The sequence below is a fragment of the Pseudoalteromonas sp. JC28 genome (genome assembly GCF_013319255.1).
Taxonomy (GTDB): Bacteria; Pseudomonadota; Gammaproteobacteria; order Enterobacterales; family Alteromonadaceae; genus Pseudoalteromonas.
The window spans coordinates 230,685-346,027 of the sequence record NZ_QOKX01000005.1 but is presented as its reverse complement, the minus strand read 5'-3'; the positions used below and the strand labels follow the sequence as shown (position 1 = coordinate 346,027).

The following is a 115,343-nucleotide window of genomic DNA, read 5'->3' as shown; positions in this document are numbered from 1 at the left end:
CGTAAAAATCGTGCGATAGTTTGACCAACACGCGCGTAGCCAAAAATCACAACATGATTTTTTAAATCAGCCGCGTTATAACCACTTGGCGCTTCGGGTTGCCAGTCTTTTTCTATTCCCAAGATATTGAGAATATGCGCGGTTTTACTAATAAGATAAGGCGTTAACGCCATAGACAACACGCCAAGCGTGATAAAGAAGGACACTTCATTCTTGTCTAATAATTGATGTTTACTGGCAAGAGCAACCAATACAAAGCCAAATTCCCCCATTTGCCAGATCAAAATACCAGCGCCCCAAGCGTCTTTTTTACGCTCTCCCATTAACTGCGCAACGCCAACGATGATCAACACTTTGATCACAAGCACAGCGCCAAGTGCTGCAACAATATAAATAAATTGGTCGAGCACATAAGGAATATCTAGTTGCATACCCACTGTGACAAAAAAGAGTCCCATTAGAATATCTCGAAACGGTCTAATTTCTGCCTCAAGCTGATGCCGATATTGGCTTTCCCCTAACATCATGCCCGCTAAAAATGCGCCGAGCGCCATTGAAAGTCCGAAGGCATAAGTGAGCGAACCCGCGCACAGGGCAACAACTAAAGTAGATAAAACAAAGAGCTCATCTGTTCTTACTAATGCGATTTCGTTAAATATTTTAGGTAGTAACCACTTACCTACTGCCCATAAAACCAGACACACAACCGCACCCTTAGCAAATGCAAAAAGTAGCGCTGACGCCAGCTCTGAATTACTCGCAGAGGAAATAAGCGGAAACGCGATGAGCAGCGGCACAACGGCAATATCTTGGAATAACAACATGCCAATACCGAGCTGACCATGACGTGTGTTGAGCATCCCCAGCTCCTTTAACAGCTTAACCACAACCGCCGTAGAAGAAAGTGCAATGAGGCTTGCAATCACAAATGCACCCACCCACTCATATTGCATAAAACGCAACACAAACATACCAATGATCGTGGTAACGATGACCTGCAAACTCCCTAAACCGAATACTACGTTTCGCATTGCCATTAATTTTGGCACGGAAAATTCAAGCCCTAAACTGAACAGTAAAAACACGATCCCAAGCTCGGCCATAAAGTGGATTTCTTGGCTGTCACTCATCCATCCAATGCCGTGACTGCCTGCAATGACTCCAGTGAGCAAATAAGCCAGAATAGGCGGCAAGCCAATCCGCTTAAAGGACCAGACTAAAATCACTGCACATAACAGCAAGGCAAAAACCTGCGCGAAGATACTTTGCAATCTGCCTCCTGAGCGAAAAAATTGACGGGGAATAAAGGTGGATTTCTTTTTCTTTCTCTTAAATATAGCAAGCGTTTGTTTTTAAGCCAGTTTAAATTTTTGGCACAAAGTTCGCATATTAATCATGTATTGTTGTATTTAAGGGGAAGAAATATGGAAAATGTCCATATTTTGACACAGAGATTGCCGACCAGAGGCGATTACTTGCCGTTCAATTCTGAACAGTATAGTACGCAAGGCGGTGAACACTACGCGCGATTAGTCGACAAACTTCAGACAACACTCAACATTGAAGAGCTGTTGACTATTTACGCGGAGCATGTGGCAAGAATTTCAAAAATTTCGGGGCTCCAGTTCCATTGTAGCCTTGGTGTCTTTCAGATGAAGGACAGCGATAGCCAATTTCTGGCTAGTACGTTTGATCTTGAGCTAGAAAAAGAGCACTTAGGACAGCTGGTGTATTTCAGTGAGTTTCCATTTAGTGAAGCGATCAAGGCAAAATTGTCAAAATTACACGCCTGTTTAATTTACCCAATGCGTAATGCCTTGATGTACAACCGTGTATTGCAATTAGCAACTAAGGACTCTCTAACAGGACTTTATAATCGCAGTCAATTTACTGACAATTTAGAAGAGAAACTCGAGCGTTGCCGTCGTCAACATCGTAATTTTAGCCTAATGCTTTTAGATTTAGACAACTTTAAGCAGGTGAATGATGTTCATGGTCATAAAGCCGGTGATGAAGTGTTGGTTGAGTTTTCACGTATTTTGCAAACCTCAACGCGCGCAACTGATTCGGTATTTAGATTCGGTGGTGATGAGTTCGCCATTTTAATTGACGATCCTGCGTTTACAACCAACAAGGTAATTGCAGAAAGAATTATGGAAGCCGTAAGAAAGTCGAGCATGTTGGCTAAATATACGGTGACCACGAGCATTGGCTTTACGCTGGCATCGAGCCATGATACTGCCGACAACATATTTGCTCGTTCGGATAGCGGCTTATACCGCGCCAAAGCAGCCGGACGAAACTGCGCTCGCGCAGTATAAAAAAACCACTTCCCCTTTTGCTCAGTGTTATGCGTTAACGCTGAGCACCTTTTCCTAAGTATAGGTAGGCCATCAGGGCAAGTGCCGCGCCGTTAAAAAATCCATTTATTACCCATGCAAGCGCAAGGAAATCGGGTAACTCTGAAAACATCACCGCAAGCATTGGCGCAAGTAAGCCAAGAATAAAATACATTCCACCCTTACCATGCCAATACAGAAGTAAAAACACGATACTGATAATGCCTGATGCGGAAGCAAATACTTGGTTTAGCCACACCACTTCACTCGACATAAAAAGTACAATAAACACCACCGCAGTGAACACCACCGCATAAGGTGCCTTTTGCGCTAACTGTTGGCCAATCTTTTTACTTTCAGTCATCTTTTACTACCCAAATAATGCCATTGTCTTCTGCGTGATCGGCACTCACAAACAGTCCGTTCACCGCAACCGGTGTATCATTGTAATAAACAACCGCAATAGAATCACGCTCCCAGCTTGGAATGTGTAAATCTTTTAGCCAATGTTTCAAGGTATTAGAGCCAGGTTTGCTCTGTGGTTTGATTTTATCTTTAAGTCTGCCGTAGCGAATGCTAACGATTTCGTCCGTGAAAGGTTTGCGGATCCCCTTGCCAGTTTGTAAAGCCACAGGTGTACTTTGCCCGCTGAGTTCGTTGAAGTTAACGGTCTCAATGTCATGCTTTTGGCTAGTTTTCGTTATCCAATAAAGTGCGTCACGATAGCGCCTCACTGCGCCTTGCTTAAAACGAATTTCAAGTTGACTGTCCTGGCGCGATAAAAACGCCTGTTGTACGATTTCATCTAGCTGTTTGTGACTCGGCATCTCTATGCCCTGCTTTGATAGCCACAGTCTGATAACATTATCTCTTCTTGCACAAGAGAGCCGTTGTAAAGCCGTGATATTTAGCGCCATCCGACAACGACACTTTTGCAAGTCTTCTTCACTCACCTCATCAATTATGGCTTGTTGGTGCTGTAGAATATCAATACTGCGCAGTGTGTTACCTACAAAACCATTGAATCGAGAGGTAAGTAGCGGGATCACCTGATTGCGTAAAAAGTTACGGTCAAACACATCGTCGGCGTTGGACTCATCAGTAATATGCTCAAGGCCAAACTGCTGTGCAAATGCTTCAATGTCACTGCGACTAACGGCAAGTAACGGACGAATACAATAGCGCCCAGATGGCAGCTGAGCAGTCGCTCTCATCGCTCCAAGCCCGAGTAATCCCGAGCCGCGCTTTAATCTCAGTAAGAAAGTTTCTACTTGGTCATCGGCATGTTGCCCAAGTACGATTGCAAAACCGGCTTTGGCCGCGTCATCTAAAGCTTGATAGCGAGCTTCGCGTGCTTGCGCTTCAAGGCTAGTACGGGTTTTCCGAGTAATAGCAACCTGTTTTGCAACAAAGGGAACATTGAGTGTTTCACAAAGCGATTTACAAAACTGCTGCCACTGCGTAGCGTGCTGTGACAAGCCATGATTAACATAAACCGCTTGGAGTATAACGTTATGCTTGTTTGCATATTCTCGACAAAGATGGAGCAACACAACCGAATCCACACCACCAGATAAAGCAATACACAACCCTTTGGCGTCAAGGCTGGAACTCAATACCTTTAAACTTGACTCTACTTGTTGGTAAACCCGACTATTAATCATGTTTTCTACAATCAATAAAAAAAGCCGCTCAATAGCGGCTTTTTAACTTAAATTAGCATTGATATCAATACGAGCAGAACCCGTATTAACAATAACCAAATGACATCAGACGCTTATAACGCTGATCTAACATCTCTTCAGTGCTTAGCGCTTCAAGATCAGCCAAGTCACGTTTAAGCTGCACTTTCAGGTTTTTCGCCATCGCATCGTAATTGCGGTGTGCGCCACCTAGCGGCTCTTCGATGATGTTATTGATAAGGTCTAACTCTTTTACGCGAGAAGCTGATACACCCATTGCTTCTGCTGCAAGTGAAGCTTTGTCTGCACTCTTCCAAAGAATAGAAGCACACCCTTCAGGTGAAATTACCGAATACGTGCTGTATTGCAGCATGTTTACTCTGTCACCTACCCCAATAGCCAATGCGCCACCAGAGCCGCCTTCACCGATCACAGTACAAATGGTTGGCACTTTGAGCGCTGCCATCACCTTAAGGTTACGTGCAATCGCTTCACTTTGACCGCGCTCTTCAGCACCTACACCCGGGTAAGCTCCCGGAGTGTCGATAAAGGTAATGATTGGCATCTTAAAGCGTTCAGCCATTTCCATTAAGCGTAATGCTTTACGGTAACCTTCTGGCTTTGGCATACCAAAATTACGTTTGATTTTTTCAGCCGTATCACGACCTTTTTGCTGACCGATAATCATTACTGGCTTGTCGTCAAGACGTGCAACACCACCAAGAATAGCCGGATCGTTAGCAAAAGTACGGTCGCCTGCGAACTCGTCAAACTCGGTAAAAATGCGTTCAATATAATCGCGAGTATATGGACGAAGCGGATGACGCGCTAATTGAGACACTTGCCAAGTACCTAAACCATCGAAAATTTTCTTGGTTAGCTCAACATTTTTGTCTTTTAAGCGGCTTATCTCTTCTTCAAGGCTAAGATCTAAATCGCCAGAGCGGCTTACGTTTTGTAATTCTTTGATTTTTGCTTCCAATTCAGCGATTGGAAGTTCAAATTCAAGATAATTGAGGCTCATGCTCTAAACTACCTGTTTAGTTAAATTCTAATTCTAATTCCTGCGCCGCCAACAGTGATAAACGAGTTAAAAGCTCATCACTTGGCGTCACACACCATTGTGTTCCTAATGTTAACTCTGCTAATGCATCAGGACGCTGATATTTAATTTTTACCGGACACGTTCCAAATTTGTATGGTTCTAGCACTTTTTTGAAATTATCAAAGAAGTTCGCGTCAATTTGAGCCATATTTAGCGTCATTTTTATTGCACTAATACGCTTTTCTCGCGCCTGAGCAATGGTAGAGATTTCTCTTGCGGTCATTGTAATGCCACCAGAGAAGTTATCAAAGCTGACCTGTCCAGATATTACCAAGATTTGGTTAATTTGCAGCATTTCTTGGTACATTTCAAACTGTTCAGGAAATAAGCGTACATCAATTCGGGCACTTTTGTCATCTAAAGTGATAAGCCCCCAACGCGCTCCTTTTTTGTTTATCAAGGTACGAGCATTGATAACCAGTCCCGCCGCGGTTGCTACCGTATCACGATTACCGGGTTGTAAGTCAACTAACTTGCCAGAGGTATAATATTTTAATTCTTTACGATATTGGTTAATTGGGTGGCCTGTTAGATAAAGGCCTAAGGTTTCTTTTTCCCCATTTAACCATTCTTTATCGCTGAGCGGCGTGGCTTTGATAAAGGCTTGCTCAACCTCCTCAGGCTCAACTGCTAGCAAACCAAATAAGTCGCTCTGTCCAAGTGATTCGGCTTTGTGATGCTGCTCTGCCGACTTCATGGCATCTTTTAAGCTTGCCAGTAAAGTCGCGCGCCCAGGCTGATCTCTGTCAGGACCAAGCTTATCAAGCGCTCCTGCGTAAATGAGCTTTTCAATCACGCGTTTATTTAGACGCTTTAAATCAACTCGCGCACAGAAGTCGAATAAATCTTTAAATTCTCTCCCTTGGGCTCGCGCTTCAAGGATCGCTTCAACGGGGCCTTCACCTACGCCTTTTATCGCACCTAAACCATAGACGATCTCACCTTGAAGATTTACAGCAAATTTGTAGACACCGGCATTCACGTCTGGTGGTAGCAGCGTCAACTTCATGTTTTCGCATTCATCTACCAAGGTTACGATTTTGTCGGTGTTATCCATATCCGCTGACATTACTGCCGCCATAAACTCGGCAGGGAAATGGGTCTTCATCCATAGCGTTTGGTACGACACTAACGCGTAGGCTGCGGAGTGTGATTTGTTAAAGCCGTAACCCGCGAACTTTTCTACCAAGTCGAAGATTTTCATGGCAAGTTCGCCTTCGACGCCATTATCTTTGGCACCATCTTCGAACGTTGCACGTTGCTTCGCCATTTCTTCAGGCTTTTTCTTACCCATCGCACGACGAAGTAAGTCAGCGCCACCTAGACTATAACCGGCAAGCACCTGCGCTATCTGCATTACCTGTTCTTGATATAGGATGATCCCGTAGGTTGGCTCCAGTATGGGTTGTAGACTTTCATGCTGGTATTGTGCGTCTGGATACGATACTTCTTCACGACCATGCTTACGGTCGATAAAGTTATCTACCATGCCTGATTGCAAAGGACCCGGACGGAATAGCGCAACCAGTGCGATCATGTCTTCGAAACAGTCTGGCTTCAAGCGACGGATCAAGTCTTTCATACCACGAGATTCCAGCTGGAATACCGCAGTTGTTTGTGCGTCTAATAACACTTTAAAACTTGCAGGGTCATCCAATGGGATCGCAGCGATATCAATCGGCTCACGACTTTCTCTACCAAGGCGTTCGTTCGCCATGTCGAGCGCCCATTGCAAAATGGTTAGCGTTCTTAGACCGAGGAAGTCAAACTTAACCAGACCTGCAGTTTCTACGTCATTCTTATCAAACTGGGTAACTGGGAATTTACCTTCTTCATCGCAATACAGCGCTGCAAAGTCGGTAATGGTGGTAGGCGAGATAACAACACCACCGGCGTGTTTACCTGCGTTACGCGTACAGCCTTCAAGAATACGACATTTATCAATCAGTTCACGAACTTCTTCATCGCTATCGTAAGCTTCAGGCAGGCGAGGTTCAACATCAAACGCTTTGGCAAGTGTCATCCCAGGGTCGCCAGGTACAAGCTTAGAGATCCTATCTACGAAGCCATAAGGGTGACCAAGCACACGACCAACGTCTCGAATTACCGCTTTTGCCGCCATCGTACCAAAGGTGATGATCTGAGATACGGCGTCTCGACCGTACAGTTTAGCAACGTGATCAATTACCTCGTCTCGTCTATCCATACAGAAGTCGACGTCAAAGTCTGGCATCGAAACCCGCTCGGGGTTAAGGAATCGTTCGAATAGAAGATCGAATTCAAGTGGGTCAAGATCTGTGATCTTAAGCGCATATGCCACCAAAGAGCCGGCACCGGAACCACGACCAGGACCTACAGGGATGCCGTTATCCTTACTCCACTGAATGAACTCCATTACGATTAAGAAGTAACCAGGGAATCCCATTTGGTTGATAACATCGAGTTCAACCTGCAGACGGTCGTCATATTCACCACGCTTTTCTTTGCGATCATTTTCATCAGGAAATAAGAACTGCAACCGTTCTTCTAGGCCATCTCGCGACACTTTTACCAAGAAATCTTCAATCGCCAGATCGCCCGTTGGATAATCTGGTAGGAAGTAGGTGCCAAGCTGTACCGTCACGTTACAGCGTTTGGCGATTTCTACGGTGTTTTCTAAAGCTTCTGGAATGTCACTAAAGAGCGCTTGCATTTGCTCAGAAGTCTTTAAATATTGCTCTTTAGAAAAGCGTTTTGGTCGATTTTTGTCTTCTAATGTATAGCCGTCGTGAATAGCAACACGAATTTCGTGGGCATCAAAGTCTTTTTCGTGTAAAAACACCACTTCATTCGTCGCAACGACGGGTATATTACGCGCAGCCGCGACCTCCACAGCACCATGGAGATATTCTTCTTCTTGTGCACGTGCTGTGCGTTGCAGCTCAATATAAAAATGATCGCTAAAATGTTGCTCGTAAAACGCCAGCGTTTCTTCAATTAGCTTAGGATTGCCTTTTAAGATAGCTTTACCTAAATCGCCATCTTTCGCGCCGGAGATAAGGATCAGCCCTTCTTTGTATTTGGCGAGCCATTCTTTATCAATAACAGGACGATGGAATACATGACCACGAAGATAGGCATCGGAGATCAACAAGGTGAGGTTTTTATACCCTTGATTGTTCTTGGCGAGAACGAGAATTCGGCTTGGTTCATCAGGAAACTGATCTGACTTGAGCCAGAAATCCGCACCAATTATTGGCTTTATCCCTGCCCCGTGTGCGCCACCATAAAAACGCACCAAACCACATAAGTTCATTTGATCGGTGATGGCAAGCGCAGGCATTGCAAGCTCTTCGGCTCTAGCCACAATTGGTTTGGTCTTTGCTAGACCATCCACCATTGAGAAGTCACTGTGTACACGCAAATGGACAAATTGCGGGGCTGGCATGTTTACTCCTTCTCGGCCAAAATTCGTTGCACAGGCTTAAAGCTTGTACGGTGATGCGGAGTAACACCATGTGCTTCGAGTGCGGCAAAATGGGCTTTGGTTGGATAACCTTTGTGGCCTGCAAAACCAAACTCTGGATATTCCGCATCGAGTGCTAACATCTCATTGTCTCGGGTGACTTTCGCCAATATGGATGCTGCACTTATCTCGGCAACTAGGCTATCCCCTTTTACAACTGCGGTTGCCGCAACACTTAGCTTAGGTAAACGATTTCCATCAACAAATACATGATTTGGTTGAATTTCCAACCCTTCAACTGCGCGTGTCATCGCCAACATCGTTGCGTGAAGAATATTCAGGTCGTCAATTTCTGCAACTGATGCTCTCGCAATGCAGTAACATAATGCCTTTTCTTTTATTTCTTCTGCCAATGCAATGCGCTTTTTCTCTGACAGTTTTTTTGAGTCGGTTAACCCTACTATTGGTTTGGTTGGGTCTAAAATAACGGCAGCGGTCACAACGTCACCCACCAACGGGCCACGTCCTACCTCGTCAACGCCTGCAATATACTGCACATCAGGACGTTCAATTTGCATCTATTAACTCCATTACAGCCTGAGCGGCTTGTTTGCTGGCATTTAGGCGAATGTTCTCATGTATCTCGTAAAACTTTCTAACAAGCTTACTATTATTGCCCTTTAACATCGGGAAAAGTGCATCAGCGAGTGCGTCAGGATTACATTCTGCCTGTAAAAATTCAGGCACAAGTGGTGCGTCAGCCAATAAATTCGGCAAAGCAAAGTATTTGATGTTAAAGGTAAAAAAGGTATTAAAAATCCAATAACTCTTAGGATTTAGCTTATACCCTACCACCATTGGCTTTTTATATAGCATCGCCTCAAGTGTGGCTGTACCCGAGGCCAGTAAAACGCTATCCGCAGCTTGCATTGCCAGTGCTGACTGGCCGTCAAGCATAATCGGGTTCAATTCCGGCGCAACTTCCTTCAAGGCTTCCAAAAACTGCGCTCTGCGCTTTTCGTTTACCAAAGGCACGACGATTTTTAAGTCGGGAATTTTATCGACTAGTTTTTTTGCAGTGGCAAGGTAAGTGCGACTCAATAAGCCAACTTCAGAGCCCCGGCTACCAGGAAGCAGTGCTAAAACCGTATCATCTTGACTTAAGCTCAGCTGTGCACGCGCACCTGCGGTATCCGGCTCAAGTGGAATTTCATCCGCCAGCGTGTGACCCACAAATGTACAAGGCACTTCATGTTTATCATAAAAGGCTTTTTCGAATGGCAGCAAAGACAGCACTAGGTTAGTCGCTTCAGCAATTTTATGGATGCGCTTTTGACGCCACGCCCACACACTTGGGCTTACATACTGAATGGTTTTAACCCCAGCCGCTTTCAACGGTTTTTCAACACGCAAATTAAAATCCGGCGCATCGATACCGATGAATACATCGGGTGGATTATCAATAAAGTAATTCACCAATTGCTTTTTAATTTTTAGCAAGCGAGGTAAGCGACCAAGCACTTCGACTAGTCCCATAACAGCCAGTTCATCCATGTCAAACAGGCTTTTACAACCAGCTTGTTGCATTTTAGGACCACCGATCCCGACAAAATTGGCATTGGGGTAATGAAGTTTTAGCGCGTTTATGAGGCCTGCTCCGAGTATATCGCCCGATAACTCTCCTGCGACCACGCCAATGGTGATATTTTTTTCGTTAGCCATTGTTATTTTTCAGTATAAAAAAACGCCATACAAAATGTATGGCGTAAGTATAACCTGTATTGCGGTTCAAGTTTAGCGGATCAAACCACGATTAGAAGTCGCAATAAAATCAATCATTTGTTGAACTGCTGCGAACTCAGAAGCCTCTTCTTTTAGCGCTTCTAACGCATCTTCTAAACGCAACCCCTTACGGAACAACGTTTTGTATGCGCGTCTTGTTGCCATGATTTCATCAGACTCAAAGCCGCGACGCTTTAAGCCTTCAGTATTAATTGCAACGGGTCTCGCTGGCGTGCCAGTCGTTGTAACAAATGGCGGCACGTCTTGGTTCACACCCGAGTACATACCAATAAAGGCATGTGAACCCACTTTACAAAATTGATGTACACCAGAATTACCCGCAAGGATAACCCAGTCACCAATATGTACATGTCCGGCTACACTTGCATTGTTAGCGAAAATCACATTGCTGCCAATAACCGCATCGTGTGCCACATGGGTGTATGCCATAAATAAATTGTTGCTACCAATTCGAGTGATCCCTTCGTCTTGAATTGTGCCACGATGGATGGTCGCACACTCACGAATAACGTTGTTATCACCAATAATTAGCTTGGTTGGTTCATCCTTGTACTTTTTATCTTGGCAGGCTTCCCCTACTGACGCGAATTGGAAAATGTGATTGCCTGAACCAATTTCAGATGGGCCTTTGATCACAACATGTGATTCAATCTTACAGTTATCGCCAATGACCACGTCATTGCCAATATAACTATAAGGGCCTACAGAAACATTCTCGCCTAGACGCGCGCCTGATTCGATAATTGCGGTAGGATGAATAGCCATTAAAACTCTCTTCTAGCACACATAATTTCAGCTGAACACACAGTTTTGCCCTCTACTTTAGCTTCAGCACTGAATTTCCAGATATTACGGCGTTCTTTTTCGAACTTAACGTGCAAATGCATCGTGTCACCCGGTAGAACAGGTTGTTTGAAACGTGCATTGTCAATCGCTGCAAATAAGTATAGTTCATTCTCGCTGCGATTCTCGACCGTTTTAAAACCAAGTAAACCAGTTGCCTGTGCCATCGCTTCTAGGATCAACACACCTGGGAAAATAGGTTGCTCTGGGAAGTGACCCGTGAAAATAGGCTCATTAATCGTCACGTTTTTAATCGCGTGAAGATATTCGCCAGGCTTAAAGTCTACCACTTTGTCAACAAGCAACATTGGGTAGCGGTGCGGAAGAAGTTTTAAAATCTCTTGGATATCAAAGCTGTTTAATTCGTTAGCCAAAATAGCTTCCTTATTCTACATCAGTATCTTTAAGCTGTGCTGTCAGCAGCTCAAGTGCCTTCAGGCGCGACTTAAAGTCAGATAAATTGCGTAAGTGTGCAATAGACTTACGCCACTCTTTATTCGTTTGGTGAGGTAAACCAGAAGAATAGATCCCTGGCTCAGTAATTCCTTTAGTAACCATGCTCATACCAGTAATGACAACCCCATCACAAATTTCGTTGTGACCATTGATTGCTGTCATGCCGCCAATTTGGCAGTACTTGCCGATCTTAACACTGCCCGCTAATACCGTGCAGCCTGCGATGGCTGTACCGTAACCAACTTCGACGTTATGGGCAATTTGGATCTGGTTATCTAAAATGACGTTGCTATGAATAATGGTGTCTTCTAGCGCACCTCTATCAATAGAGGTACTCGCGCCAACTTCGACACGGTCGCCAATAATTACGGTGCCAACTTGAGGGATTTTAACCCACTCGCCTTTCTCGTTGGCGTAGCCAAAACCATCACTTCCTATTACGGCACCAGACTGGAATAGACATTGCTCGCCTATCTGTACTTCATGATAGATAGTCACGTTTGCCCAGAGTTTAGTCTTTGCGCCTATTTTGGCATGTTTTCCAATGAAACAGCCTGGCCCTATCTCAACATCATCACCAATCACAGCGCCATCTTCAATTACAGCATTCGCACCCACACTGACATTTTCGCCAAGCGTCGCGGTATCAGAGATAACTGCTGTACGATGAACTCCTGATGCTGCGCTAGGTGTTGAGTCTAGCTTCTGTGCAAGTTTTGCATAGGCTACATAGGGATCTGCGATAATGAGTTTATTACCCGCAAAATAATCCGCGTCTTTTTCACTCAAGATCACGGCCCCCGCAGTCGTGCTTTCAAGCTGACCACGGTATTTGCTGTTGGCTAAAAACGCGATTTGCTCGTCTTTTGCCTGTGCGAGAGTGGCGATATTTCGAATTGATTTATCGCCATCACCTTGCAGCTGAGCACCTAGAAACTCAGCAAGTTGAGATAAGGTGTGAAGTTTTGTCATTACTTATTGCTAACCGCTTTTACCACTTCTTCAGAAAGGTCAGCTACTTTATCAGGATTGAAGTAAATTGTCGTATCTTTTACTTTAACTTCATCAAACTTACCTTTTTTAGCAACAGACTCAATCGCATCTACGATTAGCTTTTGTACTTTAGCAAGCTCTTGGTTTTGACGAACTTTAATTTCTTGCTCTAGTGGACGACCTTTTTCAGCAAGTGTCTTTTGCATTCCTTGGATTTTTTCACGAAGCGCTTCTTTTTGCTCTTCACTCATAGTCGTCGCTTCGCGCTTAAATTTTTCAGCTTCGAAACGAATGTCACCTTGAATTTTTTCAAGCTCTTGACGACGCTCAGCAAACTCAGCTTGTAGCGTTTGTTCAATTTTCGCCATTTGTGGAATTTGCTTATACACTTCCTGCATGTCTACGATGCCGACTTTGTGTGCAAGCGCGCTACCTGAAGCACCCATCATTAGTGCTGCTGTCATGGCTAGTGTTGATGATTTAATAAATTTTTTCACAATAAAACTCCTTAGAATGTATTACTGATATTGAAGCTGATCGTCTTCGTATCGTCTTCTTCTTCTTTTTTGAGTGGGTAAGCGAAACTGATCAGCATTGGACCCATTGGCGAGATCCACTGAATCGATAAACCCGTTGATACTCTGAACCTTGATGGATCAGAGAAATCAGAAAGTAGATTGTATTGATCTTCCGTCAAGTTGTTATAGCGATCTACATCAAACTCGGTATCCCAAACGTTTGCCGCATCAACGAAGAAGCTGGTTCTTACAGAACTGGTATTATCTTCGTCTAGGAATGGCGTTGGTACAATAAGCTCTAAACCTGCTAGTGCTTTTGCGTTACCACCGATACGGCCACCTAGGTTTAGCGTATCGAATTGCTGATCGCCGCCAATACAGCTACCTGATGTACCATCTGGTTTAGGTGTACCCGGAATACACTTAGGCGCACGCTGTACCGCTCGAGGTAGGATCGTGTTTCGGTCAAAGCCTCGCAGCTCTTGCTCTGAAATACGGAAGAACTCTTGGAATGGCAATACTTGCTCAAAGCCATTGGTCTCGCCATAACCGTTACCATAACCTAAGCCCGCTCTCGCTGAGAATACCCAACGATGGTCGTTACTGATTGGCCAGTAAAAACGTGAATCGTAATTAATCTTGAAGAAATTAAGATCTGAGTTTGGTGTAGTAATACTTAAGTTCAAGCTTTGACGAGAACCTGCGGTTGGGAACATACCACGGTTAACCGTTACACGTGACCAACCTGCGCTTAACTCATATTTGGTAAAGTCATAATCTGCGTTTGGATCGCTTTCGTTTAAGAAGCTCTCACGAAGTACGCGTGTTTGCTCAAAGTCTGAAATTTGCGAAAGGCTTTCTTCAATCCAACGAATACCAAAGTTAACACGGTTTATCGCATTGATTGGGAAACCAAAGTTAGTGCCGATACCGTAGCTCGTCGATTTATAATCTACAATCCCAAACTCACTTGCATCGAACTTACTATAGAAGATACTGCTGCCTTGCGACACACCATCAGGTGTAAAGTACGGATCGGTATAAGATACACTATAACGCTCTGAACCACGCGAAGTGTTGATATTGAACGCAACTTGGTTACCTGACCCCAAGAAGTTAGACTCACTGACACCGATGTTAAACTGAAGGCCCGCATATGAACCATAAGCAACACCCGCTTGGAAACTGCCTGCAGGTTGCTCTTTTACTTTAAAGTCAACATCAACCTGATCTTCAACCCCTGGAATTGGCTTGACTTCAAACTCTACCGATTCCATATATGGCAAACGTTGAATTTGAAGCTTAGAACGCTCTAAGTTTTGGTTAGACAACCATGCACCTTCAAGCTGCGTCATTTCACGACGTAACACTTCATCCGCTGTATTCTGGTTACCATTCACTACGATTCGACGCACATACACACGCTTACCAGGGTCTACCGATAGCGTTAGTTGTACTTCTTTATTTTCGTCATCAATTTCAGGGACTGTTCGCACTTCAGCGTTAGCATATCCAAAGCGCGCCAAATAACTCTTAATGAAGTCTTCCGTCGCCGTTACAACTGAGCCGTTGTAAAGCTCACCAGCGCGAAGTGGCACAATACCTTTAATTAAGTCTTCACGGCCTAGTAAGTCACCAATGAAATCAAATCCTTTAACGGTATACTTTTCACCTTCGGTGATGTTTGCCGTAACATAAACTGATTCACGTTCTGGGCTTACTGAAACTTGCGTTGAATCGATGTTAAAACGTAAATAACCACGGTCTAGGTAAAAACTGCGGATCTTTTCTAAATCGCCTTCAATAGTTTGTTTTTGATAACGGTCATTAGAGAGGAAGCGCCACCACGGCAAGTCCTGCTGAGATTCAATTAGGTTAAGAAGTTCTTCGTCCGAGAACAGTTCATTACCAACAAGGTTAATTTGACGTACAGAAGCAGCATCACCCTCTTCAAACTTCAGCATCAACTTCACACGGTTACGTGGCAATTCTACAATGCTCACCTCAACCTTAGCATTGTATTTACCAATACTGTGGAAGAATTCCGTTAAGCCTTTTTCGATACTATCGAGTACCGTTCTGTCTAACGGCTCACCTTGGCGAATATTTTGCTGTTCTAAACTCTCATTTAGCTGCTCGTCTTTGATGTCTTTGTTGCCATCAAATTCGATTGAGCTGATAGTTGGACGTTCTTTAACCTTAAAAATAATCTGATTACCATCACGGAATACCGCAATGTTGTCAAAGTGGCCAGACTTATACAACGCCTTGATTGTGCGTGAAATAGTAAACTGATCGACATTGTCACCAACGTTGATCGGAATATGTGTCAATGCAGCACCTAGTGCAACGCGCTGCAGCCCTTCTACTTTTAAATCTTCTACGATAAAGGAGTTTTGCCCTAAGGCAGCAAAACTAGCGCCCAGTAAACTGGTTACTGCAATGTGTTTTTTTATAGGCATTTTATTATCTTTATCCTTTACAACAATTTTGGCGCGATACGCTAAGGCCCACTACATCACAACATTCAAACGTTACAGCCTTTGTATTATGTTATCCGTTGTATGCTTGAACAAAAATGCAAACATTTAAACTGCATATAATGTGCACTTTTTAGCACCGCACGGCTTAAAGCCGAGAAACATCATTAAATAGTGCAAAAAACGTTAAGGCAAGAAGAAGCGCTGCTCCAATCTTAAACCCAAACTCTTGTGTCTTTTCAGAGACTGGTTTTCTGCGAATTAGTTCAATTAAGTAATACATTAAATGCCCACCATCTAGGACAGGGAGCGGTAATAAGTTAAAAACTCCTAAATTCACGCTGATAAGCGCTAAGAAGCCTAAAAATGCAACTAACCCGTAACTAACACTATTTCCGGCACTAACCGCGATCCCCACAGGCCCGCTTAAGTTTTTTACCGAGACTTGGCCCGTGATTAAGTTGCCGATCATGTCGAAACTTAAGGCAATCAAGTCGTAAGTTTTACGAATGCCAAGCACCATACTATCTAGGATGCCATATTGTCTAGTTTCAATATAACCATTTGGCCATTTTTCCATCACAGGCACAACGCCCAAGTAGCCTTGTACGACACCTTCTGATGACGTTTTTGCCCGAGGGGTTACCGTTAGGGTTTGTGGCTGCCCATCGCGCAGAATATCAATGCTTATGGCTTGATTTGCCGATTTTTGAACTCGGCTCACCAGCTGTTGCCACGACGCCAATTTGTCACCATTTATCGCAACTAGCGTGTCTTCTACTTGTAAGCCACCTTTGTCGGCAGCCGCACCTTCTTCAATATAACCGAGCTGCAGCGTCAGCGGCGGCCTATATGGCGTAATGCCGACTGAGGTCAGCGGCGCTTCGTCCTGCTTTTCCAGCTTCCAGTCACTCAAACGTAGCGTGCGAATTGCTAAGCTCCCCTTTTCATCTTGTACTTTGGCAACCAGTGATGGTTCACCTAAATGCGCCATCAATTCAAACGTAACGTCTTGCCATGAGTGCACTAACTCATCATTCAGTGCAATGATGTGGTCGCCTGATTGAAACCCTGCATCCGCCGCGATACTGGTTGGTGTCACAGCTCCAACGACGGGTTTTACTGATTGAACCCCTACCATATACATTGCCGCTAACGCGACAATGGCAAACAAAAAGTTCGCAATGGGGCCTGCAGCTACCACAGCGATACGAGAAAGTACTGGCTTATTATTGAAGGCAAGGTGGCGCTCCTGCTCTGGCACATCGTCGACACGTTCATCGAGCATTTTGACATAACCACCAAGTGGAATTGCGGCGATAACGTATTCGGTTTGGTGTTTGTCATACCACTTAACTAAAGGCTTACCAAAACCGATAGAAAAACGTAAGACCTTAACGCCGGCTTTTCTGGCAACCCAAAAATGGCCATATTCATGAACGGTAACTAAAATCCCTAAAGCAAGAATAAATGAGCCTAAGTGCCAGAAAAATTCAAACATGGTTACCTCAATGTGGCGATAATTTGCTGCGCTCGGTGGCGTGCCGTTCGGTCTGTTTCCATAATAGACTCAACGGATTCTAATACGCTTAGCTCACTGTGCTCAAGCGTTAAGGCATTGACTCGATAGATATCACAAAACCCTATCTTACCCTCTAAAAATGCCGCAACGGCAATTTCATTTGCAGCATTCACTGTTGTTGTTGCGGCCTGACCACTACGACATGCGTCAATCGCTAATTTGAGGTTGGGATAACGGTTAAAATCTGGTTTGGTAAAAGTGAAATCGACAATCTGAGAAAAATCTAATGGCTCTACACCGGCGTCAATTCTGTCAGGATAGGCAAGCCCATATGCAATCGGCGTTCGCATGTCTGGTTGCCCCATTTGTGCCAGCACCGAGCCATCGCGATACTGCACCATAGAGTGGATCATACTTTGTGGGTGGATCACCACTTCAATATCGTCAGCTGAACAGTTAAATAACCACTTAGCTTCAATAAACTCTAGCCCTTTATTCATCATGGTCGCAGAGTCGACAGAGATTTTTCTGCCCATAGACCAATTAGGATGTGCAACCGCTTCTTCTACCGTTACTGAAGCTAAGGTAGCCAATGAACGCTGCAAGAAAGGTCCACCTGAACCGGTTAATAAAATCTTACTAACACCGCTGTGGCTTAGATTTGAAGATTGTCCCGTTTGTATAGTCGTTGGTAGGCACTGATAAATGGCATTATGCTCACTGTCGATAGGGAGTAAAGTCGCACCATGCGCTTTTACTTTATCCATAAACAGCTGGCCACTCATTACTAACGACTCTTTGTTCGCCAGCAACACTTTTTTACCCGCTTCGACTGCCGCTAAAGTCGGTAACAACCCAGCTGCACCAACGATTGCGGACATCACGATATCCACATCCACGTGGCGAGCCATCTCAGCCATTGCTTCAACGCCATGGAGTACTTCGGTGGTAGTGTCCGTCAAACGTTGAGAAAGTTGCTGAGCTGCGTGCTCAGAGCTCATAACCGCGTATTTGGGTTGATGATGTAAACAAAGCTCAGCCATCTTTTCCGCGTTTTGCCCTGCGACTAAGGCAAATACACGATATTGTTCTGTATTGCGGCTGACGACGTCTAAGGTTGATAGTCCAATTGAGCCTGTCGCCCCCAGTACTACCAAGTTTTGCTCGCTCATAGCACTACCGTCCAAGCGTAGCAAAAAGCAAAAATGGGTGCTGCAGCCGTTAAGCTATCAATGCGATCTAGAATACCGCCGTGACCTGGCAAACAACGGCCTGAATCTTTAAGGCCTACTTCGCGTTTAAACATACTTTCAAGCAAATCACCAACGGCGGAAAATAGCGCGATAATAATGGTCATTGCAGCGTAAATTGGCCACATGTTGAGATCAATCGCAGCGAAGTGACAAAACACCAAAACAAAAACAACCGCGGTGATCACACCACCAACTAGGCCTTCAATCGTTTTATTAGGGCTCACTTTAGGCATGAGCTTGTGCTTACCTAAATTCTTTCCAGCGAAGTAGGCGCCAATGTCTGCGCTCCACACTATACCCAATACCACCATGATAAGAACCGAACCTATGTGTTCGCCATCTTCGTATCCGGCACTACGCATCACGTTTAACGCAAGCCACAGCGGTACTAGCGTCAGTACACCAGCGATGGAGCGCATCATGATCCCTTCATTCCAAGCACGAGCTGCTCGTGGATATTTAACTACCAAGAAAGTAGCAACCAGCCACCACGCAAAAGCGAGCGTAAATACATAATTAGCATCAGCGACTAAGCGCCCTTGCTGCCATAAATCCTGTATTGGCCAGTGGGTGTTAAGCAATAGAATTAACACCGCCATGACGCCAACGAAAGTAAAACGCTGACGCTTTTGACATAGGCCCGCAAGCGCCGACCACTCCCATGCACCAAGCAAAACGATTAGTGCGGCAATCGTACTAAACATTGCCAGCGGTGTATAAAACACCAAAAGTAGAGCCAGAGGTGCAAGCACCGCTGACGTTAGAATACGTTGTTTTAACAAATTTGAACCCTTAACTTGTTGCGTCTTTCTCTGCGAGGAGCTGCTTTATCTGCTCTCCTGTGCATCCGAAGCGTCGCTCTCTAGACACGTAACAAGCAATGGCTTCAGAGAATGCTTGCTCGTCAAAATCAGGCCAAAGCGTGTCGGTAAAATAGAGTTCGGCATACGCAGCTTGCCATAGCAAGAAGTTACTGATGCGGAAGTCGCCTCCCGTTCTGATCAGCAAGTCGAGATTCGCTTGATCGGCCATCGTCATCTGCTCTGTCAAGGCATCTTCGGTTATATCACTTGGTTGCAATTCACCCGCTGCAACTTGTTTTGCGAGGTGTTGTGCTGCCTGTGTGATATCCCAACGTCCACCGTAATTTGCTGCAATGTTTAAGTTAAGCCCTGTATTGTCCTGGGTCAATGTTTGAGCTTCATGAACACGCTTTTGGAGGCTGTCAGGAAAACGAGAAAGTTCGCCAATAATGGTTAGCTTTACGTTGTTCTTATGTAATTTTTTAACTTCTTTAGTCAGCACATAAATAAATAATTCCATTAACGTGCTGACTTCATCTTCTGGCCTACGCCAGTTTTCACTACTAAAGGCAAATAGCGTCAGAGACTCTATACCTAACTTGGAACAGAATTGTACAGCACTACGAACAGAATCTACGCCCTTCTTGTGTCCGAAGGCGCGTGGACGCCTGCGAGCTTGAGCCCAACGACCGTTGCCATCCATTATTATCGCAACATGTTTTGGCAATGATTGCTGCGAAATAACCTCTGCTTTTAAAACCATAATTCCAATTTAAGTGAAAAAAAACGCCGCCTAGTATACCTTAGGCGGCGCTTCAAACCTAATAAATTTGTCAGTGTACCTAGCCCAAAAAAACCTAACTGCTCAGAAACAAAGCAGAATTTTCTGCAATACGTAAACAGTGCGTAAATATAAACGCTAGGATAAAGACATTTAGATTTCCATCAACTCTGCTTCTTTCGCGCTTAGTTGAGTATCCATTTCTTTGATGAACTTGTCAGTCAGTTTTTGGATATCATCTTCAGCTTGACGCGCTTCGTCTTCAGAAATTTCTTTGTCTTTTAGCAATGATTTAATATCACCGTTTGCATCACGGCGAATGTTACGTACTGCAACACGACCACCTTCAACCTCACCACGTACGATCTTGATGAGATCTTTACGACGCTCTTCAGTTAGTGGAGGAAGTGGAACACGGATCACGGTACCTGCTGACATTGGGTTTAGACCTAAGTCAGAAGACATGATTGCTTTTTCTACCGCTTGTGCAAGTGACTTGTCGAATACGCTGATAGCCAGCGTACGAGAGTCTTCCGTCGTTACGTTTGCTACTTGGTTTAGCGGTGTATCTGCACCGTAGTATGAAACAGAGATACCATCTAGTAGTGCAGGGTGTGCACGACCTGTGCGGATTTTAGAAAGCTGGCTTCCAAGTGCCGCCACACTTTTTTTCATGCGCTCTTGAGCGTCTTTTTTAATATCTTCGATCACAATACTTTCCTAGTCTGTTCTTGTTATGCCAGATTATACTCGCAATTTAGAGATTCGCTACTTAACTGCGAATTGCTGAAATAGTCGTCAGATTATTCTGCTGCTTGAGAAGAGATAAGGGTACCTTCCTCTTCACCCATGATGACATTTTTCAATGCACCCGGTTTATTCATGTTGAATACGCTGATTGGCATATTGTGGTCACGTGCCAATGTAAATGCAGCTAAATCCATCACTTTCAATTCTTTATCGATCACTTCGTTGTAAGTCAACGTGCGGTATAGCGTAGCATCTGGGTTTTTCACCGGATCGTCACTAAATACCCCTTCAACCTTAGTGGCTTTAATCACGGTATCCGCTTCAATCTCAATACCGCGCAAACATGCTGCTGAGTCTGTAGTAAAGAAAGGATTGCCCGTACCTGCAGAGAAAATAACAACACGGCCAGATTTTAGTAGGCTAATTGCTTCTGCCCAATTGTACGCATCACACACACCATTTAGCGGGATAGCAGACATCAAACGTGCGTTTACAAAAGCACGGTGCAGCGCATCACGCATCGCAAGGCCGTTCATGACGGTCGCCAGCATGCCCATGTGGTCGCCCACAACTCGGTTCATGCCCGCTTCTGCAAGTGAACCACCACGTAAGAAGTTACCGCCACCGATAACCAAACCCACTTCTACGTCGAGCTCTACTAACTCTTTGATTTCTTGTGCCATACGATCCAATACTTTTGGATCGATACCAAAGCCTTCATCTCCCATTAAAGCTTCACCACTAAGCTTTAAAAGAACGCGTCTAAAAACAGGTTTTTTATTGATAGTCATAATATCCGGGCCAATTAAAAGTGAGGTAAAAAATAACCGCGCTTATGCTAGACATAAATGCACGGTTATTTTAGAGAATTTTCAGCAATGACGCAAAGCTAATGTCAGCTTTTACGTCATTAGGCATCACAATAAGTGATTACTGGCCTTTTGCTGCAGCGATTTGCGCTGCAACTTCTGCTGCGAAATCTTCTTCTTTCTTCTCGATACCTTCACCTACTTCTAGGCGAACGAATGAAGAAACAGATGCATTCTTCTCTTTAAGGTAGTCACCCACTGATTTCTTAGGTTCCATGATGAAAGCTTGACCAGTAAGAGAGATCTCACCAGTGAACTTCTTCATACGACCAACAACCATCTTCTCAGCGATTTCAGCTGGCTTACCTTCGTTCATTGCGATTTCAACTTGAACCGCTTTTTCTTTTTCAACTACTTCAGCAGGTACGTCTTCTGGGTTTAGGTAGTCTGGCTTAGAAGCAGCAACGTGCATTGCAACGTGCTTAAGTGTTTCTTCGTCAGCATCACCAGCTACAACAACACCGATACGCTCGCCGTGACGGTAAGCAACTAGCTTGTCACCTTGGATGTAAGAAACACGACGGATGTTCATGTTCTCACCGATTTTAGCTACTAGTGCAACGCGAGTCTCTTCAAACTTAGCTTGTAAGTCTTCGATAGTTAGTTGCTCAGCTACAGCTGCGTCAGCAATTTCGTTAGCAAATGCAAGGAAGCTTGCATCTTTTGCTACGAAGTCAGTTTGACAGTTAACTTCTACTAGTGCAGCAAAACCTTCGCCTTGCTTGATGATGATTGTACCTTCAGCAGCGATGTTGCCTGCTTTTTTAGCAGCTTTAGCAGCACCACTTTTGCGCATGTTTTCGATTGCTTGATCGATATCACCGCCAGTTTCTGTCAGTGCTTTTTTACAATCCATCATACCAGCGCCAGTGCGGTCACGAAGTTCTTTTACTAGGGCAGCAGTTACAGCCATTAGAATATCCTCAAATCTGAATTCAGTTCTTGATAAAACCAACCTTAGGTTGGCTGAATATCAAATCAAGTACAGCTCGCCTCAATTTGATAAAAATCCGTTATCTTTCAAGGTCTGCTTGGCAAACAACGGGATAAGCAGTTAATCGCTTATAAAGAATATCAAGTCTTCATCAATAATTTGATGAAGACTTGATGACAGCTAATACCTAATCAGGTAATTACTCAGCTTCAACGAAGTCGTCGTTTTCTGCTTGAGCAACGATGTTGCTTTCACGACCTTCAGTGATAGCAGTCGCTACTGCACCAGTGTATAGCTGGATTGCACGGATAGCGTCGTCGTTACCAGGGATGATGAAATCAACACCATCTGGGTTAGAGTTAGTATCAACAACAGATACTACTGGGATACCTAGGTTGTTAGCTTCACGGATAGCGATGTGCTCGTGGTCAGCGTCGATAACGAAGATAGCGTCAGGAAGACCGCCCATATCTTTGATACCGCCAAGGCCTTTTTCAAGCTTTTGCATTTCACGAGTAAGCATTAGCGCTTCTTTCTTAGTAAGCTTCTCGAAAGTACCGTCTTGGCTTTGAGTCTCAAGCTCTTTAAGACGCTTGATTGATTGACGAACTGTTTTCCAGTTAGTCAACATACCACCTAACCAACGGTGATTTACGTAGAACTGCTCACTTTGGATAGCCGCTTCTTTAACTGCTTCGCTTGCAGCGCGCTTAGTACCTACGAAAAGGATTTTGCCTTTGTTAGATGCTACGTTCTGTAAGAACTTAAGTGCATCGTTGAACATAGGAACAGTTTTTTCTAGGTTGATGATATGAACGCGGTTACGTGCACCGAAGATGAACGGCTTCATCTTAGGGTTCCAGTAACGTGCTTGGTGACCGAAGTGAACACCAGCTTGAAGCATATCGCGCATTGAAACGTTTGCCATTGTATATTTCCTCTAAAAGTTAGGGTTAGGCCTCCACATATCCCATAGCACCAACACGAAGTTTTTATAACTGCATGCACCCAAGTGTATGTGTCGATATGTGTGTGTGTTAATATTAATAAGTGTGTTGTCTTAACTACAAACATTCAATCTCATCGTGTGAGGAAGAATTATTTGTAAAAAGACGGCGCGCTTTATACCATATATAAAGAATTAACTCAATCTTATGCGTAAAATTTGTGCATAATAAATGTTCATCTAAATTGACTTGGAGTCTAAATGAGTGCAGTGATCAAAACCCCTGAAGAAATCGAAAAAATGCGTGTTGCTGGGCGTTTAGCCGCGGAAGTACTGGAAATGATCGAGCCGTATGTTAAGCCAGGGGTGACCACCGACGAATTAAACACCATTTGTCACAACTACATTGTTGATGAGCAAGGTGCCATTCCTGCACCGCTAAATTATCACGGCTTTCCGAAGTCTATTTGTACCTCAGTTAACCACGTTATCTGTCACGGAATCCCGAACGATAAACCGCTAAAAGAAGGCGACATTATCAATATCGACATCACTGTGATCAAAGATGGGTATCATGGTGATACGTCAAAAATGTTTTACGTCGGTACACCAACGATCCAAGGTAAGCGCTTAAGCGAGATCACGCAAGAAAGCCTATACCTTGCGATAAAAATGGTAAAACCGGGCGTGCGTTTGGGTGATATTGGCGCTGCAATTCAAAAGTATGCAGAAGGCTTTAACTACTCTATCGTGCGTGAATATTGTGGTCACGGTATTGGTAAAGAATTCCATGAAGAGCCACAAGTAATGCACTACGGCAAACCAGGTACTGGCGAAGTGCTCAAAGCTGGCATGTGTTTGACTATCGAGCCTATGGTTAACGCCGGTAAGCGCCAATGTAAGCTACTAAAAGACGATTGGACTGTCGTTACCAAAGACCGTAGTCTTTCGGCGCAGTGGGAACACACGCTGCTTGTCACAGATAATGGCGTTGAGATCTTAACGCTGCGCAATGACGAAACGATAGACCGCGTTATTACGCATTCAGCTTAATTGCAAAAAGCATTTATCAAAGCCAGCCAGATTGCTGGCTTTTTTGTTGCAAAACTCACACAACAGCGATTACAGCACCCCTTGGTTTAGATGTCAGTTACACACGATGATAGTTGTCCAATCCTTGACCCTTCACCTCCTCGTCACTCGCAATTCTTATTTATTTAGTGTAAAACAGGACTCTACTGTTTTTGCGCGCATGACACAGGATCCTAAGTGGCATTACCGAACAAAGTGAAGACGCTTCTTGACGAAGCACAAGAACTTACCGATTACCGTGATTGTCTTGCTTTTTTCTACAAATGGTTAAGCAATCAATTTGCCAAGCAACCCGTTAGAAATCTAATTAACTCTCGAGCCGAATTTATCGATCGATTGTTGATTAAATTGTTTAATGAAACTGGGCTAGCGCACCAACCAGACTTGTCGTTAATCGCCATTGGTGGTTATGGCCGTGGTGAGTTACACCCGTTCTCTGATATCGATTTTTTGGTGCTGACCAAATCCGTTCCCTGTGAAGAAGTGACCAGCTGCTTAGAGCGTTTTGTCACTTATTTATGGGACTTAGGTCTAGATATTGGTCATAGCGTAAGAACCCATGAACAAGTCCTAGAACAAAAACAAAATGACGTTCACTTTGCCACTAGCCTGCTAGAAAGCCGCCTCATTTGTGGTAACCATATTGAATATGAACGCCTCAAACGACATATTGTTGAAACCCCAATTTGGCAATCTAGTGACTTTTTTATCGCTAAGGTCAATGAGCAGAATATTCGCCATAAAAAATGCCATGGTACCGCCTACAACCTTGAGCCTAATATTAAAGAAAACCCCGGTGGCCTGCGCGACCTGCAAACCATTTTTTGGGTCGCTAAAAAACACTTCCGCGCTGAAACTTTGGAAGAGTTAATCAATCACGGTTATTTGACCCATGAAGAATATCAAGAGCTGTTAGAGTGCATCGAAAACCTGTGGAACATTCGCTTTGCGCTGCACTTAGCCGCTGGTCGCAGTGAGAACCGCTTACTGTTTGACCATCAACCACATGCCGCAGAGCTCCTCGGTTTTGGCTCTGAAGGTAAAGCCTCGGTCGAGCGTATGATGAAACGCTTATTTAGGATCATGAGCCGAGTGCGCGAAATGAACCAGATGCTGCTTTCCTATTTCGAACAAAGTATTCTTCCTGAGCAGTTAGAGCAAGAAGCCGTGCCACTTGACAGAAACTTTGAGCGTATTGGCAATAAAATTCGCGTTAAAAACCCCTCGGTCTTTTTCCGTCGAGAGAATTTGTTTGTCCTCTTTGAACATATTGCAGACAACCCTAAAATTAATCAGATTGACCCCAGTACCATACGTACTATGCGCCAAGTCAGACGCCGTTTATTAGGCGATTTGCAAGATTACGCAGGCTGTCGTGACGCTTTTTTAAGGTTATTGAAACACCCTAATGGCATGGGACGAGCGTTTACTCTGATGCACAAACACGGGATCATCGCTGCCTATTTACCGCAGTGGCGTAATATTTTTGGACAAATGCAGTTCGATCTGTTTCACGCCTACACGGTAGATGAGCATACCCATAAACTCATCAATAACATCTACCGCTATTTCGATAAAGAGCATATTAGTGAATTCCCGATTTGTTCTGAGATTGTTGCCCGCATGGACAAACCAGAGCTACTCTACTTGGCTGGGATCTTTCACGATATTGCCAAAGGTCGAGGTGGCGACCATTCCGAGCTTGGTGCCGTTGACGCCATGGCATTTACCAAAATGCACGGTTTTACCGCTTCCGACGCTAAATTGGTAGCTTGGCTGGTGCAAAATCACCTCCTGATGTCTGTCACAGCCCAGCGTAAAGATATTAACGACCCCGATGTTATTGCAGAATTTGCACAAAAAGTGAAAAACGAACGTCAGCTAGATTATCTCTATTGCTTAACGGTTGCCGACATTCGTGCCACCAACGACAACCTCTGGAACGACTGGAAAAACACCCTCTTACGCGAGCTATATCTACATACTCAACGGGCATTGCGCTTGGGTCTTGAAAACCCAATGGATATGCGCGACCAGATCCGTGATAAGAAACGCCAAGCCAAGCAACGACTGATTAATTTGGGCTACTTCGAAGAGTACATTGACCTTATTTGGTCACGCTTTAAGGCCAATTATTTTACTGCCTTTAGTGAACAGCAGATCTCTTGGCATACTGAGCACTTATTACAGTCTGATGATTTAAGTCAGCCAAGCGTGATCGTCTCTAACAAGCCCATGCATGGCGGGACGCAAGTATTCGTATACAGTCCTTATGAGTCGGCGCTATTCGCCAAACTAGTCAGTGTAATTGGTTCTAAAAAAGCACAGATCCAGCATGCTCAGGTCATGACCACAAAAGATGGCTATGTTGTCTTTAGTTTTGTTATCCTAGAAGTGAATGGCGACCCACTCAGCACCAGTCGTGCAGCGGGGATCAGGAGAGGCTTAGAGACGCTCTTAAAAGACCCAAAAAAGAAAATCAGAGTCAAAAAGAATCGCTCACAGAAGTTTAAAGATTTTAATATTAGGCCAAAAATTATCTTGCGCCCTCATGCTAGAGCAAACCGTAGCCTTATTGAAATTCAGGCCATTGATATTCCGGGGTTACTGACTAAAATTGCTGAGGTATTTCAGGCCTATTCACTACATATTCATGCCGCGCGCATTACAACCGTCGGCGAACGCGCAGAAGACTTTTTCGTCGTCTCAAACAAAGATTACAAGGCACTAGATGAAGTACAAAAAGCTGAGCTTCATCGCGCCCTACTCAAAAAATTAAATGCTGAAACAGATTAACGAGGAATTTATGTCTGATTTAAAAACGACTATTGAAACCGCGTGGGAAAACCGCGATACCATTACTCCAACCACGGTATCAGACGAAGTAAAACAAGCGATTGTCAACGCATTGGAAATGCTAGATTCAGGTGCAGCGCGTGTTGCTGAAAAAATTAGTGGTGAGTGGGTTGTACATCAATGGTTGAAAAAGGCGGTACTCCTGTCTTTTAGAATTCGTGACAACCAACCAATGAACGATGGCGTTAACCAGTTTTACGACAAGGTACCATTAAAATTCTCAGAGTATACGCCAGAGCAGTTCCAACAAGGTGGTATGCGCGTAGTACCAAACGCGGTAGCACGTCAGGGCAGCTTTGTCGGTAAGAACGTGGTACTTATGCCGTCTTACGTTAATATTGGTGCATATGTTGATGAAGGCACCATGGTAGACACTTGGGCAACCGTAGGCTCGTGTGCACAGATCGGTAAAAACGTACACCTATCTGGCGGTGTGGGCATTGGTGGCGTATTAGAGCCGCTACAAGCCAATCCAACGATTATTGAAGATAACTGTTTCATCGGCGCGCGTTCTGAAATCGTAGAAGGTGTAATTGTTGAAGAAGGTGCAGTTATCTCCATGGGTGTCTATATTTCACAAAGTACTCGTATTTACGACCGTGAAACTGGTGAAATCCATTATGGTCGCGTACCAGCTGGTGCAGTGGTAGTACCAGGATCACTACCAAGTAAAGATGGCTCTCATAGCCTATATGCAGCAATTATTGTGAAAAAAGTAGACCAGCAAACCCGCGAAAAAGTTGGGATCAATGCACTACTTCGCTCACTAGACGAATAAATATCACGACGGTTTCAAAAAAGGGAGCTTTCTGCTCCCTTTTTCATCTATTACCAGCGGTAGTCCAGTGACACTAGAATGTTTCTTGGTCTTCCTGGAAAGTACCTTTCACCACTAAATGAAGTGTAATCGGCACGCTCAGCGTAACGTTCGTCGGTTAGGTTCTTCACTCTCATCGTCAACGCCAAATGCGGATTTACCTGCCACTTTCCTCGTAAACTCAGTAAATCGTGACCAGAATAACGATGAAGATTTTCGGGGTCAGTAAAATACTCTCCTACATGGTGCCAAGCTAAAGACCAACTGAGATTATCCCGTGCTTGCCAGTGTAATTGGGCGTTAATGACGCTCCTTGGTGCTGAATCTAGATCGTTGCCGTTAATATTGATGCCACCAAGAATATTATCTTGTTCATAGGTATGCTTAGCACGCGTTGCGGCGAGATCTAGTTGCCAATGTGCTGTGAATGAATAACTCAGCTCCAACTCCACACCTCGGTGTCTTGAGCGACCATCGTTGATATAGAAAAAGTCACTATCTCGGAAGATCAAATTTTCTTTTTCCATGTCATAAATCGCGACCTGATAGCCAAGACTATCTGCACTCCCTTTTAGGCCAAGCTCGATATTGTCCGCCTTTTCTTCCTCTAGCGATGCTTTTACCTGCTCTCGCTGCAATTGGTAAAGCTCGGCAGTTTGTGGTGCGCGATAGCCTTGAGACACGTTAGCATAGGCAATATTTCGCTCAGTGAACGCATAGCTTAGGCCAAATTTTGGTGAAAAATAAGCAAAGCTATCTCTGCCACTGGCTGGGCGACTATAACGACATCCTCCCATTGCACACACCGAGCCATCTTCTTTGGTGCGCCCAGTAGGCAAAAAGTTGCGATAATCGTATTTCATTGACTCAAAACGACCGCCCAGTTCAACTAACCAGTTACCCTGTCGCCAACTGAGGTTTGCAAAAGGCGCGAGTTGCCTTGCATCTACCTCATAGTCGTAATGCTTTCCTGTGGGAATAGTTGAGCGCAAAAATGCAGAGCCTTCAGTCGGCGTAGGCTGATACTGCAACATCTCGCCTTGAGTATATTCCGCATCCATTCCCCAATCTAGTTGTATTGAGTCACTTAATTCAGTGTGTATAAGCGTTTGCAGCCCTACACCAGTTTGACCATTTTCTTCAAACGGCTTACCCGGCAAGAAATGCTTAACAAATTCCATCTCTTGCCAGCGTACATAAGGTTTTATCAGTACGGTGTTGCTATCATCAAAGTGCCCGGTTATTTCTGTCCAAGCTCTAAATGACTCTGCCTTTCTAAATGCTTCAGGGTTTTCGTTTTGCTTTGCCAATTGCTTATTTTTATAGCTGTCCACTCCTGTTATATAACCCGCAGTTTGCTGATTTAAGTGGGTGTATGTCATCCCAGATACGACACCAACCTTCTCACCTTCATATTGATGTTTGACGCTCAACTTTTGTTGCTCAACGCTTTCATCGTCACGATAACCCGTATCTTTTGTAAGGGTTAACGCTGCGCCCAAGCCAAGGGCTTTATCGCCAGCTTGTATTCGAGTTCGGCTATAACCATAGGAGCCGATATCTAACGCTACCCTAGGTGTTTTTTGAATGCTGTTTGAAGTAATCACATTAACCACTCCATGCACCGCATTCGAGCCATACAATACGCTGTTTGGCCCTTTTAGCACTTCTATACGCTCAGCTGCTTCAAAGTGCGATTCAAAGAGTTCATTAATATTGCAAAAACCTGCGGCTCTGAGTGCAATACCATCTTCAGCCATTAAAATGCCGCCACATGCGCCTGCACCAGAGAGCACTTGTGAGCGCAATGCAGGTAGATACTCTTGACCATTACCATGTTGTACATTTGCGCCAGCAACGAGCCTCAACGCCTTTTCGATATGCGTGACGCCTGTATCATCTAATTGAGCTTCTGTTAGCAAAGAGAGGCTTACAGGACGCTCTCCTGCCGTCTCAGCCAATCTGGATGCCGTAGTAGTGATGATTTCAAATTCGTTGTTCTCTGTCGCTTCGCTAAGTTGTGGTGCAAGGGCACAACTTGCAAAGACCAACACCATTTTTTTCATTTTGATACCAACTGTATTAGGGCCTGTTGATCTTTGCTGTTTGATTTTTGTTCTCCTGAGTGTGTTTTGGTCGCGACGCTCGACTTGCCGCCTAGTAATCTAGGCAAAAGTTGAGCAACAATGAACAAAGCCCACTCAGGTGAACCCAAAGGGCAGCGCTTGATTAGCATTTCTACTGTGTTCTCGCCTGACTCACATAGAATAACTATGCTACGCAGGCTCTGCCTTGTACAAATACCAATCAAACTGCTGCAAAAACAAACTTGAAAGGTAAACAGGCCCTAACTCGATTACAAGGCAAAAAGAAAGGGCTACACAGCCCTTTCGTTTTCTTTACCACTAAGCGTTATGCTTGTCTCGCCTCTAACATCAAACGCTTCATATCTCGTACTGCCTTTTCCAGCCCATCAATTGCCGCTCGAGCAATAATGGCATGGCCAATGTTAAGTTCGTAGATTTCTGGCATTTGTGCAATCGGTTTAACGTTATGGTAATGCAAACCATGACCAGCGTTAACGATAAGACCTAAGCCATGAGCATACTGAACGCCTTCACGAATGCGTTCAAGCTCAGCGCTCATTTCGGTGTCGCTCTCAGCATCCGCATAAGCACCAGTGTGGATCTCAATGTAAGGAGCACCGGTTTGCTTTGCAGCATCTAGCTGCTTTTTGTCCGCGTCAATGAACAAGCTTACTTTAATACCTGCATCAGCTAGACGCTGAGTTGCCGCTGTGATCCTATCAAGATTACCCGCAACGTCTAAGCCACCTTCCGTGGTTAACTCTTCGCGCTTTTCTGGCACTAGGCAAACATATTCAGGTTTTACTTCGCAAGCGATGTCGAGCATTTCGTCAGTTACTGCGATTTCTAGATTCATACGTGTTTGGATGGTTTTTGCCATCACGTAAACATCGCGATCTTGAATGTGGCGACGGTCTTCACGTAAGTGAATAGTAACGCCGTCGGCACCTGCGTGCTCAGCTACTGCAGCTGCATGTGCAGGATCAGGATAGCTAGTGCCTCGCGCCTGACGAAGCGTTGCAATATGGTCTACGTTGACGCCGAGTAAAATATCTTTCATCGTTTATCCCTTGATAATATGACGTAGCAAGTGGATCACCCACCTATTACTGCGATACCAATTTACCGATTTATACTTTTGATTAAATTGGTATTATTTCTTTGAAATAAATAGTTCTCTACTTTTCAGCCCTTGCTTACCAACCAGCGGCGCCATTAATTTTCGTGTTAATAGCTTAGCCGCTCTTCTCACGGCAAGGTCTTGGAAATCTTGATTGGCAATGGCCAATAACATACTGCCCGGTATCGTATCAGGTTCACGACCGACTGCAATAAAACCGTACTCAGATACGTACTTATACGCGGCTTTTGGCCGCACTGGATTACCTTCAGCGTCAAATTCCAGTTCCACCCCGAAACCCAGCTCACCTAACAATTGCAACTCAAAGCTACGTAAGATAGGTTCCACATCTTCATCTTGGGCCAAACGCATTAAATGTAGCTGATAGAGCGCAAAGATCTGCTCTAGCGGTTCGTTGGTTGGTACCACTCGTTGCGTTAATTCATTGAGATACAAACCACAATATAGCTGCCGCCCAACGAGTTGGATTTGGTTGTCTGTGGGTTCAAAACGGTTTAGGTATTTAAAATCGTATCTGCCTGCATATTGCAGTAAAAGTAATGAAAATGGCCGCAGCTGGGCATTATGTTTGAGGGATTGCTTGCCCTTGACTCGGGCAAGCATTTTAAGTTGTCCAACGCCTTCGACCAGCACGTCAAGCAGTACCTGAGAATCGCTGTAAGGTCTGCGATGTAACAGATAGGCCTGTCGAAAGTCGCTATCCAATCAGTCTTCTCCGTACCCTAAGCTACGAAGAGCACGTTCGTCGTCTGCCCAGCCAGATTTCACTTTAACCCAGCATTCGAGATAGACCTTGTTGTCTAGCATGTTCTCAAGATCTTTACGCGCTTCGCGACCGATAACTTTGAGCTTTTCGCCTTTGTTGCCGATCACCATGCGTTTTTGCGATTCGCGCTCAACAAGGATCAACGCGTTTATCTGCCAAACGCCGTTGTCTTGCCACTTAAACTGTTCGATCTCTACCGTCACCGAGTACGGTAACTCATCGCCCATAAAGCGCATCAACTTTTCACGCACGATCTCTGCCGCCATAAAACGCATCGAGCGATCGGTAACATAATCTTCAGGGAAATAGAATTCACACGCAGGTAAACGCTTGTGCACTTCTTCTCTGATCATATCAACGTTTTTACCTTGCTTCGCAGAGATAGGTACGATCCCGATAAAATCCCCCTGTTCACTCAACCACTGAATATGTGGCATCAACAAGTCTTTATCTTTTACCTGATCGGTTTTATTCATCACCACCAAGATAGGACGACCGCTGTCTTTAACTTTAGCCAGTACCATTTCGTCATCAGGCGTCCAATGCGTCCCTTCTACGACAAAAATAACCAGTTCAACATCGCCGATTGAGCTTGATGCTGCTCGGTTCATTAAGCGGTTAATTGCACGCTTTTCTTCAATATGAAGTCCTGGTGTATCAACGTACACCGCTTGATAGTTACCCTCTGTATGGATCCCCATGATGCGGTGACGAGTGGTTTGTGGTTTACGCGAGGTAATACTTACCTTTTGCTCAACCAATTTATTTAATAGTGTCGATTTACCTACATTAGGTCTACCGACAATGGCAATCATGCCGCAATGTGTATCAAGCGTCATTCTTTAATATCTTAAGCGCTTTTTCGGCAGCTTTTTGCTCAGCTTTACGTCGCGAGCTGCCTACTGAAATTATACTTTCCATCCCTTCCACTATACATTCGACCGTGAATGTTTGGTTGTGAGCTTGCCCTTTGGTATCTATTACAGTGTAGCCCGGCAAAGGTAATTTTCGAGCTTGTAGATACTCCTGCAGCAGCGTCTTCGGGTCTTTTTGATTATGACCAGGTGAAATCGCTGTTAAGCGTGATTCGTACCAACTTAGTACCAAATCTCTACACACGTCGATGTCAGAGTCTAAGAAAACGGCACCAATTATGGCTTCTACTGCATCTGCGAGCGTCGACTCACGGCGAAAACCGCCGCTCTTCAGCTCACCTGGACCTAGGCGCAGATAATCACCCAGCGCGAATTCCACACCGAATTCCGCCAGAGTTTGACCACGCACTAACGTTGAACGCATGCGGCTTAAATCACCTTCACGCGCTTTTGGAAACTTGTGATACAAAGCATTTGCAATCACAAAGCTTAAAATAGAGTCGCCCAAAAATTCGAGACGCTCGTTGTGCTGGCCTTTGTGACTGCGATGCGTCAAAGCCTGCTCAAGCAGCGCCTTATCAGAGAAGTTGTACCCTATTTTATTATAAAGTTCTTCTACGTTTCTTTTCATTTTTACTGAATACTACCTAGGCGTTCAAAACGAACACCAGTTGGAACCCACCCTGGCAAAATGCTGTCTGGGCCATTATCAAAATCAAAACTTAACCAAATAAATACCGCTCTTCCAACCAAGTTTTCATCAGGTACAAAACCCCACATACGACTATCTTGGCTGTTATTACGGTTATCACCCATCGCAAAATAACTTCCCTCTGGTACTACCCACTCATCGCGGCGAGTACCTGGTTGTTGATAGTAGCGATCTGTTAACTCTAACACTTCAGGATTAATTAAAATATCATGTTCTACGTTTGGCAAATGCTCGGTTAGACGCACTAACTGCATTGGACCTTGCGTAAACTCGTCACGATTTACAATGTCTACATCAATCTTGTTATATTCGCCACACGTCAACCCGTTTGCTTCGCTCTGCCCGTCTTCACACTTAGGTTTAATGTAAAGCTGACGATTGCGATAAACAATGTGGTCGCCCGGTAAACCAACAATACGTTTGATGAAGTCAATTCTCTCGTCTAGCGGAAACTTGAACACCGCAATATCACCGCGCTCAGGGGTACCCGTTTCAACGATTTTGCTACGCCACACTGGGTCTTTAATCCCGTAAGCATATTTTTCCACGAGAATAAAATCGCCATCCAATAAGGTTGGCATCATTGAGCCGGATGGAATTTGAAACGGTTCAAAAATAAACGAACGGAAAATCGTGATTGCGGCAATCATAGGAAAAATTGATTTCGCGTTTTCAACAATGGCAGGTTCAGGTGCGATTTCCGCAATGATGTCGGCATCTAACTGAGTGTCAGACGCACCTTGCGCAATAGCAAGCCTAGCTTGTCTTTTTGGTGCATACACCAAATGATCGATCAACCAAATAAGGCCTGAACCGACCGTGAGTAGCACCAATAAAATTGAAAAATAACCTGCCATTTGTATTTCCTGTTACTTACCTACTTTCAATATTGCTAAGAATGCGTCTTGTGGCACTTCAACGTTACCAAGTTGCTTCATACGCTTCTTACCTTCTTTTTGCTTTTGCAGTAGCTTTTTCTTACGGCTCACGTCACCACCATAACATTTTGCGATTACGTTTTTACGTAACTGCTTAACTGTACTACGCGCAATGACGTGATTACCAATTGCAGCTTGAATAGCAATATCAAACATTTGGCGAGGGATCAATTCTCTCAGCGCTTCAGCTAACTGACGGCCACGCGTTTGTGAACCGTCGCGGTGAACAATTATTGCAAGTGCATCAACGCGGTCACCATTGATCAGAATATCCACACGCACCATGTCTGATGCTTCAAAACGCTTGAAGTTGTAATCTAGTGATGCAAAACCACGGCTGGTAGACTTCAACTTATCAAAGAAGTCCATTACCACTTCTGACATCGGCAATTCATAGGTTAACGCAACTTGCTTACCGTGATAGGTCATCTTGGTCTGCATACCACGCTTTTCAACACATAGCGTGATCACATTTCCTAAATACTCTTGCGGAACGAGAATATTTGCTTCAACAATTGGTTCACGAATTTCAATAATGTCGTTTACTGGCGGTAAATCCGATGGATTATCGATTTTCACCACACCGTGCTTAGTTTCTACTTCATAGATTACCGTTGGAGCTGTGGTAATAAGATCCATGTCATATTCACGTTCAAGGCGCTCTTGAATAATCTCCATATGCAGCATACCTAAGAAACCACAACGGAAACCAAAGCCTAGTGCTGTTGAGTTTTCAGGCTCGAAGAATAGTGATGCATCGTTGAGGCTCAATTTATTAAGCGCATCGCGGAAGTTTTCATAGTCATCAGATGAAATTGGGAACATTCCCGCGTATACCTGAGGCTTCACCTTTTGGAAACCAGGCAAACGGTCTGTTGCAGAATCACGAGCCATGGTAATGGTATCACCAACTGGTGCACCATGGATGTCTTTGATACCTGCGATAACAAAGCCTACTTCACCCGTTTTCAACACCCCAGTATTGGTCTGCTTCGGTGTAAAGATACCAACCTTATCTACTTGGTGAGCTTGCTCTGTAGACATGATCTTGATCTTCTCGCCCGCTCTTAATTCACCGTTTTTAATACGTACCAATGACACTACGCCTTGGTACGGGTCAAACCATGAATCGATAATCAGTGCCTGTAGTGGCGCATTTGGCTCACCTTCTGGCGGCGGAATATCACGTACGATCACTTCGAGCACTTCATCAATGCCGATCCCCGTTTTCGCACTACAACGCACCGCTTCTAATGCTTCAATACCAACGATATCTTCAATTTCTTCGGCAACGCGAAGTGGATCAGCCTGTGGTAAATCAATTTTGTTTAGTACCGGAATAACTTCCAAGTCCATCTCAAGCGCGGTGTAACAGTTCGCTAGTGTTTGTGCTTCTACACCTTGACCCGCGTCAACAACCAATAACGCACCTTCACAAGCGGCAAGAGAGCGCGACACTTCATAAGTGAAGTCAACGTGTCCCGGTGTATCGATAAAGTTTAGCTGGTAGGTTTCACCATCTTTTGCTTGATAGTTAAGCGTTACACTCTGTGCTTTGATGGTAATGCCGCGCTCACGTTCGATATCCATCGAATCCAGTACCTGCTGCTGCATTTCGCGGTCTGTTAAACCTCCACAAACTTGGATTAAGCGGTCTGATAGCGTCGATTTTCCATGGTCAATGTGGGCAATAATAGAAAAGTTACGGATATGCTTCATATACTGGATTCAATACTTCTGTTAGTCACAAATAGAGATTAAGGCCTCGATTTTACATTTTATTTAGTACAATCACCATCTATTTGCGTTATTGGTAGGCTAATTGGGTAAATTTTTATCACTTTTACCTGATGTTTGAGTTTATCCCCTTGGACTCTGGCGAAAAATAAACCGAGTGCAGCACTCGTAAATGCAATAAGTATCTGCAAAGGTTCATTGAGACCAAGTAAGAGGGCTGCGATAAACATGCCAGCAAAAGCAAAAAGCAATGGCATCATGTAAACATAAAACGCATGTTTCACCACATTAGAGTCGTCTAATGCCAACTTAATTTTTTGGCCAATTTCGACAGATTCCGTCAAATCTACAGGGAATTGTTTTTTGTGGGTGCCAAAGAGTTTGGCAAATACTTGGGAGCCGCATTTGCCGTTACAGCCTTCACAAGCGGGTTTTGGCTGCGCTTCTAAGTAGACAGTTGCGCCTTTTATGGCGGTAACTGTCAGAGTTTGTTCTATCATAAAGGTCTTTTCACAGACTCAGCGATTGCTTTTGCGGTCATTGCTGGAATATTTCCAACTACGGATACGTCAAACGCACCTGTGTTGTGTACGTACACCGTTGTTGCACCTGACGAGAGCGCTCCACTTGGGCGCTGGCCCGGTAAAGGACGTTGTACAAATACCGAAATATCAACAAGGCCATCGGAAAACAAGTAGTAGTCTGCCAGCTCATTGTTTAAATCTAACTTATGTCTGTCAGATTTTAGCAGCTCAAAGCCCTGAGGTAACCAACCAATTTGCCAATTGTTTTTTGTGCCATTCTCAAGTGTCTTCAACAACCCAGATACGGCTTCAGGAAACTGTTTTTGTGAAAGTTCTAACAATTGCTCGGCCGGAGTTTCAGTCACGCTGATATGGGTAAGCTGAAGCTGTTCTAACAATTCGCCTTGTTGGTTTACGTAAGCGGATTTTAGCAACAGAGATGACTCGGTATCGATCCACAACCAATAGTTGTATTTAGCGTCGTCCTTTGCTTCTAACCTGACAAGCTGAGCAGGTCTGTCAACAATCCGACCTTTACCACCTAAGACAAAATCATAGCTTTCTTTGAGGCTGTCGATATTTTTGAATAAAACTTCGGGAATAGGACCTGCTATCGAATCTGTTTGGATGGTGTAAGGCTCAGACTTTGGTTCAAAATAAGTCACTTTGTCACCAATGCGGATCATTTCAAGTCCAGCACCATTGAGCAAACTTAAAAGCTCAAATTCAGTCCCATCTTGGTTACCATGAAGCCAACGGTAAGGCTCCATAGATTTTCCTTTCACCACGACAAACGATGCATCAAAGTTTCTATGATGCACCGCTTCGGCCATGTCTTTTAGCAGTTGTTTGGCTGATACGCTTTCATTTGCCCACAGCCAACTAGAGAAAAATACACTTACTACAACTAACAGTGCTCTCATTTATTGCTCTTTTTCCTCTTGCTTTTCAGCGGTGCTGTTTTCACCAGATTGCTGCAGCGCATACGCCATGCGTGACTGTCTTTGGTGCTCTAACACCAATGCACCAATACGTTGCTGCTGTAACTCTCTAATGCCTTTAGCCGCTGATTCAAGCGCAGGCTCAGTTGATAAGCTCACAGGAGAAACGCCTCCAGCAAAAGGAGTAGATTGCAACTGTAACGTATCGCCCGCAGGTAAAGTCGCATCTGTGCTTAGCGTATTGACCCCAAGCACAGCAAACAATGACACACTTGCCGCGATAGCCACTTGTGCAAACGGCTTACGCCATGTACTTAGCTCAATCACATTGCTCTTCGGCGTCGTTTCTTTCACTTGCTCAAGGGCCGGCTCACTATACGTTTGCTCTTGCTCAAGTGCCGCTGCAAAGCTGCTGGTGATATCAATGCAAAGTGTGTCTTGCTTTTGACTACGCATTACATCACCAATCAAGGCATACCGAGCAAACTTTTGTTCGTCTAAACGAACATCAGTTTCAGCGTTGAGTGACAGATCACCGTCAAAAATTTGCGATGTCGTTAAATCTTCTGTCACTTGTTTTTCAGCTTGTGCCATATTAAGACTCACCTATTAATGGGTTCAAATTGTTATCTATCGCTTCCCTTGCGCGAAAAATTCTCGAACGAACTGTACCTACCGGACAATCCATAATGACAGCTATTTCCTCGTAGCTCATACCTTCGATTTCACGCAAAGTAATTGCGGTTTTTAAATCGTCAGGCAAGCGCTCGATAGTTTTGAAAATCACTGCTTTCACTTCGTCGCTTAACAATAGATTTTCCGGTGAAGCGTTCGATCTTAATTGGTCTGCACCATCATAAAACTCAGCTTCTTCCGCATCTACGTCGTTTGCTGGCGGCTTTCGACCAAGCGCCACCAAATAATTTTTTGAACAGTTAACCGCGATTCTATACAACCAAGTATAAAATGCGCTCTCGCCCCTAAAGTTAGGCAACGCTCGATAAGCTTTAATGAACGTTTCCTGTGCCACATCTGCCACATCGCCTTGATTCGCTACATAACGAGAAATCAGCGCTGCGACTTTATTTTGATACTTGGCAACTAACAGGTTGAATGCGTTTTTATCTCCCTGTTGAACGCGTTTAACTATATCTAGATCTAAATCCTGCTCGCTCATTCGAGCCGGTACTCCTCTTTTTGCTTTTCTAAATCGTATCTAGTTGCCATCATTCACAGCTACTCTGACTTAGTACTGAATAAAAAGTTCTGTTTTTTTGTATTTTTTTTTAAAATAAACGAATTCATCCATCTTTGCGTACTAGTTCTTGGCTGCTTTTTAGCATTATTCCATTAGCAGTCACACAAAATGTTCTAAATGATTCTCATTAAACGGAACAAACTCTCTGCCTTCTATGATAGCAGATGTGGTATAAATAGCAGAATTAAACGCAAAAACAGTAAAGATCTTCGAATATGAAAAATACGACTCACCACAATACTGATGTAGTCATTATTGGTAGTGGCGCAGCTGGACTCTCTCTTGCGCTCTCTTTGGCAAACCACTGTAAAGTTACCGTGATAAGCAAAGGGGCGTTAAAAGAAGGCTCCACGCTTTATGCTCAAGGTGGCATTGCCGCAGTATTCGATAAGAAAAATGACAGTATTGAATCACATGTCGAAGACACACTTGCGGCAGGCGCTGGTTTATGTGACCGCGATGCGGTCCACTACACCGCCTCAAATGCAAAGAATTGCTTGAAGTGGCTGATTGAACAAGGCGTGCCATTTGATATGGAAGTGGATAGCAAAGGGAAAGAGCGCTTTCATTTAACCCGCGAAGGTGGACATTCACATCGTCGTATATTGCACGCAGCTGATGCAACGGGTAAAGCCGTTCAAACCACATTAATTAGCCAAGTGCAGTTACACCCAAAAATTAATATACTTGAGCAATACAACGCCATCGATCTCATCAAAGATAAACATGGCGACTCAAGCGATATCAAAGGCGTTTACGTCTATAATCGCAAAGCGGATAGAGTTGAGAGCATCTCGGCTAAGTTTGTCGCTTTAGCAACGGGTGGCGCAAGTAAAGTCTACTTGTATACCTCAAATCCAGATGTTTCTTCGGGTGACGGCATCGCAATGGCGTGGCGTGCGGGTTGTCGTGTGGCCAACATGGAGTTTAACCAATTTCATCCAACCAGCTTATACCACCCTGAGCTACAAAACTTTTTAATAACCGAAGCCATGCGTGGTGAAGGCGCGCTGCTTAAACGTCCTGACGGCACACGCTTTATGCCTGACTTCGATGAGCGCGAAGAACTTGCCCCTCGCGATGTAGTCGCCCGTGCCATTGACTATGAGATGAAACGATTGGGCGCAAATTGCGTCTATCTGGATATCTCACATAAAGACAAAGAGTTCATCATAGAGCACTTCCCTACGATTTATGCTAAGTGCTTAAGTGTTGGTTTAGATATCACCAAAGAGCCAATCCCCGTCGTGCCAGCGGCGCATTATACCTGCGGTGGTGTTATGACTGACTTTAATGGTCGTACTGACATCAACAATTTATATGCAATCGGCGAAGTGGCTTACACAGGTCTACACGGCGCAAACCGCATGGCGAGTAACTCATTGTTAGAATGCATTGTGTTTGCCCACGCAGCCGCAAAAGATATTTTAGCTAAAATCGATAATCGTCCTGAGCCATCTAAGTTACCAGATTGGGACGAAAGCCGTGTCAGCGACTCGGATGAAGAAGTAGTTATCACCCACAACTGGCATGAACTTAGATTGTTTATGTGGGATTATGTTGGCATTGTTCGCTCAACTAAACGGTTAGAACGTGCGCTACGCCGCGTTGAGTTATTGCAGCAAGAGATCCACGATTATTACGCCAACTTTAGAGTGAGTAACAACCTGCTCGAATTACGTAACTTAGTACAAGTAGCTGAACTTATTATTCGCAGCGCGTTAGAACGTAAAGAAAGTCGCGGACTGCACTACACCATTGACTTCCCTGACATGGCTGAAAACTCCACACCGACCGTTTTGTCACCGACAAAATAATAATATTTGCATGTAGAGTATGTGCTGATTTTTATCGCCATGCTCTCGTTGCTTTTTCTAATTGGCTTGCAGTACGGTGCGACAAAGTAAACGCCAGTCCGCTTCTGGTATTGCCCGTCGAGTCAAAAATATCTGCTGCTTAGCTTGGTTCGCATCCATGATTGTTAGCGCTATTTGACTATCAAACCATATGGTCGCACCAATAAGCTGTCCTTTGAAATTTATCGTTTGCGACTGTATTTCAACAAAGTTTTCCTTCTGGAGCATGAGTACAGTACCCGTCTTTGGTGTACGAGATAGAACAGTTTGCCAACTGCAATAACCCGTAACAGCAAACACGATTGCGACTAACCACCACAGCGCTGGAAACAGCAGAAAAAGGATAAAAGCGAGGCAAGAAAAAAGAACCACAAAGAAGGTGTGGTTCTGAAGATTGTGTTGAAAGTCGATTCTATACGCGGATCCGATCAAGGATTAACTTAACCATGCGTTTTAGCTCTGGATCTGGACATTCTTCATGACCCATAAACCAAGCAAATAAATCTGGATCCTCACAGGTAACTAGACGCTGAAACACGTACTTACCTTCGTCGGATAGCGCGTCATAAGCCTGCTCAACAAACGACTCTAAAATAACGTCCAGCTCTAACATGCCACGGCGGCAAGCCCATTTAACTCGAGCTTTAGGCAGTAACTCAACCATAAACTGATTAACCCCTCATAAACTATTGAGAAAATTATACCCACTGTGCAGGACATATGCCATAAAACTTATAGAAATGGCACATTGAAATCGTCCATCCCTATCTCCACTTATGATTTTACGGTAACATTACGAAAACACTTTAATAGGGATCAACATTATGTCAATTGCTCGTGCTTATGCGCTTCCGTTCAAGGTTATTCGCATTTCAGGACAAGATAAACTTAGCTATTTGCACGGTCAGGTTACTCAAGACATTAACCTTATCAAAGAAGATAATTTTATGTGGTCTGGGCATTGTAGCCCTAAAGGCAAACTTTGGTCTGTGGCGCGCTTAACTCGCTATCAAGACGACTACTTAATGCTTGCAGGTGTGGCCGAAGCTGAAGCATCACTTCGTGAGCTAAAAAAATACGCAGTCTTTGCCAAAGTTGACATTGATTTTGCTGACTGCGAAGTCTTTGGCTTAATGACTCAGGACAGTAAAGCGCTTGCTACTGCCTTTGGCGTTGAGCTTTCGTCTGACGCAAGCGCTGTGGATGTTGCCAACGGCAAGCTGCTAAAACTCGCAGACGAGCGCTTTGTTTTCATCGCGTTCGAAGGCGCAAGTTTACCCGCGGACGTGGAACAACAAAGCAGTCCAGCACCGTTTATTGCGGCCAGCATTTTAGCAGGTGAGCCAAGCCTTGATGCAGATCACGTGGACGAATTTGTACCACAAATGGTTAACCTTCAGGCCCTTAACGGGATCAGCTTTAAGAAAGGTTGCTATACTGGTCAAGAAACCGTAGCTCGGATGCGCTATCTTGGTAAAAACAAACGTGCCATGTACATAGTGACAGGTAATGCGGCAGAGCGCATCGAAGAGGCAGACATTGAACTGCAGATTGAAGACAACTGGCGTCGTGGTGGCAAGGTTATTCAACAAACCTTCGATGCAAGCAGCGGCCGTTATTATGCGCTGGCTGTGATGCCAAATGACACACCACAAGACGCGGTGCTAAGAGCAAAAAATTCACCAGAGGTGAGTCTTACTATTCAACCTCTACCTTATTCTTTAGAAGACAACTAACGGGATCTTATATGATTATTGGCCCTAACTCGGTAGTGACAATCCACTACTCAGTTCAAGACAAAGACAACAACACGATTGATAGCACATTTGATGATGAGCCTGTGATAGCGATGCTTGGCTCAGGTTATCTGATCCCAGGTCTTGATGATGCCCTACAAGGCAAACAAGCTGGTGACACTTTCAGTGTGACCATAGAGCCACAAGAAGGTTATGGTGAGCGCTTTGACGAATTGACTCAAGCTGTTCCTAAGTCAATGTTTGAAGGCATGGAAATCGAAGTGGGTATGCAATTTAGAGCTACCACCGACGAAGGCGACCAAATCGTTGTGATCATTGGTATCGAAGACGAAGAAGTCATTGTTGACGCGAACCACCCACTTTCTGGGATCACACTGAATTTTGACGTTGAAGTGCTTGAAGTACGTGAAGCAACAGCAGAAGAAGTTGCCCACGGCCACGTTCATGGCGAAGGCGGTTGTGGTCACGACCACTAAGATTAGTCGAGTTACTAATAGAAAGCGCTGATCATTCAGCGCTTTTTTCTTGTTTAAGTTTACTTTCCATTGCCGTAACCAAGTTAGCTTGGTCATTAGTTCCTAAGCGATATTTAGTGCCGTCCTTCATCACCACTTCGAGTGCCTTGAATCCAGCAACTGTGTATACCCAACCGTCTGTACTGATCCGCATGCCAATGCCATGACGTAGAGAATTAGTCACAGGCTGAACATAATCGATATCGTCAAACTTTAAGGTCATTTTGGCGACCGACGGTCCAAACCACCAGCTTAACGTTTGTTGCTCTTGGTTCACTTGAATGGTTAAGCCGTAAAAAATAAACGCAACAAGCGCGAGGATCACCAAAAAGCCAACAAAGGCGAGATTGCTACCAGCTAGGAAAATTGCCAATATGGTAAAACTGGCGATAAAGGCTAGAAACAGCCATATAACCCATGCAAACTGTGTATTTTTATACATCGATAGTCTTCTTAATCAAAGCTGTAAACTAATGTAGCACCAAGTTCGGTGTCTACCTTTTCTTTTTCATTTTCTGGCTGCGAATTATAACGGTAAATAAACGCAAACTTCAGCGCAATCCCGCCAATCACTTGTGTGACTAGCGCAGACTCAGCAAACAATCGGGAGTTTAAACCTGACAGCGATTGCTCAAAACTGACGTCTTGATTAAAGCGGGTACGCTTTGAAACGTTTCTTTCCCACTGCAATGCCATACGCAAAAGCTGGCCTTGCTCGGTTCTATCTTCTTCCGGTTCAAGTTCGATTTCGTTATCCACACGAGAAATGGACATACCGGGACCAACGTCGATATCTACAGTATTCTTTCGTCCCTCGTACACACGATTGCCATAACCGAGCGCAAATGTCGTGGTATATTCCTTGCCGTTAAACCTGTCACGCTCATAATCACCGTACATAAAGAACGAAGCGTTATCGTCTCCTAGCTTGTAGTTACCTTGCGCAGAGCCAAAATAGCGCGACGCTGAGACATCTTCGACGTCTGTTTCTGTATTTTGCTCGCGGCGATAAAGGCCATTAAATTTAAATTGATTACGCCACTTGGGGAAATCTTGGTAAAGGTTACTTTTAAACTTAAATGACGTGTTTTGCGTATTACCTTTGTTAACGATAAAGCCAAATTCAACGTCGCCGTACAGCATTTCGCCCTTGTGTTTTTGATGAATTTCGTCATCGGGCATTTTGCCATATTCGTGAAAATCTTCGAATGGATCCGTAGCTAAGCTTGGTAGCGAAACCAAGCCAATTGCAAATAAGGCGAAAGTTCTAAAAAACGGCACTGGCAACTACTTTCCGGTTATTGCTTCCATATGATATGACAAAACGGTGCATCTAAATCTCTGCTAATCAAGATTTTTGCGTACACCTGATCCGAGTCATCAAACTCGATACCAACCAAAACCTGTACGAAATGCTCTGGTTCTGCTTCTTGTTCATACGCAGTGATGCTCGACCAACTCTCGTCCGGCTCACTTTCTTCAATGAAGCCACGCTCTTCACGATGTTCGTTGAACATATTAATATCGTGTTCTTCAAGATTATCCGGGGCCAACTCAAGGAAGATATCATATGCTTGGTGAGTGGCTTCTTCGATGCTACAAAGTCTCGCTGTCATGGACGCTAGCCTGTTGTTTTAAAGTTGGCGCAATGATAGCAAAATGAGGTAAAACATAAATACATAGTCGCGATAATCAAACAGAAAATAACGCTAAATGACGAACAAATTATCGGTAAAAGTTGAATGTTACGTCGCTTTTGAGTTATTACTCTAAAACTATCGCACAAAACCCGCAGGGAGCATCTCATCATGATTTTATTTTCCGAAGCGAACAACATCGCATTTGTGACCTTATCTCGACCAGAAAAACAAAACGCGCTGTCTGTTGAAATGTTTGTTGGTTTAGATAATGCAATAAAGAAAATTAGAAAAAGCAAATCAATTAGGGCTGTCGTTCTCCAAGGTGAAGGCGCACATTTTTGTGCTGGCCTAGATGTAAAAAGCGTGCTGAATAAACCTTCTGGGATCATCAAGCTACTTAAAAAGTGGTTACCTGGCAATGCTAACTTAGTACAAAGAGTCGTACTCGGCTGGCAAACTTTGCCTGTTCCTGTCATCGCCAAGATCACAGGCAATTGTTTAGGCGGAGGCTGTCATATTGCATTAGGTGCAGATATTCGTTTAGCCGACAGCAGTGCGCAGTTTGCCATTATGGAAGCCAAATGGGGACTTTGCCCTGACATGGGCGGCAGCTTACTTTTGCCTGCCACAATGAACAAGGATAAGGCATTGCTAATGACAGTCCATGCACAGCGAATAGACGCCCAGCAAGCACTAAAGGACGGTCTCATTACCGAGATCTGTGATGATGTTGACGCTAGACTCTCAGAGTTACTCTCTCAATTTACCGCACGCTCGCCAGATGCCATTGCAGCAATTAAGAAAGTGTATAATCGAGCCTACAACCAGCCCGCACGTAAACTATTGTGGTTAGAAACGTGGTCACAAATTAAATTGCTCGCCGCTAAAAATACCAAAATTGCAATGAAGAATGCCTCTGTAGCAGATGATAATAAAAAGCCATTTTTGCCTCGCATGAAGTGGTGAGGCTAGATTGAATGCCTGTTTGCCCAAAGTATAATGGTCATCGCAATACGAAAGCGTACAATGAGCCATCATACATACTAGAGCCATTACAGCGCTAAGGATTTACATTTAATGGTACACAGAGCGAAGTTGATATTACAATTTGCACTAGGCTTTGCCATCATTTTAGCGTGCCTCTTCAGCGCTAAGTGGATAATTCAGCTTAGTGCTTTACAGATCCCAGCCGCCCTACTTGGCATGGTGTTTCTTGTCATACTCCTTGCCACAAAAATCATTAAAGTAGAATGGTTAGCCCCCGCAGCAGAGCCCATCTTAAAATACATGGCGCTGTTTTTTATTCCAGCGGGAGTGGGCTTGGTAGAGCATCTCAGTTTGTTTCAATCCCAATGGCTTATGCTACTGTTATTGCTAGTTGGTGTACCAACAATAAGTCTTGTATTGTTAAGCCCTATCGTTAAGAGCATCAAGTTTCGTGATTAATATGATTATGGCGTCAGCGCTCACTGTGCTATTATTTTTTAGTGCTCGCAAACTATATCAGCGCATCTCCTTACCGATATTGAACCCTGTGCTGATCTGCATTTTGGCCATTTCGGCATTTCTACTGTTCACGAAATTCGACTACAAGGTATATCAACAAGCAACGCTACCAATTCATTACTTGTTAGAGCCAGCTGTCGTTGCACTCGCTTACCCTTTGTATAAACAATTTCACCAAATTAAACCGGTATTTTTTGCATTGTGCTTAACCAGTTGGTTGGGTGTTTCACTGTCTACGTTAAGCGCTTTTCTTATCTGCCAGTTTTTTGCAGCCGATCCGCAGCTCTCAGCTTCAATGGCGGCCCTGTCGGTTACAACACCAATCACCTTACTCATTAGTGATTATCTCGGAGGGATCCCCGCTATTGCAGCGATTATGGTGATACTAATTGGTGTATTTGGTGGCGTGTTTGGACTACATATCTTGCACTGGTGTAAAGTTGACCATATGCAAGCGAAAGGCACTGCGCTTGGTGTTGCTTGCCATGCGATAGGCACAGCCGCAGCGATAGAGCATCACCCCATGGCTGGCGCTTTTGCTTCAGCGGCGATGACAATTACCGCCATGATAACTGCACTTTGGGTGCCTTTGTTTTATCATTGGTTGGCTACTCTAATTTAATAACTCGGGATACGACTGTGATCAATCAAGAAATCGAGCAAATAGAACACTATTACAACATTATTCGAGAGTATCTGGTGACTTACAGTTTCCAATTGCTCGCTGCGATATTCATCTTCCTTCTCGGTTTGTGGTTATCAAGAAAGCTGTCTAAAGCGACTGAAAACTTGATGCTAAAACACAATATCGATCCTGCTTTAACCAACTTTATTGGCAATGTGATCAAAGTGCTTATCATTGCCATGTTTGTGATTATTTCTCTTGGCAAGGTTGGCATAAGTATCACACCGTTTGTTGCCGCCATCGGTGCCGCGTCCCTAGGTGCTGGTCTTGCGCTGCAAGGTATGCTGGCAAACTATGGCGCAGGGCTTGCCATCATTGCTACCCGCCCATTTGTGATTGGCGATACCATCAGCATCAAAGGGGTTAACGGCCAAGTTAAAATGATTGAGCTTGGACATACCACGCTCATCAACGAAGACAAAGTAGAGATCACTATCCCGAATAAACATGTGGTGGGAGAAATTCTCCATAACTCATTTGCAAACTCTCTGGTTAAAGGTGAAATAGGAATAGCTTATGATGCTGATTATCAAAGTGCATTAACGCTTATCAATCAAGTACTCGCTGATAATGCTAAGGTCAGTCAAGACCCTAAGCCGCAGGTGGGGATTGAGGAATTTGCCGACAGTGCAGTGATATTGAGTTACCGCTACTGGGTGCCTACGACTTCACTTATCGAAACTAAATTAGAAGTGAATAAAGCGGTGTTTGCCGCGATTAAAAATGCGGAAATCGAAATTCCATTCCCGCAACGAGTGGTTAAAATCATTCAGTGAGTAAACTCACGAACGGCTAGCACCCTAGCCGTTATTCTACACTCAGTTTTCATCAGGCTTTTCCATAGAAAAGCCACTGCGTAAATGAAGATCGCGCTGTGGAAACGGGATCTCGATTTGATATTTGCGAAAGGCATCATCGATAGCCCAGAGGTAATCAGAAACCAGCGCCGTTGGCCGCTTTACCTGCTCAGGTTGCACCCAAACTCCTAGCGTGAAATTCAAGCTACTATCACCAAACCCTGTCATCCATACCGTTGCTTCTCGCCCCGGCGTATTCAAGGTATATTGGACATTTTTGGCCGCTTCCAATGCGGCACGCTTCACCTTCTCTTTATCGCTGCCGTAGGCCACCGAAAAAGGAATACGGAAACGACGATATTTGTCCGACATTGTCCAATTGGTAATTGTATTTGACACCATTTCCGAGTTAGGAATAAGCAGGTCGACGTTGTCATTTGTGCGGATCCAAGTTGAGCGCATGTGAATGGCTATCACTTCCCCAACCACCCCGTTGGTCAGCTCAACAAAGTCCCCAACTTTGACGGTTTTCTCTAGCAGTAACACTAGACCAGAGACAAAGTTATTCACCAGACCTTGTAGGCCTAAGCCAATCCCAACGCCGAGCGCACTGGCAACAAGCGCTAATTCAGTGATCTCTATTCCTAACGCCGTCAGCGCAATAATAAGACCAATAAATAATACGATGTAGTGAATGATCCTGCCTATCACATAGGCTGAGGTATGCTGGATCACCCCTTGTCTTGAAGCAAGACGATTAAATGCTAGCCGCAGGGTCTTGGAGATCACCAAAGTTGCAACGATCACCGCGATAAATGAGAGTGCCTCTCCCACCTCTAATGAAAATTTACCTAATGAAAATAGCTTTTGGTCAAGCCACGGAATATCTACGTCTATATCTATTGGTGCTTTTATCATGGTTATATTTTTTGTTATCTCGTGAAGTTAAGTGTGTGTGGCGAGCAGCAAAAATACAAGTTTTAAAGACGCCTAAATCATGCTTTGTTCAAGCTACTCGCTTGACCTTTTACAGGGCTCGTGACTAAATAAAGGACAAACAAATAACAAAAATACTACTGCGGATTGGTAAAATACGTCATGAAAAAGTCCCTACTCGCTTTAACCACTTGTCTCGCGCTTGCGTTGCCGGCTCATAGTCAATCGCTTGCGGACCTTACCACGCTCGAAGCACAAACCAAAATACAAAATCGAACTTTATCAGCAACGCAACTCACTGAGTTTTATTTAAAAAGGATTTCACAACTTGACGACAGTGGCCCTATGCTCAATGCCGTGATCACGCTCAATCCCAACGCTTTACAAGACGCTAAAAAGCTTGATGCCGAAATACTCGCGGGAAAATACCGAGGGCCACTTCATGGCCTGCCAGTTATTGTTAAAGATAATATCGACACCAGGGCGCCAATGGCAACAACCGCAGGCGCGCTCGCCCTGCAACACAACGTCAAAACCCAAGCTGCACCGCTTATCATCCAGTTAGAACAAGCCGGCGCTATCATCCTTGGCAAAGCCAATTTAAGTGAATGGGCAAACTTTAAATCAAGTTTCAGCTCGAGCGGCTACAGCACGCTCGGTGGTCAAACCAAAAACCCGTATGTGTTAGACAGAACACCATGTGGTTCAAGTTCCGGCTCTGCTGTTGCCGTCTCCGCAGGTCTTGCACTGCTCGCCATTGGTACGGAAACTGACGGTTCTATTGTTTGTCCTTCAGCACATAATGGCGTTGTAGGTATTAAACCGACTGTCGGTTTGGTTTCTGGTGAAGGCATTGTTCCTATTAGTCATAGCCAAGATAGCGCTGGCCCTATGGCAAAATCGGTGATGGGCGCCGCCTTATTGCTCAATGCTATCGTTAGCGATGCAAAACAGCCGATTGATTTTACCCAAGGCTTAAATACTGCCAGTTTCAAAGGCAAACGAATTGCTATCACCAGTCATGTAGGTCAGTTTCCACCAGCAGTTCAAGCGGTATTTGCAAAAGCCGTTGCAACCATGAAAGCAAATGGCGCAGAAATAATTGAAGGGTTAGACTTACCTGAGCTGGAAGCTTTAGGCTCCGCCGAATTGGATATTTTGCTCTATGACTTTAAACATGATCTCAATGCTTACCTTGCCAAGACACCAGAGCAGGTAAAAGTAAAAAACCTAAACCAGCTCATCCAATTCAACCAGCAACATCCCTCCACCATTAAGTACTTTGATCAATATTTGATAGAGGAAGCAGCAAAGAAAGGCGATATCACAGAACACCGATATCAAGAAGCCCAAGCTTTGGTTAAAAAATTTGCCCGCCAACAAGGCATTGATAAAATAATACAAGAACATCGCCTTGACGCATTTATCGCACCAACGAATACCCCAGCTTGGAGTATCGATATCATTAACGGTGATAACTTCTCAGCCTCGTCGTCATCTCCTGCCGCGATTGCAGGATATCCAAGCATTACAGTACCGATGGGTTTTCATCACGAGCTACCGCTGGGTATTTCTTTCTTCGCTGAGGCTTATAGCGAAGCGAAATTAATCAAGCTTGCCTATGCTTTCGAACAGTTGACTAATGCACGCAAAGCACCTGAGTTTAAGGCGACATTAACGCCTTAAAAATAATAGTAGTGTTATAAATAAAAATGCCTTCACACCGATTGATGTGAAGGCATTTTTATTTGCGTATCGTGTTGGTACCAAGAAGGTTAAGCTTTACGCCAAGTTGTTTTGCCCGCGCTATCTTCTAACACAACGCCTAAGGCAGTTAGCGCATCACGCGCTTCATCCGCTGCAGCCCAATCTTTATTTTCGCGAGCGCTGCGGCGCTTTTCAATCAATGCTTCGATTTGCGCTACTTCGTCGTCGTCTTGTTCACCTTGTAAGAAAGATTCAGGGTCTTGCTGCGCAATACCTAAGACTTCCGCGAGTTTCACAAGAATAAATGCATGCTCACCTGCAGCTTCTGCGTCACTCTCTTTTAAGCGATTCACTTCTTTTGATAATTCAAAAATCACTGGCAGTGCTTCTGGCGTGTTAAAGTCGTCGTTCATTGCTGTCTCAAAACGTTCAGCGTAAACATTACCTTTAAGCTCGACTTCCACCAGCTCAACGCCACGTAGTGCAGTGTAAATACGCTCAAGCGACGAACGTGCTTGTTCAAGGTTTTCTTGTGAATAGTTTAGCTGGCTACGATAATGACCATTGATCAAGAAATAGCGTACTGTTTCTCTATCAAACGCTTTTAGCACTTCACGTACGGTAAAGAAATTGCCAAGAGACTTAGACATTTTCTCTTTGTTAACTTGTACCATGCCGGTGTGGATCCAGGTGTTCACATAACGGCCATTATTTGCGCAGCAAGATTGGGCAATCTCGTTTTCATGGTGCGGGAATTGCAAATCTGAACCCCCACCGTGAATATCAAAAAATTCACCCAAATGCTTTGAACTCATTGCGCTACATTCAATGTGCCAACCCGGACGACCTTCGCCCCACGGAGATTGCCACGCAGGCTCACCCGATTTGGCTTTCTTCCACAATACAAAGTCGAGTGGATCATCTTTGTCTTGTGCTACCTCAACGCGTGCGCCCGCTTGTAGCATTTCTAAATCTTGCTGAGATAACTGACCATATTGCTCAAACGTTGAGACATCAAACAATACATCCCCATCCTTCGCAACGTAAGCATGGCCTTTTTCAATCAAGCGCGCGATCATCTCGATGATTTCATCCATATGCCCTGTTACCGTCGGCTCAATATCCGCAGGTAGCATATTCAACGCAGTAAAGTCTTCATGCATGGCTTTGGTCATGCGAACGGTTAGATCATTAATCGACTCTTTGTTTTCCGCGGCGCGTTTAATGATTTTGTCATCCACGTCAGTAATATTACGCACATACGTGACGTCATAACCTAAATAACGTAAATAACGGTTCATTACGTCAAATGAAACGTAAGTGCGTGCGTGTCCTACATGACAGAAATCATAGATAGTGATACCACACACGTACATATCAACCTTGCCTTCTTTGAGCGGTTTAAAAGGGGCTTTTTGGCGAGTGAGTGTGTTGAAAATCTGCAACATGTAGTTTTCTTCCTAAGTACGGTTCATTTTTTAACAAAAGTGCTTTTAATCATACCACCTGCATAGCAGCGCCTCTAGATTTTAATAACAAATTACGGCAGTTTTTTGATTTTTTACGCTGATTTTTAAGGAATGCTTTTTCACAAAAGCCCTGTTGATATAAAATAGGGTTTTATCATTCAACACGATGGACACTAACATGGTTGTTTTAGAAACAAATCACGGCGAAATCCGTATTAATCTTTTCGCTGACAAAGCGCCTGAAACGGTAGCTAACTTCCTAAACTACGTAAACAGCGAGTTTTATAACGGTACTATTTTCCACCGTGTAATCGACGGTTTTATGGTTCAAGGTGGCGGATTCGCATCGGGTATGGAACAAAAACCAGTTGAAGCACCGATCAAAAACGAAGCAAACAACGGTGTTGCAAACAAAGTGGGTACCCTAGCAATGGCACGTACGCCAGATCCACACTCTGCAACTGCACAATTTTTTATCAATGTTAACGACAATGACTTCCTTAACTTCTCTAGCGAAACATCGCAAGGTTGGGGTTACTGTGTATTCGGTGAAGTTGTTGAAGGCATGGACGTAGTAAATAAGATTAAAGGTGTTGCTACTGGTTCTTCTGGTTTCCACCAAGACGTACCGCTTGAAGATGTGATCATCGAAAAAGCATACGTTGCTGAGTAATATCCTACTTTTTATTCAAGGCCAGTATTTATGCTGGCCTTATTAGTTTTGAGGTCCCATGGGTAAAACCTATTTTATCGCCGACTTGCATTTAACCGAGCACCGCACTGATATCACCGACGCTTTTTTCGCTTTTCTCGACCATCACATGACCGCCGATGTCGACGCTTTATATATTCTGGGTGATTTTTTTGAAGTGTGGATTGGAGACGATGAAAGAGACCCTTACGCCCTGAGTATTGCACAAAAGCTGCGAAGCTTGAGTCACCTTGGCATTCAAGTCTTTTTTATTCACGGTAACCGTGATTTTTTAATCAAACAGGCCTTTGCTGACGAATGCCAAATGACTTTGCTACCTGAACAAGCGGTGATAGATCTATACGGCACACCTACTGTGATTTTGCACGGCGACGAGATGTGTACACAAGACGAAGCCTATCAAAAGTTTCGTAAGAAGAGCCGCGGTTGGTGGTGGCCAAGATTGATGCTTGCTATGCCACTTTGGTATCGTCGTAGAGTCGCTGCAAATGCAAGACGTAAGAGCATTGAAAACCAAAAAGGCAAGCCCCTCGAGATTCTAGATGTCACCGAAGAAGCAGTAGCTGAAATGTTCGCAAAACATGGCGTAGACAATATGATCCACGGCCACACCCACAGACCAAAAGTGCACACCTACCAAGGCGGTAAGGTACGCACTGTGCTTGGCGATTGGTATTCACAAAGCTCATATATCGTCGTTGACGAAAGTGGCAAACAGCAGCTCCTTTGCCACCCTTTTGAATAAATTTAGTGCTTAAATAGGCGCACCTGAGTGGAACTTGAAATCGGGGTCTAGTGAGATGATAAGTTCGTTTTCCACTTGCTGAAATAGTTGAATGCGCCCAGCTACGTCACAGCGCTTAGGATCGGTTGCGTTGGCAACTTGATGCGCTAAATCAATATAGTCTTGGTAATGTCTGGCTTCTGAGCGCAATAGCGACACATAAAACTTAGCAATTTCTTGATCTAAGTGTGGCGCAAGTTTGGCGAAACGCTCACATGAACGAGCCTCAATGTAAGCACCAATGATCAGTTTATCAACCAGGGCTGCGGGTTCATAAGTGCGAATGTGTTTGATCATTCCAGACGCATAGCGAGATGCTTGTACGTACTCAACAGGAATATCACGTGCCCTTATGATTTCCAGTACCTGTTCAAAGTGATGTAGCTCTTCTTTGATAAGCCTCACCATCTTACTCAAAATATCTTGATTGTAGGCATATTCAGGTCGTGCAGTTAGCTCACCGATCAATTCATTTTTACTGCCTGAAAACTCGCCATCACCAACACTGCGATAAATAAAATCTTCGTAAGGTTGCAACCAACTTAACAATGTTTTTGCAGACGCATCATCTATTGCATATTTGCGAATTAAGAAGGCCGCACTTTGTGCCGCTTTTAACTCACAATGCATATGATCGATAAGCAACAATGGTAAGTGCTCGCTTTGTTTTGCTTTTTCAATCCAAGCTTGCGGGGTTTCACAGCCTAAAAATTGGTTAATAGGCGCAAGTAAATCTGTGTACTTTTCTAACATAACAACAAAAGACTAATGTGTTTGCGCCATTTTATCATAACTTCTCGCTGCAAGGTGCACCACAAGGCTATTCCCCAAGAAGTTTTAGATCATTCTGAAAATAGTAATATTGCTATTCAACTACATTTTCTTGACAAAAATTAACTCATCTCTCATAACTTAATTGAATTGTACAAAAATAGTACAAACCTATATTTGAGGGGCTAACTATGATCTTTAATCATCTATGGGGCTTATATGCTCACCCGCACGAAGAGTGGCAAACAATCGATAACCGTCACGAAAGCATGTTTTACAGTTTGTCACATATTGCACTTGTTGCGCTGATCCCAAGCATTATGGGGTATTATTCTTCGGTCTACTTAGGCTGGAGTGTTGGTACTGGGGATGCTGTCTATTTAACTCATGAGTCGGCAATATTAATTGGTGTTGCAATGTACTGCGCATTAATTGCAGGCGTCTTTATTCTGGCGTATCTCGCCCACTGGATGGCCATCACTTTTGGCTCAACACCGACCTATACACAAACTCTAGAGTTATCGGCTTACACGGCAACGCCAATGTTTATGTCGGCTTTTGCGGCATTTTATCCTGAGCTTTGGTTTGTCGTATCGGTTGGGATGGTTGCACTCGCGTACTCCGTTTATCTGCTTTATACGGGCGTGCCTATTCTGATGCATATTCCTGAAGAGCGCGGTTTTATTTATGCCAGCTCGGTTGTGACTTGTGGCCTAGTGCTGTTAGTCATCATTCTTGCTGCAACCGCTATCTTGTGGACTAATGGCATAATTAGCCCTACGTTTACGTAGCCTGAAGGTGGGATAAAAATAGATTAATCTATGTCTGCTAACGCTAGTTGTATTTGCTTGGAAAATGAAAAGACGAACGTTTTCTTGGCTTTTATCCTAAATGATGAATAAAAACGGCGCTTGTTTAGCGCCGTTTTTATTTTGTAGGTCGAAATATGACATGGGGTTGTCGATATTTGTCGACATAAATGTCGACCTACTGTGCTGCGAATACTTCGTCAGTTTTAGCGGCACAAATAAAATCGTTTTTATGAAGACCTTTGATAGAGTGGCTCCACCACGTTACCGTCACTTTACCCCATTCGGTAAGTAAACCTGGGTGATGGCCTTCTTCTTCAGCCATATCGCCCACCTTGTTTGTGAACGCAATTGCTTGTTTAAAGTTTTTAAACTTGTAAACACGCTCAAGCTGCATAATACCATCGCGTACTTCAGGTACCCAATCAGGGATCTGTTTGATCAGAACCGCTAGTTCTTCATCTGATACTTTAGGCGCATCCGCACGACACGCTTCACATTTTTGTGCACTTAAATCAGACATTGATAATTCCTTAACTTGCTAGTTTTTCTTTTGGCGGAAACTTAGGTTCAAATAACCCTAGCTCTTTTGCTTGTTCAACCTGCGACATGATATCCATTTTAGAGATCTCAAATAAGTCGTTGATTGAGTTAATTGTATAGTAAACAGGTTGCATAATGTCGATGCGATAAGGTGTACGTAACACATCTAACACTTTAAGCGGATTAATTTCTGGTTTGTCAGAGTAAACATATTGAGTCTCACCTGGGCTTGACAGCACACCGCCACCATAGATACGTAGACCTTGCTCAGTTTGCATTAAACCGAACTCGACGGTAAACCAGTATAAGCGTGCAAGGTATACGCGATCTTTCTTCTCAGCGGCATAGCCTAGCTGACCATACTTGTGTGTAAACTCAGCGAATGCTGGGTTTGTTAGCATTGCACAGTGGCCAAAAATCTCATGGAAGATATCTGGTTCTTGCAAGTAATCAAATTCTTCTCTGGAGCGAATAAAAGTCGCTACAGGAAACTGTTTGTTGGCAAGTAATCGAAAGAACTCATCAAAATCAATCAGTGCCGGCACTGGTGCTACCTGCCAACCCGTTTCTTTCGCTAATGCTTCGTTTAATTCACTTAGTTGTGGAATGCGGTCTTTTGGTAAGTTAATTTTCTCAAGGCCCGCCAAATATTCATCACAGGCTTTGCCTTCGATACACGCTAGCTGACGTGCAACTAACTCTGACCAAATTTGGTTCTCTTCATCTGTCCAAGCAATAACGCCATTTTCATCTGGCTGCTTAGATACATATTTACTTGCTTTAGCCATTTTACATTCTCACTTACTTCACCCCGAGTTTATGATCTTGCAATTTCAATTGCCGTCCTGTTGATGGTTCGGAGCGCTTCAACTTGTGACTTTGATACTAAGTAAAAGTGAAGGAAAGTTTAATAGTGAGCACGTTTATCACATTTCGCACAACAAGCATTTTCGTAAACTATAAAATACACACCTGTAAAACTAAAATTACACACATAATAAAAAGGGGCTAAACCCAGCCCCTTTGTAAAAATTAACTTACAGCTATATTTTATCAAACGCCTGCTTAAGATCGTCAATAATGTCTTCTACGTCTTCAAGCCCCACTGAAATCCGAATTAGTCCATCAGAAATTCCCGCAGCTAACCTTTCCTCTTGTGTATAAGGAGAGTGTGTCATTGATGCCGGATGTTGAATGAGCGTTTCCGGATCACCTAGACTTACCGCTAACGTACACAGCTCAGTCGCATTGATAAATTGTTCACCCTGCTCTAGCGAGCCGTTGATTTCAAAAGCAATTACCCCACCAGCCCCTTTCATTTGTTCACCAAGAAATTGGTAACCAGGATGCGAAGGTAAACCAGGGTAGTAGACTTTATTCACTTTAGGGTGCGCTTCTAGGAACTCTGCTACCGTTTGTGCGCTTTGACAGTGGCGTTGTACACGCAAAGCTAAGGTTTTCAACCCTCGATTGATTAACCAAGCATCATGCGGACTGATTGTAGCGCCAATGTCTTTTAACACGGTTAATTTGATAAGTTCTATGTGCTCTTTTGAACCGCACACGAGCCCTGCTACCACATCCCCATGACCATTTAGATACTTGGTTGCGCTGTGCACAATAAGATCAGCACCATAATTCACAGGCTTTTGTAAAAGCGGCGTCATGAAAGTATTGTCAACGACAAACAAGAGCTCGTGCTGTTTAGCGATCTCCCCTAACATTTTCAGATCTAATACCGTCATGTTGGGGTTGATTGGCGTTTCAGCAAACAATAGTTTTGTATTTTCCTGTACCGCATCACGTAACGCTTGTTCATCGGTTAAGTCAACAAATGACACCTCAATACCGAATTTAGGCAACATATGCGCAAATAGTGCGAAGCTACAGCCATACAATGCGCTTGATGCAATCATATGGTCGCCTTGCTGTAAAAAGCTCAGCACCGATGCGGAAACGGCACCCATACCAGTGGCGGTTGCCGCAGCATCTTCCATTCCCTCGAGTCGAGCTACTTTTTCTTCTAGCTCTCGCGTCGTAGGGTTGCCTAAGCGAGTATAGATATAGCCGGGCTCTTCACCGGCAAACCGTGCGGCTCCTTGCGCTGCGTCTTTAAAGTGGAATGTTGAGGTTTGATACAAAGGAGCTGTTAACGCCCCATGTGGGTCGTCAAAATGATTGGGTCCGTGAATACACTGACTGTCATCTCTTAATTTTTTCATACTTGCCTGCTGATTTTATTATTGCCAACCAAATAAACATGGTAGTGAATTGATTAGCGTCGTTTTTGTGTAATAACCAATATGTAGGGCAGTTTAGAATAATAGACAAGCATGCCAGATGGGGAGACGGCTAGTTCACTTATTGTGACTAGCCAATTTTACTTAAAGAGGTGTATAAAATTGTTGCCGCTTAATCTTTTTTGCTACGCCTTAATAGCACATCAACGACTGAGCTAATCGCATTTTTTAAAAGACTTTGTTTGTGCTCCAAGCGTGGCAATGGTCGACAAAGTTCCATCGCCTTATAGCCCAAGCGGGCTGTGAATATCCCAGCACTTAGGCCCTGTGCCGAACGGGTAGAAAGCTTGCCAAGTAATTCAGCCCCCACACTGGTCGCAGCAAGGTCGCTTACCAGTTCACTTGCGCCAACAAATACCATTTGCTTCAACAACATTTTATACAAGGTGATGCGGCTACGATACGCTAATCGAATACCATAATGTTTGCTGATCTTTTCCACCAGCACGACTCCGCGCCAAAGCACCGCCAGCATATCCACAAGTGCAAGTGGACTTAAAGCAACTAAGAGCGCCGATGTTGTTGCATGCTCCTGAATTAGCTTTTTAGCTTCAGCATCTTGGCCTCGGAGCAAAGTTTTTTCATATAAAGTGATGACTTCTTTGTCTGTGTGGTGAGGCTGTAATGCCTCTTCAAATGCGGCAACCTTTTGCTCTGGATGCGCTTTTAATAGTGGCGCAAGCCAAGCTCGCGCCTCGCCAATTTGGTCACTCTGTAATAAGCGCTGGGCATCATGCTTAATTTGCTGATGTTGTTTAAGCTTGCTAAGTGCGATGACTTCCGAAAATAAGAACTTAAATAGCGCAAGCAACCCAAGAGACAACACGGTGGTGTATAGACTAAACAGCAGAATATTTTGCTCATAGCTCTCTATCAAGGTCAGTGCTGCTTCCACAATGATAAGTATTAATAGCGCAAGCAAAAAGCACTGCTTAAACCCAAATCGCCAAGGCGATTCGTAAATACGTTCAATTTTCGGTAACTCGGGTTCAGGCGCAGCATCAAGGCTTTCACTCACAACCAGCTCGTTGCCGAGAACTTTGCCTTCACCACCCAAATGTTGAGACTCATCTTGGCGTTCAGTATCGATGTTTAAGCGCCTACCCGAGCCTTGGTAAGATTTTGTCTGATCTGTCATCTTAATTTATCTCCAATTAAGAACTGCAAAGCATGATCAAGCCTGATATGCGATAAGTTTCCTTGCCTGGCAGGTAGCGGCTCAAACGCTAAAAACTCAAACCCATTTTGAGGCCAAGCCTGCGATTTTGGAACGTGATCAGGCGGGGTTGGTGGCACATAATTAATAAACTGCTGCTCGCCGACTGGCTTGCCGTAGATACATTGCACATGTTGCGTCCCCTCTTTCACTGCCCTCGACTCAACACTTCTCACCGAAGAAAGAGACATCGTATCCACGGTTACCCCGTTGAAGCGCAGCTCATTGGCACTGTCCACCAGCATTTCATTTAACAACCTGGTCAAATTGGTCTGCTGCTCGTTCAAAACGCCATCACATTTGTTGGCGGCAAATAGCACCTTATCTATTTTTGGGTTAAATAAACGAGACAAAAAGCCACTTTTACCATGAGAAAACATGGCGAGGATCTGCTTTAACGCAACTTCTTGCTCCTTCAGTGTGTCATAGCCATCACTTAAACTACCCAATAGATCAACTAACACGACTTGGCGGTCAAACTGACAAAAGTAATCTTTGTAAAAAGGTGCGACGACTTGCTTTTTGTAGGCTTCAAAACGCTCCACAAGCTGTTGATATTGTGAATGCTCGGTAATGTCGTTTGGGTGAACTTGTACCGGGAAAAACAGCAATATTGGCGCTCCCTCAAGGTCACCTGGGATCAACGCTCTGCCAGGTTGCAAGTTAGATAAACGAGTGTCCCGCTGCAACTGCGCTAAAAGCGCATGGTAACTTTGTGCAAGCATTTTCAGCTTACTTTCATCCACCGCTTCCGTCCCATCAAACTGCTTGAGGAGCTGTAAAAACGTTTGTGCAAATGGCTGGTATTTAGGCTTATTTAATAATGCAAATTGCTGCTCACACCACTCGGGAAAAGTCATTTTAAGTAGCGGCAAGTCCATTAACCATTCACCTGGGTAATCATATAGTTCAAGGTATAGTGTATGGGTTTGCGCTAAGTGCTGTTTGAGTCCGCGTTCACTATGATACCTAAACGCCAGTGTTAAGGTGTTGATACGTTTGGTTGACGCAGGCCATGTTGGCGGCTCTTCCAACAAACAAGTTATCGCTTGCTGATAGTCAAAAGTTGGTACCGCCAGTGCCTTCTGCGGCTCAGGACGACACGCAACAAGACGACCTTCACTCACGACATCTAAAAACGGTAAGTTGTCGGTGCTCGTTTGGGTAGTCAGGTGCTTGATAAGAGCCGTGATAAATGCGGTTTTCCCGCTGCCACTAAACCCGGTTACGGCAAGCTTTATATGCTTATCAAAAGAGCGGTGGAGCGTTTTTTTGGCTTGTTGTTTTAACTTATCTAGGGAAGATGGGGTTCGAAAACGTGACGTAGTCATAAGTAGAAAAGTGCCCCTCAAGAAAATGCCAAGGCGGCCAATACCGCCTTATAGCTTGTCAATTTCTCTGCTAACCGTAAATTCAGGGGAAGTTACGTAGCGTTCCATGTTCTGAATGCGACCATCAAGTCGTGATAATCTGTCTTTTAGGTCGTAAAGTGCCTGTCTTGGCGGCTCGCCTTTTTGCCACACCTTAAACTTCACCGATACTTTATCTTCATCTTTTGCATCAGGTGAACGGTTTGGCGTCACTTCACGTTTATCTAAAATAAACCAGCATGCCACATACACGACGATAAATAATGGACCACCTGATAATAGCACGGCTGTGATGAATAAGATCCTAACAAGCCATAACTCCATGTTGAAGTAATCGCTAAGACCTGCGCATACCCCAGCTATCTTGCCGCGACTTGGGTCACGATATAGCTCTCGCTTTACTCTACTCATAACTTGCGTCTCCATTGTGGTGACTCTTGGTCAAGTAAAGCTTCTAACGTTTCAACACGATCTGCCATTTTTTCTGCCTTGCTGGCTAATTCGATAAGCTGACGATGCTCGTGTTCACTTAATCCTTGGCTTACCTGCTTTTTGCTACGGTAGTGCAAAATCAACCAAAGTGGTGCCACGATGACCATAAAAATAATCAACGGAGCCATTAAAACTTCTGCGTCAAACATAATCTTCTCCTGCCTTCAACCTGGCTGTTATTATTGTAGTTGGTTAGCACCTACCCTGACAGTAGGTGCGACTATTTTCACTTTTCAGCCATTTTCTTTTTCAGCTGTTCAAGCTCATCGTCAATCTTTTCGTTCTTTTGCAGATCAGCAATCTCATCCGCTAAAGATTTCTTACCTAAATCGTAAGATTCGATTTGCGACTCTAGGCCATCGATTTTGCTCTCATAACGCTCAAAGCGATTTAGGGCATCATCTACTTTACTGCTGTCGAGTGCCTTTTTCACCTCTAAACGAGATTCTGCTGAGCGCTGACGTAGTACAATCGCTTTTTGGCGCGCTTTTGCGTCGGCCAGTTTATCTTGTAATGTACTGACTTCTTGCTGCAGCTTTTCAATGTGCGTGTCTACATGCTCTAGCTCTTTTTCAAGGGCTGCAACATCTTCCGCAGACTTTTGCTTTTCAAGTAAAGCAGCACGTGCTAAATCTTCACGTTCCTTACTTAGTGCAAGCTCTGCTTTGGTTTGCCAATCATCTACCTGTGCTTTTAGCTGATCTAGACGGCGTGTTAACTCCTTTTTCTCAGCGAGTGTTTTTGCTGAGGTCGATCTTACTTCGACTAGTGTATCTTCCATTTCTTGGATAATTAGGCGAACCATTTTTTCTGGATCTTCGGCTTTATCCAAAATAGCATTGATATTAGAATTCACTATGTCTGCAAAACGAGAAAAAATTCCCATAGTGGTTACCTCTTTGGTTAATAGCTAAATTGCTTACTTCTATGTATCAAATAGCTTGCCAACTTTAACAAAATTAAAAACACAATAAAATCATAAGGTTATTTTATTTTTAAAAAGCCTTTAGTTATCACTTTTTTTAAAATACACTAGTTATTAGTAAAAACCACTAAGAGTTAGGCAATATGAGCCGTTTTCGCCAACAGGATAATTTATTAGGCCAATCTGACAGCTTTTTAGCTGTGCTAGACAAGGTTTCACAGCTCGCTCCTTTAGAAAAGCCCGTGCTTATTATTGGCGAGCGTGGCACAGGTAAAGAGTTAATTGCGGCACGTTTGCATTATCTCTCAGAGCGGTGGGATCAGGAATACGTCAAACTAAACTGTGCAGCCCTAAACGAAAACCTTTTAGAGAGTGAATTATTTGGTCACGAGAGCGGTGCCTTTACTGGTGCAAGCAAGCGCCATGAAGGTCGATTTGAACGCGCTAACAGTGGCACACTGTTTTTGGATGAGTTAGCTAATACCTCTGCGATGGTGCAAGAAAAGCTCTTGCGTGTAATTGAATACGGTGAGTTCGAGCGAGTTGGCGGCAAGCAAACCGTAAAAGTAGATACTCGACTGGTATGCGCTACCAATGAAGACCTCCCCACTCTTGCCGATGCTGGAGAGTTCAGACACGACTTATTGGACCGCCTCGCATTTGACGTCATCACCTTACCGCCATTAAGAGCGAGAAAAGAAGACATCTTATTATTGGCCGAACATTTTGCAATAAATATGGCTCGGGATTTAGGATGGGAGTTATTTAGCGGCTTTACCCGCAAAGCCATCGAGAAACTGCTTGATTACCCGTGGCCCGGTAATGTACGAGAGCTCAAAAATGTGGTGGAGCGTAGTTTATATCGTCATGGCAATGACCAAATTCCGGTTCATGATATTGTGTTTGACCCCTTTGCCAGCCCATTTAGGCCGAGTCAACGGATCAAAGCGCCAAATGCCCAGCCAACAACTGCAGCCACTCATAAAGTTGAGCCTTTGCCTGCAGCGCAACCGAGTAACGAACAACAGGCAGATCCTGCCCTCGAATTCGACTTCCCTTGTGATTTAAAATCGCTTTCCAACGACTATGAAATCACAATGCTGCAAAAAGCACTTGAATTTAGTCAATTTAATCAAAAGAAAACTGCACAAAACCTTGGTTTGACGTATCATCAACTTAGAGGTTATTTGAAAAAATACAACCTACTGGACCAAAACCAAAAACAAGAGGCATAGTGGTGCGTAAATTGTTTTTTGGTGTGCTGTGTACCGCTTTATTTGGCTGTACGGATCAGACGCCAAATAAAGTGAATGATAAGTCACAAGGCTTAGTATATTGTGCAGAAGCGAACCCTGTGTCATTTAATCCACAAGTGACCACAACAGGGTCTACGATTGATATTATTGCCAATCAGCTTTATGACACCTTGATCAGTATTGATCCTGAAAGCGGCGAATTCTTACCTGAGTTGGCAACGTCTTGGCAGGTCAGCGATGACGGTAAATCTTTCACTTTTACCCTGAGGGATGATGTCCAATTTCACGATACCCTCTACTTCACACCAACAAGAAAAATGAATGCCGATGATGTGGTATTCTCATTTAACCGTTTATTTGATGTTTACAATCCGTACCACTTTGTTGGTGATGCAAATTATCCTTATTTTCAAAGTATTGGACTCGACCAACTGATCCGCCAAGTAAAAAAAGTGGATGAACATACCGTTCGCTTTGATCTGTTCAACGCGGAAAGTAGCTTTTTATCCAATATCGCCACAGACTTCGCTGTCATTCTTTCTAAAGAATATGCCGATCAGCTTATACAGCTTGAACATAAGCAAGATTTTGATCAAAAGCCCGTAGGCACAGGTCCGTATAAGTACCGTGAATTTTTACGTGATAACCTGATCCGGTATTATCGCCATGAGCATTACTGGAAACACCCGGTATACATGGAACAATTGGTCTACGATATCACCACCAATGGCACTAGCCGCATCGCAAAAATGCTAACTAAAGAATGTGATATTACGGCGCACCCCAGTGCTACCCAGCTCACCGTGCTTGAGCAAAGAAAAGACATAGAAGTTGAAAAGGCCGCAAATCTGAATATAGGCTACTGGGCATTCAACACCGAAAAGCCACCATTTGATAATCCGTTGGTCCGCAAAGCGCTGGCGCACAGCATAGATTTTGAAAAAATCATGCAAGCGGTATTTTACAACAATGGAATTTTAGCCCGCTCGATGCTTCCCCCTTCTTCATGGGCATTTGAAGCACAGCAAAAAATGCCAACATATGACCCTGAAAAAGCCAAAGAGTATTTGAAACAGGCTGGTCTTGAGGGTGGTTTTTCCATGACCTTATGGGCCATGCCGGTGTCGCGAATTTACAATCCTAACGCGCGGAAAATGGCTGAGCTTATTCAACGTGATCTACGTGATATTGGCGTCAATGCCAGAATCGTCGAGTACGAATGGAATACCTTTATTGAACGCGTTGGCCGCCATGAGCATGATAGCGTGTTGTTAGGCTGGGCAGCAGATACACCTGATCCAGACAATTTCTTCAGCCCATTATTGAGCTGCACTGCAACATTTAGTGGCAAAAACCCTTCCAACTGGTGTAATCCGGAGTTTGACTTATTGCTCACTCAAGCGTTAGACACCAACGATATGGAAGAAAGAAAATACTATTATCAGCAAGCACAAAAAATGGTCATTGAGCAACTGCCTCTCGTCCCAATTGCGCACGGGCTAAGGTTCCAAGCAACTAGCTCTGATATCAAGGGCGTCTCATTACGTCCATTTGGTGGTATTTCGCTCGCTGAGGCAAGGAGAGACTAACATGTTCGCAAAATATGCTTATCGACGACTGAGCTTGCTTTGCTTTATGTTGTTTACCCTAACGATATTTACTTTCGCCCTCAATTACCTGTTTCCTGGTGAGTTGATCACTAACTTCAGTGGTGAAGTCAACTCGAGTTATGCCCAAACGCAAGCGCTAGTTGAAAAATACCGTATCGAAGAAAATATCTTTGTGCAATATGGCGCGTTTATGGCTCGTATGTTTGAAGGCGACTGGGGTTTATCTTTATCATCGGGGCAGCCCGTGCTTTCTCATGTGAAACATCTATTTCCAGCAACGCTTGAGCTGTGTTTATATGCTTTGACGGTTGCAGTCTTGATTGGTGTACCAAGTGGAGTAATAGCCAGCGCTTATCATAAAAAGTGGCCAGATAAGCTCATTAACTCATTAAGCTTGATGGGATTTTCCATTCCAGTTTTTTGGTTAGCCCTGCTGCTTATTATGGCATTTTGTCTGGGCCTTGGGCTTTTCCCCATGTCCGGTAGAATTGGCTTACTTTATGAAATACAGCCCATTACTCATTTTATTCTGATTGATATTTATCTTGAAGATTTTCCCTATGGTGGTGCCGCATTTTGGGATGCACTTCATCATTTAGCGCTGCCGACAATTGTGCTGGCTATGTACCCAACGACAGTTTTGATCCGCTTTACTCGCGACTCTATGCTCGAAGTCCTCGACCAGAACTATATTAAAACAGCTAGAGCAAAAGGCCTAAATCGCAGCCAGCTTATCATCCACCACGCGCTGAGAAATGCGCTGCTTCCAGTGATAAAACAAATTGGTCTCCAATTTAGCACGCTCATCACACTTGCGATGATCACTGAGGTGATATTCTCTTGGCCTGGGATCGGTCGATGGTTAATTGAAAGCATCTATCAACGTGATTTCCCCGCCATCCAAGGGGGACTGCTCGCGGTGTCTTTCTTTGTTATCATTGCCAACATGTTGTCTGATTTTATTCACTCGATACTCGATCCGCTCGCAAGGAATCAGGCTCATGGCAAAGTTTAATCTATTTACCGAAGAGTCTAATCGCTCACCTTTATTTAGGTTATGGCGTAAATTCCGCTCAAACCACGTTGCGCTTGTGGGTTTATGGCTGTTTGTTGCCCTGACGGTATTGGCTTTAACAGCGCCGCTGATCGCGCCCTATGGTGTTAACCAGCAGCATGCTGATGCCCTGTTGCTACCACCTTCTTGGCATGACGATGGCGATGTGCGCTTTATACTCGGTACAGATGATTTAGGGCGAGACATCTTATCGCGCTTAATGAATGGAGCAACCTACACGTTTGGTTTATCTATCATTGCAGCCTTGGTTACCACCGCGCTCGGCGTCGTACTTGGTACGCTTGCTGGCGCCAGTCGAGGCTTAAAATCCAGCTTTCTTAATCACTTATTGGATATTACGCTCGCCATTCCTTCGTTACTGCTGGCCATTATCATCATTGCTATATTGGGGCCAGGTTTGATGAATACAGTGTGGGCGATTATCTTCGCGCTATTGCCACAATACATCCACTCGATTAGAAACTTAGTGGTCACTGAGCTGAGTAAAGACTATATCATCGCCTTTAAGCTTGATGGTGCAACACGCTGGAAACTGCTCGTCCGTGGCATACTGCCTAACATTTACGAGCATATCGTGGTTATCTTCACCATGGCGCTGTCGACTGCTATTTTGGATATTGCGGCACTTGGTTTCTTAAAGCTCGGTGCGCAGCCTCCATCGACCGAATGGGGTGCTATCCTCCAAGAAAACTTAAGTTTAATTTATCTCGCGCCTTGGACTGTAGGCCTCCCAGGTGTATTGCTTTTTTTGGCAGTACTGTCTACCAACTTGGTTGGTGATGGACTGCGTGAAGCGCTGAAACAACGTAAGGCAGATTAATGCAATTACTAGACATTAAGAACCTCACCATTGAACTACGTACCGAAGACGGTGTTATTCGCGCGGTTGATAAGGTCAACCTTAGCCTTAAAGAAGGCGAAGTACATGCGCTTGTCGGTGAGTCTGGCTCTGGTAAAAGTCTGATCGCCAAAGCCATTGTAGGGGTACTCAATCAGCGCTGGACAGTAACCGCAGACCGCATGCACTGGCGTGGCGTTGACCTTATGCGTTTATCTTCAGAAAAGCGCAGAAAGCTCGTCAGCCAAGATATTGCGATGATTTACCAAGAGCCAAGTCGAAGCCTTGACCCAACCGCTACCATTTTCGACCAAGTCGCGGAATCTATTCCCGATAGCGTCTTAAAAGGTGGCTTTTTTGGTCGTAGAAAAGCACGAAAAGAAAAGGTCCGAGCGCTATTGCACAAAGCTGGGATCCGAGACGATAAAAAGATCTGCAGCAGTTACCCACATGAACTTTCTGAGGGGATGTGTCAAAAGATCATGATTGCGATGGCCATCGCCAGAAGCCCTAAATTACTTATTGCCGATGAGCCAACCACCGCACTTGAGAGTACCGCCCGCGCGCAAGTATTTCGATTGCTCAAGGCATTAAACCAGCTTAAGAACATGTCGATATTAATGATTTCGCATGAGCTGGAAGAGATCTCCGACTGGTCTCATGCAATGCATGTGCTCTACTGCGGACAGATGGTTGAAGCAGGTCCTACTCAGGCTATTTTTAAACAGCCATTGCATCCCTACACCCAGGCGCTGGTTAAGAGTTTACCTGACTTTGGTCAAGGGCTCGGCCATAAAGAAGCATTCTATGCCTTGAAAGGCACGATTCCACCATTACAGCATTTACCCATAGGATGCCGCTTGGGGCCTAGATGCCCTCAAGCGCAAAAAGAATGTGTCGTCACGCCAAGGCAAAGTCGCTCGCATGGTCATAGTTACGCTTGCCACTTTCCGTTAATTAAGGTGAAGCAAAAATGCAACCCGTCTTAAAAGTACAGTCTTTAAACAAGTCCTACACTTCTCGTCAAGGACTGTTCAGACGCCGCTCGTTACAGGTACTCAGAGATGTGTCGTTTGCGCTTGCTCCCGGACAAACCCTCGCGATCATAGGCGAGACTGGCTCTGGTAAAAGTACGCTCGCCAAAGTACTTGCCGGTGCCGACATGGCAGACTCAGGACAAATATTACTGAATGGCCAAATTGTAGAAGACGCAGGTATTCGCAATCATGACTGCCGTACTATTCGCCTTATCTTTCAAGACCCAACTCGCTCGCTCAACCCGGGTCTCACCATTGGGGACATCCTTGATGATTGTCTGCAATACAATACAGAACTCACTGAAGAGCAGCGCTATAAGAAAATCCGCATCACGCTCAGCCGCGTCGGGCTACTTGGCGAACACATAGACTATTATCCTCATATGTTTAGTGGCGGGCAGTTACAGCGGGTTGCCTTAGCGCGGGCCCTTATTTTAGACCCAAAAGTGCTGGTATTGGATGAAGCGTTGTCATCATTAGACCCATCCGTACGCGCGCAAACCGTAAATCTGCTGCTAGAGCTACAAGCAGCAACAGGACTTGCATACGTGCTTATCACACATCATTTGAGTTTGGTTCGTCACATGAGTGATGAGATTTTGGTATTAAATCGCGGCAAAGTCGTCGAATATGGCGAAACCGAACGTGTGTTCAATACTCCAAAATCTAAAACCATGCAGAAGCTGCTATCAGCATAATTTCGCGGGGAATAAGTAATGGATTTTAGTGCCCATCTGTTATTTTTCTTCTCACTTATCGGGGTGTTTAATGGCTTTATTCTCAGCGCCCTACTGCTAATAAAATTTCAGGAGGCAAAGGCACTGCGCTGGGTGTCGGTGCTCCTCATTTTACTCTGTATTCGAATTGGTAAATCAGTCCTTTTTTACTTTAACCCAGAGCTGGATAAAACGATCCTGCAAATAGGTTTGAGTGCCTACTTTTTGCTTGGTCCCTGCCTGCTTAATTTTGTACTTGCAAGCTACAGTAAAACCAAAAATCGTTATCTAACAATACACTTTTTGGCATTAAGCGGTTTTATTATTGGATTTGGTATACTTATGCCCTATCAGCTTCACCCTGAAATTTGGCAAATGTGGGGTTACAAAGGCACATCCTATTTTTGGCTAGGTTATTTACTGATAAGTTCTTATACTTTCTATCGTCTAGCTACAGGCAAAAGCGCCAATGGCAACGCTGAGTTTCATCTAACTTTGGTTGTGATCTGCGGTTGCTGGCTCATTTGGGCCGCGTATTTCTTTTCGTCATTCACTTCTTACATCACAGGAGCACTCACGTTCAGCTTTGTGCTCTATTTAAGCATCCTTTTCGCACCCAAATTACTACGAAAACCAACTGCTAATGAAAAGAAATATGCCAATACGCACATAAGCGACGATGAATACAATCAGCTCATAGCCAAACTTGAGTCGTTAATGTCAGAAAGCAAGCTAATTACTGAGCCGGATTTAACGCTCCCCCGATTGGCCAAACGATTAGGCACGAGCCACAACAAATTATCGCAAATAGTAAATCGCCACTATCATTGTAACTTTAAACAATATCTCAATGGCTTGAGAGTTGAATATGCGAAACACTTGCTTTCGAGCACCAACCTGCCGCTGGAACACCTTGCACTGGAGTGTGGTTTTAATTCTGCATCCACATTTTTTGCCGCATTTAAGAAGCTCACGGGGTACTCTCCAAATAGCTTTAAGCACTCCGAGAACATACTCTCAGACTCCTAAAATATACTCTAGGTGACTGCTTTAATTAAATAAGTTTATGTTTCTTCTGAGTCATTACAGGAGAAGCTTATGACCCTATCAAAACTAGTACCATTGTTATTTTTACTACTTATCCAAACCAGCATCGCCATCGCTTTTGAGGATGAGACCGCTAAAATTACCGCTACACTAAACCACTACATCAGTGGCACCGCGAATAACCAGCCTGAAATGATAAGAAAAGCGTTTCATCCCAATGCGATGCTTATTTTAGAAAAGTCAGACCAAGCGATGTGGCAAGTCCCGTTGAAAGAGTATTTGAGTTGGTATAAAGGTCCGAAAAAAGACACAGTCAGACGCGCCAAAATTCTAAATATCAGCGTGAATGATCACCTTGCACAGGCCAAAATCCGTATTGATATATTGAAGTCAAACGTGCAGTACATCGATCACCTACTCCTAAAGGAAATAGCTGGCACATGGAAAATCATCAGTAAATCTGCGCAGCAAACCACGCTAACTTCCGAGCAAGTAACGAACTTAGGTCGCCGAGTGCTCATTGTCGCATCAAGCAAGGCCTTTCACGGCGATAGTCAGCTGCCAGCTGGCACGAGCTTCGAAGAGCTTCTCAGTGCCTATGACGTATTTACTCAAGCAGGACTAATTGTTGATTTTGTCAGCACACAAGGTGGCGCGCTAAACCTGAGCTATATAAATACTTCAAACGGTGAACATAAAAAGTACCTTTACCAACCTGACTATATGTATGCGCTCAGCAACACAATGCGCCCAGCTGAAGTCGACCCTAGCCAATATGCGGCAATCTATTATGTAGGCGGCAGTAATGCCATGTATGAAGTAGCAGAAAACCTTACTCTACAGCGTATTGCTATGCATATATATGAACAAAACCAAGGTGTTGTTGCCGCTGTATGCCACGGCACAGCTGGTATCGTTAATTTGCGCTTGAAAAATGGCGAGTATCTCATCAAAGGAAAACAAATCACCGGTTACCCTACCGCATTTGAAAATCCAGATAGAGCGTATTTCAAGCATTTTCCTTTTCAAATTCAGCCTAAAGTGGAAGAGCTTGGAGGGAATTTTGTATATGGAGAGCGGGATGCGTCTTTTATCAAGGTAGATAGCCGCATAGTGACGGGCCAGAATTATCAGTCTTCGCAGGCCGTAGCAAGAGCTGTATTAACTCTATTTTGAATACCAGGGCGGCTATAATATTGACCGCCCTATTCAATCACCCTTTTAGTTAACCTTAGGTTTGGATAAGGAATGAACTAACTTATTGTTTTTAAAGTTCACCTTAATTTACACCCTTATCTAGCAAGAGAGTTTTAGAGGTAACACCGCTTCCACGCCCTGCTAAAGCTGACTGCTAGCAAGGCATTAATTATCCGCAGTTCAGATTAATTAGTCGTGTCACCCTTAAAATTCATACACTCACTGGTATGACAAAACTTTAAACCTTTCGCACTTGCATAAGCCAATACATTTTCAAGATTTTCTGGAGTGATATACCACTCATTTCCAGTTTTACCAATGACATGCGTTGCTAAATATAGCGTCTCACCACCTTTTAAGGTATCAATCGCATTCTGGATCTTGTCCAAATCAAAGCGATGTGAGTCCATAGATAATCCCGTTGTGATCGGTCTATCACTGCGTTCGCCTCTATAAATAACAGAAGACCAAGAAGCAAACTTACGTACATGAGTAAAATATTTCTTGATTTCACGATCAGTTTCTTTCGTATAAGCCCCGAATGGGTACGCATAAGATGTTACCGTCAAACCATCTTTTCTCATCGCGTCAAGCTGTGGTGTGATATCATCTGCTATCCACTTCTGAACACCATTTTCTTCGGAGTAAATCTTCGCATGACGATGTATTACTCCATGATGACCGATTTCGTGACCTCGGTTTTCTATATCAGCCACTTTTGAATGATCAATAGTAGAGTAATGGCTGACATAATAGGTAAATGTTGCGTTATATTTATCAAATAGATCAAGGTGGTCATGGATAGAGTTTAATGCGCCGCCATCGTCAAAAGAAATATTAATCTGTTTAGGCCAAACAGAGCTTTGATTATGAAGGAAGTCCTCAACTGCCCCCTGAAGCGCAGCATACTCAAAGTGGCTCTCTGGTATCGCTAAAATCAGCTCGTCATATGCCCACTGATCCAGTTTACCATCTTCAAAAAATATGCCCCTAAGCCCAACTTCCTTCAATCTATTAGGTGTGAGTAAAGATTTACTATTTAATTCAAAAAGCTCGACAACTTTGCACAATCGATGTTTGAGAGCCGCCAACTGTAATTCATCTTGTGTCGTATTAAAATATCCCTGAATTACAGATAGATTTTCCGCAGTTACACATCCAAATTCAGCAATTTCAAAGTCTTTTAAAGCAAGAGAGGTAGTACTTTCTGCTCCTTGTGCACTCAGAATACGCTTAATTACCTCTTCTTTTGTTTCTTTTACGGGATTATTAGAATTATCTGAATCGTCGGTATTGGTATTATCTTTATCTGAATTATCAGTATCCGAGGAGTTATCAGTATTAGTTCCATTATTGTCAGTTGAAGTGTTATCTCCTTGACCTCCCTCTACAGGTAACTCTATAACAGTCTTACTGTCACTGTTACAACCCGATACTGATAGCAATAAGGCTACAATCCATGCGCTATATCTATATTTCATAAAGTTCCTATTTTATATACGCCGTTCCCAAAATAGAGGATACTAAATAGGGGAACAATATTTGTCAATAAAGGAACAATAAAGAATTTATTATTTGAAATTAACCATCCAGAAAATTAATAATTAAAAACCTTTAAACAAACAAAATTTAACAAAAAAGTACCATAATAAGAGGCCAAAAACATAAAAAAGGCGCCGTGTTGGCTAATGCCGATCAGTTAAGAAGTTGATCGGTTGACCGATCAAAATGATCATGCACAATCCGTAGTTAGGCAACTAACTACGGATTTTTTGTGAATATAGAACAAGCTCTTCACTCAGCTTTTGAAGAAAGCACGCGTTACCATACGTTTGAAAAGTTATCTGAAATTTTATCTTCTGAACTTATTGAACAAGGTTTTCAACAAGCAGGAGTAGCCACCGTTAGAAAGCGTAGGTTACCTCTAGAAGCGGTGCTTTGGTCTGTTATTGGCATGGCATTATTCCGTAAAGAGTCGGTCTGGAATATTGCGAATAAACTAGACATTATGTTGCCTGGTAAAAATCAGTTAGTCGCGCCGAGTGCGATGGTTCAGGCTCGCCAGCGATTAGGGGATGAACCCGTTAAGCAAGTCTTTAATAAAGCTGCTGATAATATGTACCACAACGAAGAGTTTGAAACGTGGGCTGGGTTAAATTTGCTAGCGGTTGATGGTGTTGTTTGGCGTACGGCCGACTCAGATGAAAATCGCGAAGCGTTCTCATCAGCTAGCAACCAATATGGTGATACAAGTTTCCCACAAATTCGCATGGTATGTCATATGGAACTCACCAGCCACCAACTTATAAGCAGTGAGTTTGATAGCTATAAGACGAATGAAATGAAGCTTGCTGAACGACTTATTGAGCGTACACCCAACCACTCGTTAACCATGTTTGATAAAGGATACTATTCACTGGGTTTGTTAAATCGATGGCACAGCACTGGAGAAGAAAGGCATTGGCTAATACCTGCCAGACCTGATTTACAATACGAAGTTGTTTCTAAGGTTGGTAAAAATGACCTAATAATTGAGCTTAAAACCACTAAGCATGCGCAAAAGAACTTCCCTGATGTTCCCGAGGTTATTAAAGCAAGATTGGTTAGTAAAACCATAAAGGGTAAAAATTATCGAATATTAACCTCAATGGTAGATAGACTCCGCTTTCCAAGTAGCGAAATAGTTGATTTATACCGCCATCGCTGGGAAATAGAGTTAGGGTATCGAGAAATAAAGCAAACAATGCTAGATAGCACATACCATCCTCGAAGTAAGCGCCCTGATATGGTTAGACAGGAGCTGTGGGGGATCCTCCTCGCATACAATTTGATTCGAAGGTTGATGACCCTAGCAGCGAGAGCCGAAGGAATATGGCCTAATCAACTCAGTTTCTCAAGCTGCTCGATGGCGGTGATTCAATACTTCTCGTCAATATCAATAATGAGTCCCGGTAACATTCCGATTCACTGGGAGCATCTGTTAGGTACGCTAAGACTATTTAAACTGCCACCTAGAAGAGAAGATAGGCAGTATCCAAGAGCGATAAAGCCTAAGCCATCAAAGTACCCACATAAAAAAGAAATGCCAGCCAGCTTAACTGACTGGCATTGGCCGTGTTGGCGCCTTTCTGCTATCTAAAAACGATTATTGCTGCTCTGTGACCTGTAACTGTGGTCTTTTCACTTCAGACTTAGCTTCAAGTGCTGCTAGTAGCTCAAGATAGTTTTTGTTTGCATAAGAAGCCGTGATTGACTGCTTCTGCTGCGCATCAACTTTGCCATCAACTTCAGGCGTGGTTACAGACTTCAGCACCACAAATGCCGAGTCACCATTACCAAGCTCTACAAGTGCAGATTCTGTTTCTGCTACACCAGGCTGAGGCAATTTAAATGCTTCTGCTGCGATAGCTGGCGGTACGTCGTAGCTACGACGCTTAAGCTCAGTCACGCTTTTCACTTCGATATTTTGTGCTTTGGCAATCTCAGCTAAAGTAGAACTACCTTGTAGTTGCTCAAATAGTGACTGTGCTTTCTCTGCAATTAATGTCGACGCTTTTTCATTGCTCAACTGCGTTTTGATCTGCGCGCTGACTTCCTCAAGTGGCTTCGTCGCTGCCGCTTTATGCTCAGCAACACGAACCACCACGATATGCTCTGGTGCAACTTCTAACACTTCAGAGTTTACGCGGTCTTCTAGCAGCTCTGGCGTGAAGATAGTATTGCTTATCGCTGGTGAATTCAGTGGCTCAGGAAGCGCATTACGACTTACCAGCTCAGTTGATTTGATTTCAACGCCAGCGGCTTCAGCAGCGTCTTGTAGCGAGTCAGCCATTTCAAAAGCAAGTTCAGCTACACGGGTTTGCTTTTGATAGAACGCATCGATCTTAGCTGCTTTTTCAAGCTCTGCACGAAGGTTGTCTTTTACGTCTTCAAAAGATTGCGCTTGTTGGCGTTGAATGTCCGTTAGCTTGATAATGTGAAAACCAAACTCAGATTCAACCACTTCAGATACATCACCTACCGCGGCAAGCGCAAATGCTGCATCTTCAAACGCCGGATCCATCATGTCCCTTTCAATCCAATCTAGATCACCGCCAAGCTCAGCGCTCACCACGTCGTCAGATTTTTCTTCTGCAACAACGGCAAAATCAGCACCGTTATTCAATTCAGCCAGAATTTCATCTGCTTTTTGTTTAGCGGCTTCAGCATCTTCGCTTGCATCAACAAGAATGTGTGACACGCGACGTCTTTCAGGTTCAAGATATTGGTTTTTTTGCTCTTCGTAATACGTTTTTAACGCTTCCTCAGTAACTGGTTCTGCAGGCGCTAAATCTTCAGCTTTTAGCTCGATATAGTTAACCGCCACCAATTCTGGAGCTTGGAACTGAGTTTGATTCAAGTCGTAATAGTTCTGAACTTCTTCATCTGATACTGACACTTCATCTTTCACCAACTCTTTGCTTAATACCGCATAGTCGATAGCACGAGTTTGTTGCTGTAGCGCAATAGATTGCTGAAGTTCGTTTTTCAGTACAAAATCAGTGCCAGCAACTGCAGAGATTAACTGCGCACGAGTCATCTCGTCACGAAGATATTCACGGAAGCTATCTGGCTGGAAGTTCATTTGACGGATAACTTGTAAGTAACGGTCGTTACTGAATTCTCCACCAATTTGAAAATATGGCATTTCAACAATCGCTTTTTTAACCTGCTCATCGCTCACACGAAGACCAAGCTCTTTAGCTAATTGAGTTTGTAATTCTTGTTGTACTAATTGATCAACAACACCTTGGCGAATTTGCGCCATATAATTAGGATCGGCTGCAATCTGTGCAAAGTATTCGCCAAACTGTTGCTCTAGTCGTGCGCGTTCATTTGAGTAAGCACGAGAAAACTTGGTTTGTGAAATCTTTACTCCGTTCACTTCTGCGACAGGCTGCTCTGTGGTTTGACCTAGGTAACCACCGATCCCTGCTAACGCAAAAGATAAGATGACTAAACCTAATACGATTTTAGCCGCCGGGCCTTGCGAGCCTTCTCTGATCTTTTCAAGCATTTATTGTTTCTCTTATCTAAGTCAAAGCACTAAAGCACTTTGTGTTTGCTAGATTTGGGTTAAGCATTACACCAATCAGATTAGTGATGGTATAAAAAAAGCGTATCTTAGCAGATACGCCTTTTATCTTGAAGCAGTTCGCGATGACTCTGCACCGCCTAATTCAAATTGAATTAGTTTACTGCGTCTTTAAGCGCTTTACCCGCTTTGAAAGATGGGATGTTAGCTGCTGCGATTTGAATAGTCTCACCAGTTTGTGGGTTACGACCAGAACGTGCAGCACGCTCGCGCACTGAGAAAGTACCAAAACCTACAAGTGCAACAGAGTCACCGTCTTTTAGTGCACCCGTTACAGACTCAATGAATGAATCTAGCGCACGACCAGCAGCCGCTTTAGAAATGTCAGCATCAGCTGCGATTTGATCGATTAATTGAGATTTATTCACAATATCATCCTCTTCCATAGTTATTGTCAAAAGTTACTTCTTACTGGTAACTTTTGCTATTCATTTAGAGACATCACAGCGACTCTCTAATTCTCGAAATCTTTCTCAAGCCTAGTGATTACGGGGCTTCCGAACCAGTAGGCTTGAATACAGTGCCTAACTTAACACACCTTTTAGATTTGAAAAGCCTTTTCACTCAATTTTTTGGCTTTTTTCTTAGTTTTTTTGCGATTCCACACTAAAACTGTCTATTGGGTGCGCTAACGCCAGTGATAATACCTCATCAATCCATGACACCGCATGAATATCAAGCCCTTCAAGAACATTCTCAGGAATTTCTTTTAAGTCGCGCTCGTTCTTTTTCGGTATTAAAACTCGTTTAATTCCACCACGGTGCGCTGCCAATAATTTCTCTTTCAGACCACCGATAGGCAGAACTTCACCACGCAAGGTAATTTCACCTGTCATCGCGACATCTGCACGCACTGGATTGCCAGTGAGGCTTGACACTAAGCCCGTTACCATCGCAATACCGGCGCTCGGACCGTCTTTCGGTGTTGCACCTTCAGGAACATGAACATGAATATCACGTTTCTCGTAGAAATCGTCATTAATGCGTAGTTTGTCAGCACGGTTGCGCACAACCGTCATTGCCGCCTGAATTGACTCTTGCATCACATCGCCCAGCGAGCCGGTGTAAGCAAGTTTGCCTTTACCTGGTACTGCCGCACATTCGATAGTGAGTAAGTCACCCCCTACTTCCGTCCATGCAAGCCCGGTAACTTGACCAACTCTATCGCCGTCTTCCGCCTTGCCGTAGTCGTGACGTTGTACACCTAAGAAGTCTTCAAGATTTTCTTGGTTAATCACAACTTGCTTAACATTTTTATCTAGCAAGATGTTCTTAACGGCTTTTCGGCATAACTTAGAAACTTCGCGCTCTAGATTACGGACACCCGCTTCACGCGTGTAGTAGCGGATAATGCCAATGATCGCACTGTCTTCAATATTGATTTCAGACTCTTTTAATCCATTGCGTTTCACTTGCTTTGGAATTAAGTGCTGCTTGGCAATATTTAGCTTTTCGTCCTCGGTGTAACCAGAAAGACGAATGACTTCCATACGGTCTAATAATGGACCTGGAATGTTAAAGCTATTAGAAGTCGCAACAAACATAACATCAGACAGATCGTAGTCCACTTCTAAATAGTGGTCTGCAAAGTTGCTATTTTGCTCTGGATCTAACACTTCTAGTAGAGCCGATGCAGGATCGCCACGCATATCCGATGACATCTTATCGATTTCATCCAACAAGAAAAGCGGGTTCTTTACGCCAACTTTCGACATGCTTTGGATCAATTTACCCGGCATTGAGCCAATATAAGTTCTTCTGTGACCACGAATTTCAGCTTCGTCGCGCACGCCACCGAGCGCCATACGTACGTACTTACGGCCAGTCGAACGCGCGATAGATTGACCTAAACTGGTTTTACCAACGCCTGGAGGACCAACTAAGCATAATATAGGACCTTTAAGCTTATTGGTGCGCTGCTGTACCGCTAGATATTCGATGATGCGGTCTTTCACTTTCTCAAGACCATAATGATCGGCATCTAGTATCTTTTGTGCACCAGCTAGGTCTTTTTTCACCTTTGAGCGTTTTTTCCAAGGTACATTGATCATCGTCTCAATGTACGAGCGCACAACTGTCGCCTCTGCAGACATAGGTGACATCATTTTAAGTTTGTTAAGCTCTGAAAGCGCTTTTTCTTCCGCTTCTTGCGGCATATTCGCTTCGCTAATACGCTTTTTCAGGGCTTCAAATTCGTCAGGAACATCATCCAGCTCACCAAGCTCTTTCTGAATAGCTTTCATTTGCTCATTCAGATAGTACTCTCGTTGAGATTTCTCCATTTGCTTTTTAACGCGTGAGCGGATCTTCTTCTCTACTTGAAGTAAATCGATCTCGCCTTCCATCAACGCCATCAAATACTCGAGACGCTCAGTCACATCGTTAATTTCTAGCACCTTTTGTTTTTCAGGTACTTTAATTGGCATATGAGCAGCCATCGTATCCGCTAAGCGTGCAGCTTCATCGATACCCGATACTGAAGTTAGTACTTCTGGTGGGATCTTTTTATTTAGCTTCACATAGCCTTCGAACTGGCTAATTGCGCTGCGAACTAATATGTCTTGCTCTTGCTCATCCACATCCTGAGATGGAATGTACTGAGCTTGCGCCAAGAAATATTCGTCTGTAATTAGAAACTCATCTATTTTTGCGCGTTGAGTACCTTCAACTAGCACTTTCACTGTGCCATCAGGTAGTTTGAGTAACTGTAGTACCGTTGCAATGGTACCAGTCTGATAGACATCATCAGTGCTTGGGTCATCAACTGAGGCGTCTTTTTGCGCAACTAAAAAGATTTGCTTGTCATTGTCCATCGCAGCTTCTAGGCATTTTATTGATTTTTCTCGACCTACAAACAGCGGGATCACCATATGCGGATACACCACTACATCGCGTAGCGCTAGCACAGGAATTTCTACTCGATCCGTTCTTTCAAGCGTCATTATGTTCTCTTCGCACTTCAATTAATTTTGGGAATACTGAGCTATATGGGGATAACGCAGATAAAGTTCAATAGTTTATAGTAATCCGCATCAAGTAGAGATCAATTTAACGTATAAAAAGCTTAGTTTTGACACTCAATTTACCGTGGTGAAATGTATGAAATATTCACCCTAAAAACTTGTCTCGCTATTGCCCTTTATTGTTATAGCAATTTGACTATATTGGTTTCTATCTGATGTGGACTAAGAAATAAAAAGGAGCGCTAGGCTCCTTTTTTCAATCTCATACTGAGCTATTCAGACGCCGCCTTTTCTTTACCGTTATTTTCGTAAATCATAATAGGGTCTGATTCGCCTTTGATCACCGTTTCATCAATGACGACTTTACTCACTTCTTCTAGTGAAGGAAGCTCATACATAGTATCAAGCAGTACGCCTTCGACAATCGAACGCAGACCGCGGGCACCCGTTTTACGCTCCATCGCTTTATGAGCAATCGCTCGTAGCGCATCTTCACGGAATTCAAGGTCAACACCTTCCATCTTAAATAGCGCCGCGTATTGCTTAGTGAGTGCATTTTTCGGCTCATTTAGGATTTCAATTAGTGCTTCTTCGTCCAGTTCAGTCAAAGTTGCAACTACAGGCAAACGACCAATAAATTCAGGAATTAAGCCGTACTTAACTAAATCTTCAGGCTCTACGTCTTTAAACGTTTCGCTTAATGAGCGCTCAGAGTCTTTAGACTTAACTTCAGCACCAAACCCAATTCCGGTATTTTTTGTACTGCGCTGCTCGATGACTTTATCTAAGCCTGCAAACGCACCACCACAGATAAACAAGATCTTAGAAGTATCTACTTGTAAAAACTCTTGTTGCGGGTGCTTTCTACCACCTTGTGGCGGAACAGATGCAACCGTGCCTTCAATCAGTTTTAGTAGTGCTTGTTGTACACCTTCACCTGACACATCACGGGTAATTGATGGGTTGTCAGATTTTCTTGAAATTTTGTCGATTTCGTCAATGTAAACAATACCACGCTGTGCTTTCTCAACGTCGTAATCACATTTTTGCAGAAGCTTTTGAATGATGTTTTCAACATCTTCCCCCACATAACCGGCTTCGGTTAATGTCGTTGCATCTGCCATGGTGAATGGAACGTCAAGTAAACGTGCAAGCGTTTCCGCTAGAAGGGTTTTACCACTACCCGTTGGACCAATTAGTAGAATATTACTCTTGCCAAGTTCTACATCACCTTTACCACCTTGGTTACGCAGGCGCTTGTAGTGATTATAAACCGCAACAGACAAGACTTTTTTAGCGTGGTCTTGACCTATCACATAATCATCTAAGTGATTTCTGATCTCTTTTGGCACAGGTAATTTATCAGACGCGTCATGCTTAGGCGCAATATCTTTGATTTCTTCCCTAATGATGTCGTTACAAAGTTCAACGCACTCGTCACATATATAGACAGATGGACCGGCAATTAACTTACGAACTTCATGCTGGCTCTTACCGCAAAATGAGCAGTAGAGTAGCTTGCTATTCTTATCGCCGTCTGTTGGAGTGTCTGACATTCAGCTACCTCATTCAATTGCTGTTATCTCTAGATAACATCGTATTTCTTTTAACTATACCAAAGAAATTTGGCTTTGGCACAGTAGAAGCCAATGAATTCAATTCATCGGCTAATTCATAATCACTTAAGCTCTCGACGAGAGTGAACCGCATCAATCAGACCATATTCTAACGCTTGATCTGCAGTCATAAAGTTGTCTCGGTCTGTGTCATGCGCAACCACATCATAAGGTTGACCGGTGTGATCCGCCATTAAGCGATTCAATTTTTCTTTGATCGCCAAGATTTCACGAGCATGAATTTCAAAATCAGAAGCCTGACCTTGGAAACCACCTAAAGGTTGGTGGATCATCACACGCGAGTTCGGCAAGCAATAACGTTTACCTTTAGCACCGCCAGATAGCAAAAATGCTCCCATACTCGCAGCCTGACCAACACAAACCGTACTAACGTCAGGCTTGATAAAGTTCATCGTGTCGTAGATTGACATTCCAGCAGTCACAGAACCACCTGGCGAGTTGATATACAAGAATATATCTTTGTCAGGGCTTTCTGATTCCAAGAACAGCATCTGCGCCACAATTAGATTGGCCATATGGTCTTCGACTTGACCTGTTAAGAAAATAATACGGTCTTTTAACAGTCGTGAGTAAATATCATAAGAACGCTCGCCTTTAGCCGTTTGCTCCACGACCATAGGTACTAACGCATTGATTGGATCGATCATACCATCATTCATGTTTTTTATTCCTTATTAGCACAGAATCTATTGCCTATTCGCAGCAACTTTCATTGGACTTAGCGCGGTCCATAAAAACATTCTGTGATCGGTGTTTAGGCTAATACTTTTTTGAGCGAATTGAAACGAGTAGATATAACTGTATCAGTAATACTCAACGAAACCTGACTCGTAAAATAAGTATAGCTAATAAAATAAGCCATGCCTCAAGATATAAGTACTTAATGCTTCAATATCAAGGCTTAAAAACAAAAATGGCCCGAATTCTCTATTAGAGTAACTCGAGCCATTTAAACTTCAGCTTAGCTGTAAGTCAATGATTTCTTCAAAGACTTATTGAGCAGCCTGTGGATTCATGATGTCGTCGAATGACTTTTCAACATCAGAAACAGATGCAGCAGCAAGTACAGCTTCAACTGCTAGCTCTTCCATCGCAACGTTGCGCATTTGCTGCATTAGTTGATCGTTTGCTTTGTAGTATTCAACTACTTCACTTGGATCTTCGTATGCAGAAGCAACTGTATCGATTAGTTCAGCAACTTTATCTTCATCAACTTTGATGTCGTTCGCTTTGATCACTTCACCTAGTAGTAGGCCAGTTTTCACGCGAGTTACCGCTTGCTCGTGGAATAGCTCTGCAGGAAGCTCAGGCATGTTTTGAGCGTTGCCACCAAAACGTTGTGCTGCTTGTTGACGAAGTGCGTCGATTTCTTGGTCGATTAGCGCTTTTGGCACTTCAACTTCGTTAGTTTCTAGAAGACCTTTGATCGCTTGATCTTTCACGTTAGCTTTAACCGCTTGGTTTAGCTCACGCTCCATGTTCTTCTTAACTTCTTCTTTAAGTGCGTCAACACCACCTTCAGCAACACCAAACTTAGTTGCGAACTCGTCAGTTAGTTCAGGAAGCTCTTGAACTTCAACTTTCTTCACAGTGATTGTGAATTGAGCCGCTTTACCTTTTAGGTTTTCAGCGTGGTATTCTTCAGGGAAAGTTACGTCAGAAACAACTTCTTCACCTGCTTTTTTACCAACGATACCGTCTTCGAAACCTGGGATCATACGACCTTGACCAAGCTCTAGAGGGAAATCTTCAGCTTTACCGCCTTCGAACTCTTCACCGTCGATTGTACCAACGAAATCAACCGTTACACGGTCTTTTTCGCCAGCTGCAGCATCACTCTCAGTCCAAGAAGCGTGTTGCTTACGAAGCGTTTCAAGCATGTTCGCTAGGTCTTCATCAGTGACAGAAACTGCAGGTTTCTCAACCGCGATTTTGTCTAGATCTTTAAGTTCAACTTCTGGGTATACTTCAAAAGTTGCATCGAATTCTAGATCTTTACCTGCTTCTAGTGACTTAGGAGCAAAAGATGGTGCGCCTGCAGGGTTGATTTTCTCAGCAATGATTGCTTCGATATAGTTACGCTGCATCAGATCGCCAGCAACTTCTTGACGTACAGCCGCGCCGTAACGCTTAGTGATGATTGACACTGGAACCTTACCAGGGCGGAAGCCATCGATACGCTGTGTTCTTGACAGTTTTTGTAGGCGTTTTTTAACTTCAGTCTCAACGTTCTCTGCAGGAACGGTGATGGTCAGACGGCGCTCAAGGCCTTGAGTCGTCTCAACAGAAACTTGCATGATTTACCTCAATCTTCATTTTTGGGCGACAAAGCGCCTTCCTTACTAACAAGACAACCATCATGCTTTTTATGGGCCTTCGGCTAAATTGCCAAACTCTCCGTTGCATGTGACGCTTGTTGCCTGCCCTACGGGCACTACGTTAATTAATAGACGCGGCATTATAACCTATTCAACGACGGAGTCGAGCAATCAGGTTAAATAATTAGGCATATTGGTGCTAATTGATTAAAAGTTAGTAAATTTGAAATAAAGGACTGAAATACTAGAGAGGAAGTGGTCGGCGATGCAGGATTTGAACCTGCGACCCCTTGGACCCAAACCAAGTGCGCTACCAAGCTGCGCTAATCGCCGAACATATGTATTTTGTAGAAGTGGTCGGCGATGCAGGATTTGAACCTGCGACCCCTTGGACCCAAACCAAGTGCGCTACCAAGCTGCGCTAATCGCCGACTAATTTTGGCATGTAGATGGGGCGACTGATGGGACTTGAACCCACGACAACCGGAATCACAATCCAGGGCTCTACCAACTGAGCTACAGCCGCCACTACATGTGGATTAAAATAAGATGGCGCACCCTGAAGGATTCGAACCTTCGACCGACGCCTTAGAAGGGCGTTGCTCTATCCAGCTGAGCTAAGGGCGCAAACTCGTAAACATCTTCATGCTACATTCTTATTTTAAAAGTGGTCGGCGATGCAGGATTTGAACCTGCGACCCCTTGGACCCAAACCAAGTGCGCTACCAAGCTGCGCTAATCGCCGACTGTGACCTTGGAGAACTAAGAACCTTTTTATCGGTGAGTCCTCGTTGGCAACGGGGTGCATAATAGTGATTTGCCCGAAGTAGGTCAAATATTTTTTTTAGTTTTTGTTTCAACTGCCTAATTTTGCCACAAATTGTTGATAAAACAGCTGACTTAAACAATTTTTGAGCGGTTCTTGTAGAACAGATCATGAAAACCTTTGCTTTTACGCAATGCAAACTTGGCGGGCTGGCTGTTTTTTGAGAAAATAGCGGGCAAATGTCCTCCTTTGTTGTAACTAAAGGGACATATAAATAGAGCGACCCCATTTTCATCTTTATTAAGCAATCATTTCATCAATACATGAAAGTGCTTGTATAGAAAAATTTAAAGGCTCTATCATCGTTCAAGTTTTTTAACCCTTAATATAGGTCAATCATGACGGCAAACATCATTGATGGCAAAGCTATCGCGAAACAAGTTCGTTCTACTGTTGCACAACGAGTTCAAGACAGACTAGCGCAAGGCCTAAGAGCGCCTGGCTTGGCTGTGGTATTAGTAGGCCAGGATCCCGCGAGCCAAGTTTATGTTGGTTCAAAGCGTAAAGCCTGTGAAGAAGTCGGATTTGTTTCTAAATCTTTCGACTTACCAGGTGACACAAGCGAAGAGCAATTACTTGCGCTTGTTGATGAGCTTAATGCAGATCCTGAAGTTGATGGGATCTTAGTACAATTGCCGCTACCTGAAGGCCTAGACGCAGAAAAAGTGTTAGAGCGTATTGATCCTCATAAAGACGTCGACGGCTTTCACCCATATAACGTAGGTCGTCTTGCCCAAAGAATGCCAGCACTGAGACCTTGTACGCCAAAAGGGATCATCACCCTACTCGACTCTACCGGTGTGCGTTATAAAGGCATGCATGCTGTTGTGGTTGGTGCTTCAAACATCGTTGGTCGTCCTATGTCGCTAGAACTATTACTTGCCGGTTGTACTACAACCGTTTGCCATAAATTTACGCAAGACTTGGAGGCTCACGTTCGTCGCGCCGATCTATTAGTTGTGGCGGTTGGTAAACCTGAGTTTATTCCAGGCGACTGGGTTAAAGAAGGCGCGATTGTCATCGATGTAGGCATTAATCGCTTAGAATCTGGCAAACTGGTAGGTGACGTGCAATACGACATCGCAGAACAAAACGCGAGCTTTATTACCCCAGTGCCAGGTGGTGTGGGCCCAATGACCGTCGCAAGCTTAATCGAAAATACGCTAGAAGCGTGTGAAAAATATCACAGCTAAACGCTGTTAGTTTATAGCTGTAATAAAAGCCTCAGTTGAGGCTTTTATTATTTTAAGCCTCACTAACTCATTAGCGTGTCCTTGTTCGCTTTGTTTTCTTCCTGAGTTACCGCTTCTCTCATCGCTTCTTGTAAGGCAGCCATCCGCTCTTCTAATTCTTCAGGTGAAATTTTTCCCTCAGCCGCAAGCTTTTCAAGTTCTGCCATTTTCTCTTTTAATTCGTCAATTTTCTCTTTATTTGCCCCTAAGCGGCTAAACATTACCGCTTCTCTCATTTTTTCGAGAAATGACTGATTACGCTCCACCACTTCATATTTATATGGCTCGCCAGCTTTATTATCCAGTACAGGGGATGATTGGGTTGCGATGGTAGCAGCCGCGACATAGTCTTGCTCCTGCGCAGCGGTATTAGCTCGTTTAGTTTGGGCAAGGCTTTGCTGCTCCGAAACAGACTCAGTGGTACGAATTGCGGAGTGGGTTTGGTAAGTGATCATGATTGCTCTCCTTGATTTGTCCAAGAAAAGCAATCACTGTGCCAAAATTAGCTTACTCGCTACTGGCTAGATATGACCAGGAATTGGCTTATGCGGCAAATTGACGTCTTGGTTTTGACCACGGTGACGTAATAAGTGATCCATGAGCGTAATAGCCAACATGGCTTCTGCGATTGGAATGGCACGAATACCAACACAAGGGTCATGGCGACCCTTAGTCACAACTTCTTGTGGTTGGTTGTGGGTATCAATACTCTGCCCCGGTACCGAGATACTTGAAGTCGGTTTTAGCGCAATTGATGCGATAATATCTTGCCCTGTAGAAATACCCGCTAAAACGCCGCCTGCATGATTAGAAGTAAATCCCTGTGGCGTTAGCTCATCTCTATGCTCAGAGCCCTTTTGCTCAACCACATCAAAGCCATCACCAATCTCTACACCTTTTACGGCATTAATGCTCATCAAGGAGTGCGCTATCTCAGCATCCAGACGGTCAAACACTGGCTCACCTAAACCAACAGGCACATTTTTCGCCACGACTTTTACTTTCGCGCCGACTGAATCACCTTCTTTTTTCAGCGTACGCATATATTCATCTAGCGCTTCTAGCTTAGCTTCATCGGGAAAGAAAAATGGATTGGTCTCAACCGCTGACCAATCATAATGCTCGGCTTTAATCGGGCCTAATTGAGAAAGACAGGCATTGATTTCGATGCCGTGGACTTGCTTGAGATACTTTTTCGCAATTGCACCTGCTGCAACTCGAATGGCAGTTTCACGTGCCGACGACCTACCACCACCGCGATAATCTCTATGCCCGTATTTGTGCCAATAGGTATAGTCGCCGTGACCCGGACGGAACAAGTCTTTGATGTTTGAGTAATCTTTTGAACGTTGGTCGGTATTTTCAATCAACAATCCAATGCTCGTACCTGTGGTCTTGCCTTCAAACACACCCGAGAGAATTTTTATCTCATCGCCCTCTCGGCGCTGTGTTGTGTAGCGGCTTTGACCTGGTTTACGTCTATCTAAATCGATTTGTAAATCAGCTTCAGTGATCTCAAGCCCTGGTGGTACACCATCCACCACGCCACCAAGCGCGGCGCCATGGCTTTCACCAAAGGTCGACACCTTAAATAATTGGCCAATGCTATTGCCTGCCATCGTTTTTCCTCATTCCTAAATAGACGATAGAGAGCATTGGCTCCCTATCAGTTTTTAAAGTATTCCAATAGTTGTTGTTTGGATACGACAAAGACCCCTAAACCACCATGCTCAAAGTCTAACCAAGTAAATGGCGCTTCAGGAAATTGCTGCTCCATATGTACCATAGAATTGCCAACTTCGACAAATAACAAACCATCATCATTTAGATGATCGGCCGCTTCTGCCAGTAGTGTGCGGGTCACATCAAGGCCATCTTCTCCTGACGCCAAGCCAAGCTCTGGCTCATGATGGAACTCCTCTGGCAGATCTGACATATCTTCTGCATCAACATAAGGAGGGTTCGCTACGATTAAATCGTACTTTTGACCCGGTACACCACTAAATACATCAGATTGGATAGCAAAGACTCTGTCTTGCATCATATGCTGATTGATATTGTGATCAGCCACTTCTAAGGCTTCAAAAGAAATATCGACTGCGTCTACTTGTGCGCGCTCAAATGCTTTGGCCAATGCAATCGCAATACAACCAGAACCCGTACACATATCTAAAATACGCGTTACTTTATTCGGTGCAGCTACCCAGGGGGCAAAATGTTTTGCGATTAACTCTGCAAATGGTGAGCGTGGTACTAATACGCGCTCATCAACATAAAACGGCATACCAGCAAACCAAGCTTGATTGGTTAAGTAGGCGACGGGAATACGCTGCTCAATACGTGCTTTGATAAACTCCATCAGATGCGCTTTTTCACTTTGTGTCATACGCGCATGCATGATTTCTTTGGGAGCATCAATTGGCATATGCAGCACGGGAAGCACTAAACTGACCGCTTCGTCCCAAGGATTATCCGTACCATGACCAAAAAATACCTCGTTACTCACAAACTGGCTCGCTGTCCAGCGTACCCAGTCCTGAATGGTATGTAAGTCTTGAAAGGCTTCAACGGCCATTTCTTCGGTAATAAGTGGTTGCGACATTTCCGTCATGATGACTCTCTAAAGATCAAACTATATGGCGCTATTGTAGCGGTTTTTAAGCTAGGTTTTTATGCTTTTTTTATTTAAAATGCCATCATGAACAGAGAATCTAAAACTAATGCTGACCTAAATGACGATTTCGCGATGTTTCGTGAGTCTTTGAATGGTGTAAAACCCCTCAAACAAGATCAGGTGCAGCTCAAACAAAAGAAAAAAATTCAGAGCGTTGAGCTGAAGCAACAAGTCAAGCAGCAGCAATCTGAGTTTTACTTTTCTGACGAGTATATTCCTGATATTGATACCTCGGGAACCATTAATTTCGTAAAGCCCGGAGCTGATCGCTATTTAGCAAAGCAGCTAAGGCGTGGTGACTACGCGCCCGAACTCATCTTAGATTTACACGGACTAAATAAAGAAACGGTAAAACAAGAACTGGCAGCATTAATTCATGCTTGTAAGAAACAGCATATTGCTTGTGCGTGCGTGGTGCATGGAATTGGTGAGCGTGTGCTTAAACATAAAGTACCGCAGTATCTTGTCCAGCATCCAGATATACTGGCGATGCACCAAGCACCTTTAGAATATGGTGGTAAAGGGGCGGTATTAATCTTGGTTGACCTACCTGATGACCCTAACTTTGGCCGTTAATTCGGCCCAAACCTTGTTTTTCATCCTTTCTTACTTCGCTTAATCCAGCCTTAATAAATTTAACTAAATCTTAGCCATTTCACCCATTCTGCACTGGTCAAATTCACCACCCCATTAATTCCTCTGTGCCAAGAAAAACTTAAAACACATAAAAATCAATAAGATAAAAATTAAATTCATTTTGGCACAACCTTTGTAATAGTTATTGCGACTAACAAATTACAAGGAAACTTATTATGACTACTTTAGCGAAAATCACCATGACAACTTTACTGTTTACAGCAAGCATGACAACAACAGCTGCAGAAATTGATGCTTCATTACTTCAAGAAGTAAAAACCAAAGTAACGCAAGCTATCACTGAGTCAATCAAAGCGAATCTAGAAGAAATAAAAATTGAGACCAAACAGTCTTTAGAGAAAGCGTTTCAAACAACCAATAACAACGAGCAAGAAAAAAAGGAAGAGACTAATGATTAATGAACTCGAATTTCTGAGTCTGCTCGCAACTCCCGTGATCAGTTTATTTGCCGCTTACCTAAGCATTCAACTGATGAAATCACTGGGTCAGTTTATCAACTTTAACTAGCATGGCACTTGCTAAAGTAGGCAAGGTAGCCGAGTAGTCAAAGTTTTACCCTGAGAAAGCTATTGAGGTATCAGTAGCCATTAAAAAACCCGCCAATTGGCGGGTTTCTTTTTGATATCAGCGAGATATCACAAAGTCGACACTAAATTATAGTGCGCCTTCGTTTTCAGATAGGAACTTAGCAACACCTTCAGGGCTTGCATCCATACCTGCTTTACCTTCAGTCCAACCAGCTGGACATACTTCACCGTGCTCTTCGTGGAATGCTAGTGCATCAACCATGCGAAGCATTTCGTCGATGTTACGGCCTAGTGGTAGGTCGTTAACTACTTGGTGACGTACATTACCTTCAGCATCGATTAGGAAAGAACCACGGAAAGCAACACCAGCTTCTGGGTGCTCAACGTCGTATGCTTGACAGATTTCGTGCTTAACATCAGCGATTAGATCGTATTTAACTTGACCGATACCGCCTTCGTTTACTGGAGTGTTACGCCATGCGTTGTGTGAGAATTGAGAATCGATAGAAACACCGATCACTTCAACACCACGCTTTTGGAACTCTTCGTAACGCTTGTCGAACGCGATTAGCTCTGAAGGACAAACAAACGTGAAGTCTAGTGGGTAAAAGAAAACAACCGCTTTTTTACCTTTAATACGCTCGTGCAGGTTGTAGCTATCTACGATCTCACCGTTACCTAGTACTGCTGCTGCTGTAAAGTCTGGTGCCTTGCGGCCTACTAATACACCCATTTTTATCTCCAATAGTTAGGTTTATTTCCAATCTTATTTGGTATCTCGTGTCGAGACCAAAATATCTTGTTCATAATATTGTGGCGTGCTTATGAAAAAACAACCCTAGCTAAATTCATAACCAAAGTCTCTTTGTCATTCTCACCGCCAAAAACTGCGCCTAGTGTATTTGGCAAGCGCCATAATTAACAATCGAATTTACCGATAGCACCAATCTATAAATTCGATGAGACAAAAATGCCTCCGCTCAAAATGCCATTCGGAGATCAAAAAAGGCTTCACGAAGAAGCCTTTTTAAGATGTCTATCACTCAGTGGACATTAGTCCATGATATTTTCAGGCATATCACCGCGGATCTGCTGCCAAATTTCACCCGATTGGTGACCATACTTACGCATCAATGAAATAGCACCATCGTGTTCTTGATTTTCTGCCAGTTTGGTTAAATCTGCATAGAACTGTCTCGCCAATCCTCGTGTTCTTGAATCAGAAAAGTAATGGCAACCAATTTTTGAGTATAAACCTCTGAAGCCATTTAAAATAAGCACATAAATTTTGTTTTGCCCAGCACCTGCCAGCTCATGGTGAACTTGGTAGTCATAATCGGCAAACGCTTCTGCGGTGTCTTCTAGCTCTTCATGCTTAGACAAAATATCGATAACACGCTGCGGATTGAATTTTATCGCCGCACGCGTATAGATAGCACTAATATTGGTACGCGCAGACAGCAGCTGATCGGTCAACTCAGGCATCTTATCTTCATCAAGACGCGCTAAGGTTTCTAATATATTAAGCCCTGACGTTTCCCAAAAGTTATTCACCCGGGTTGGCTTACCATGTTGGATAGTCAACCAGCCATCACGAGCTAGCCTTTGTAATACTTCGCGCAGTGTTGTTCTTGTTACACCAATGAGTTCAGAAAGCTCACGCTCAGCAGGTAGAATGGATCCCGGAGGGAATTCGCCGTTCCAAATTGACTCAACAATATATTCTTCAGCAAATCCAGCTGGGCTCTTGGCTTTGAAAATTCTCATCTCACACCACTTTATTATTACATCAATGCCTTGATTGGCAGGTTGTGCTTGTTAATCCACTGATTGTACCAGATGAAGCTCAACTAACAAGCTACAAATCACCCTAGCTGAAAATAGCCATGTTTAATGCAGATGAGATTGTTACGCGGTGTGAGACTTAGAACTCACTTAAGGCGATATAGACTTGGCCATAACAGGCTCATCTTCGCTCAACACTGAGCTGTTAATGTAAACAAATTGCTCCTCATCAGACCATCCTGCCTCTGCTTTCATTTTGTATAACTCAAATACTTCTCCTTAAAGTGCACACGGAACGACTGCGAAATAAACAGACAAAGCGGCATGTAATAATGTTATTGGACATCTTTTGCAATTTATTTTTGAGCGTTGCTTGCAAACAACAAAGCAGCTTAAGGAAACCAAAACTCACAGGCAACAAAATCGAACTCTGTTTTTAAAAGCCAATATCAAAGTCTGCCGAAACACAGAACCCCTATTCAAGGAATCACCAAAAAAATTCGCTCCCTACTTTTAAATCACATAGCGAACTTTATACCTGAGTAACCAAACGTATTAGAGCTCGTTTTGTCTGCTTTCAAGCTTATTCAGCCATGCTTGTTTAAATTCGTGGTCTGATGTCAAAGCGAGATAAAGATCCGTAGCAAAAAAACTATCATTGTAGTCGGGTAACCAACCTGTGTTGAGCAGCTGCGTTAGCGCTTGTTTCGTTTCTGCTACGTCATTGTTAAGTGCAAACCAGTAAGGAGATAACGCTGCATCTAGCTGATTTCCTTGGTTAAGGTATTGTGCCAACAACTGTGTTACTCGCTTAAGCTTGCTTTGTTCACCTGTACGTTTCAGCATCAGGGCATAAGTAAGGTATTGCCCTACATTACCTGCCTCTGGCAATTTAAGCGCCGCGATATCAGCAAAATGCTGTTCAAAAAGTGTTAGCGCAGGTTGTATTCTCTGCTGTGCAAGTAAAGCAAGAATATAAGGCATCACATAATGATTACCCTTTGAGTCGAGCTCGTATCGCTGTTTTAAGAGTTCTTCGGCCTTTTCGAAATCGCCTTGTCGCCATGCGATCCCAGATTCAACATAGAGTCTAAATGCTGTAGAAATTGAACCTAAATTTGCGGCTTGCTGATATTTTTCCTCAGCTTCTTCTGCTCGCCCTAAACTCAATAACACCAATATGTGGCTCAACTGCTGCGCGGGGTACAATTTACTATGACTGATGTGATTGTTGTGGTACCACAGCAAATATTGGCTTGCTCTATTCTGGTTAAGCGGATAAAAGTCTAGCGCATAGAGCGGATTGTTCTTGGTGTGAGGGGCTACGGCAACGCTACGATCAAAATATTTTCGAGCGAGTACTAACTCTCTAAAATTCAAATAGGCATAGGCTAACCCTCGGATAATAACCGCATCGTTTGGTGCTAACTGATACGCTTGTTTATGCGCAGCAATTGCATCGGATATTTTGTGTTGGTCCCGAAGAAATCGACCGTACCAATGCCATAGGCGAGCATGCTTGGTTGAGAGCTCAAATCCGCGCTTAAAATAATTCTGTGCTTGCTCAATTTCATTCTCCATCACCGCAAAGCGTGCAAGAGAGGTTATCACTTCAATATTTGTATCATCTAAGATCCGTGCTTTTTCTAACAATGGCCGACATAAAGCAAGCGATTCATACTCTGACACCGCGCCATATACGCTTAGCCCCATAAAGACATTGCACAAGCCACTAAGTGCCTCGACATTATCACTTTGTTTAGATAACACTTGTTGATAAATCGTTTTCGCTCGCGCTAACTCTTCCACCGCTGTACTTTGGGATAGGTGTGTGGCAAGAGTGATCTCATCAAAGTACGGGTTGTTTTGTGTCTTGTGCTTTTGATCAGTTTGAATATAAAAAGCAAAAAAAGCGATGAGAGCGAGCAACGTAATGGTGACACCAAGCAGCCAAATTCGCTTTTTGCTCACAGGCATCACAGCCGCTTTATGCTCTCTAAGCGCAATGTTTGGATGAATGCGGTAACCTTGAGCTGATATTCTTTCTATGTATTCTTCGTATTGCGGATCTGTGTTTAAAATCTTTCTTAACTGCGCAACAGCTTGATAGACCGAATTGTCAGACACCACCTTCGGGTGCCAAACTAACTCGACGAGGTTTTCAATACTCAGAGGCTCAGGTTTCGCATCGACCAGCACCAACAGTAATTTCATCACTTTTGGGGTGACGGTATATTCACGGCCAGTCGGATACTCCACAATCTGGTTCAATTTAGGCACAACAAGCCAATTTCCCAAAAGCAAATTTTTCAACCCAAGAACACCTTATGCTATTGATTATTTTAGTTTTAATTAAATTAAGAAAAATTTCAGAGTTAATTTATATGAAAATTAAAACACAAAGTACCTCGCCAGTTATGCTCGAAGGCATCTAATACGACACTAACTGGATTTCATTATGAAAAAACAAACATTAATATTTGCGGCCTGTTGCGCCCTGTCTTCTCATGCATTATTTGCAGCAGTGGACCTTCGTATCGACAATGCTACCATTTTAAATCCTATTGATAAGCACCAAGTCAATATCATTTCCAATCATTGGCTCGCCATCCAAGATGGCAAAATTATACAAGTCTCTGACTCAAGTCAAAAACCGGATGCAGCACAGGTCATTGATGCTCATGGTCAATACCTCATACCAGGGTTAACCGATAGCCATGTCCACCTAAAAACTATGCCGGGGTTGCTTAACACTTCTCCTAGAGCTCGCCAAATGCAGGCAGCATTTTTACAACGGCAAGGCGCTAATTATCTTTACTATGGCGTCACGCAAGTTATTGACCCGTCAAACACTGCAATCGGCATGACCGAATTTACAGCAAATGGCCCCGCACCCGACGCCTACTTTTGTGGCGCAATGCCAGTTTACCAAGGGTACAACGCAGAAGGCCTTAGTTACTCAAAGCTACATCAACATAAACCCTACTTTGCTGCACAACACGGCGATCCTGCTTATGAGCTGACGCCATCTCAAGCACACGCTCACCAAGGAGCTCAGCCCTTGACGCGAATGAAATCTGACGGTGCAACTTGTGCCAAACTGTACTTTGAAGATGGCTTTGGAGAAAACAGTGCTATACCGCTTATTAACCAAGAAACTGCTAAACAATTAGTCGAGTCCGCAAACTCATTGAAGTTACCCGTAATGGCACATGCGAATGCCGTTGATATGCAACAACTTGCTGTAGATGCCAATATCAACGTTATGGCGCATGGACTTTGGAACTGGTTATCGCCAAATACAGCCCCTAGCGAAAGCGAACTGCCAACCAATGTAAAAGCTGTGCTGGATACCATCATCGAAAAAGGCATAGCATATCAAGCCACATTAAATGTGATGAATGCTCTGGCGAAAGTGACTGACAACACTTTTACCTTCTCCTCTGAATATCGTACCGTATTACCTCCGTTTCAAATTGCTTGGTATCAAAGTGAACCTGGTCGCTGGTTTTCTCGAGAAATGGGTCAAGGCTGGGGTGAAATAAGTAATCAACAAAAGGTCGCTAAACTTGAGCAAGTTTTCTCACAAGGGCAACGAGCACTAAATTATCTATATAAAAATGGCGCAACCTTGCTGCTTGGCTCAGATACGCCACCCGCACCAACTTATGTCTCGCAACCTGGCTTATCGACTTATCAAGAATTAACGATGATGGATCAAGCCGGAGTAGGCCTCGTTAGCTTGCTATCTGCTGCTACCATTAATAATGCGAAAGCATTTGCAATAGACAACCAGTACGGCAGTATCGCAGCTGGAAAAGTGGCAAATCTATTACTTTTAAATAGTAACCCTTTGCAGTCAGTCGCGGCTTACAACGATATTGAATACGTTATCTTACATGGCTCCGCCATTGAGCGTGCTACTTTTCATATCGATGCCCTCGAGAAAAGTGAATGAGTAAATACGTCAGAATAGAAATACTGATAATGTCGGTCTCAACTCTATTGACTTAATCAAGTGGTCTATTTTGATATTTTCGAACTTCTGCAGGTAACAAGAGTCGAAAAATCGTCGCAAAGATAGCACACACTGCGAAGTAAGGTTGCTCTAACGCGGCCAGATAAAGCATAATAAAACAAAAAGGGTTTCTCTATAATGAAGATTTCATCTTTTCATCTCTCTAGGCAATCTTGGGGATTGCTAGCACTATCCGCTGCTATTTTTGAAGCCGTTGCACTGTATTTCCAATACGGTATGGGTTTAGAGCCCTGTATTATGTGCATCTATCAGCGTTTTGCTATGTTGGGGTTATTAGCAGCTGGTTTAATCGGTATGATTTCTCCTCGCTCTTTCGCACTGCGTAGTCTGGCATTTGTTTCGTGGGGTGTAGGCAGTATTTGGGGTTATTTTATCGCCCGTGAACATATCAATATGCAAACCACAACGGATCCATTTGCTTTTACCTGTGACTTTGTACCAAACTTTCCTGCGTTTATGCCGCTGCATGAATGGCTGCCAAGCTTTTTTGCTGCAACGGGTGACTGCGGCAACATAGATTGGTCTTTTGCAGGATTATCTATGCCTGGATGGATGGAAATTATCTTTGCATTTTATAGTGTTGCATTTATTCTTTTCTTATTTTTCCACGTTACCAAAAGAACTTGAGATATCACATTCATGCATTTTAGGTTAAGCCAAATTGAGCAACTGAGAGCGTTTAAATTACGTGACAAGCAGATGATCTTACGTCTTGCACTTAGCCACCTTGATGCAAAAACAAAGGTCGTGTTAAGAATAGCCAAGTTGCTACTGCTCACACCGTTTTTTGCCTCATTGGTCGTATTTGAAGGCTGGCTGTTATTACCTGTCTTACTCGTGGCAGGATTAATTTATCCGCTACTGATCACACCACTGGAAATACAATTTGGCAAACCCAAGTTAGCTCAGGCAATCGCTGAGTTTAACGCCTCGAATAAGCCCTGATCTTCAATCTACCTGTGTGCGAGCAACTAAGCTCGCACACAATAACTACGACTAGACTCTAATTTTCCCCTCCAGTTTTGCCAATATTCCTTTCCCAATTCCTTTTACTTCCAGCAACTCCGTTGTTGTTTTAAAGCGCCCCATTTTCTTACGGTACTCTACGATGGCTTCAGCTTTACGAATACCAATCCCTGGTAAACTTGAAAGCGCCGAAGCGTCAGCGGAATTAATATCGAGTACAGCACTTTGCTGCTGTGTTTGAGAGACAGATTTTGCTTGATCCGTAGGTTTTGCGAGCACACTTGAACAGCTTAAACCTAGCGCCAATAAAATAGAAAGTATGGTGGGTTTATTGAACATATATACACTCCTTGTGCGTAAAAAGTATCCAAAGCTTACTGCATTTACCTCGGTGAGTGATTGCAGAAGCTTTTTAAATAAAGATTGGAATATTGACTTTGTCAAAAAACATTCATTCTTTCAAAAATCAAAATAAACATTAAGCTTTTGTTTTTAATGAATTTAATTAATTCTACTTCACTCAACAGCACTTGAAAAATTTTCAAAATAACTTGCTTAATCACTCGATTCGATTTACTGTATAAAAAAACAGTGACTAGGGGAATAACCATGGCCGTTATCATCAAATATGTTGTTGAAAGAAATGGAGTCGAGCGTATGACTTTCACGTCTAAAAAAGAAGCTGATGCTTATGATAAGATGCTAGATGTAGCTGAAGCATTGGAAGACATGCTAACGAAAGTTGACGTGCCGCTGAGTGAGCAACAAGTTGAATCCCTAGCGCTTGAAATTGCAAAACAAAAAGATGACTTTGTGTCTGTGTTAAAAGGTGGCAAAGTAGCACCAAAGGCCAATACCAAAAACAAAGCTGAAAACGAAAAAGCGTCAGATCCAGATAAAGTGACCAAAATTAAGCAAGCCTAAATGATAATAACCACTTACTTCAGTGGGTGGTTTAGGCTGAAAATAAAAAACCGCATGTTCTGCGGTTTTTTATTTTGTGCTGTGTAGCGTGGTATTATTTAATCACGCTTGCCACTGCGTCAGCAAAGTAGTCAATATTGTCTTTGCTTACGCCAGCTACGTTAACGCGGCTAGAGCCTACCATATAGATAGCATATTCAGTGCGTAGTCTGTCAATTTGCTCTTTATTAATACCCAAGAAAGAGAACATACCGTGCTGACGGTCGATGAACGAGAAGTCTTGCTCAACACCTTTTGCAGCTAGGCTTTCTTTGATCAACGTACGTAGACCATTGATACGACCGCGCATTTCGTCAAGTTCGTCATACCACATTTGCGTAAGTTCAGTACTGCTTAGAATGGTATTTACAATATCAGCACCGTGTGCTGGCGGCATTGAATAGATACTACGAACCACACTAAGTAATACTGAGTTTGAAACATCAGCAGTTGCACTGTCTTTTGCAATGATTGAACACGCACCGATACGCTCGCGGTATAAACCAAAGTTTTTAGAGCAAGATGAACAGATGATCATTTCATCAACTGTATCCGCAACCGTTCTAAGGCCTTGTGCATCTTCTTCAAGGCTAGTACCAAAGCCTTGGTATGCAATATCAATTAATGGCGTAAAGCCTTGCTCTTTTGCAAGTTCAGCAACCACTTTCCATTGCGCTTGATTTAAGTCCATACCACTTGGGTTATGACAACATGCATGAAGTAGTACTACATCACCTTTAGGTACTTGCTTCAGCGCATTGATCATCTCATCAAACAACAACCCTTTGTTTTCGTAGTCGTAGTAAGGATACTCTTTAACTGTTAGACCCGCTGCTTCAAATAGGCTGATGTGGTTTGCCCAAGTTGGAGTCGTAACCCAAACAGTTGCATTGGTGTTGCAACGTTTAATAAATTCGGCAGCAACACGTAATGCGCCAGTACCACCAGGTGCTTGCGCCGTACGTACGCGATTTGCCAATAATGTACTATGCTCTCCAAGTAACAGTGTTTCCATCTTTTGACAGAAGTCTAAATTACCAGCCAAACCAATATAAGATTTTGTCGTTTCGTTTTCTAAACGAAACGCTTCCGCTTTTTTAACCGCTTTAAGTACCGGCGTGTTTCCCTGCTCGTCCTTATAAACACCTACACCAAGGTCAATTTTGTTTGGGTTAGTGTCCTGTTTATAAGCGGCCATCAGGCCTAAAATAGGATCTGTTGGAAGTGGTTTTAGCTCTGAGAACATGGCTTATCTCTTTTATTTTAATTAATGCAAACTCGAGCGGCTGACGCCCGATTCCAGTAGACTTGATGGTAACATAGAGACTTGCATCTCAGTTACCATATTTATCTAGAATTTTATTCATTTTTGTAAACTTGGCAGCACCACAAAGGCGTCAAGTTTACAGCCGGACATTCCGATAATTATTTGGGTAAATATTCAGGGATTCTCGTACATGCTGCTGCAAGCAATGCTAAAATTTCTTCGTTGAAAAATGACTCAGAAAACGCTTCTGCATCAATAATTCCAATACAATTTTGAGCATCATCGAATAATGGCATACAGGTTTCTGCTTTCACCTTTGGATCGCAAGTGTAGTACTCTCCACCACTGGCGACATATTGAGGGATGTCATTAATCACTCGAGCTTTAGCACTTAATACCGTTTGAATATTATTTGACGTAGCGGCAAAAGCCTCCGTTATTGGGAATAGCGGTCTACTCGGCGCGCCAGAGTACGCTAATTTGAGAAGTTGTTTCCCTTCATTTGTCGCTCTTGCTTGGTATATGCCAAACCAATCAACAGCTGTAAATTCAACTACCGCTGACACTATCGTTTGCAGCTTAGCAAGCGATTGCTCATTCACCGTGTTCTTTTCAACGTAGTCACTCAACAAAAAAGGCGCTTCCTGAAGGTGCCCAAACAAGCTACAAGCGCCTCCTTCCCCAAGCTCAGGGATCTGATATGACCACACAGCAAGGCTTGAGTTTTGCTCAATATAAGCATCTAGTTTTTCTAATTGCAGCAAAAGCAATTCGCGGGAGATAGATAATCCACTCAATGAAATATAATCTGACATTTTAGCCATCTAAACATCTAAAGTTAATGCAACTTTACCACGCTCTTTATACCTTGCCAACACTAAAAAACAGGTACATAGAGTAATAGGAATAGATATTAAACTAAAGCAGAGGTGAAATGCGCTTGAGTGGAATTTAGACCGATTTGGAGGTGAGTGAATAAATCATTTCTACTTCATTTCCAGCACTGTTGTAGCTAACGCTTTGGGCAATCTCGTTAAGTAAGCTAACACCTCGACCGTGGCTATGCTCTTGCTGCGCTTTATTGCGCTCGCTTGATTCAAAACCATTACCTGAATCACAAATGTTGAAGTATAGCTTTAGCTCTTCAGGGCTATAGCGCACAGAAATAATAATGAGCGCTTCTTTTAGCTCCTTCAGAACACTCTCTCGCAGACTATAGAACTCAAAAAACCCATCTTCTTTGTTTTTAATCTCAGAATCTAACCCCAGCACACCGTGATCTAAAGAATTATTGTAGGCCTCTGAGAGTAATAAGAAGATGTTAGAGCGATGCGCCGAAATACCGTCAACCTCACTAAGCAAATCCACCAGCTCAAGTACCGGATCTGTCGTTTTCATCTGCTTGGCATCTAAAGATAACGAAATATTAAACGGCAAACTTGAATAATGGTTAGGCACAGAAACAATTGAATCGCTAGCAACGCAATTAACAATCGCGATACTTAAGTCATCTTGTTGCTCTGTATTGCCAGAAAACTCGCGAACTTCAGAGATAATTTGATCCGTGGAAATATGCTGCCGACTCGCCAGCAAGCGCTTTAACCGTCGTTCGCCATACATTTCCCCCCGCTCAGACTCAGACTCGATGATACCGTCTGTCGCCATTACGAGGCGTTGGTCGGGGCTAACTTCAAAATGCAGCAGATTACGTTCAAACTCATCGACTTCTAAAATGCCGAGTGCCATATGTTGGCTCTCAATGGTTTTAATAAGGCTACCATTTTGGTCAATCAGATATAAATCTGGCAAACCACCAAGCCAAGCCGAAACACTTTTCCCTGAGCTGCTCAATTCAATGATTGCTGCTGCACAAAACATATGACCGGGTAATAACTCATTAAGGGCGGTATTGAGCTCAACGGCTATATCACTCACCGCCATCCCCTTTTGCACCATAGTATAGAAAATGCGCGACGCAGGAAGCGCGCCGACCGCAGCTGCTAAACCATGGCCAGTAAAATCACCAAGTAAACAATAAAAGCCACCCATCGGGCTCTTGGCCATTAAAAACATATCGCCATTAAACATTGACGCGGGTGACAAGTGATATTCACAAATCTCAGGATATTCAGATTGTTGTGCAAGCGCATTACTAAAGATGTGCTCAACAATCTCGTGCTCTCGCTCTATTTGGTTATAGTGATATTCTAGTTGTCGGCGTTGTTCGTTGCTTTGTTGGCTGAGCCTACGGGTCCTCGCATGCGCTTTGATTTTGGCTGATAAAATGACTTTATCAAACGGCTTATGAATAAAGTCATCGCCTCCTACAGCGAGACACTTTTCAAAGCTGCTTTGATCTTCAAGTGCAGTGATAAAGATGATGGGGAGGTATACGTCGCCCGCATATTGCTTTATTTTGGGGGCAGTCTCAAAGCCATCCATTACGGGCATGACAACGTCTAGCAGCACGATGTCGATGTCCTGACTTTCGAGAATTTTTAATGCATCACGACCATTGTGCGCACAAAAAACGGTATAAAATTGTTGCTCAAGCATCGCCTTGAGCAGCTTACAGTTTAATACCTGATCGTCGACTACCAAGATATTCATGAGGGGCTAATCTATCGGCGTTCAGTCAATATCAAACTTCTTATCAAAACGAGAGATCTGGAGGATTTTCTTAAGTTGTGGACGACAATTACTAATTTGAATGCTAGAAACTGAGCTTCCTAGTGTTTTTTTCATATTTAACAGCATACCCAAAGCGGAGCTATCCATATAGTCGGTTTCACGCAGGTCAACAACAACCTTTTCGGTTTGATCATTCACCTCCGCATACGCCTGACGAAACGATTGCACCAAATTAAAGTCGAACTTGCCTCTAATTTGAATGGTTAGTGTCTTACCGTCAGCAGAAGCGTTTTTACTCAAGCTCATCATTAAGCTCCTAAATTATTTTGATTTGTTTCCCCTCACCAATTTAAATATAACGCTTAAAAATCATTTAGCAAAAAATAAAAAACATCTAATCTGCTTTTTGCTATGATCTCTGCAAAGAACCCGTAAGAGGACCAGAATCAATGTCAGAATCAAGACTTGTGTACTCCACAGATGTAGGCCGTATTGACACCAAAGAGCCAAAGCAAGAAGTTCAAGGGAAAGTTTTTAAGGACGGCGCCGTTCGTATTGAAAGACAAACTAAAGGGCGCAAAGGTAAAGGTGTTATGCTTGTTGTTGGCATCGATAGTGAACAGCACGATCTCAAGAAATTGGCAAAAACGCTTAAATCTAAAATGGGTCAAGGTGGTGCAGTTAAAGAAGGCGTTATTGAAATTCAAGGCGATGACAGAGAAAAGCTTAAGCAATTATTAGAAGGCCAAGGCTTCAAAGTGAAAATCGCTGGTGGTTAAGCGCTTATTATTTTCAGCCCCAAGCTTTGGGGCTGAGTCGCTATACCGCTGGGGCAAACCGCAAAATCTCGGCTTCACTTAACGGCGGGCTGTAGTAATAACCTTGTACAATATAGCAGTTATTTTTCGCCAAGAACGTCATCTGAGCCTCAGTTTCCACCCCTTCAGCAATAACCTGCAAATTTAATTTTTGCGCCATCGCAATGATAGCTGCAGTGATTTCCATATCGTTCGGATCTTCAGGGATATCCTTTACAAAAGAGCGGTCTATTTTGAGTATATCAACTGGGAAACGCTTAATGTAACTCAAAGACGAATAGCCTGTACCAAAGTCGTCAATAGACAGTGAAACACCAAGCGCTTTGATATCTTTAAGTTGTATGATTGCCGCTTCCACGTCTCCCATCAACATACTCTCGGTAAGTTCAAGGTGTAGTAGAGTCGGCTCCATCTCAGTTCTGTCAATAATATCTGACAGCGTACTGATCAATTGTGCGTCTTTAAACTGTCTCGCAGAAAGGTTGATGGATACGTTGGCAATCTTGCCCGCGGCTTTTAAACGACGAGAAAAATGGCATGCTTCTTCTAGCACCCATGCACCAAGCTCTACGATTAGGCCTGTCGCTTCAGCAATTGGAATAAACTTACTTGGCGGAATAGTTCCTTCGCTTGGGTGGAACCAGCGAATAAGTGCTTCATAGCCTACAACCTCTCTACTTTCACTGTTCACTTGTGGCTGATAATGCAAGGTAAATTGTTGCGCTTTAATTGCTATACGCAGCTCGTTTTCTATATATAGGCGCTCGTTAGCAGCTTCGTCTAAATCTTGGCTATAGAAATGGTAAGTGTTCCGCCCTTTTGCTTTGGCCTGATACATTGCCAAATCTGCATGTTTAAGCAGCTGCTCCTCTTCTTTACTGTCAAACGGAGCCATGGTGATACCAATACTTGCACTGACGATCACTTCGTTATTCCCCAGTTTTATTGGTTCTGCCAGTGTCTTTTGAATGATATTGGCAACTTCCATGGCATTTTCTCGCTCATTGATGCCACTCAGTAACACCGCAAACTCATCCCCACCCAATCTGGCAATGGTATCTTCTGCACGGAGCCGCTTTTTCAATCTCGTCGCGACTTCAAGCAATAAGCGGTCACCCGCGTCATGTCCCAAGGTATCATTGATGCGTTTAAACTCATCTAAGTCAAAGTAAAATAGAGCAAAGGCGTAATGGCCACGTTCGGCAAGCGCCATGGATTTACGTAACTGCATCCTGAAAAACGTTCGGTTGGCAAGGCCAGTTAAGGTATCAAAGTAAGCCAATTCTTCCATTTTACGCTGGCTTTCTTTTACAAACGAAATATCTTGGGCTGAGGCGACATAACTTGAAATTGCGCCGCCTTCTTCACGGATCGGCGACACGCTCAAACTGACCCAAATAGGCGCCTCTCTGTTACCCGCCAACATGGTATCCCCGCGCCAATGATTGCGACTGCGTAAGTCAATATCGATATCATCAATGAGAATTGCCATGTCTTTTGAAATAATACTCAAAAGCGGAGAGCCAATAAAATGCTGTTCATCATAGCCCGTCATTTCCTGCATTTTTGGATTGACATACTCAATTTGAAAATGCTCATTGGTCAATACAACGCCAGTACCAGAGAAAGCCACAGCTTTTGACAACCGGTTTGCCGCCTTTTCAGCGATTTCTTTTTCTGTAATACGTTGATTTAGGCCATTTACAAGCTGTTTTATCTCAACACTCATGTCATTAAATGAGGCGTTCAATTGACCTATTTCGTCATCGGTATGCGGTAAGGTTGGCGTATCCCACTGTCCTCGACCAAATCCCTTCACTGCTTTAACAAGCGCATTGATGCGTTTGAGTACTAATTGATATAGCACCTGATGCAGTAATATCGCGACAAAAATGGCATACAAAATAAACAAACCAAAGAACTTAACTTTAAGCTCTTCAATGGCCGAGATAGCCGACGCCCGCTTCTTGTAGATCCCAATGTACCAATCTAAATTGGCAATATGGGTCACGTGCATAATATGCCAGTTGTCTTTATACCTAAATTCATCTTGGATATTTGGTAGCTTAGTAATAAGTGCAGTTTGTACTATTTTACTCAAGTCTTCAGGTAGTTTGTTGTGGTCCAGTAGCTGCCCGGTCGTAGCGGTGGTTTTAAACAGACCGGGAGCTGCCAATAATCGACCCTGTTTATCAAAAACGATGAAGCCTTGCTGATGGTCAGATTTAGGTAATTTTTCGAGTAAGGTGGTCAACTCTATATCGCTACCCGTTAACCCAAGGTATTTATCATGTAAGTATAAAGGCACCAAAATACTCACCACCCACTTGTTCCAAACCCTATCAAAATACACGCCCGACCAAACCGCTTCCCTCGTTGGGTTTTGTTCAGCGTGTAAAACAGGCAAGTTATGAAGCTGATTATTTACCAGCCTCGGGTCTTTCGCTAATAAGGCATTAGGAGGTGCAACACGAACAAAGCCGTCTTTTGTAGATAAGTAAAAATTAAAGAAATCTTGTAACAGTGGGGGCGCCAGAATATTCCAGAGCAATTCAGATTCAGAAAATAGCTTTTGCACTGACTGCAATTTTAAATTGCCAGTATACATAGCTGCGGAGAGGCCATTTTTAGCTGTACTCGCTAAGTTTTCGCCACGCACGTCAACGCTCGCTTGTGCGCCAGATAAATCTTGTACGCCATAAAGTAAATGCTTGGAGACCACTGAATTGGCTTGTTCGGCCAAGTTAGCTTTAAGATCGAGGTAATTTGAAAACTGATTGTTCACCTGCGCGCTAAAACGCTTGAGCTCATCATACTCTTCATAGATTAACTGCTTTTCTTCAGATTTTAGCATCAATGCCGCAGCAAAAACCCCCGCGATCAAACACACGGCCGAAATCAACATCGACAGCTTTACACTTAAAGAGCTTGCACCATATCTTGATGGGGGACGACGATTGCCCACAAGTTAGCCTATTCTTTTATTTACAGTGGTGGTGTTGCCTGAATATACCAGAATATTTTTCGACTCGCCAATAAGTTACGTTTGATTAACGTACTTAACTCACTGAGATTGGACACTTATCTACCAAATAACTTAGGTTTTTGCGCATACGTCCAAAGTAGTACTTGTTTTCTCGTTTAGTTCTATGCTAATAATGTATTCAGTTTCAAAGTAAGGTTTGAATAAATGAATTTCATCACACGCAACAGCAACACATATTTCTTTTTTAGCTTCTTTAGGTGAAGAGGCTTGACTGTTCGCGAGTGAAAAAGAATAGCTAAGCCTCCCAACTTCGGGAGGCTTTTTTTTTGGCTAAATGGGAGTGAGGACCTATGACACAAAATACATTAGATGCCCTTAGGCATGACATCAATGAGATAGATTCAGAATTACTGATTTTACTGGCAAAGCGACGTCGCATTAGTCATGGCGTGCTGGAATATAAGATTACCAACAACAAACCTATCCGTGATGAAGCACGTGAGCAGGCATTGCTGGAGAAACTGATCCGATATGGTAAATCTCTGGGTCTTGATGCCTTTTATATAAACAGCGTTTTCCAAACTATCTTAGAAGACTCTGTATTAAACCAGCAAGCCATGCTGCAAAAGAACTTAAACCCCGATGCCGTAGGTGATACACACCGCGTTGCCTACTTGGGTGGACAAGGCTCTTATAGCCAGCTTGCTTGTCATAAATACTTCAGTCGTCGTCCCGGTAAGCTTGTGGAAATGGGTTGCCAAAGCTTTGAGCAAATCACCGAGCAGGTAGAGAAAGGCCAAGCTGACTTTGGTATCTTACCTATTGAAAATACCAGTTCAGGCAGTATCAACGAAGTATTCGATTTATTGCAACATGCGCAAGTATCTATTGTGGGTGAAGTAACGCATACCGTAGAGCATTGCCTCCTGGCTTTGCCAGACACAGAATTACAAGCGATCGACAAAATTTATGCGCACCCTCAACCTTTTGCGCAGTGCAGCCGTTTTATTCAAGGTCTTGGGGATATTCAGCATGAAACTTGCGACTCAACCTCTAGTGCATTAAAGCAAGCTGCAGAGCACCCAAATAGTGCCGCGATTGGCTCTGCACAAGCTGGTAAAAATATGGGTCTAGAAGTGGTGAAGTCTGGCCTTGCGAATCAGACCGAAAACCATAGCCGCTTTATTGTGGTAGCAAGAAAAGCACTTCAAGTGTCTACTCAAATCCCAACGAAAACCAGTTTAATTATGGCCACCAAACAGCAAGTAGGCTCACTTGCTGACGCGCTGATGGTATTTAAACAGCACAATATCAATATGGTTAAGTTAGAGTCACGCCCAGTACCTGGTAACCCTTGGGAAGAAGTCTTTTATGTAGATTTGCTTGCCAATATTGCAGACTCACAAGTCCAAGTAGCACTTGAAGAATTAAAAGACCATACCCAGTTTGTACGCTTGTTGGGCTGCTACCAAAGCGAGTCTTTGCAAGCAGTAGAGGTGTTATAATCCCAATTTGACTCAATACTTGCTCAATTTGAGGGATTAAATCTGACGCTAGCTGCGTTAAAAATTTCTCATTTAGAGCAACTAAATAGCAAAATTTTTGCCTTGCCTACACGGAGGTAGGTACCTTGGCGATAGCAGGACGCGGTAGCGGGGCTATCGACAAGATTTTCTTGCCTCAAAATAGACCTCTTAATTAAGTAAATTGGCATAATCAATCATATTAAGTCACTCTCATTGAGAAAAATAAAAAGCCAGAGCGCAAGTTGCATTCTGGCTTTTTTTGGTTGAGATTTGTTTAACCTTAGGATATTCAGGCTATTCGCCGCTAAGGCCTAGGAGCTCGATTTCTGAGATCTGTACTAAGCCATCGTTATTCGCATTTTTGCTAATATTTAGACGATAACTGCTATAGGCAAAAGCATTGGAGAAAGTAAACGCTCTTCGTTGTAAGCGCTCATCCCAGCTTTCTCCCACCCAAACCGCAACTTCTGTCCACGTCTCACCGCCATCATTAGAACCCAGTAACTGGAAGTTTTCGGGATCGCGCTCTGGTGCATCATTGGCACTGGTGATTGCCAAACCACTCACAATCTGTGGCGTAGTAAAATCAGCTTGGATCCAAGATGGTGATTCCTCTGTTGGCGGGCCTTGCCACTCATTGTGATCTAACCATTTTGTCTCGATATCATTATCAAACGCCTTTTGTTCACTTTCTGCATCTCCAATACGATTACGCGCGGTAAAGCTTGTTCCAGCCAAATCAGATAAATCTTCAAGTGCATACTGAGGTCCAGCGAGTTCAATTTCAGCTACTTGCACTAATCCATCATTATTCGCATTTTTACTGATAGACAAGCGATAATGTGAGTAAGCCAAACCATTAGCAAACGCGAAGGCACGACGTTCAAAACGCGATTCAAACGATTCTCCTACCCAAGTATTTAATACTTGCCACACTTCCCCATCGTGAGATGCTAAAAGTTGGAAGTTTTCAGGGTCACGCTCCGGCGCATCATTGGCGCTGGTAATGTACAAAGTATTTACCGCTTGCGCTTGCGGCAAGCTAACTTGAACCCAAGCCGGATTTTCAACAGTGGGTGGCCCCTGCCAGTCGTTGTGATCGAGCCATTTAGTCTCAACATTTTTATCAAATGCTTGCGCTGCGCCCTCTGAATCACTAATGCTAAAACGCGCCGAGTAACTCGCACCTTGTACTTGTGCATGATCTAATCCAGAGATTTCTGGACCGATTAATTCAATCTCAGCAAGCTGCATCAAGCCGTCATTATTTTTGTTCTTGGTTATCTCAAGACGATAGCTTTGGTATGGCAATTGATTCGCTACCACAAAGCTTTGACGCTCCCCTCGCGCTTCAAAAGACTCACCAACCCAATTACTCAAATGCTGCCATGTAACCCCGTTATCGTTAGAGCCAAACAAAGCAAAGTTCTCAGGATCTCGCTCTGGTGCATCATTGGCGCTCGTTATCGCAAGCTGATTAACCGCCACCGCCTCATTAAAGTCTACTTGGATCCATGAAGGCGCTTCGACGGTAGGCGGGCCTTGCCAATCATTATGATCTAGCCACTTAGTGGTTGGGTCGTTATCAAATGCCTTATCTTGGTTTTCCCCCTCACCGATACTGTTGCTTGCCGTGACCGCAAACGTCTCAGTATCAGTATGGTCAACGCTCGGATAAACCGGCCCGACAAATTGAATTTCTCCAATTTGCAGTAAGCCATCGTTATTTTTGTTCTTTGTCACTGCAATTCGGTAGCTTGTATACTTTTGCGCATTACCAAATACAAAGCCTTGACGTTCAAAGCGCGCTTCAAACGACGCCCCAACCACATTACCCAAATTAACCCAACTCGCACCCTCATCATTAGAAGCTAGTAAAGAGAAGTTTTCAGGGTCTCGCTCTGGGGCATCATTAGCACTGGTAATGTAAACACCGCTAATTGCTTGTTGAGTAGGAAAATCCACCTGGATCCAAGATGGCGCTTCCTCAGTAGGTGGCCCCTGCCAGTCATTGTGGTCAAGCCATTTAGTTTGTGGATCGCCATCAAATGCTTTGTCTGCACTCTCGGCATCACCAATAGCATTTCTTGCTGTGATAGTGGCACCTGATGTCACGACTTGCTGCATCGGCCCCGTGGAGACCGGCTCATCAAATAATGGTAACGCTAAGTCCATAATACTATCGGCACTAAGATCTAGCTGCGCAGTTAATGGGTGAGCTTGAAGCGCGTTGTAAATTGGCAATCGAAGCGCTTCAAGTGCAACTTCATCACCGCCAAGTGCGGCGCTAAGATTGCTAGCTGAGTCGCTTAAGACGCCTTGCAAAGAGCCTTGCTCGTCAAACTGTGCAAACGCGGCATTGAATAGAGAAAGCTTTTGCACACTTTCGGAAACATATGTCATCTCACAACTTTGCTCACCAGAGTCAGAGGTTGTGCAAGTTTCTCCTAATTCAAAATTCGTTAATTGATCAGCGCTAACCACAGGTAACTCAAAAACATTGATGTTCCCGGTTTGCCAGCCAAGGGCCCGAAGCAATAACGCAGACATCTCCACTTTTGCCAATGCCATTAATTCGGGAGTAGAGACATTACGCCCCTCAGCAATTTGCTGCTCTACCAGCATGGTTGCTAGTGTCGTCAAGGCGTTGATTTGTATGGTAGCATCAGCACTGCCATCGGCATTTGAACCAAACGGCACGGCGACATGACTTAAGGTAGCCAAAGTCACACCAGCAATGTAATCGCCACTTACCTGCTCCCCAATTCCTGCAGAACCACAGCGACTGGCGTCGCAGCGCATCTGCGAGCCTTCACTCGTTGTGGCGGTCACTTTAATGGTGGAATTAATGCCAAACCCGGCTTTACCCGTCAGTTCAATAAACAACTCCCCCGATTGACTGGTTGCCGAGTTCTCATCCATCATCATGCTAGAGCCATTGAGCGCCGTCACCGAAATGCGGGCTTGGCTCAACGCGCCTTTTATCACTGAACCAGATACTTCTGCCGTCGTCACAGCAGGGGTTACTGGCACTTCTTCAACTTTTGGGTCATCGCTCCCGCCGCCACATGCAGCCAATAAACTGCTAACGGCAATGAGCGGGATCGCATTTCTTATTTTATTTAACGTTTTCATATTTATCCCTTCTTACATATCAACCAACTCGTGTGACTAGGTTGATATAAACGCACCACAAGCAGGTGATAAGCCGTGATATTGTTTCTCGTTGTGCTGACACGACTTCACCCTGTTTGCATTACTTTATGGTTATCGCCAAAGTTAAAATCGATAGGTGATCCCGGCATAGTAGCGCTGCCCGGTGTAGCTGCTGCTGCGCAATCTCGCTTTAGAATCTTCACCATAAAAGGTTCTCGGTTCTTCTTTGGTTAGGTTGATCACAGACGCGGTTAGGATCAAGTTTTCCATCAAGTTATAAGAAGCGTTCACATCAACTTGTTGGTATGGTTCCTGATATACAGTGAGTCCGTCGGCAAGCCCCAAAGCGGTTTCTCCTCGGCGGTTATATGATGCTCTGACACTAAAAGTGTCATTCTCGTAATAGGCGGAGAAGTTAAATTGATTATCGGCACTGCCAACAAGCGCAGACTCACCGACCTTTTCACCGTCTACGCTAATGTCTGCCTGATTGGTATCGTTTAGGGTGTAGTTAACGTTGAGACCAAAGCCATTGTCGAATGCATGTTGTGCAAACAGCTCTATTCCCCGAGAGGTTGCGTTTGTACCATTGGCGGTGGTGGTAAACGGCGTGACGGTAATATCACCCGGCGGTACAATTTCAACACCGGTAAAAGGGTTATCAAAGCCCTCAAACGGCCTTACTGAGGTAATAATCAAAGGCACGATAAAGTTATCTACGTCTTTGTTGAATACCGCAATGCCAACCGCAGATCCTTCGCCATAATAATACTCCGCAGATAAATCCATCTGTACCGATTCAAATGGTTTTAGCGCCTTGTTACCACCTGAGCCGCGCCACCCTGGCTCCACAGGGTTGCCTCTAAACTCTAGTCTATCGTCTGCCCATTCTTGAGAGATAAAGGTCAGCTGCTCTGGCGCACCCATGTCGTTGAACGGAGCTCGAGACATCGTTTTGGCGATAGCACCACGTATGACAAGATTGTCGCTGGCATCCCAGACAATATTGAAACTAGGTAAAAATTGTGAGTCGGTTACGGTACGCACGGTGGTGGTTTCAACATCAATGAGACGTTCATCACCTAAAATATCCTCTTCGGTGACATCATCAATGTCATCTAAAAAGTAGTTAATTTTATCCGACGACATAATCTGCGTTTCAGTCTCGACATAGCGTACTCCGATGTTTCCTCTAAAATCTCCAAAAGAAAAATCGGCCTGTAGATAGGCGGCCATGATCTCTTCTTCTATGTCGAACACAAAATCAGGCTCACGGCGCGTGTGCTTAACATATTCACTAGTCACGATTTCGCGGTATCGATCCCAATTGATCGTGGGCATCGCATTCACTTCAAAACCGCCTGGGATATTTTGTTCAGACGTTGCATTCAAAATATCCTCCAGTTTTGGCATACCCCCAATCCACTGATAAGACACTTCATCAATGGCACCTTGACTAAATGGATCTAGCTCGCCACTGGCAATTCTGTCAGCCCCATCTTGAGTAATAAAGAAGGTGTTGTTGGTTTCGCGGTGTAGTGTTGCTTTACGATATTTAGCACCGACGCGCAGCGTATCAACGATGCCGTACCCGACGCGATAATCAAGGTCTAACTGAGCATAGTCCTCTTCTAAGTCACTGACGACAAAGCTTGAGCCTGTCGAACCCGGATCGGGATCGCCGGCAATACCAGCCTGAAGGTTAGACAACAAAGCGGGATCAGCGTACAGCGACACTCTGTCACCTAATCGCCACCCTGCAAATGAAGCGGCGTTTTCAACCTGCCCGGAATCGCTGCGACTCGCAGGTTGGCCGCTTTTATACGCCGCACTCCAAGATTCTGAAGGGCCACCGCTGGCTTCAGTGTGACCAAATTTACCGCGTAAGTCATATAAGTCACCGGCATACTCAAAGGCGAAGTCGTAGGTATCCGAGGTATCTTTTTCTACCGTATAACTACCAATGATCCAAGGAAATTCAAGATTCCCTTCAGTGCCACCTGCGCCACTGGTAAAGTCCATGCCAGTCACAATCGTACCGGTTTCGTCTAGAGTAATACCGGTAAGATAATCTGGGTTGTACTTCCATTCTGGGATCCACATTTGTGACGTGGTGCGATTTTGCCCAAGCTCAAAATGAAAATGATTGAATGTTAAAGATAAATCATCTATTGGACGCCATTGAATGGTGGCTTGTAACCCCTGACGTTCACGTTTTTCTTTGGTTACCCCAATACCTGCAACTTGCGGTGCCCAAACACCATCATAAACGTTACCATAAGCATCTTCTAACGCTGCAAATCGACGTGTACTATCAGCAATCACATTGCCCGCCGTGTCCGTTGCTTGCAAGTCTGAACTCGTTGCCCAACGCCAACCGCCACCGCCCGACATATCACCGCCTAAAGAACGGTTGGTACGGTCTTGTTTAGTATAACCAACTAGCAAGCCAAAGGTTTCTTCTTCGTTCTTCCAAGAATAAACGCCGCTAAAATTAGGCTCGTACTCTTCAGTCACATCAGCGTAGGTATATTCAACATTCAACGCCCCAGAATTTGCCTCCATATCCAGCGGTTTCCGGCTGTGTAGAATAACCGTGCCGCCAACCCCACCTTCATCTAAACGCGCCTCAGAAGACTTAAACACCTCAACCGATTGCACCATGGTAGAAGGCAACAAAGAGTAACTAAAAGAGCGCGACGGCGAGCCCGGAGAAGACGCGATAAAGTTGCCGTTTAACTGCGTAAAAGTAAGATCAGAGGAAAGACCACGAATACTGACGTTTTCCCCTTCCCCGCCACTACGAGAAATCACCACACCGGGTACGCGTTGCAGTGAATCCGCCACATTTTTATCGGGAAACTTGCCAATGTCTTCTGCTGTAATGGCATCCACAATCGCGTTTGATAAACGCTTAATCGCCAAGTTTTCGGCCATAGATGCGCGGATCCCACGCACCTCAATCGTTTCGATTTCCTGCGCTTCCTCTTTTTCGGTTTCTTCAGCCATTGCCCAGTTAGTAGCTGATAACATAGCGAGGACCAGTGCAGACTTGCTAAATTGCCGTGACCTTCCTGTCACATGGCGTCTGTTATTATTATTGGCCATTCCTATCTCCAAGTTTTTTATAATTTGTAAAGCCACGACGTCCCTTGCTGCTCCATGACGCATGACTTTGTGACGACCCTTTTTTGTTTCCCTATAGGGGTTAATGGTTTGTGAAACACTCGTTCAGAATAGGAGCGCTCTACAAAAAGTGATAATAGAATTTCGGTTTGCACTAAGACAAAATCGGCGTTTAGGTCAAAAAAAGATCCAATTTCAATTTCCTTGGTTTATAGTCTGATTAACATAAAAACTCATTATTAGTTTCTATATTAGGCAATTTAAAAACGTTCCAAACACGTGTAACTAAATGTTTTTATTGAACTAATTAAATATTCAAAACCAAGCATTTTAAACTTTAAAATTATTCAACTTCAAGAGTGAAATATGAATTCGGCAAACTATTCAGGTAAAAACTTGGAAATATGCCTCAGCAGCGATAATCCTCATTTGTTGCAGCGAAATGCACAAATTGCTTTTGCATCAGGTGCAACAAGGATAGAGCTCTGTGGTGTTCTGAGTTGCGGTGGCTTGACCCCAAACCCGACGGCGATAGCGGCAGTTGCCCAGTATTTACCAAGCTTTGGCGAATGTATTGTGATGTTACGCCAAGCGCCGCATTTTTTTATTGATGACACCATGCTCTATCAGTTACAAAAAGAGATAGATGGCATTGCTTGCGCGGGTGCAACCGGTATTGCGCTTGGTTTTATCGACGACAATCAGGAGATAGCGGCTGACCACTGTAGCGCACTCATTGCCACGGCAAAATCCTTAGGCCTTTCTGTCACCTTTCATCGCGCCTTTGATGCCGCTGCAAACTGGCAGCAGGCAGCCGAGACGCTGCTAGAGTTAGGCGTTGAGCGGGTCTTAAGCGCCGGCAATACATGGCAAAGTGGTAAAGGCGCAGCGTTTGGTACCAGTCAGCTCATTGCCTTACTGAAAAAACTCAATGCTGAAATCGAAGTGGTGATCGGTGGAGGGGTCAACACGAAAAACGCCGCGGATCTTTGGCTTTTAAGTGAATTTGGTCCACTCTCTCTACATACTCACTCTGGCGTGCATCATGGCGATGAAGTTTGCCCAAGGCTAGTTAATGCAATACTCACCGGATCAGAAAAGGCAATACAATGACAGCATCGAAGCTATTTTTAGGGATTGATGGTGGCGGTACGAAATGTAAAGTCCGCCTCGAGGATCAACATGGACAGCTCCTTGCCGAGGCCACCAGCGGCCCTGCAAACATAGCAACATCAATACATCAGGCCCAAGAGTCAATGTTGAGCGCAACAATGACAGCGCTGACAAACGCAAAAATCCCCCACCACGATATTGCCAACATCAGTGCTTTTGCAGGACTTGCCGGCGCGAATGTCACGACGGCTTGTGAGGCGATGCAGCAATGGCGTTCCCCTTTTGCACGTTTTCAATTTTCAACCGATGCACACATAGCTTGCCTTGGTGCGCATCAACACGAAGATGGCGGTGTAATCATTCTTGGCACCGGATTTTGCGCGGGTCTGGTGACGCATGGACAATTTAGGGAGTTCGGTGGCCACGGATTATTACTCAGTGATGGTGCAAGTGGCAGTTGGATCGGTTTGAGTTTAGTGAAGCATGCCATCGAGGTGCTTGATACACTATCCCCTAGCAGTCTGATGATTGAGTCGTTTTTGGCTGCCATGAATTGCCACAGTACCGAACAGCTAGTCAAACTCACGCTAAACGCCACTCCCCAGTATTTTGCCCAGTTTGCTCAACATGTTTTTGCTACGCCAAACGATCCCTATGCCGAGCAGATCTTAAATGGCGCGGCACGGTTTATTGAGCGTTATGTCCGTCATCTGCAGAGCTTAGGGGCACATAAAGTCGCGTTAGTTGGAGGCATTGCCACGCCCATTCGTCCATGGTTAGCTTCTGAGTACGCAGATACGCTGGTGACACCGGCACTACCACCAGAAGTCGCAGCGTTAACGCTCGCTCGACGTTAATTCCTTACGTAATTGCGACGGGATTTCACCAAATAAACGACGAAACTGCTTGCTAAAATAACTTGGCTCTGAAAAGCCGCACTGATAAGCGACTTGTGATACTGGTAAACGTGTTTCGACCAATAATTTACGGGCATTTTCCAATCTCACTTCGTTGATAAATTGATTGGGAGTTTTGGCTAAATGCTTTTTAAATCTACGCTCCAGTGCGCTTACCGACAGGTGAGCAAGTTCCGCCAATTCTTCGATACAAATATGACGATGGTAATGTGCCCGAATAAATTCAACGGGCGCTTCAATGGCTCTTACGTGAGACAACGCCTTTGACGTTTTCGCTAGATGTCGTGTAACACCATAAGTGCCCATAATCGCATTTTCGCCATCAAGTAACACTTTTTTTGACGTGGAAAACCATGCCAATTCCCCATTTGCGGTTTGATTGAGTTCTAATCTATCCGTCACGATAAAGCCTTCCATCACTCGTTTATCATCGTTAACGTATTGGAATGCCAAGTGTTGCGGTGAAAAGTCAAAATCGGTTTTCAGTAAGATTTGATCTAGGGTTTTATAGCCCTGATGTTCAACAAAGTGTTGGTTCGCATGCACTATTCTACTTTTTGTGTCTTTGACCCAAAAGAGGATGTCTGGGATCAGATCAAATGCTGCAATCAATTGATTTACGCCAGCTTTATTCAATATTGTTTGCTCTTCCATTGCCCTACTTACCGCCTTTTTATAATTATAATAATTTATTTTAAACGCCGATTTTGTTGCATTGTCAACCGAATTTTTATTATCACTTTGGCGCCTCTGTTACCTATTATCAATAACATCAGATTAACTTACCTCGATAACTCGACGGAGACGGAGCTAAACGATGGATAATAACAAAATCCGCATGGCCATGATCGGTGGTGGAGAAGGCGCTTTCATAGGTGCTGTGCACCGCATAGCCGCGCGTTTAGATGGTCAAATTGAACTTGTTGCAGGCGCATTTAGCGCCGATCCAAACAAAAGCCTAGCAATGGGCCAGCAACTCGGGCTTAACCCAGCACGTTGCTATACCAGCTACCAAGCACTCTTACAACAAGAGGCGGAACTACCAGAGTCGGAGCGCATCCACTTTGTTGCCATCGTGACCCCAAACCATTTGCATTTTCCGATTGCCACAGCCGCTATCGAACACGGCTTTCACGTCTTGAGTGATAAACCTGCAACGCTCAATTTATCTGAGGCTCTGCGTCTACAAACACAGCTTCAGAAGAGCAATTGCTTGTACGGATTAACACACACCTATACCGGCTACCCAA

General features: G+C 43.9%; 105 protein-coding genes and 5 tRNA genes (2 of these 110 cut by a window edge). 36 read left to right on the top strand and 74 right to left on the bottom strand.

Going from position 1 to position 115,343, the window contains the following annotated elements; genetic code table 11:
* Positions 1-1,271, bottom strand: partial view of a monovalent cation:proton antiporter-2 (CPA2) family protein gene (locus tag DS891_RS13490; protein WP_174170041.1) — the 5' portion only. 700 nt of this gene lie to the left of the window's left edge; the window shows 1,271 of its 1,971 coding nt (coding positions 1-1,271); the start codon lies at positions 1,269-1,271; its stop codon lies off the left edge, out of view.
* A 153-nt stretch (positions 1,272-1,424) separates the two neighbouring features.
* On the opposite strand from DS891_RS13490, the gene DS891_RS13485 reads away from it, so the two are divergent.
* On the top strand, positions 1,425-2,321 hold the full coding sequence (locus tag DS891_RS13485) for a GGDEF domain-containing protein (RefSeq protein ID WP_010606785.1): 897 nt from the start codon (positions 1,425-1,427) through the stop codon (positions 2,319-2,321).
* A 34-nt stretch (positions 2,322-2,355) separates the two neighbouring features.
* On the opposite strand, the gene DS891_RS13480 is transcribed toward DS891_RS13485, so the two are convergent.
* From DS891_RS13480 to rpsB, 19 genes are all read right to left on the bottom strand, one after another.
* Entirely contained in the window at positions 2,356-2,703 is a 348-nt protein-coding gene (locus tag DS891_RS13480) for a hypothetical protein (protein ID WP_010606784.1), read from the bottom strand.
* A complete protein-coding gene (gene tilS / locus DS891_RS13475) occupies positions 2,696-4,003 on the bottom strand; it encodes a tRNA lysidine(34) synthetase TilS (protein ID WP_174170040.1) in 1,308 nt (435 codons plus the stop codon). The genes DS891_RS13480 and tilS overlap by 8 nt, the downstream gene beginning before the upstream one ends.
* Positions 4,004-4,088: 85 nt before the next feature.
* Positions 4,089-5,045, bottom strand: a complete 957-nt coding sequence (accA, locus tag DS891_RS13470) for an acetyl-CoA carboxylase carboxyl transferase subunit alpha (protein WP_010606782.1) — start codon at positions 5,043-5,045, stop codon at positions 4,089-4,091.
* Positions 5,046-5,061: 16 nt separating this feature from the next.
* Positions 5,062-8,553: a DNA polymerase III subunit alpha gene (dnaE, locus tag DS891_RS13465; protein WP_174170039.1), complete on the bottom strand. Its 3,492-nt coding sequence runs from the start codon at positions 8,551-8,553 to the stop codon at positions 5,062-5,064.
* 2 nt (positions 8,554-8,555) lie between these two features.
* On the bottom strand, positions 8,556-9,149 hold the full coding sequence (rnhB, locus tag DS891_RS13460; RefSeq protein ID WP_010606780.1) for a ribonuclease HII: 594 nt from the start codon (positions 9,147-9,149) through the stop codon (positions 8,556-8,558).
* Positions 9,139-10,293: a lipid-A-disaccharide synthase gene (gene lpxB, locus DS891_RS13455; protein WP_010606779.1), complete on the bottom strand. Its 1,155-nt coding sequence runs from the start codon at positions 10,291-10,293 to the stop codon at positions 9,139-9,141. The genes rnhB and lpxB overlap by 11 nt, the downstream gene beginning before the upstream one ends.
* Positions 10,294-10,365: 72 nt before the next feature.
* The gene (gene lpxA / locus DS891_RS13450; protein WP_088530226.1) at positions 10,366-11,139 is read right to left on the bottom strand and encodes an acyl-ACP--UDP-N-acetylglucosamine O-acyltransferase; all 774 of its coding nucleotides are present in this window, start codon (positions 11,137-11,139) and stop codon (positions 10,366-10,368) included.
* Complete coding sequence (gene fabZ, locus DS891_RS13445) at positions 11,139-11,591, bottom strand: 3-hydroxyacyl-ACP dehydratase FabZ (RefSeq protein WP_010371351.1); 453 nt, start codon at positions 11,589-11,591, stop codon at positions 11,139-11,141. Before fabZ ends, lpxA begins: the two co-directional genes overlap by 1 nt.
* A 10-nt stretch (positions 11,592-11,601) precedes the next feature.
* Complete coding sequence (lpxD, locus tag DS891_RS13440) at positions 11,602-12,645, bottom strand: UDP-3-O-(3-hydroxymyristoyl)glucosamine N-acyltransferase (RefSeq protein WP_174170038.1); 1,044 nt, start codon at positions 12,643-12,645, stop codon at positions 11,602-11,604.
* Entirely contained in the window at positions 12,645-13,163 is a 519-nt protein-coding gene (locus DS891_RS13435; protein WP_102057107.1) for an OmpH family outer membrane protein, read from the bottom strand. The genes lpxD and DS891_RS13435 overlap by 1 nt, the downstream gene beginning before the upstream one ends.
* Before the next feature lie 11 nt (positions 13,164-13,174).
* Positions 13,175-15,646, bottom strand: coding sequence for an outer membrane protein assembly factor BamA (bamA, locus tag DS891_RS13430; RefSeq protein ID WP_010606775.1), 2,472 nt, complete (start codon positions 15,644-15,646; stop codon positions 13,175-13,177).
* A 166-nt stretch (positions 15,647-15,812) separates the two neighbouring features.
* Positions 15,813-17,165 (bottom strand): sigma E protease regulator RseP, encoded by a 1,353-nt coding sequence (gene rseP / locus DS891_RS13425; protein ID WP_174170037.1) that lies wholly within the window; start codon positions 17,163-17,165, stop codon positions 15,813-15,815.
* Positions 17,166-17,167: 2 nt separating this feature from the next.
* On the bottom strand, positions 17,168-18,358 hold the full coding sequence (ispC, locus tag DS891_RS13420; RefSeq protein WP_174170036.1) for a 1-deoxy-D-xylulose-5-phosphate reductoisomerase: 1,191 nt from the start codon (positions 18,356-18,358) through the stop codon (positions 17,168-17,170).
* On the bottom strand, positions 18,355-19,221 hold the full coding sequence (locus DS891_RS13415; protein WP_017216091.1) for a phosphatidate cytidylyltransferase: 867 nt from the start codon (positions 19,219-19,221) through the stop codon (positions 18,355-18,357). The genes ispC and DS891_RS13415 overlap by 4 nt, the downstream gene beginning before the upstream one ends.
* Before the next feature lie 10 nt (positions 19,222-19,231).
* Positions 19,232-20,005 (bottom strand): isoprenyl transferase, encoded by a 774-nt coding sequence (locus DS891_RS13410; RefSeq protein WP_010606771.1) that lies wholly within the window; start codon positions 20,003-20,005, stop codon positions 19,232-19,234.
* Positions 20,006-20,176: 171 nt separating this feature from the next.
* A complete protein-coding gene (frr, locus tag DS891_RS13405; protein WP_010371327.1) occupies positions 20,177-20,734 on the bottom strand; it encodes a ribosome recycling factor in 558 nt (185 codons plus the stop codon).
* Positions 20,735-20,826: 92 nt separating this feature from the next.
* A complete protein-coding gene (pyrH, locus tag DS891_RS13400; protein ID WP_010371324.1) occupies positions 20,827-21,564 on the bottom strand; it encodes a UMP kinase in 738 nt (245 codons plus the stop codon).
* Between the two features lie 139 nt (positions 21,565-21,703).
* Entirely contained in the window at positions 21,704-22,555 is an 852-nt protein-coding gene (tsf, locus tag DS891_RS13395; protein WP_102057110.1) for a translation elongation factor Ts, read from the bottom strand.
* Positions 22,556-22,775: 220 nt separating this feature from the next.
* The gene (gene rpsB / locus DS891_RS13390) at positions 22,776-23,504 is read right to left on the bottom strand and encodes a 30S ribosomal protein S2 (RefSeq protein ID WP_010371318.1); all 729 of its coding nucleotides are present in this window, start codon (positions 23,502-23,504) and stop codon (positions 22,776-22,778) included.
* A gap of 279 nt (positions 23,505-23,783) precedes the next feature.
* Between rpsB and map the strand changes: the two genes are divergently transcribed.
* The 3 genes from map (at position 23,784) to dapD (ending at position 28,248) form a co-directional block, all read left to right on the top strand.
* The gene (gene map / locus DS891_RS13385; protein ID WP_010606768.1) at positions 23,784-24,575 is read left to right on the top strand and encodes a type I methionyl aminopeptidase; all 792 of its coding nucleotides are present in this window, start codon (positions 23,784-23,786) and stop codon (positions 24,573-24,575) included.
* 216 nt (positions 24,576-24,791) lie between these two features.
* Positions 24,792-27,410, top strand: a complete 2,619-nt coding sequence (gene glnD / locus DS891_RS13380; protein ID WP_102057114.1) for a [protein-PII] uridylyltransferase — start codon at positions 24,792-24,794, stop codon at positions 27,408-27,410.
* 10 nt (positions 27,411-27,420) lie between these two features.
* Positions 27,421-28,248, top strand: coding sequence for a 2,3,4,5-tetrahydropyridine-2,6-dicarboxylate N-succinyltransferase (dapD, locus tag DS891_RS13375; RefSeq protein WP_174170035.1), 828 nt, complete (start codon positions 27,421-27,423; stop codon positions 28,246-28,248).
* A gap of 50 nt (positions 28,249-28,298) precedes the next feature.
* Here the strand turns inward: dapD and DS891_RS13370 are convergent, their stop codons facing one another.
* From DS891_RS13370 to rpoE, 11 genes are all read right to left on the bottom strand, one after another.
* The gene (locus DS891_RS13370) at positions 28,299-30,353 is read right to left on the bottom strand and encodes a TonB-dependent receptor (RefSeq protein ID WP_174170034.1); all 2,055 of its coding nucleotides are present in this window, start codon (positions 30,351-30,353) and stop codon (positions 28,299-28,301) included.
* 346 nt (positions 30,354-30,699) lie between these two features.
* Positions 30,700-31,434 carry a pyridoxine 5'-phosphate synthase gene (gene pdxJ, locus DS891_RS13365; protein ID WP_174170033.1) on the bottom strand — a complete coding sequence of 245 codons (735 nt, stop codon included), beginning with the start codon at positions 31,432-31,434 and terminating at the stop codon, positions 30,700-30,702.
* A 93-nt stretch (positions 31,435-31,527) separates the two neighbouring features.
* Complete coding sequence (gene recO / locus DS891_RS13360) at positions 31,528-32,220, bottom strand: DNA repair protein RecO (protein WP_010606763.1); 693 nt, start codon at positions 32,218-32,220, stop codon at positions 31,528-31,530.
* Positions 32,221-33,120, bottom strand: a complete 900-nt coding sequence (gene era / locus DS891_RS13355) for a GTPase Era (RefSeq protein ID WP_010371295.1) — start codon at positions 33,118-33,120, stop codon at positions 32,221-32,223. It lies immediately after the preceding gene.
* Complete coding sequence (rnc, locus tag DS891_RS13350) at positions 33,110-33,787, bottom strand: ribonuclease III (protein WP_010371291.1); 678 nt, start codon at positions 33,785-33,787, stop codon at positions 33,110-33,112. The genes era and rnc overlap by 11 nt, the downstream gene beginning before the upstream one ends.
* Positions 33,788-33,789: 2 nt before the next feature.
* A complete protein-coding gene (gene lepB, locus DS891_RS13345; RefSeq protein ID WP_010371286.1) occupies positions 33,790-34,725 on the bottom strand; it encodes a signal peptidase I in 936 nt (311 codons plus the stop codon).
* A gap of 12 nt (positions 34,726-34,737) precedes the next feature.
* Complete coding sequence (gene lepA, locus DS891_RS13340) at positions 34,738-36,525, bottom strand: translation elongation factor 4 (protein WP_010606762.1); 1,788 nt, start codon at positions 36,523-36,525, stop codon at positions 34,738-34,740.
* Between the two features lie 59 nt (positions 36,526-36,584).
* Positions 36,585-37,043 (bottom strand): SoxR reducing system RseC family protein, encoded by a 459-nt coding sequence (locus DS891_RS13335; RefSeq protein ID WP_174170032.1) that lies wholly within the window; start codon positions 37,041-37,043, stop codon positions 36,585-36,587.
* Positions 37,040-37,990 carry a MucB/RseB C-terminal domain-containing protein gene (locus DS891_RS13330; RefSeq protein ID WP_010371273.1) on the bottom strand — a complete coding sequence of 317 codons (951 nt, stop codon included), beginning with the start codon at positions 37,988-37,990 and terminating at the stop codon, positions 37,040-37,042. The genes DS891_RS13335 and DS891_RS13330 overlap by 4 nt, the downstream gene beginning before the upstream one ends.
* Positions 37,991-38,602 carry a sigma-E factor negative regulatory protein gene (locus DS891_RS13325; protein WP_174170031.1) on the bottom strand — a complete coding sequence of 204 codons (612 nt, stop codon included), beginning with the start codon at positions 38,600-38,602 and terminating at the stop codon, positions 37,991-37,993.
* 1 nt (position 38,603) lies between these two features.
* Complete coding sequence (gene rpoE, locus DS891_RS13320; protein WP_010371267.1) at positions 38,604-39,185, bottom strand: RNA polymerase sigma factor RpoE; 582 nt, start codon at positions 39,183-39,185, stop codon at positions 38,604-38,606.
* Between the two features lie 296 nt (positions 39,186-39,481).
* Between rpoE and nadB the strand changes: the two genes are divergently transcribed.
* Positions 39,482-41,083: an L-aspartate oxidase gene (nadB, locus tag DS891_RS13315; RefSeq protein ID WP_174170030.1), complete on the top strand. Its 1,602-nt coding sequence runs from the start codon at positions 39,482-39,484 to the stop codon at positions 41,081-41,083.
* 57 nt (positions 41,084-41,140) lie between these two features.
* On the opposite strand, the gene DS891_RS24840 is transcribed toward nadB, so the two are convergent.
* Positions 41,141-41,494: a protein YgfX gene (locus tag DS891_RS24840; protein WP_368032197.1), complete on the bottom strand. Its 354-nt coding sequence runs from the start codon at positions 41,492-41,494 to the stop codon at positions 41,141-41,143.
* Positions 41,495-41,534: 40 nt separating this feature from the next.
* A complete protein-coding gene (locus DS891_RS13305; RefSeq protein WP_174170029.1) occupies positions 41,535-41,786 on the bottom strand; it encodes a succinate dehydrogenase assembly factor 2 in 252 nt (83 codons plus the stop codon).
* Positions 41,787-41,946: 160 nt separating this feature from the next.
* Between DS891_RS13305 and ygfZ the strand changes: the two genes are divergently transcribed.
* Both ygfZ and DS891_RS13295 read left to right on the top strand, forming a co-directional pair.
* Positions 41,947-42,858: a tRNA-modifying protein YgfZ gene (gene ygfZ, locus DS891_RS13300; protein WP_174170028.1), complete on the top strand. Its 912-nt coding sequence runs from the start codon at positions 41,947-41,949 to the stop codon at positions 42,856-42,858.
* A gap of 11 nt (positions 42,859-42,869) precedes the next feature.
* On the top strand, positions 42,870-43,355 hold the full coding sequence (locus DS891_RS13295) for a peptidylprolyl isomerase (RefSeq protein ID WP_010606755.1): 486 nt from the start codon (positions 42,870-42,872) through the stop codon (positions 43,353-43,355).
* A gap of 31 nt (positions 43,356-43,386) precedes the next feature.
* Here the strand turns inward: DS891_RS13295 and DS891_RS13290 are convergent, their stop codons facing one another.
* The 3 genes from DS891_RS13290 to DS891_RS13280 are packed head-to-tail and all read right to left on the bottom strand — an operon-like array spanning position 43,387 to position 45,010.
* The gene (locus tag DS891_RS13290; protein ID WP_010606754.1) at positions 43,387-43,836 is read right to left on the bottom strand and encodes a hypothetical protein; all 450 of its coding nucleotides are present in this window, start codon (positions 43,834-43,836) and stop codon (positions 43,387-43,389) included.
* An 11-nt stretch (positions 43,837-43,847) separates the two neighbouring features.
* Positions 43,848-44,675 carry a YdiY family protein gene (locus tag DS891_RS13285; RefSeq protein ID WP_174170027.1) on the bottom strand — a complete coding sequence of 276 codons (828 nt, stop codon included), beginning with the start codon at positions 44,673-44,675 and terminating at the stop codon, positions 43,848-43,850.
* A gap of 17 nt (positions 44,676-44,692) precedes the next feature.
* On the bottom strand, positions 44,693-45,010 hold the full coding sequence (locus tag DS891_RS13280) for a DUF440 family protein (RefSeq protein WP_102057123.1): 318 nt from the start codon (positions 45,008-45,010) through the stop codon (positions 44,693-44,695).
* 192 nt (positions 45,011-45,202) lie between these two features.
* Between DS891_RS13280 and DS891_RS13275 the strand changes: the two genes are divergently transcribed.
* From DS891_RS13275 to DS891_RS13260, 4 genes are all read left to right on the top strand, one after another.
* On the top strand, positions 45,203-46,000 hold the full coding sequence (locus DS891_RS13275; protein ID WP_174170026.1) for a crotonase/enoyl-CoA hydratase family protein: 798 nt from the start codon (positions 45,203-45,205) through the stop codon (positions 45,998-46,000).
* Between the two features lie 111 nt (positions 46,001-46,111).
* Positions 46,112-46,480 (top strand): CidA/LrgA family protein, encoded by a 369-nt coding sequence (locus DS891_RS13270; protein WP_174170025.1) that lies wholly within the window; start codon positions 46,112-46,114, stop codon positions 46,478-46,480.
* Between the two features lies 1 nt (position 46,481).
* Entirely contained in the window at positions 46,482-47,162 is a 681-nt protein-coding gene (locus DS891_RS13265) for an LrgB family protein (RefSeq protein ID WP_211200811.1), read from the top strand.
* A 17-nt stretch (positions 47,163-47,179) separates the two neighbouring features.
* Positions 47,180-48,001 carry a mechanosensitive ion channel family protein gene (locus tag DS891_RS13260; RefSeq protein WP_069018686.1) on the top strand — a complete coding sequence of 274 codons (822 nt, stop codon included), beginning with the start codon at positions 47,180-47,182 and terminating at the stop codon, positions 47,999-48,001.
* A 42-nt stretch (positions 48,002-48,043) separates the two neighbouring features.
* Here DS891_RS13260 and DS891_RS13255 read toward each other — a convergent pair whose 3' ends face one another.
* A complete protein-coding gene (locus DS891_RS13255; RefSeq protein ID WP_174170024.1) occupies positions 48,044-48,940 on the bottom strand; it encodes a mechanosensitive ion channel family protein in 897 nt (298 codons plus the stop codon).
* A 180-nt stretch (positions 48,941-49,120) separates the two neighbouring features.
* Here DS891_RS13255 and DS891_RS13250 point away from each other — a divergent pair, with 180 nt between their 5' ends.
* Positions 49,121-50,644 (top strand): amidase, encoded by a 1,524-nt coding sequence (locus tag DS891_RS13250; RefSeq protein ID WP_174170023.1) that lies wholly within the window; start codon positions 49,121-49,123, stop codon positions 50,642-50,644.
* A gap of 89 nt (positions 50,645-50,733) precedes the next feature.
* On the opposite strand, the gene cysS is transcribed toward DS891_RS13250, so the two are convergent.
* A complete protein-coding gene (gene cysS / locus DS891_RS13245) occupies positions 50,734-52,113 on the bottom strand; it encodes a cysteine--tRNA ligase (RefSeq protein ID WP_174170022.1) in 1,380 nt (459 codons plus the stop codon).
* A gap of 199 nt (positions 52,114-52,312) precedes the next feature.
* Between cysS and DS891_RS13240 the strand changes: the two genes are divergently transcribed.
* A complete protein-coding gene (locus DS891_RS13240; protein ID WP_010371206.1) occupies positions 52,313-52,807 on the top strand; it encodes a peptidylprolyl isomerase in 495 nt (164 codons plus the stop codon).
* 58 nt (positions 52,808-52,865) lie between these two features.
* Positions 52,866-53,591 (top strand): UDP-2,3-diacylglucosamine diphosphatase, encoded by a 726-nt coding sequence (locus tag DS891_RS13235; protein ID WP_039497100.1) that lies wholly within the window; start codon positions 52,866-52,868, stop codon positions 53,589-53,591.
* Between the two features lie 9 nt (positions 53,592-53,600).
* On the opposite strand, the gene miaE is transcribed toward DS891_RS13235, so the two are convergent.
* Positions 53,601-54,383 (bottom strand): tRNA-(ms[2]io[6]A)-hydroxylase, encoded by a 783-nt coding sequence (gene miaE / locus DS891_RS13230; RefSeq protein ID WP_174170021.1) that lies wholly within the window; start codon positions 54,381-54,383, stop codon positions 53,601-53,603.
* Positions 54,384-54,592: 209 nt separating this feature from the next.
* Between miaE and DS891_RS13225 the strand changes: the two genes are divergently transcribed.
* Positions 54,593-55,192 carry a Yip1 family protein gene (locus DS891_RS13225; protein ID WP_010606742.1) on the top strand — a complete coding sequence of 200 codons (600 nt, stop codon included), beginning with the start codon at positions 54,593-54,595 and terminating at the stop codon, positions 55,190-55,192.
* A gap of 196 nt (positions 55,193-55,388) precedes the next feature.
* Here the strand turns inward: DS891_RS13225 and DS891_RS13220 are convergent, their stop codons facing one another.
* The 8 genes from DS891_RS13220 to pspA all read right to left on the bottom strand — a co-directional run bounded on the left by DS891_RS13220 (position 55,389) and on the right by pspA (position 62,017).
* The gene (locus DS891_RS13220) at positions 55,389-55,733 is read right to left on the bottom strand and encodes a 4a-hydroxytetrahydrobiopterin dehydratase (protein WP_010606741.1); all 345 of its coding nucleotides are present in this window, start codon (positions 55,731-55,733) and stop codon (positions 55,389-55,391) included.
* Positions 55,734-55,743: 10 nt separating this feature from the next.
* Positions 55,744-56,541: a phenylalanine 4-monooxygenase gene (phhA, locus tag DS891_RS13215; RefSeq protein ID WP_010371198.1), complete on the bottom strand. Its 798-nt coding sequence runs from the start codon at positions 56,539-56,541 to the stop codon at positions 55,744-55,746.
* A gap of 255 nt (positions 56,542-56,796) precedes the next feature.
* Entirely contained in the window at positions 56,797-57,975 is a 1,179-nt protein-coding gene (locus DS891_RS13210; protein ID WP_010606739.1) for a PLP-dependent aspartate aminotransferase family protein, read from the bottom strand.
* Between the two features lie 190 nt (positions 57,976-58,165).
* Complete coding sequence (locus DS891_RS13205; RefSeq protein WP_174170020.1) at positions 58,166-59,191, bottom strand: TIGR01620 family protein; 1,026 nt, start codon at positions 59,189-59,191, stop codon at positions 58,166-58,168.
* Positions 59,188-60,600 carry a YcjX family protein gene (locus tag DS891_RS13200; protein ID WP_174170019.1) on the bottom strand — a complete coding sequence of 471 codons (1,413 nt, stop codon included), beginning with the start codon at positions 60,598-60,600 and terminating at the stop codon, positions 59,188-59,190. Before DS891_RS13200 ends, DS891_RS13205 begins: the two co-directional genes overlap by 4 nt.
* A 48-nt stretch (positions 60,601-60,648) precedes the next feature.
* On the bottom strand, positions 60,649-61,050 hold the full coding sequence (gene pspC / locus DS891_RS13195) for an envelope stress response membrane protein PspC (protein WP_010606736.1): 402 nt from the start codon (positions 61,048-61,050) through the stop codon (positions 60,649-60,651).
* Positions 61,047-61,280, bottom strand: coding sequence for an envelope stress response membrane protein PspB (gene pspB / locus DS891_RS13190; protein ID WP_010371190.1), 234 nt, complete (start codon positions 61,278-61,280; stop codon positions 61,047-61,049). Before pspB ends, pspC begins: the two co-directional genes overlap by 4 nt.
* A gap of 77 nt (positions 61,281-61,357) precedes the next feature.
* Positions 61,358-62,017: a phage shock protein PspA gene (gene pspA, locus DS891_RS13185; protein WP_010371188.1), complete on the bottom strand. Its 660-nt coding sequence runs from the start codon at positions 62,015-62,017 to the stop codon at positions 61,358-61,360.
* A gap of 182 nt (positions 62,018-62,199) precedes the next feature.
* On the opposite strand from pspA, the gene pspF reads away from it, so the two are divergent.
* The 8 genes from pspF (at position 62,200) to DS891_RS13145 (ending at position 70,811) form a co-directional block, all read left to right on the top strand.
* On the top strand, positions 62,200-63,291 hold the full coding sequence (pspF, locus tag DS891_RS13180; RefSeq protein ID WP_174170018.1) for a phage shock protein operon transcriptional activator: 1,092 nt from the start codon (positions 62,200-62,202) through the stop codon (positions 63,289-63,291).
* Between the two features lie 26 nt (positions 63,292-63,317).
* Positions 63,318-64,901, top strand: coding sequence for an ABC transporter substrate-binding protein (locus DS891_RS13175; RefSeq protein WP_211200812.1), 1,584 nt, complete (start codon positions 63,318-63,320; stop codon positions 64,899-64,901).
* 1 nt (position 64,902) lies between these two features.
* Positions 64,903-65,937, top strand: coding sequence for an ABC transporter permease subunit (locus tag DS891_RS13170; protein WP_174170016.1), 1,035 nt, complete (start codon positions 64,903-64,905; stop codon positions 65,935-65,937).
* Entirely contained in the window at positions 65,924-66,817 is an 894-nt protein-coding gene (locus DS891_RS13165) for an ABC transporter permease subunit (RefSeq protein WP_010371175.1), read from the top strand. The genes DS891_RS13170 and DS891_RS13165 overlap by 14 nt, the downstream gene beginning before the upstream one ends.
* Positions 66,817-67,824 carry an oligopeptide/dipeptide ABC transporter ATP-binding protein gene (locus DS891_RS13160; protein WP_010606731.1) on the top strand — a complete coding sequence of 336 codons (1,008 nt, stop codon included), beginning with the start codon at positions 66,817-66,819 and terminating at the stop codon, positions 67,822-67,824. Before DS891_RS13165 ends, DS891_RS13160 begins: the two co-directional genes overlap by 1 nt.
* A complete protein-coding gene (locus DS891_RS13155; protein ID WP_095727429.1) occupies positions 67,809-68,570 on the top strand; it encodes an ATP-binding cassette domain-containing protein in 762 nt (253 codons plus the stop codon). Before DS891_RS13160 ends, DS891_RS13155 begins: the two co-directional genes overlap by 16 nt.
* Positions 68,571-68,588: 18 nt before the next feature.
* The gene (locus DS891_RS13150) at positions 68,589-69,617 is read left to right on the top strand and encodes an AraC family transcriptional regulator (RefSeq protein WP_174170015.1); all 1,029 of its coding nucleotides are present in this window, start codon (positions 68,589-68,591) and stop codon (positions 69,615-69,617) included.
* Positions 69,618-69,686: 69 nt separating this feature from the next.
* Complete coding sequence (locus DS891_RS13145) at positions 69,687-70,811, top strand: nuclear transport factor 2 family protein (protein ID WP_174170014.1); 1,125 nt, start codon at positions 69,687-69,689, stop codon at positions 70,809-70,811.
* Between the two features lie 206 nt (positions 70,812-71,017).
* Here DS891_RS13145 and DS891_RS13140 read toward each other — a convergent pair whose 3' ends face one another.
* Complete coding sequence (locus DS891_RS13140; protein ID WP_174170013.1) at positions 71,018-72,313, bottom strand: polysaccharide deacetylase family protein; 1,296 nt, start codon at positions 72,311-72,313, stop codon at positions 71,018-71,020.
* Between the two features lie 299 nt (positions 72,314-72,612).
* Here DS891_RS13140 and DS891_RS13135 point away from each other — a divergent pair, with 299 nt between their 5' ends.
* Positions 72,613-73,971, top strand: coding sequence for an IS4 family transposase (locus DS891_RS13135; RefSeq protein WP_174170113.1), 1,359 nt, complete (start codon positions 72,613-72,615; stop codon positions 73,969-73,971).
* Between the two features lie 6 nt (positions 73,972-73,977).
* Here the strand turns inward: DS891_RS13135 and DS891_RS13130 are convergent, their stop codons facing one another.
* The 11 genes from DS891_RS13130 to DS891_RS13080 form a co-directional block, all read right to left on the bottom strand.
* The gene (locus DS891_RS13130) at positions 73,978-75,888 is read right to left on the bottom strand and encodes a SurA N-terminal domain-containing protein (protein ID WP_174170012.1); all 1,911 of its coding nucleotides are present in this window, start codon (positions 75,886-75,888) and stop codon (positions 73,978-73,980) included.
* Between the two features lie 173 nt (positions 75,889-76,061).
* The gene (hupB, locus tag DS891_RS13125) at positions 76,062-76,334 is read right to left on the bottom strand and encodes a nucleoid-associated protein HU-beta (protein ID WP_010371157.1); all 273 of its coding nucleotides are present in this window, start codon (positions 76,332-76,334) and stop codon (positions 76,062-76,064) included.
* Between the two features lie 216 nt (positions 76,335-76,550).
* Complete coding sequence (lon, locus tag DS891_RS13120; RefSeq protein ID WP_017216125.1) at positions 76,551-78,908, bottom strand: endopeptidase La; 2,358 nt, start codon at positions 78,906-78,908, stop codon at positions 76,551-76,553.
* Between the two features lie 293 nt (positions 78,909-79,201).
* Positions 79,202-80,485 carry an ATP-dependent protease ATP-binding subunit ClpX gene (gene clpX, locus DS891_RS13115; RefSeq protein WP_010606725.1) on the bottom strand — a complete coding sequence of 428 codons (1,284 nt, stop codon included), beginning with the start codon at positions 80,483-80,485 and terminating at the stop codon, positions 79,202-79,204.
* A gap of 122 nt (positions 80,486-80,607) precedes the next feature.
* On the bottom strand, positions 80,608-81,225 hold the full coding sequence (gene clpP, locus DS891_RS13110) for an ATP-dependent Clp endopeptidase proteolytic subunit ClpP (RefSeq protein ID WP_010606724.1): 618 nt from the start codon (positions 81,223-81,225) through the stop codon (positions 80,608-80,610).
* Positions 81,226-81,558: 333 nt separating this feature from the next.
* Positions 81,559-82,863 carry a trigger factor gene (gene tig, locus DS891_RS13105; RefSeq protein ID WP_010606723.1) on the bottom strand — a complete coding sequence of 435 codons (1,305 nt, stop codon included), beginning with the start codon at positions 82,861-82,863 and terminating at the stop codon, positions 81,559-81,561.
* Between the two features lie 277 nt (positions 82,864-83,140).
* Positions 83,141-83,217: transfer RNA gene (locus tag DS891_RS13100), tRNA-Pro, on the bottom strand.
* Between the two features lie 21 nt (positions 83,218-83,238).
* Positions 83,239-83,315 (bottom strand) — tRNA-Pro (locus tag DS891_RS13095).
* A gap of 19 nt (positions 83,316-83,334) precedes the next feature.
* Positions 83,335-83,410, bottom strand: a tRNA-His gene (locus DS891_RS13090).
* 24 nt (positions 83,411-83,434) lie between these two features.
* Positions 83,435-83,511: transfer RNA gene (locus DS891_RS13085), tRNA-Arg, on the bottom strand.
* Positions 83,512-83,552: 41 nt separating this feature from the next.
* Positions 83,553-83,629, bottom strand: a tRNA-Pro gene (locus tag DS891_RS13080).
* A gap of 419 nt (positions 83,630-84,048) precedes the next feature.
* Here DS891_RS13080 and folD point away from each other — a divergent pair.
* Positions 84,049-84,903 carry a bifunctional methylenetetrahydrofolate dehydrogenase/methenyltetrahydrofolate cyclohydrolase FolD gene (gene folD, locus DS891_RS13075; protein ID WP_102057141.1) on the top strand — a complete coding sequence of 285 codons (855 nt, stop codon included), beginning with the start codon at positions 84,049-84,051 and terminating at the stop codon, positions 84,901-84,903.
* 62 nt (positions 84,904-84,965) lie between these two features.
* Here folD and DS891_RS13070 read toward each other — a convergent pair whose 3' ends face one another.
* The 3 genes from DS891_RS13070 to prmB all read right to left on the bottom strand — a co-directional run bounded on the left by DS891_RS13070 (position 84,966) and on the right by prmB (position 87,544).
* Entirely contained in the window at positions 84,966-85,397 is a 432-nt protein-coding gene (locus tag DS891_RS13070; protein ID WP_174170011.1) for a hypothetical protein, read from the bottom strand.
* A 66-nt stretch (positions 85,398-85,463) separates the two neighbouring features.
* On the bottom strand, positions 85,464-86,561 hold the full coding sequence (aroC, locus tag DS891_RS13065) for a chorismate synthase (protein ID WP_010606720.1): 1,098 nt from the start codon (positions 86,559-86,561) through the stop codon (positions 85,464-85,466).
* Positions 86,562-86,608: 47 nt separating this feature from the next.
* Positions 86,609-87,544, bottom strand: coding sequence for a 50S ribosomal protein L3 N(5)-glutamine methyltransferase (gene prmB, locus DS891_RS13060; protein WP_026000853.1), 936 nt, complete (start codon positions 87,542-87,544; stop codon positions 86,609-86,611).
* 96 nt (positions 87,545-87,640) lie between these two features.
* Here prmB and smrB point away from each other — a divergent pair, with 96 nt between their 5' ends.
* Together smrB and DS891_RS13050 are read left to right on the top strand one after the other, a co-directional pair.
* Positions 87,641-88,192, top strand: a complete 552-nt coding sequence (gene smrB, locus DS891_RS13055) for an endonuclease SmrB (protein ID WP_010606719.1) — start codon at positions 87,641-87,643, stop codon at positions 88,190-88,192.
* Positions 88,193-88,428: 236 nt separating this feature from the next.
* Entirely contained in the window at positions 88,429-88,671 is a 243-nt protein-coding gene (locus DS891_RS13050) for a hypothetical protein (RefSeq protein WP_045990797.1), read from the top strand.
* A gap of 256 nt (positions 88,672-88,927) precedes the next feature.
* Here the strand turns inward: DS891_RS13050 and DS891_RS13045 are convergent, their stop codons facing one another.
* From DS891_RS13045 to DS891_RS13035, 3 genes are all read right to left on the bottom strand, one after another.
* Positions 88,928-89,533 (bottom strand): peroxiredoxin, encoded by a 606-nt coding sequence (locus tag DS891_RS13045; RefSeq protein WP_010371125.1) that lies wholly within the window; start codon positions 89,531-89,533, stop codon positions 88,928-88,930.
* Between the two features lie 320 nt (positions 89,534-89,853).
* Complete coding sequence (fadR, locus tag DS891_RS13040) at positions 89,854-90,567, bottom strand: fatty acid metabolism transcriptional regulator FadR (RefSeq protein WP_010371123.1); 714 nt, start codon at positions 90,565-90,567, stop codon at positions 89,854-89,856.
* Positions 90,568-91,140: 573 nt separating this feature from the next.
* Positions 91,141-92,898: a winged helix-turn-helix domain-containing protein gene (locus DS891_RS13035; RefSeq protein WP_174170010.1), complete on the bottom strand. Its 1,758-nt coding sequence runs from the start codon at positions 92,896-92,898 to the stop codon at positions 91,141-91,143.
* Positions 92,899-93,043: 145 nt separating this feature from the next.
* Between DS891_RS13035 and DS891_RS13030 the strand changes: the two genes are divergently transcribed.
* The 3 genes from DS891_RS13030 to DS891_RS13020 all read left to right on the top strand — a co-directional run bounded on the left by DS891_RS13030 (position 93,044) and on the right by DS891_RS13020 (position 95,569).
* Positions 93,044-94,543, top strand: coding sequence for an amidohydrolase family protein (locus DS891_RS13030; RefSeq protein WP_174170009.1), 1,500 nt, complete (start codon positions 93,044-93,046; stop codon positions 94,541-94,543).
* 198 nt (positions 94,544-94,741) lie between these two features.
* Positions 94,742-95,251 (top strand): disulfide bond formation protein DsbB, encoded by a 510-nt coding sequence (dsbB, locus tag DS891_RS13025; RefSeq protein WP_174170008.1) that lies wholly within the window; start codon positions 94,742-94,744, stop codon positions 95,249-95,251.
* A gap of 12 nt (positions 95,252-95,263) precedes the next feature.
* Complete coding sequence (locus DS891_RS13020; RefSeq protein ID WP_174170007.1) at positions 95,264-95,569, top strand: hypothetical protein; 306 nt, start codon at positions 95,264-95,266, stop codon at positions 95,567-95,569.
* Positions 95,570-95,620: 51 nt separating this feature from the next.
* Here DS891_RS13020 and DS891_RS13015 read toward each other — a convergent pair whose 3' ends face one another.
* Entirely contained in the window at positions 95,621-95,929 is a 309-nt protein-coding gene (locus DS891_RS13015; protein WP_174170006.1) for a helix-hairpin-helix domain-containing protein, read from the bottom strand.
* A gap of 270 nt (positions 95,930-96,199) precedes the next feature.
* On the opposite strand from DS891_RS13015, the gene DS891_RS13010 reads away from it, so the two are divergent.
* Positions 96,200-96,514 (top strand): YebG family protein, encoded by a 315-nt coding sequence (locus DS891_RS13010; protein WP_174170005.1) that lies wholly within the window; start codon positions 96,200-96,202, stop codon positions 96,512-96,514.
* Between the two features lie 94 nt (positions 96,515-96,608).
* On the opposite strand, the gene DS891_RS13005 is transcribed toward DS891_RS13010, so the two are convergent.
* From DS891_RS13005 to DS891_RS12990, 4 genes are all read right to left on the bottom strand, one after another.
* A complete protein-coding gene (locus DS891_RS13005; RefSeq protein WP_010606712.1) occupies positions 96,609-97,799 on the bottom strand; it encodes an amino acid aminotransferase in 1,191 nt (396 codons plus the stop codon).
* A 179-nt stretch (positions 97,800-97,978) separates the two neighbouring features.
* Complete coding sequence (locus DS891_RS13000) at positions 97,979-98,644, bottom strand: GAF domain-containing protein (RefSeq protein ID WP_174170004.1); 666 nt, start codon at positions 98,642-98,644, stop codon at positions 97,979-97,981.
* A 127-nt stretch (positions 98,645-98,771) separates the two neighbouring features.
* Positions 98,772-100,430 carry a fused response regulator/phosphatase gene (locus DS891_RS12995; protein ID WP_010606710.1) on the bottom strand — a complete coding sequence of 553 codons (1,659 nt, stop codon included), beginning with the start codon at positions 100,428-100,430 and terminating at the stop codon, positions 98,772-98,774.
* A gap of 21 nt (positions 100,431-100,451) precedes the next feature.
* Positions 100,452-100,757 (bottom strand): STAS domain-containing protein, encoded by a 306-nt coding sequence (locus tag DS891_RS12990; protein WP_010371095.1) that lies wholly within the window; start codon positions 100,755-100,757, stop codon positions 100,452-100,454.
* A gap of 143 nt (positions 100,758-100,900) precedes the next feature.
* Between DS891_RS12990 and DS891_RS12985 the strand changes: the two genes are divergently transcribed.
* Positions 100,901-101,230: a translation initiation factor gene (locus DS891_RS12985; RefSeq protein ID WP_017216143.1), complete on the top strand. Its 330-nt coding sequence runs from the start codon at positions 100,901-100,903 to the stop codon at positions 101,228-101,230.
* Positions 101,231-101,270: 40 nt separating this feature from the next.
* On the opposite strand, the gene DS891_RS12980 is transcribed toward DS891_RS12985, so the two are convergent.
* Complete coding sequence (locus tag DS891_RS12980) at positions 101,271-104,234, bottom strand: EAL domain-containing protein (protein ID WP_174170003.1); 2,964 nt, start codon at positions 104,232-104,234, stop codon at positions 101,271-101,273.
* A gap of 371 nt (positions 104,235-104,605) precedes the next feature.
* Between DS891_RS12980 and pheA the strand changes: the two genes are divergently transcribed.
* On the top strand, positions 104,606-105,760 hold the full coding sequence (gene pheA, locus DS891_RS12975; RefSeq protein WP_102057158.1) for a prephenate dehydratase: 1,155 nt from the start codon (positions 104,606-104,608) through the stop codon (positions 105,758-105,760).
* Between the two features lie 315 nt (positions 105,761-106,075).
* On the opposite strand, the gene DS891_RS12970 is transcribed toward pheA, so the two are convergent.
* Positions 106,076-108,916 (bottom strand): discoidin domain-containing protein, encoded by a 2,841-nt coding sequence (locus DS891_RS12970; RefSeq protein ID WP_174170002.1) that lies wholly within the window; start codon positions 108,914-108,916, stop codon positions 106,076-106,078.
* A gap of 144 nt (positions 108,917-109,060) precedes the next feature.
* Positions 109,061-112,045, bottom strand: a complete 2,985-nt coding sequence (locus tag DS891_RS12965; RefSeq protein WP_174170001.1) for a TonB-dependent receptor — start codon at positions 112,043-112,045, stop codon at positions 109,061-109,063.
* 384 nt (positions 112,046-112,429) lie between these two features.
* Between DS891_RS12965 and DS891_RS12960 the strand changes: the two genes are divergently transcribed.
* Together DS891_RS12960 and DS891_RS12955 are read left to right on the top strand one after the other, a co-directional pair.
* Positions 112,430-113,176 carry a copper homeostasis protein CutC gene (locus tag DS891_RS12960; RefSeq protein ID WP_010606704.1) on the top strand — a complete coding sequence of 249 codons (747 nt, stop codon included), beginning with the start codon at positions 112,430-112,432 and terminating at the stop codon, positions 113,174-113,176.
* Positions 113,173-114,033, top strand: a complete 861-nt coding sequence (locus DS891_RS12955) for a BadF/BadG/BcrA/BcrD ATPase family protein (protein WP_174170000.1) — start codon at positions 113,173-113,175, stop codon at positions 114,031-114,033. The genes DS891_RS12960 and DS891_RS12955 overlap by 4 nt, the downstream gene beginning before the upstream one ends.
* On the opposite strand, the gene DS891_RS12950 is transcribed toward DS891_RS12955, so the two are convergent.
* Positions 114,013-114,747, bottom strand: coding sequence for an AraC family transcriptional regulator (locus tag DS891_RS12950; protein WP_010606702.1), 735 nt, complete (start codon positions 114,745-114,747; stop codon positions 114,013-114,015). The genes DS891_RS12955 and DS891_RS12950 overlap by 21 nt on opposite strands.
* 163 nt (positions 114,748-114,910) lie before the next feature.
* Between DS891_RS12950 and DS891_RS12945 the strand changes: the two genes are divergently transcribed.
* Positions 114,911-115,343: the 5' end (the start) of a Gfo/Idh/MocA family protein gene (locus tag DS891_RS12945; RefSeq protein WP_174169999.1), read on the top strand. 728 nt of this gene lie beyond the right edge of the window; only the first 433 of its 1,161 coding nucleotides appear in the window; the start codon lies at positions 114,911-114,913; its stop codon lies beyond the right edge, outside the window.

Bases quoted from the DNA above. Each gene is read 5' to 3' on its own strand.
- DS891_RS12985 (WP_017216143.1), top strand. From the start codon at position 100,901: ATGTCAGAATCAAGACTTGTGTACTCCACAGATGTAGGCCGTATTGAC.
- tig (WP_010606723.1), bottom strand. From the start codon at position 82,863: ATGCAAGTTTCTGTTGAGACGACTCAAGGCCTTGAGCGCCGTCTGACC.
- rnhB (WP_010606780.1), bottom strand. From the start codon at position 9,149: ATGCAAATTGAACGTCCTGATGTGCAGTATATTGCAGGCGTTGACGAG.
- DS891_RS13015 (WP_174170006.1), bottom strand. From the start codon at position 95,929: ATGTTCAATAAACCCACCATACTTTCTATTTTATTGGCGCTAGGTTTA.
- DS891_RS13005 (WP_010606712.1), bottom strand. From the start codon at position 97,799: ATGTTCTCAGAGCTAAAACCACTTCCAACAGATCCTATTTTAGGCCTG.
- pyrH (WP_010371324.1), bottom strand. From the start codon at position 21,564: ATGACTATCAATAAAAAACCTGTTTTTAGACGCGTTCTTTTAAAGCTT.
- DS891_RS13160 (WP_010606731.1), top strand. From the start codon at position 66,817: ATGCAATTACTAGACATTAAGAACCTCACCATTGAACTACGTACCGAA.
- DS891_RS13485 (WP_010606785.1), top strand. From the start codon at position 1,425: ATGGAAAATGTCCATATTTTGACACAGAGATTGCCGACCAGAGGCGAT.
- DS891_RS13155 (WP_095727429.1), top strand. From the start codon at position 67,809: ATGCAACCCGTCTTAAAAGTACAGTCTTTAAACAAGTCCTACACTTCT.
- DS891_RS13325 (WP_174170031.1), bottom strand. From the start codon at position 38,602: ATGGCACAAGCTGAAAAACAAGTGACAGAAGATTTAACGACATCGCAA.
- DS891_RS13020 (WP_174170007.1), top strand. From the start codon at position 95,264: ATGCATTTTAGGTTAAGCCAAATTGAGCAACTGAGAGCGTTTAAATTA.
- DS891_RS13130 (WP_174170012.1), bottom strand. From the start codon at position 75,888: ATGCTTGAAAAGATCAGAGAAGGCTCGCAAGGCCCGGCGGCTAAAATC.
- DS891_RS13240 (WP_010371206.1), top strand. From the start codon at position 52,313: ATGGTTGTTTTAGAAACAAATCACGGCGAAATCCGTATTAATCTTTTC.
- tsf (WP_102057110.1), bottom strand. From the start codon at position 22,555: ATGGCTGTAACTGCTGCCCTAGTAAAAGAACTTCGTGACCGCACTGGC.
- aroC (WP_010606720.1), bottom strand. From the start codon at position 86,561: ATGGCAGGCAATAGCATTGGCCAATTATTTAAGGTGTCGACCTTTGGT.
- cysS (WP_174170022.1), bottom strand. From the start codon at position 52,113: ATGTTGCAGATTTTCAACACACTCACTCGCCAAAAAGCCCCTTTTAAA.
- pspB (WP_010371190.1), bottom strand. From the start codon at position 61,280: ATGTTTGACGCAGAAGTTTTAATGGCTCCGTTGATTATTTTTATGGTC.
- DS891_RS13250 (WP_174170023.1), top strand. From the start codon at position 49,121: ATGAAAAAGTCCCTACTCGCTTTAACCACTTGTCTCGCGCTTGCGTTG.
- clpX (WP_010606725.1), bottom strand. From the start codon at position 80,485: ATGTCAGACACTCCAACAGACGGCGATAAGAATAGCAAGCTACTCTAC.
- DS891_RS13070 (WP_174170011.1), bottom strand. From the start codon at position 85,397: ATGATCACTTACCAAACCCACTCCGCAATTCGTACCACTGAGTCTGTT.
- DS891_RS13140 (WP_174170013.1), bottom strand. From the start codon at position 72,313: ATGAAATATAGATATAGCGCATGGATTGTAGCCTTATTGCTATCAGTA.
- smrB (WP_010606719.1), top strand. From the start codon at position 87,641: ATGAACAGAGAATCTAAAACTAATGCTGACCTAAATGACGATTTCGCG.
- nadB (WP_174170030.1), top strand. From the start codon at position 39,482: ATGAAAAATACGACTCACCACAATACTGATGTAGTCATTATTGGTAGT.
- DS891_RS13210 (WP_010606739.1), bottom strand. From the start codon at position 57,975: ATGAAAAAATTAAGAGATGACAGTCAGTGTATTCACGGACCCAATCAT.
- lon (WP_017216125.1), bottom strand. From the start codon at position 78,908: ATGACGCTTGAAAGAACGGATCGAGTAGAAATTCCTGTGCTAGCGCTA.
- rpsB (WP_010371318.1), bottom strand. From the start codon at position 23,504: ATGGCAAACGTTTCAATGCGCGATATGCTTCAAGCTGGTGTTCACTTC.
- lpxB (WP_010606779.1), bottom strand. From the start codon at position 10,293: ATGGCTAACGAAAAAAATATCACCATTGGCGTGGTCGCAGGAGAGTTA.
- DS891_RS13145 (WP_174170014.1), top strand. From the start codon at position 69,687: ATGACCCTATCAAAACTAGTACCATTGTTATTTTTACTACTTATCCAA.
- DS891_RS13050 (WP_045990797.1), top strand. From the start codon at position 88,429: ATGACTACTTTAGCGAAAATCACCATGACAACTTTACTGTTTACAGCA.
- DS891_RS13235 (WP_039497100.1), top strand. From the start codon at position 52,866: ATGGGTAAAACCTATTTTATCGCCGACTTGCATTTAACCGAGCACCGC.
- DS891_RS12950 (WP_010606702.1), bottom strand. From the start codon at position 114,747: ATGGAAGAGCAAACAATATTGAATAAAGCTGGCGTAAATCAATTGATT.
- pdxJ (WP_174170033.1), bottom strand. From the start codon at position 31,434: ATGAAAGATATTTTACTCGGCGTCAACGTAGACCATATTGCAACGCTT.
- DS891_RS13370 (WP_174170034.1), bottom strand. From the start codon at position 30,353: ATGAAAAAAATGGTGTTGGTCTTTGCAAGTTGTGCCCTTGCACCACAA.
- rnc (WP_010371291.1), bottom strand. From the start codon at position 33,787: ATGAAAAGAAACGTAGAAGAACTTTATAATAAAATAGGGTACAACTTC.
- DS891_RS13170 (WP_174170016.1), top strand. From the start codon at position 64,903: ATGTTCGCAAAATATGCTTATCGACGACTGAGCTTGCTTTGCTTTATG.
- DS891_RS13270 (WP_174170025.1), top strand. From the start codon at position 46,112: ATGGTACACAGAGCGAAGTTGATATTACAATTTGCACTAGGCTTTGCC.
- ygfZ (WP_174170028.1), top strand. From the start codon at position 41,947: ATGTCAATTGCTCGTGCTTATGCGCTTCCGTTCAAGGTTATTCGCATT.
- phhA (WP_010371198.1), bottom strand. From the start codon at position 56,541: ATGGCTAAAGCAAGTAAATATGTATCTAAGCAGCCAGATGAAAATGGC.
- era (WP_010371295.1), bottom strand. From the start codon at position 33,120: ATGACGCTTGATACACATTGCGGCATGATTGCCATTGTCGGTAGACCT.
- DS891_RS13150 (WP_174170015.1), top strand. From the start codon at position 68,589: ATGGATTTTAGTGCCCATCTGTTATTTTTCTTCTCACTTATCGGGGTG.
- DS891_RS13030 (WP_174170009.1), top strand. From the start codon at position 93,044: ATGAAAAAACAAACATTAATATTTGCGGCCTGTTGCGCCCTGTCTTCT.
- lepB (WP_010371286.1), bottom strand. From the start codon at position 34,725: ATGGCAGGTTATTTTTCAATTTTATTGGTGCTACTCACGGTCGGTTCA.
- pspF (WP_174170018.1), top strand. From the start codon at position 62,200: ATGAGCCGTTTTCGCCAACAGGATAATTTATTAGGCCAATCTGACAGC.
- fadR (WP_010371123.1), bottom strand. From the start codon at position 90,567: ATGAGAATTTTCAAAGCCAAGAGCCCAGCTGGATTTGCTGAAGAATAT.
- dnaE (WP_174170039.1), bottom strand. From the start codon at position 8,553: ATGCCAGCCCCGCAATTTGTCCATTTGCGTGTACACAGTGACTTCTCA.
- DS891_RS12955 (WP_174170000.1), top strand. From the start codon at position 113,173: ATGACAGCATCGAAGCTATTTTTAGGGATTGATGGTGGCGGTACGAAA.
- DS891_RS13410 (WP_010606771.1), bottom strand. From the start codon at position 20,005: ATGGTTTTAAAAGCAGAGGTTATTTCGCAGCAATCATTGCCAAAACAT.
- dsbB (WP_174170008.1), top strand. From the start codon at position 94,742: ATGAAGATTTCATCTTTTCATCTCTCTAGGCAATCTTGGGGATTGCTA.
- prmB (WP_026000853.1), bottom strand. From the start codon at position 87,544: ATGTCGCAACCACTTATTACCGAAGAAATGGCCGTTGAAGCCTTTCAA.
- DS891_RS13280 (WP_102057123.1), bottom strand. From the start codon at position 45,010: ATGACAGCGAGACTTTGTAGCATCGAAGAAGCCACTCACCAAGCATAT.
- DS891_RS13480 (WP_010606784.1), bottom strand. From the start codon at position 2,703: ATGACTGAAAGTAAAAAGATTGGCCAACAGTTAGCGCAAAAGGCACCT.
- DS891_RS13200 (WP_174170019.1), bottom strand. From the start codon at position 60,600: ATGACTACGTCACGTTTTCGAACCCCATCTTCCCTAGATAAGTTAAAA.
- map (WP_010606768.1), top strand. From the start codon at position 23,784: ATGAGTGCAGTGATCAAAACCCCTGAAGAAATCGAAAAAATGCGTGTT.
- DS891_RS13220 (WP_010606741.1), bottom strand. From the start codon at position 55,733: ATGTCTGATTTAAGTGCACAAAAATGTGAAGCGTGTCGTGCGGATGCG.
- clpP (WP_010606724.1), bottom strand. From the start codon at position 81,225: ATGAATGATGGTATGATCGATCCAATCAATGCGTTAGTACCTATGGTC.
- DS891_RS12970 (WP_174170002.1), bottom strand. From the start codon at position 108,916: ATGAAAACGTTAAATAAAATAAGAAATGCGATCCCGCTCATTGCCGTT.
- DS891_RS12965 (WP_174170001.1), bottom strand. From the start codon at position 112,045: ATGGCCAATAATAATAACAGACGCCATGTGACAGGAAGGTCACGGCAA.
- dapD (WP_174170035.1), top strand. From the start codon at position 27,421: ATGTCTGATTTAAAAACGACTATTGAAACCGCGTGGGAAAACCGCGAT.
- rpoE (WP_010371267.1), bottom strand. From the start codon at position 39,185: ATGAGCGAGCAGGATTTAGATCTAGATATAGTTAAACGCGTTCAACAG.
- DS891_RS13295 (WP_010606755.1), top strand. From the start codon at position 42,870: ATGATTATTGGCCCTAACTCGGTAGTGACAATCCACTACTCAGTTCAA.
- DS891_RS13165 (WP_010371175.1), top strand. From the start codon at position 65,924: ATGGCAAAGTTTAATCTATTTACCGAAGAGTCTAATCGCTCACCTTTA.
- lpxD (WP_174170038.1), bottom strand. From the start codon at position 12,645: ATGACAAAACTTCACACCTTATCTCAACTTGCTGAGTTTCTAGGTGCT.
- DS891_RS12990 (WP_010371095.1), bottom strand. From the start codon at position 100,757: ATGAGCTTGAGTAAAAACGCTTCTGCTGACGGTAAGACACTAACCATT.
- tilS (WP_174170040.1), bottom strand. From the start codon at position 4,003: ATGATTAATAGTCGGGTTTACCAACAAGTAGAGTCAAGTTTAAAGGTA.
- DS891_RS13255 (WP_174170024.1), bottom strand. From the start codon at position 48,940: ATGATAAAAGCACCAATAGATATAGACGTAGATATTCCGTGGCTTGAC.
- DS891_RS13265 (WP_211200811.1), top strand. From the start codon at position 46,482: ATGATTATGGCGTCAGCGCTCACTGTGCTATTATTTTTTAGTGCTCGC.
- DS891_RS13225 (WP_010606742.1), top strand. From the start codon at position 54,593: ATGATCTTTAATCATCTATGGGGCTTATATGCTCACCCGCACGAAGAG.
- DS891_RS13010 (WP_174170005.1), top strand. From the start codon at position 96,200: ATGGCCGTTATCATCAAATATGTTGTTGAAAGAAATGGAGTCGAGCGT.
- DS891_RS13045 (WP_010371125.1), bottom strand. From the start codon at position 89,533: ATGGGTGTATTAGTAGGCCGCAAGGCACCAGACTTTACAGCAGCAGCA.
- bamA (WP_010606775.1), bottom strand. From the start codon at position 15,646: ATGCCTATAAAAAAACACATTGCAGTAACCAGTTTACTGGGCGCTAGT.
- DS891_RS13305 (WP_174170029.1), bottom strand. From the start codon at position 41,786: ATGGTTGAGTTACTGCCTAAAGCTCGAGTTAAATGGGCTTGCCGCCGT.
- pheA (WP_102057158.1), top strand. From the start codon at position 104,606: ATGACACAAAATACATTAGATGCCCTTAGGCATGACATCAATGAGATA.
- DS891_RS13290 (WP_010606754.1), bottom strand. From the start codon at position 43,836: ATGTATAAAAATACACAGTTTGCATGGGTTATATGGCTGTTTCTAGCC.
- DS891_RS12995 (WP_010606710.1), bottom strand. From the start codon at position 100,430: ATGAATATCTTGGTAGTCGACGATCAGGTATTAAACTGTAAGCTGCTC.
- DS891_RS13335 (WP_174170032.1), bottom strand. From the start codon at position 37,043: ATGATAGAACAAACTCTGACAGTTACCGCCATAAAAGGCGCAACTGTC.
- lepA (WP_010606762.1), bottom strand. From the start codon at position 36,525: ATGAAGCATATCCGTAACTTTTCTATTATTGCCCACATTGACCATGGA.
- accA (WP_010606782.1), bottom strand. From the start codon at position 5,045: ATGAGCCTCAATTATCTTGAATTTGAACTTCCAATCGCTGAATTGGAA.
- DS891_RS13205 (WP_174170020.1), bottom strand. From the start codon at position 59,191: ATGACAGATCAGACAAAATCTTACCAAGGCTCGGGTAGGCGCTTAAAC.
- pspC (WP_010606736.1), bottom strand. From the start codon at position 61,050: ATGAGTAGAGTAAAGCGAGAGCTATATCGTGACCCAAGTCGCGGCAAG.
- DS891_RS13275 (WP_174170026.1), top strand. From the start codon at position 45,203: ATGATTTTATTTTCCGAAGCGAACAACATCGCATTTGTGACCTTATCT.
- DS891_RS13000 (WP_174170004.1), bottom strand. From the start codon at position 98,644: ATGGCTAAAATGTCAGATTATATTTCATTGAGTGGATTATCTATCTCC.
- ispC (WP_174170036.1), bottom strand. From the start codon at position 18,358: ATGAGCGAGCAAAACTTGGTAGTACTGGGGGCGACAGGCTCAATTGGA.
- rseP (WP_174170037.1), bottom strand. From the start codon at position 17,165: ATGTTTGAATTTTTCTGGCACTTAGGCTCATTTATTCTTGCTTTAGGG.
- pspA (WP_010371188.1), bottom strand. From the start codon at position 62,017: ATGGGAATTTTTTCTCGTTTTGCAGACATAGTGAATTCTAATATCAAT.
- lpxA (WP_088530226.1), bottom strand. From the start codon at position 11,139: ATGGCTATTCATCCTACCGCAATTATCGAATCAGGCGCGCGTCTAGGC.
- DS891_RS12960 (WP_010606704.1), top strand. From the start codon at position 112,430: ATGAATTCGGCAAACTATTCAGGTAAAAACTTGGAAATATGCCTCAGC.
- folD (WP_102057141.1), top strand. From the start codon at position 84,049: ATGACGGCAAACATCATTGATGGCAAAGCTATCGCGAAACAAGTTCGT.
- DS891_RS13330 (WP_010371273.1), bottom strand. From the start codon at position 37,990: ATGAGAGCACTGTTAGTTGTAGTAAGTGTATTTTTCTCTAGTTGGCTG.
- miaE (WP_174170021.1), bottom strand. From the start codon at position 54,383: ATGTTAGAAAAGTACACAGATTTACTTGCGCCTATTAACCAATTTTTA.